Raw genomic sequence first — 115,343 nt, 5'->3', positions numbered from 1 at the left:
TTGCCCGTGCCTCCTCTTCCGTTAAAAAAGACGATCGTGGGGTGCATCAGGCTTGCACCGGAGAGTACCTGACTCTGGGTTGTCTCTGTCATGTCCGTATCCTCGATATTGAGAACAGGAATAACAAAGACACTTATTTGATAAGCATTAAATGGAATTATTTTAATGCATTGATTGTCTGGTCAGGTTTTTTGTCAGGTGAATTAGGTATAGAATGTCTTCTTAAAGCTCTATGACGCTCCATGACACTTATGGATTTCTGGAGCTGATATGAAAATTCTTTCAATCACTTTTTCGTGTAACACGTGGATTGAGAATATCCGGCATCGGTATGTCCTGTTTTTTGAGAATCTCTAACGCCCTTGTCATATCACCCGACGGTCTTTTGCGAAGGGTTGATAAAGGCCGCTGCGGGGCGGGTGCCAGAGATTCAGGTGAGCGTGGCTGAGTGTTGACGCGCGACAATGCTTCTGTCTGATCCTTGTGATGACTGCGGACTTTGTTCACGCCGGCGCGTCTGGACCGTACACGCAACCAGGCTTTGCGGGCCGTATGGACTGTCGGCGGATTGCCGCGTCGATCGACAAGATGCTGCCCCTTGAAGACTTCAAGCCAGAGAGGCCAGTTGACCCGTTGGCCTGCAAGATGAGCCACCAGCTCATCATGATGGTGGTCCAGCCACTCCGTCAGATAGTGACGATCCAGACGTTGCTGTGCCTGTTCAAACAGCAACGTTAGAGACGGTTGCCCTGACTCGGTCATGACTGGCTCCTTGAAAAACCATCATCTTCATTGATGTGCCAAGCTCGTTGACTAGCACACAACGGGCATCAGGAGACGAGAAAATAGTGCCCCGAAAACGAGCAATCCGTAAGATGATTAGAAGACGAGATAGACCCAAAAGCGAGACAAAATAGACCTGAACTACGGATAAAAACGTGACATATTCTTGTTCGATAAGCCTCTTCCCACGCGCAAAAACAGCCCAAAACCCTAAAAACCGGGCATTTATAATGCATTTTCGAAACAGATAAGGCACGATACCGCAAATTTTGTGCAGGCACAGAAATTTGGGAGCAGGCCTCATGCGTGAGGCGTGCCATCCAGAGGGCGAAAACAGTCTAACCATTTGAAAAACGGTTATATTATTTACAGTCATGCACGCGCTGGCGTTGCCATCGCGACACGGTCTCCGTGTCGATGCATCACTGGTTTTTCAGGATGTCGTCGGTTTTCAGTCGGCTGTGAAGAGGATCAATACGTGTTTGGCATGAGATGAGGTCCATTGACCTCTCTCCCCATCAAGCGGCTTGCAGCCGAATGGCTCAGCATGGCGCCCTTAATCAGGGTTTGAGCCGTGTCTGCGTCACGGGGAGTTTCTCACGCCCAGGATTACTCTCGTATGGCCACGTTAAGTGTTCATTCCTACTCGCCCAGAAAGCGGTCGGTCTCATCGTCCTATCATGCCACCGAAACCGACCTGCAGTTGTACCGACGCCTGACACTGGATCTCGGCGTCCCCCCGAACTCCGAAATGCTGCGCTATGTCGGACCGCAAGCCGACCATCTGGTCTTTATCGGCGAGAGCGGGACATCGGAGTGGGCGCGCTTCCTCCGCCAGGTCTCCAAACGTTGGCCCGACCTCCCGGTCGGTGGTCCTGTCGCAGAAGACGGCACGGTGCTGGACTCTCTGCCCGAGCGTCTGGCGTATGAACAATTGCTGCCTTACATGGTGCGGGGCTTTCAACTCGATCTGCACCAGCCGATCAGCCCGGAAGACGGAGACTATCGCGCCGATCTGACAATCCGCTTCAAGCGGTCCGCGGCCTATCTCGAAGTGGTTGGCGCGTGTGGCTCCGACCGCATTGTGCGAAACCCTCTGGAAGAAGAATGGCTCGGCCGGCTGGATCGCCGCCTGGACTTCTATGCGGAGCTCGGCATTGAGCCAATCTGCCTCTATCTGGACCATCTGATGGATCTGGACGGACTGCAGCAGGAGTATCGCAGGGTGATCGCGTCTCTTCGCCGCAGGGAGGCACGGTCATGAGCGGGGTCTCCCTTCCTGCGAAATATCGTCGCCGTGCAGAACGGCCGGCATCTCTGCCGCGTTGGCCCATGGGCCGGATCCGCATCGTCGATATCGTCCCCTGTGAAGCAGGTCCCCTGGTGGCCGGGCGTGAGGTGATCGTCGCGTCACGGGATGGCTTTTTTGAAAGCGTTGATGAGACTTCTGCGCTGAGCTGGTGGTGTGCACAGATCCGGCTCGCCCGGTGCAGACTTGAGCAGACCCTGGATGATCAGGGCAGGCCAGCACTGGTTGTCAGTGATGACGCCTTCCAGTCCGTCATGCCACGGGATGTCCCACCGCCCCTGATCATGGCGGCCTATCATGCGGCCTTTGTGAAGCGTCTTCTGGGAGGGGTGTGCGACAGCCCACCACACTGGCTCTGTCTCTACCGAAACGCGCGTCTGCTGTGTCCGGAGCGGGAGAGTTATGGGCTGGCCAATCTCGCCAGCGATATCCTGCCTCGGGAGATGGACACGTTTTTCTCGACGCATGAGTTCGCCCGGCTCTGGGCTGTACAGACCCTGGCCACGGATCTCCTGCATCGGTGCCGTCCCAACATGGTGGTCGCAATGTCAGCGGCCATTGTCCCACCGCCCGAACGCGTGGGCTGTCTGGGAGATGTGGTGGAATACGACGATATGGACGGATTGTTCTTCCACGACTTTGAATAAACCAACCGGCGTTTTCGGCCTGCGCCTCACCCGTGCGCAGGCCCTCGCGTTCTCCGTGTCTCAAATGTCCCTGAAAGTCCGGTCGGTCTCTTCGGGCAATGGGACCCAATTTCCCCATCAAGACAAAGACGGTGCGTGGTTCCCAGGTCGTTTTTGGCGGTCTGCGGACGCACGAAATCCCTTTGGATGGGGGCTATTAAGGAAAGACACCATGACACCCTCTGGATCCTCAGGGCAGATATCGTTCTCGGCCGGCTTCAATCATGTGGTCGAGGCGCAGCTGCTGGTGCGGCAGGTGGTTCTGCCGTGCGTTAAACGTGCAATGGACGAGGTGTATCAGGAGGATGACACCCTCAGTCATCCACTCGAGGGCATCACGCTTGTTCTGGAAGACACGCTGCTGCGGCTTGAGCGTGCCGTCAGCTGTTTTCAAAATCGTTCCTGAGGACAGACAGGCGCTCCGAGAGGAGCGCCTGTCTGTGTCTTTTTCTGCAAGGAGAGAATGTCGTCTCCATCAGGACGTGAGGTACTAGCTTGTGAAGAACTGTGTCGCTTCCTAAGAAACAGCAGGTTCGGTGGCTACAGGGATGGGATGCAGGACAAACCCCAGTGATTGGGCGCGTCGGTGTAGATTGGAGACGACACGTTTGCGATGGATTTCATCGTAATGTCCTGCTCCGGGATCGGCATAAACCATGCCGTATCTAAGGGTATTATAAAACAGAACTGCTATTTTTCGGGCCGTGGCGGTCACAGCCTTTGCTTTCCCGACTCGCGCTGACAGGCGTCTGTAAAAAGCCCCCAACGCAGTATCGCTTCGCCCGAGCGTCGTGGCAGCCAGACGTAGTAGTGCTGCGGCCCGGCTTGAGGATCGGCGTGTGCGAGATGAAAGAAGCTTCCCACCGGAAATCTTGTTCCCCGGAGCGAGGCAGAGCCAGGACGTGAAATGTTTTGCACTTGGCCAGGCGCGGAGATCTGTGCCGCATTCTGCCACAAGCTTGAGGGCCAAGGACACACCGATGCCATGGATCTGCGTGAGATCCACGCCCAGCAAGCGATACAGAATGCCTCGTACGTCGAAGGACGGAGCACTCACCTGCTTTGTCTTGATCCGAGGCTTTGGGAGGTCTGCCGCAGGCTTTGCACTGCCGTGGCTCAAAAGCAGTAGCAGGCCTTCCATGCGGCGATCACAGGCCATGATCCGTTCCTGATAAATATCATAGAGCTCCAGTGCCTGCGTCAGAGCGAACACATGTTCATCTCTATAATTGCCCATCAGAGCTGCCGATATCACTTCTGCCGATGAGCGGCATCTGACGTCGCGCTTAGCGGCCAGCGTCTCTGGATCACGTTCACCGCCGACAATTGCCCGGATAATCTGCATGCCTGTGACGCCAGTGATATCGGAGACGACGTGATGGAGTTGCAGATTCATTTCCATCAGGGCTTTCTGCATGTGCTGGATATGTCCCGCAGCATACTCGACCAGACGTTCACGTTGACGCAGGTAAGCCCGCAATGCGGCAATATCGGCCTGAGGCCGAAAGCTTCCACGCAGCAAGCCATAGGAATGAAGTTGCTGGAGCCATCCGGCATCGCTCACGTCCGTCTTGCGACCGGGTACATTCTTGGCGTAGCGCGCGTTCACCAGAATGACGTCGAAACCATGCTGCTCAAGGATTTCATAAACCGGGATCCAGTAGACGCCTGTAGATTCCATGGCGACACTGGTGACTTTGCATTCTTTGAACCACTCAGCCAACGCATGCAGGTCGGAGGTAAATGTGCCAAAGGACCGGATTGGGTCCTTCGCAGCCTCAGGGGCCACCGCCGCCATATGCATCCGTGATCCAATATCGATCGCAGCGGCTCCCTGAATATGGCGTGTGAGATCAAAGGACGCTTTTGCAGATTTTCGAGGCATCGTAACATCTCCACACAGTGTGCTGGAGGAGGGTGTGGAACATGCCTATCAATCATCTTCCTAACCGGGATCACCGCAAGGCGGTGTCACCATTCTCAAGTTCGCACAGTTCCATGGACCACGTTTTTTAACGGGGACGAACCCGCCAATAAGCGAACGGCCGCTACCCTCCTGTCCGGCACAATAGCATGGCCCGTTTCTATGCCGCACAGGCGGACAAACGTCCGGGATCGTTTTTTAGCAGTTCCCCAGCCTCCTTCAGCGGGAGGTTCCCACGGCGCAACCTCTCGTTCTTACGCGATGACGCCGTAGGATCTGTTGCCTCAGTCATCACCATGTCAGCTTTCCGCCCGTCACCGATTCACAGTCTTCAATTTTGAAACATACGGTGAATATCCATGTCCCACTTTTCCTTATCCGGCTTCCTGCCACCTCCTGATGACGTGCTGCATGCCACTGTCGAATTGAAGGCCCTGATGGCCGTTCAGGGCCTGATGCTCCTTGAACTTCTTGGTGGGAATTCGGCCGCGCATCATGCGCTCGAAGGCATCGTCATCCTGCATATCGCTTTGAGCAACTGGAACGCCTTCTTCTGGATCAGCCCGGCTGAAGCGCTCAGGCCAGGACGTTCATTTCAACATCATCATTTCTGTCACGGCTCCGGCGCACTCGCTGTGTCTGGAGCGGTTTTTGCAAGGGCCATGTTCTTATGACTCAGGACTTCCGTTTTGATCCTGTCCGTTTCGCCCTGCCTGAAGGGCATAGTCTGTTCCCCATACGGGATCTGGATTGTTACGCAACACTTGCCGCTCGTGTGGGCGTCTGTCCGCACGGGTTCATGCTCGCGGACCTTGGGCCGGATGCCTGGGCGCTTCGAAAGACATACTGGGCTCCCAGGAACGACACGTGGCGGGCTTTTCGATCTGCTGTTCAGCAACGGCATCCTCATCTTCCCGCCTGGGAAGACTTGACCCAGAACGGAATAAAATTCGCCTCGCTTTATGAACTGGCCGTTTATCGTCGGTTGCTGGCTCTTTTGCCAGGCGACGTCATCCTGAAAGTTCATCCCAGACTGAAAGACTGTTTCTGCGACCCAAAGGCCGAAGGGGATTTTTGCCTGACGTCACAGCACACCGGAAAGAAAAGTTTTATCGAAGTCGTCGGCGCTTTTGATCAGAGTTTCTCAGCCCATTCGGCCTTGCAGCAGGAACGCCGTCCTGAAACACTCCGGCGTCTCCACCGGTATTCGACTGACGAACGATCCATCCTGATTTTCAAGGACATGGTGTGCGATCCGGAGCTTCGGGACGCAGCGCTCCGACAGGCTTTGGCCATCGTCAGGACATGATGAGGGATCCAGACTGTCTCACGTCTGTATGAGACAGTCTGGAGCGCAACGGATTGTTCAGCGACAGCTTTAGGCTCAGGACCTATTAAGATATTGAACTGAGCGAGACGTTGTGATTCACAGGCTTACCAATGGAGGTAAGGCTGTGAGTGAGTATTTTTGCTGTCTGAACGCCAGATGGAGCGGATTGAGCCGTTTTTTCCTCTGCCGCATGGAGTGCCCCGTGTGGATGACCAGCGTGTTTTGAGCGGAATCGTTTACGTGATCCGCAACGGCCTTCAGTGGAAAGACGCTCCGAAAGCGTATGGCCCGCACAAGACCTTATACAATCGTTGTATTCGCTGGAGCCCCCTCGGTGTCTTCGACCGGATCTTTGTCGCCCTGACAGAGCAGGCTGGCCGTTCAAAGCGCYTGATGATCGATGCAACACATCTCAAGGCRCACMGRACGKCGGCGTCYCTRCTCAAAAAGGGGCTTTTCCCCGCYATATCGGACGGACAAAAGGCGGCCTGAACTCAAAACTCCATGCYGTGTGCGATRGTCAGGGYMGGCCTGTTCGCCTSYATCTGACAGYAGGKCARGTCAGTGACTTCAARRGYGCAGACGTGCTGCTGGCAGATCTCCCCGACGRRACAGAAGAAGTCATCGGGGACAGAGGCTATGACAGCAACCGGATCAGGTTATCGCTYGCAGAACGCAATATCASTGCSTGTATTCCCCCGAAAAAGAACCGGAAATCAAAGCYRCCTTACRACTGGCATCTGTATAAAAAGCGCCAYCTSATCGAAAACATGTTCGCGAAACTCAAAGACTGGCGACGTGTTGCGACTAGATACGACCACTGCGCTCATATCTTCATGTCTGCAATCCATATCGCAGCAAGCTTCATCTTCTATCTTAAAGAATGAGTCCTGAACCTAATTTACGCAAACCGGTCTCCGCCAATCCCGGAGCGGCTCACTCAATCTGTTCAAAATTTCAGGGAGCGTGGCTTGATATTTCCGATAAGATTGTCCTGTGTGACGTAGTACATCGGTGGCATAAATCACAAAGTTGTCGGCGGGTAACACTTCTTTAGTCTTTCCAGTGGATACTAGCATTGCACCATGGAAGGTAGGCTATGAAGGATAAAGTCGATTGGGATGCCGCTGAGCGATTGGGGTTGGCTTTGCCACTTTCCGATTGTGAGCAGATCGACTTGTCGTCAGGCCCATTGCATGTCTCTGGTGCCTCTTTCCAGATGGATTTTACCGGGTCATCATTTTCTAAATTGTTAGGACAACCGCTAGTGGATGAGTCGAAAGATATTAGAGCAACTGCTTGCGAGCTTCTCGAGGTTTATGGAGAGAAGGCTGTTCTGGTTGCGAGCGATCGAGCAACTCTCGCCTCGTACGCCCGGAATGATTTGCGTAGGGATTTCTGGGTTTCGGTTTTCACAGAAGTGCGCCGCACCTACCCGAAAGTAAATGCATCCAAGGCCACGTCAGAGCCGGTCGAAGTATAATTTTCGAACTGGAGCCACTAGCTGTCAGGTTGTGAGACGTCATTGGCGCCTATCGTAACGTGATCGACCTCGTTCATGTTCCCTGCCTGATGACTACGGTTGTGTAAAAGAGGCTGATTGCCTGAGCCTCTCAGTCACTTTCGTTGTAGGAGATAGACCGCCCAGCACATGTTGTCGCCGGTGGTTATAAGCCTTATTGAAGCCGAGTAGCAGGATCTCGAGATCCGTATGATGAGCAACGTTGATCGACAGGACTTCGGTGGCAGCGCGGTCGTTGAAGCGCTCGACCATGCCGTTGGTTTGCGGTGGGTAGGCGCGGGTCCGACGTCGATCGATGACCTGAACTTGGCAGGCTTTCTCGAACGCGTCGGCCGTGAAGCATAAACCTCGATCAGTCAGGATATGGGTCACCCGAAATGGAAAAGCGGCTTAGGCGGCAGTGAGGAAGTTGACCGCGTTAGCTGCATTTTCAGCGTTGTAGACGGCCAAATGCACGAGGCGCGAGCAGCAATCGATTGCAACGTAGAGGAAGCATTTGCGCGCCTTGTCGTTCTGAGTTTGTAGCTTCGGAAAATGTCTTACGTAGATATGGACGTAGCCAAGGTCGTAATCTCTGAAGGTGCTGTCACCCCTTGCCGGGCGGATCTTTGATTTCGGCGACCAGCAGTTGAGCCCGGCGTCTTTCAGGATGCGCCAGACGCTGTCGCGGTTGAGATGCGGTAGGAAGTGACGCAGCACGAAGGTTAGATCATCAAGACCAAATTCCGTCGCCCTACACATATGACAGACGACCACACGCTCTTCCTCTATCGCCTTGCAGGCCAGTGATCGGGGTCTGCTGCTCCGGTCCGTGCACCTTTCCACGACGCGCTTGCGCCACTTGCGCACCGTCTCGTCGCTGATGCCGAAGCACCGCGCAAAGACGTTGGTCCTTTCCGTAGAGCGGGCGATTTCGGCCCGCACGACAGGTATGGTGTGGGCTTGTGGATGGATCTGACGCATCAGCGATTACACCGGGAGACAGCATCAAACCAATGGGACACGCAGTAGTCGCCCACACTACACCATCCCAATGATGTCTCACAACTTGCAAGCCTAGGCAGAACGGAACACTTGAAAACTTACAGTCTAAGAAAAATCCCTTGAATTGATTGCTAATCCCACTCAACCGAGTGAACTGCTTTTCAACACCAACGAAATTTGCCCGCTTCATGATCCATTCATCCACTTCAGCCGACGTGGAGGGTTCGAGGGACCTACTGGTTTTGAGGCCTTCTGTGTGATTCCATTCCTCCGGTTCTTGTTGAGGGAATGGCGATATGAAGCAGCCGGGTTTCTTTGATGTTGATGAACGTCTGGCCCGTCTGAGCGGGCTTGGTGATCAACTCGAAGCGTTTTCCCGGATTGTGGATTTTGAAGTCTTCCGCCCTGATCTTGAGAAGGCTCTGGCGTGTTCTGACGGAAGCAAGTGCGGACGTCCTCCGTCTGACCCAGGCGGGTGGGATTGAAAGACTGTTTGATCGCTTTGACGCGCCCCTGCGCAACGCCGGTTATTTGCCGATGTTGGGCCAGATCCTGGATGCAACACTGGTGGCTGCTCCAAAGCTGCGCAATACCAACGCTGAGAAAGTGGATCTCTGGGCAGAACGTATTCCCGAAGACTGGCAGGACAAGCTGGCAAAGCTGTCGCACAAGGATCGTCATGCGCGCTGGACGCTGAAGTTCACGAAAGCAAAACGGCAGGATGACGGAACGATACCCTCCACAGATCTCGCTATCCCGTTCTTGGGATACAAATCCCACGTCTCCATCGACCGAAAGTTTCGGTTCATCCGCAAATGGAAAACGACGCACGCCGCCGCCAGTAATGACGCGCGATTGCGAGATGGGCTGCTGGATAAAACCAATACGGCCTCAACCGGTTGGGCTGACACGGCCTATCGCTCAAAAGCCAATGAAGACTTCATGGAAAAGCAGGGCTTTGTCTCAAAGGTTCATCGCAAAAAGCCGCATCTCAAGCCCATGCCCCGGCATATCCAGAGATCCAACTCAGGAAAGTCGGTCATCCGATCCCGCGTTGAGCACGTCTTTGCCGATCAGAAGTCACAGACAGAACTGTTCATCCGGACCGTCGGCATCACACGGGCCGCCATGAAAATCGGGATGGCCAATATCGTCTATAATATGCGCCGCTTCCTCTCCCTCGAAAGATTGAATGAGAGCGCGTAGTCCTCCAGCGGGAGGCACCCCCCGATCGGCTCAAAATGCAGATCAAAAGCGACCCAAAGCACCGTCGATCAAATCGCCAAAAGCCTGAAATTACGAGTCAGTTGCATCAGCCAACTGTTCTTCGATCACTCCACGTTGGAAAATATAATTACGACGAACACTCAGAAATTAAAAATTTCAAATAAAATAAATCAATAGATTTGTTATTCAAACATGCGAATTGCATGCATTATTTGACTAATAATAGCATTATAATTTATTATAGAATAACTTCTATTTTGTGGATAGTTTCTTGAGATAAAATTATCTATGTTTATATAGATAGAATTATTTTTCGATACTTTATCTATCATTAGTTGAGATCCAAAAACATAATCATCATGATTTAATATAATAAGATTTTTACCTTCAAAAAAGGCTGAAGTTATAAATGAAGATCCTGAAAATCCTATGAATGTTTTATTTTGATTCCAAAATCGCAATTGTTCATTAAAGGACATTTCTTCTGGATGTATAGTGTCTATGCCAAAGATCTTAAGAATTTCGCAAAGACTTTCTTCGCCTTCAAAATGTCTTGTTCCCGACAATACTTTACTTCTACTAATATATACTGGGGACTTACTTTCGTTTTTATTATAATAATTTATTATCTTTTTTGATATTGATTTCATAAAATCTGACCACTTTGAATAACAGTAATCATTTTCTATAAAAATAGGTTGATTAACAGTGGTGTTTTTCAATAATGTCCCATCTTTTAAGGAGGTTATTTTACTAACATCTATTTCTAATGCTTCAAAAATTATTTGTATGTAATCAAAACTATAAATTTGGCTTTCTTCAAAGTTTGGAGACAAAAAGAAATCTTTATCTCGATCTATAGACCATAATCTTTGAATTGTACTTAACAAAAAATGTCCATAGTGGGTATGAAAATATCCAATCCAAAATCCATTTTCTATGGTTAACCCAGAAGTTATATCTAAATGTGGAGTATTAGGTGCGTGTATATGCGAATTAAATGTTCCACTGTTTGTTTCTCCTGAAACATAAGATGATACTTGTATTAAATGTCTATCTTCGTTGTATAACGAATTATGATAACAAAAAGATTTTTCATATACTGATTTTGTAGGAATTCCTCGAAAAACCATTTTTCTGCCAAAAGTATATTTACAGATATTTATCATATTTCTCACATGAGATAAGTTGATTTTTTCAAATAAAATATTTTCTAATGTGCTGTCAAAGAATATAAATTCAAAATTTAATCGCACGTGACGGATGCTGAAGCAAAAAGGGTATATAGGGCAGCTCAGATCGTCAAAACTGGCCTTACCCGCGCAGCGTTTTAGTATCATATTTTCAACTCTGCTCTCCGGTGAAGCCAGAGCCTGGAGGTTGTACTTGATTGATGCACTAGGCGCAGCGACCCTTAGGCTTGGTATCTATTGGTTTTTGTAAGGGATTTTGATTCAGACTCTGAGACGAGACTAAAAATAAGCGACCTATTTGGGGCAGACGGATAAACAGATGGAGCGTCTACGTCCGTTCTTTTCCAAGAACCACGGCAAACCTCGTGCTGATGACCGCCGCGCGCTGAGCGGCATCAATTTTCCGAACCGCAATGGCCTGCGCTGGCGTGATGCAACCCGAAAATACGATCCGCACAAAAAACTCTATAACCGCGAGAAGCGTTGGAGCAACATAGGCATTTTCATGCAGACGATGGGTGGTTTATCTGCTGCAAAGGTCGAGTCTCAGGCCATTATAATTGATGCGACTCTCTCCAGGCACACCGGACAGCTTGCAGCCCATGATTAAAAAAGGGAGCTAGGCCGCCTGATCGGTCGCACCAAAGGCGGTATGACTACCAAGCTACTGCCGGTCACTGATCAGAACGGGCGACTGCTGAGCTTCTTCATAACAGCAGGACAGGTCAGTGATGACAGTGGAGCCTCTGCTATACTGGACAGTCTTCCCATGACACGGGTGAATGTCGGCGGATCGGGGTTATGATGCTGACTGATTTAGGGGGGCCTAGAGGAGTGGCGACAGGCCCCCACACGCTATGAAAGATGTTCGACCGTCTTCTTCTCCGCCATCTGCATCGCTGTAACCTTCAGGTTCTGATTATGAGTAATGAACCTAAATACTAGATCAGAAGTAGAAATTTTTACGCATAAATATAGCGATTATTTTTAATTTAATCTATTTAAAAAATAAAATACAGTATTTCTATCGTGTAAATTAAGTTTTTTTCTATCTAAAATATCACTTAGCAATTTAATTGCTCCAGCGTGATTTAATTTTGCGGCACGAATATACCATTTTACGGCAAGACTGTTTTCTGATTCTAAATTTTTTAAATAAAAATTTCCCAAAATTGTAGCAGCATCACCGCTTCCAGCCCAAAATGCCTTTTGAAGGTAGGAAACGCCATGAAGGGTGTTGCCCTCACATAGGAGTTGGTAGCCATATTGGGTTCTAGCTTCGTTATGTCCTAGGTCAGCTGCACGTTTCATCAGCTTCCGGGCAGAATCGGACGAACCCGGTACAATGCCACACGACATTAATCGAGCAGCGTTGAGGTAAGGAAAGGGGTCCTGAATCTCAATGCTAATTGAACGATGACACCACTCAATTGCGCTTTGTTGTGCTGTCATCCCTGGCAAAAAATATGCTGTAATGCCCTCACTGGCCATTCGAGAAGCTAAAGCTTGAGACCAAGGGTCTCCCATTTGGGCTGCCTTCAAGACTATTTTGCGACATTCTTGATTTCTCAGCCCTCGCATTCTTAATAAGATTTGAGCCGAAAAGCCGGCGCTGGGAATATCACCACCTTCCATTCCCTTAATCGCATAATCCAAAACTTCATCTAGATCTATTGGCGCACTGTCATCAGTTGTATAAAGGTCGCCGATCTGCTCAAATGAGCCCCCCGATGCCCGCGCTTTCGCGATCAAACCCCACGCACGCGAATAGCCAGCATTGCCCGCCTTTTTTAACCAAAGCATACCTGTGGGTAAATGCCGTGGCACTATTTCGCCACGAAGGTATATTTCACCTAAGCGAAGGTATGCAGTAGGTGCTCCATATTTTGCTAATTTATGCAAGGTGCGCAAAACAAATTTATTCGGGACTGTCTCAGAATCAATTTTTTTGGATAAGTGAGAAATATAAGCATTTCTTATGAATTCCAATATCATATGTTTTTATTTTCTAAATATGTTGATGGAATTATAATGTTTCAAATAAATATTTATATTTCTTTAATGGGAAAATTCCTCACAATAATTTTTTTTTGATTTATTATAATTTTGTTAACTGAATTTTTTTATACAATTCATAGCTGTAATTATCAATTGTATTAATAAAAGGCAGTTAATAATGATAGAAAACAATAAAAAATATACGTCTGTTTTTATTGGCAGTGTAATAAACCTTGATGGCCTTCTAGAGCAGAGTATCGTTAACGAAATGTTGGCGGCTAATGTGGGACTATATGGGCACCTGAATGGGATATATTCAGCTGTTGTTGCGGGGTACATGGGAACCTTGGGTGCCGAGATGGCCTCTGATCAATCTGCACCTGGCGTTGGAGAGTTTGGCTTTAGTTCTGGCTATGCTCAAGGAACAGTTACAATAAAAAATACATCTTCTAGTAATATTACAGTTCAAGTTGGTGATATATACACTGCCTCCAATGGGCAACAATATGAAGTACTTTCTTCACCAGGGCAGCCTGGTTATGTATTAGGGCAGACAGGGGCAAATAAAAACGGATATATTTCTTCTTCTTCTGGTGGTTATTATAACATAGGGTCAAATAATGAAGTTGTTCTAAAACTAGAATCTATAGACGATAGTTTGAAAGGTAATACAGATATAAATTCTATTTCGAGTTTAATGGATAAAAATTTAAACTCTATTCCGGTTGTATCATCTTCATCTTTTACTGGAGGTGGATCTACTACTAATTATGTTTTCTCACCTGAAAATGGTGCTGCATTCTCGAGCGTACCTTTTTATTATCTCTACCAAAAATATGGCTTTTCACCAACGGAAGGAAACGTGAATGTTAGAGACGAATGGACTCAAAATGACCTGAATGCCTGGAAAAGTTATGTTCAAGACGCCCGTTCTAGCGGGGTCATGAATATTGCTCCTATTTTTACTTACAATGGATTGGATGCTGATTATAGTCAAGACTTCTCTACATCAGATTATTGGAAAATTTATCGAGATGCAGCTCTCTATAGTGGAGGACTTTCTTTCGATACCCCCGCAAATTTTTTTAATACTTTCACACCGTCTTGGTTTTCCGCCAATGGAGAGGCGGGGACAACTTATCAAAATTTTKTAGAATCGCAGATTAGGTGGGCCACATCTGAAGGTTTACGAACTTCAATTATCATTGGTCCTTACTCTACTGATAGTGGTAGTGAATATACAAGCAATTATCTCGAAGGTATTGAGAAAATGCTTGAAAAATTAATAAAAGACAACGCCTCACCTAGTCAAATTATCATTGAAAATTATACTTCAAGTAAAAATACTAACACATATGATTCAAATATGTCGAATACTGAAAGCCTTAATGCTGTAGCAGCTTGGGTAAGTGAAAATTTTAGTGCCAGTCCAACTAATTCTGAACAAGGACTCGAGGTAGTTGGGGCGTCGGGTGTTAGTCTAATTATGACCGGTATTAAGCCGACTATCAACGTAATGTCGGGCACTTCGACGATCTATGATGCTCCTGCCCTCTATGCCTCGTCGACATCAGACATTGTAACTATGACTCTCACACTCAGTGGAGTGCATGGCCTTACGCTTACTGGCGAAAATGGTACGTTTAGCAACAATACTCAAACTCTGACATACTCCGGCACACCGGAGGAGCTGACGAATGTTCTCAGTGTTCTTAAAATCAGAGATGACGCTAGTACGTCCGGTATAGCAAACCTTTCCCTGAAATTTGTCAGTGAGGATGGTAGCAGCATTATTGGAAATACTTCAATAAGATACGCTCCTTCTGAATATATATATAGTTCTGGAATAGAAACTCCTAGTACTTTATCGTATGGTAGTACGTATAATTTTATGTCGGATCCAATAATAACGGACTCTCTTGGGGAGAGTGACCTTATTTTAACTGTTAAACTTGGATCTACCGCAGGTAAATTGTCCTTATTGGACAAATCCGGGACCATCTCATCAGATGGTCAAACGCTAACTGCCACTGGTACAGCAAGTGATTTGAGCTCCGTTCTCTCAAGTCTCTGCTTTTTGAACACTGCTGTCGATAGCGGTGTGGCAACATTTAACGCCACTGTAACCGATGAAAATGGTATTTCGACGACGTTAGCAAATACTTCCTTTGCCTATAATGGCTACACAAAAATGATTAATCTCGACGCATACACAAAAAATGTCAATTTTTTAGGATTTTCTGCGCTTGATTTAAAGGGGGGCTTATCAAATATAACTTACGATATTTCAGGGACTGGTCAAGTCAATGTCATAGGAAGTGGTCTGTATAATTCTCTGAACGATGGACAGAATTATATTTTGCAAGATGGACGAGAGCAGTTCATCTTGGCTAATGGGCATAGCATTAGTGTCGATGCCTCCAAATCTTATGGCGCGCAAATCGTGATGAATTCTTCGGCTGAAAGCCATGTATCCACAACTTCAATTATTACAGGAAATAAGTCCATTGTTTGGACAGGTTCCGCAAATACAATTGTTAATGCAAATATCAAAGGCGAGGATGATCCCAATCTTATAGGAAATAGTAGTGACAGTAGCTCCTTAATTAACACTCAGTATGGCTCTAATACGACCATTAACTACTCGACGCAGTCAACAGTGACGTGGATCAACAATGGCTCAAATGTTACAATAAATGGCTCTTCTGCAACTTCGACAGATCTAGTTGCTATTGATCAAAACTACGTTACAGGAACTACAGTTATTCATGGCGGCGCTGAAAATCTTTGTGTCATTGAATGGAATGATCCAACCAAACAAACTGATCCCACGGCTCAAGTGGAAATTCATGCAGGCTCAGGGCAGCAAACGCTGTTTGTTGGAGGAAATTATGATGCCACAAGTGTGTACGGGGATGGAGAAAATGCAGGATCACAGACCATCGTGTTGTCTGATAACATCTCTCAGAAAACAAATGTCTATGGTGGCAGAAGTTCACAGCAGATTTGGACAAGTAACGGTCTACTAAATGCGACAGCAGGTTCGGATGATGACGACGAACAACTTCAAATTATTATTCAGGGTGGCTCGACCAATTTTACTGCTGGTGGACAAAAATCTGATATTGAACAGTGGGGTGGCGCGCTAACAGCTGACATGAGTGCGGGAAGTGAAGAATCATACATGAATATTACTCTTGATAATATAACAAAAGATTTTATTTATGGAATATCTGAAATGCATACAAAAAGCGGAAATTATAGTTTTAATATAAATACAGTTAACAAAGATATTGGAGCGTCACTATTATCTTATAATAATGACGATGCTATAATTACTCTCGGTGGTAGTTCAATTATTATGCAAGGGGTAGGGCATTCCGTAATAATGACCAACCACTCCAATCATTTGGCAACTATCAGTGTAGATACCCGCACCTTAGGAGTGTGATCTGGAGGGTTCTTAAAACCTCTTGGTTTTGAGGCCCTCTCTGTGATTCCATTTCTCCGGTTTTTATTGCAGGAGTGGCGACATGAAACAGCCCGGTTTCTTTGATGTTGACGAGCGGCTTTCTCGTTTGAGCGGGCTTGGTGATCAGCTCGAAGCCTTTTCCCGGGCTGTGAATTTCGAAGCATTTCGTCCTGATTTGGATAAAGCGCTGGCTTATGCAGAAGGCAGTAAAGGCGGTCGTCCGCCGTTTGATCCGGTGCTGATGTTCAAAATCCTGGTGATCCAGACGCTGAACAATCTGCCCGATGAACGGACGGAATACCTGATCAATGACCGTCTCTCCTTCATGCGCTTTTTAGGCCTGGGGCTGTCGGAGCGTGTGCCTGATGCCAAAACCATCTGGCTGTTCAGGGAGCGTCTGACGCAGGCGGGAGTAATTGATATTTTGTTCAACCGCTTTGATGCGACCCTGCGTAACGCTGGTTATCTGCCGATGTCAGGCCAAATCCTGGATGCCACGCTGGTAGCGGCTCCGAAGCAGCGCAATACCAACGATGAAAAGACTGATCTGCGGGAAGGACGGATCCCACAGGATTGGCAGGATAAACCGGCAAAGCTGTCCCACAAGGACAGGCATGCGCGCTGTACCCTGAAATTCACGAAAGCGAAGCGACAGGAAGACGGGAATATCCCCGCAACGGATCTGGCCATCCCGTTTTTTGGTTACAAGTCGCACATCTCCATCGATCGGAAATTTCGGCTGATCCGTAAATGGAAGACGACAGATGCCGCCGCCAGTGACGGCGCGCGATTGAGAGAGGGCTTGCTTGATAAAAACAATACATCCTCAACGGTCTGGGCAGACACAGCCTACCGCTCAAAAGCCAATGAGGACTTCATGGAAAAGCAGGGCTTTGTCTCCAAGGTTCACAGGAAAAAGCCGCATCTCAGGCCTATGCCCCGCCATATCCAGAGATCCAACGCAGGGAAGTCGGTGATCAGATCTCGCGTCGAGCATGTCTTTGCCGATCAGAAATCACAGACGGGACTGTTCGTCCGAACCGTAGGCTTAACGCGGGCCACCATGAGGATCGGGCTGGCCAATATCGTCTATAATATGCGCCGCTTTCTCTTCCTGGAGCGGATTAACGCCGCCGCGTAGCAATCCAGAGCATGAAACCCTCTCTCTGCTCAAAACGCAGAGTGAAAATCAGGACCAGAGACCAGAAATTAGGCGCAAGGGTAATCAATCAAGGGTTCTTCGAACCTTCCATCTATCGGGCCACGTTGACAAAAATTCTATACGATCACTTTGATATCCGATTCCTTTCCTGCCTGTGGGATAATGGACGGAGAGAACAGGGATGGTGCGAGGCGATCTGAAGGATCGGGAATGGTCGATGATTGATTCTCTTCTGCCGCCTGAACGCGGGCGTTAGCCCCGCCCAGCCGGCGACAATCGCCTGTTTCTCAATGGTATGCTGCTGTTCTGCGCACAGGTTGTGCCTGGCGGAATATGTATGAGCCGCTACAGCAAGCGGAGCTCTGTCTATGTCCGGTTGGGCCGGACAGGGCATGTGGAATGCCCTGCTGCAAACCCTAGTATACCTTGGTCTGATCGATGACTGGCAGCATATGATCAGCACCACTGTGTCTTGCCCATTCACAGGCTACGGGCGCAAAAAGGAGGCTCATTCAGAGGCTTTAAGTCGATTACGCGGCGGCTTTACGGGCAAAATCTATTCCCGATGTGACAATCAGAGATACCCTCTCGGCTTTATCCTTACGGGAGGGCAGGTCTAGGATTACAAAGCCACAGATCCCTGACGAAACTGGCTGTTCCGAGCTCCAAAACCATGCTGGCCGATTGGGTGACGGTCATAGCTTCCGCCAGAATCTGCTGACGCATGGGATCTTGCCGATCATTCCATCGCGCAACGGCCGCAGTGCTCCACAGAAAATAGGCTGGCAGCGCTACAGGGACCGTAACCGCATCGAGCGGATGTCCAATCACCCCAAGCAAATGCGCCGCATCGCCTCCCGCTACGACAAGGCCGCCTTGCCCTTCACGAGTTTCCTCAATATTGCCGCCGCCGGGCTCTGGATCATGTCTTTTGTCAACGTAACCTACGTCGAACAGAAAATACTTATTTTGCAATGATTTCAGTCAAATTGTACATATAATTCAAAACGTTTCTGAAGTTAAAAATGGCCAAATTATGACCATTGCAGGCTTGATTTAACGAGATTTTAACGCATTTTATGGAAAATATTATTTAGCGTTTCATTTGCTAACGTTTTGACACATCGAAAGTTGAATTTATGCCTCCACAATTAGATGCGCTTATCGCCCTTGCGGATGAATTATACAAACATGGCAATCAACGAGAGACATTAAAAATTATCGAGAATATCTATGCGCTGTATGACCTAGGTCACGTTGATAAGAGATCTGATCCAGAGCCTGGCGGCGGCAATATTGAGGAAACTCGTGAAGTGGCTGCCCATCGCGCAACTGGATCGTCTTTCGATGTTCCATCAGGGGCAATCCCGCAGTGATTTGTTGGAAGGGAAGCAAAATCCGATCGCTTGTATGTGATCTCTGGTGCCCACGCTTGATATAGCTTTAAAGATTGAGGGGTATGATTAGGGGTATTTCCCAACGTCTAATCAAAAAAACAAAAACGATAATAATTATATAATTAGAAAAATCGATTGACACCCTCTCCGCCATGATTTCTAAGATATGTGTATCTGACCTTAACCCTTACGAAGACTATCCTCCGTCTTGGAGTGTGGGTTGTGTCGCGGTATTGGGAACAAATCAGAGTGGGTTGTAATCGCTCTGCAATCTTCGAAATTCCCAAGCTATGTGAGAAGCGTACTTCTCTTGTCGCCTAACGGGACTCTTGTACTTTCAGATGGCTGCGCTCGCCTCTAAAGGGGCGGCTGGCATCCAGGAAGTCTGCGTTCGTTTGCATCGTATAAGCAATAACGACGAGGTAAGTGATTGCCCGCGTCATTTCCAGTCGCGTGACCAGATCTGTCTCATGCTCATCCAGTGCGCGCAGTCGTCTTACCGCCGCATTGGCGACGCGAGCGGCCTTATCATGGCGTCGGGTAGACTGCTCAACGTAATGGAGCACCAGTTGGATGGGGCGTCTCGCACTGTCGGGAAGGTATTCGCGGTCTAGCAAGGTTCGTAGGCGAATAATGTTCAGGCCCAGCGTGAGTGTGGCGAGCGTCCCCAGAATACAGGCTTCGATGAGCGGAGCAGGGGTGGGGCCAGCATGACGGATCAGACGTGCGAAACGATCCGTGTTACGGCCGATCCAGATACTGATTTGTGGTGTCTGTGCGGGATCTGCGAGGCCGCGCAACTCAGCCAGCATAATTCTGCGGAGACGCAGCCGTTCATCAGAACTGTTGAACGGCAACACTGTCCTGAAAACCAGAACGCTGATGCCCACAGCCATAACGACGGCCATATTGCCGTTATAAAATGCCACCTCGTTCATGACGTGATGGTTCTCCAACCCAAGCATGGCAGGAAGAAGAAGGCCGTAAGCTGCCGCGCCGCCAGCAGTGGAGGGGTTGCCTTTCGCCAGACCGCCAAGGAACATGGCCGGCCCTAGGAAAAGCGTCAGGGTTTCAAACGTTGTGACTTTGGGCATAAGCACAAAGACAAGTATCCAGGCCACAATGTAAGCGACCAGTGCTCCTTTCAGGAACTCCGTAGTCCCAAGGACTGGGTTTTCTTTGGTCGCAAACAGGCCACAGACCAGCGTTGTAATGGCGATGAAGCCAAGTCCGCTTGGCCACGCTGTGATCTCATAAATCAGGGCCGTAACAAGAACGGCGCATGCTCCGCGGAGGCCATTATGAATAGCTTCGCGTGTGTCACGGTGGGTCTGGCGTTGAAAATGAAAATGATCGCCTGGAATAGAGTGTGTGCTGGCCTCGTATTCCTTGATGGCAAGTTCCAGGTCTCCGAGTAGCTCCCCAAGTGACATGAAGAGAACGCGTTCATCGAGGTGTGTCTCGGTGTCCTGTTCATTCAGGCGTAGATCGAACGGGTCTGTTCCCGGAATGGGTTCATTGCTGTTTTCCAGATCGGTAATCCGGTGCGGTGCAGCATACAGGCGGCAAACATCACGGAGATGCTGGAGTTCTGCCAAAAGATCCGGAACGGACTCAGTATTTGCAATACGCTTCGGGAAATCCTTCAGAAACGAGAGGATCTCATCAGCGGCCTGCGTGAAGGCAGGGTGGTCATGGTTCAAAAGTTGCAGGCGCATTGCCATACCGAACCCGCGAGAGAGCAGGGCTGATACGGAGGCCAGAGCCGCACGGGCATGGTCACCTTCGTGTCCATGCGGGCCCATCTCGACTTCTGCAAATTCAATCTGGTCGTTAATGCTGAGGATGGTGCCGAACTGCCTGCGTGCTGCATTCAGGGCGCCGCGTTCCTCACCGAGAATACTCGTAAGCGTCTTCGTAACGAGAACCAGAGCAGACTCCAGCTTCTGGCGCAGTTGGATCCGGGCCTGCCGTTCCTGAGTGGTGGCAAAGATCAGACCCATGAAGGCTTCGCACAGAACGCCAAGGGTAATGTAAGTGGTTCTGGAAACGGCAACGGTGAAGATATTGTCCGGATCGGAAGCCGCATCCATGCAGATGATCGAACAGGTATATCCTGCGAGAACAAGAGCATAGGAGCGGAAGTTACTTACGAATGTTGCGAGCCCACTGCACACGCCAATCCAGACGGCGATCATGGGGAAGAAGAGCCAGGGTGCCTGAGGCGCGGCAGCCATCAACGCAATTGATGCGACCGCTCCGGTAATTGTTCCAATGATACGCCATTTGGCTTTGGACTGGCTTTCACCACGGGTCGCCTGTGCAACAGCCCAGACAGTCATTGCGGCCCATGCGGGACTGTCCAGCTCCATCCAGAAGGCAATTCCGATGGCGAGACAGGCTGCGAATGTATTTCGCAGAGCAAAAGTCAGGGTCGCTGCGGATGGCGCATAGATCCATGACAGGGGCAGCTTGACCCTGGGCCGCAGAGCGGCTGACGCACCTGCACCTGATGGGGAACTGTTCGGAGTCGGACGTCCTGTTGACGTAGTACTGCCACTCATTGTGCGGCTTTCTTACTCCTGAAGCCGTCAATTAGGCGAGAGCGGAAATGGCCATTCTCAAATCTGCGACAAATTTTGTGTATTCGCGTGTCCTGCTGTCCTCATCCGGAATTCTGAGCAGGTAAGAGGGATGGACGGTCACAATGCCAGTACTGCCATCGTCCAAAGTCATGTAACGGGAACGCTCCCGTGAAATAGTGATGGGTCGTCCAAGAACGGAACTTGCTCCGGTCACGCCGAGCAGAACTGTAACCTTTGCCTGAAGGATACGCCGTTCAGCTGTGATCCACGGGGCGCAGGATTTTACGTCTGTCGCATCGGGTTTCTGATGAATGCGTCTTGCACCGCGGCGGACAAATTTGAAATGTTTGACCGCGTTACTGATCCAGGCCTGTTCCCGACTGCCCCCGGCTTCCTGAAGTGCGCGCTCGAAGAGTTGTCCGGCTGGGCCAACAAACGGTCGTCCCTGAAGATCTTCCTGATCTCCCGGTTGCTCGCCGACAAAAAGGATCTGGGCCTGCGTCGTGCCTTCTCCGGAAACGGTGCGTGACGCGTGGTGACAAAGATCACAGAGAGAACAATCAACGGCGAGGGACCGCAGGTTTGACAAAGAGGACGTCTTTTCAATCTCCTTCAGATCAGGTGTGACATGCACTGTGGCCGGGTTGGCCCAAAAGGCATTGTCTTTCCCGGCGGTCGAAGTTTTCTGTGCAAGATCAATCAGATCTGCCTCTGGTTGTCCTGCCTCATCAATAGGTGGTCCAACACGGTACTTGTGCCCGTCCCAGCAAAGGGTCGTCTCGTCTGAAAGGAGAACCCAAGGGGAAACCCGCAGTCTGATGAGAGGGTATCTCTGACTGTCTATGAGCTGTAATTTTTGGCGTGTTCGAATGATCTGCCAGTCTGTTATCCGGTTCTGTGGGAACGCGTCTCTCAATTCAAGAATTTGCGCTCGAACGGTGCTGGCAATCTGCTCAAACCGGGTGATGTCTGTCTCACGTGGGCTTCCGTGCTCCTGGATATGTTCCAGGGCGCGATAGAGAAGATCAAATCTCTCCGGGATATCGGATGCAAACACGGACGGGATCAGGGCCGCAAATTTTCGGGGCAGACGCAAAGGGGAGGGAGTGTCAGGTAAATCCCGATCTGTTTTCGCTGCGTAAAGAGCGGCAGGTGCTCTAATACTCCAAGTGATCGAAGACCCCGGGATTCGCTTGCTCAGGAAATTACGCGATTGTGTTCGCCATCCTGAAAAATCACTTGGTGAACAGAGTGTAGCGTCAACGGTTTGCATAAGGCTTCCCGGAAAGAAAATTAGCGAATTCCGAAACACGCTCTGAAGTGATTACTTCTTTTTTAAGGAACGTGTGGTCAATTTGGTATTAAAGTTGAGTGGCTATCTCGGTGGTATTGGGTATATATTCTGCAAACAGGCTCGGCAGAATGATTTCACGCTGTTGAGCATAGTAAAAATGCTATTTTGAATGGAAGGTAAGATATTATGTCGGAGAATACATCCCACCCGGATCTGTTGGAGCTTACAGCGCAGATCGTTGCTGCACAGGTTTCCAAGGGTAATGTGGATGCGGCGTCTCTCCCGGCATTGATCCGCCAGGTTTATGAAGCTCTTGCAAATGCTGGTGCTCCACAGGAAGAGCCGCAGCCAGAGCGTCCGCAGCCTGCTGTGCCGATCAAGCGTTCAGTATTCCCGGATTACATCGTCTGCCTTGAAGACGGCAAAAAACTGAAGATGCTCAAGCGTCACCTTCAGAGCGCTTATAATATGTCCCCAGAGCAGTATCGTGAGCGTTGGGGTCTTCCGTCCGATTATCCGCTCGTTGCTCCGAACTATGCACAGCGTCGCTCGGCTCTGGCTCGCGAAATCGGTCTGGGTCGCAAGATCAGCGCAACAGGCGAAGGCAAGAAAGAAACTGGCCGGACGCGTCAGTCCAAGAAGCAGGACTAATTCCCGTCTCGCTGGAATTGTCTTTCTGAAAAAGCACTATCTGTCATGTGGTCGGAGAATACTGTTTCATGAGTTTAGAGGCAGAGACGCTTCTCCGATCAATGGCTAACAGCAAGCGCCTCCTTCTCTGGAGGGGCGCTGCGCTTCTGTTTTTTCTTGCAGCGCTTATTATCGCTGTTGGTAAAAGCCACTCAACTGTTTCCAGTTTGGATGCGCGTCCGCACATTGCGCGTCTGGTTATTCACGGCGTGATCGGAAACAACGTTTCCCAGATCACGACGGCTCTTCGCAAAGCGCAGAAATCTTCTTCAGTGACCGGACTCTTGCTGGTTGTTGATAGTCCGGGCGGCGGTGTCACGGGCGGGGAACGTCTGCACGATTCGATCGAGAAATTTGCACAGGTAAAGCCTGTTGTCGTCACGATGGGCGATATGGGTGCGTCTGCCGCCTACATGCTCTCAGTTCCAGCACAGCATATCGTGGCATTGCCTTCCACGCTGACAGGCTCGATCGGTGTGATCCTGCAGCGGCCCGATCTTTCTCCGCTGCTAGGGCGTGTCGGCATTGATGTTGCTGCTATTACGTCTGGCGCCATGAAAGATCAGACTGATCCCACAAGTCATCTGACGCCAGAAGGGCGCACGATGCTTCAGGGATTGGTCAATGATCTCTTCGATCAGTTCGTCGCCATGGTCGTTAAAGGGCGGCACATGCCTGAAGACAAGGTGCGAAGCCTTGCAGACGGTCGGGCCTATACGGGTCGTCAGGCTTTGAGCCTGGGCCTGATCGACGAGTTGGGAGACGAAGACACTGCTCGGCAATGGCTCAGGCAGCGCCTGAAAATTGGAGACGCACAGTACCCGGTGATGCCGTTGCTCTCTGTAACCAAGCGACACTGGTATGATTTTCCTCGCAAACGGGCCATGCTCGAAGGCGTGTTTGGCTCAGGCTTTACGGAGATGCTGGAAGGGCGATTAACCCTCAGCAGCCTTGACGGGGCCGTTGCGATTCTGCAACCCTGACAAGCCAGTTTCATGGGCGGAGGCAGATAGGCTGCAGTCATGACCAAATCGGAACTTATTGCAGAGCTTTCCACGATTTATCCTCACCTTCTGACGCGGGATATCGAACGGATCGTTCACACCATTTTTGACGAAATCAGTGCAGCTTTGACGCGAGGCGATCGTGTTGAACTTCGCGGGTTCGGCGCATTCATTCCCAGGCGCCGAGATGCGCGGACGGGTCGGAATCCACGCACTGGAGACACTGTTTCTGTCGAAGAAAAAAGCGTTCCCTTCTTTAAAGTGGGAAAAGAGTTGCGTGAGCGTGTGAATCAAAGCGCGACCAAGTCAGCCACGGCAGAATGACAGGAGTTTCTGTTCCCTGTGTTCTGGATGCCGCTGTTTGAAGCAGAAAAGCGGAGCTGATGCTTTCGGGCACGCGTTGAGAAGCGTCGTGCGCTATTGTGGGGCAATGTGGAAAGCCCCTTCATTATCTGTCTGGATAATCCCGATTTTTATAGGGGTTCTGTGCTGTGCCGCGACGTCCTCGGCAAAAGCTGCCTCAGGATATCCTCTGAAAAAAGCAGCTTCAGTAAAAATGCTACAGAATCAGAAGGGTCGGGCCACTGTCACGCCCTGCTATCATTCCCAGTTGGGGCTAATTGTTCTCAAGAGTAATGTAGAGAGCACTCATTCCAGGCATGGAAATGGCTTTGCGCCTGTCGGGGAAGCCGTCTTCCGGTCCAGTGCAGCCCAACATGTTTGCATCACGGGGCATGGCCGCCGCGGGTGAGCGCGGCGGTATTCTATGGGCTTTATTCCTGGCCTTTGAGGCTGCTGATTTCCGAAAGCAGAAAATCTCGGAATACGGCGATTCTTTTGGAAGTTCGCAGTTCTTCCGGATACACGAAGTAAGCCTCAACCAACGGAACGGCCTGATTGGGAAGAACTCTGACTAGGTTGGGGTAGGACGCAGCCGTGTAGAGCGGCAAAGAACCAATACCTGTGCCTGAAGCAATCGCAGTCGCAACGGCAGCAATATTGTTGATGGCCAGCCTGCTTCCCCGATGAGCCAGACCTTCATGACGAAGGAGGTCCAGAAGCCAGTTTACATTCGGCAATGGTAGGTGGCGTCCTGCAAAGCCGATGATCTGATGTTCCGCTAATTCCTGCAGATTTGTCGGGGTGCCATACCGGTCCAGATAGTCTGGGCTGGCATAGATTGGCATAGGAAAATTAGCGAGATGGCGCTGTACAAGGTCTGGCTGCGTCGGCGGATGCAGGCGAATAGCCACGTCTGCTTCACGCATTCCCAAATCAAGGTCTGCGTCTTCAAGAAGAAGCGTAACCTCGATATCCGGGTGCAGTTCCAGAAAGCGATGCAGCCTCGGAGAAAGCCAACAAAGGCCAAAACCGGTGGTTGTCGTGATCTTTATTTTGCCCGCCGCTCGTTCCTTGCTTTCGCTCAGGAATGCCTGTGTCAGGGCCAGCTTGGAGAAGACTTCACGCACTGTGCGATTCAGAACCTCACCCTGTTCAGTCAGGATGAGGCCTCGTGCATGCCGATGAAACAGCGGAACACGCAGAACCTCCTCCAGAGCTGAAATCTGCCGCGAAACGGCAGACTGGCTCAGGTTAAGTCTGTCACCTGCATGGGTGAAGGACCCGGCTTCGGCGACTGCGTGGAAAATACGCAGTTTGTCCCAATCCATGTGGTGGTCTCCCCGATCGCTGGCGCGTCGGTCCTCGTCCTTCTTGCCCATGTCACCTGGCGTTGTTTAAAGCGGTGTGTCGTTGAAGGGACGAAACTGTCTGAACCTGCGACGAGGGTCAAGTTTTTGTCATAGCAGGTATGCCAGAAATGTAGCGTTCGGCTTCCAGAGCGGCCATGCATCCTGTGCCTGCAGCCGTCACAGCCTGCCGATAAATGCGATCCTGAATGTCGCCTGCGGCAAAAACACCCTCTACCGAAGTGCGCGTTCCACCAGCTTCCGTGATGATATATCCATCTTCGTCACAGGCCACTTCATGGCGGAACGGCCCCGTATTCGGGCTATGGCCAATGGCGACGAACACGCCATCAACGGACAGAGTTTCGCTTTCTCCCGTCTGAGTATTCTTCAGACGAACGCCACACACAACTTCCGGCGTTCCGGCACCAAGAACTTCTTCGACAGCACGGTTCCAGTGAACTTCGATTTTCGGATTCGCAAAAAGACGCTCCTGCAGAATGCGTTCTGCCCGGAAACCGTCCCGTCGATGAATAACGTGAACCTTGTCAGCGTGGTGAGTCAGATAGAGCGCCTCTTCCACGGCCGTGTTGCCGCCACCCACGACTGCAACCGTTTTACCGCGATAGAAAAAGCCGTCACAGGTTGCGCACGCCGAAACGCCGCCAGCCTGAAGGCGCTTTTCCGACTCGAGGCCAAGCCATTTGGCCTGGGCGCCCGTTGCGATCACGACTGTACGTGCAAGAAACTCGTCCCCTGAGTCGCCTTTCAGATGAAAGTATCCATCTGCGGCCGGACCGTTCTTCAGGTCTGCCTCGGTAATCAGGTCATAGATCAGGCGTGTGCCGACATGTTCAGCCTGTTCGCGCATCTGCTCCATCAGCCACGGGCCCTGAATGGGAGCCGCGAAGCCAGGGTAGTTTTCGACGTCGGTCGTGATGGTCAACTGGCCGCCAGGCTGAAGACCAGTCACGAGAATCGGTTTCAGGCTGGCGCGTGCGGCATAAATGGCGGCAGTGTAGCCAGCGGGGCCTGCGCCCACGACCAGAAGGTCCGTATGATGGATTTCAGGCATGATCGATCCTCGTCCGTGTTTTGACCCCTCATATAGAGCTTTCAGACGCATGTGCCATCTTTGCGGACGCTGCCACCTGCCATATACGTCAGATTCAAATGAACGCTTCTTTCTCTTCCATCCCCGTTGAACTGGATGCCATTGACCGGCAGATCATCGCCGAGCTTCAGGCAGACGGTCGTATGACCAATGTGGAGCTGGCCAAACGCGCCGGTATTTCCGCTCCCCCCTGTCTGAGGCGTGTCAGGCGTCTGGAAGAACTTGGCATCATCAAAGGGTATCATGCAGAAGTTGACGCAGCCCTGCTTGGCTGGTCGCTCAATTTTTATGCCCTCATCGGTCTCGATAGCCAAAAGGGAAGTGTTCTGGAGGCATTTGAGGCGCAGGTCGGTGCCTGGCCCGAAACACGCGAATGTCACATGATTCGTGGCGGAGGAGATTTCCTCGTCCGTCTCGTCGCTCGTGATGCTGCCCACCAGAACATTCTGACCCGCCGTCTGACAGACAGTGTCCACGTCGTGCGGGTGCAGACACTCCAGACCATTCATACCAGTCGTGATCTGGCTGGAGTTCCTATCTGATGGCAGAAGCATCCCCAACGGTTAGCGCTGGGATGCTTTTGCCTGCCCGGATCAGCATTATTGTTCCCTGCTATAATGAGGCAGAAAATGTTGTTCCCCTTGTCGCGGCTTTGGATGCAGCTTTGGAAGGAGAACGTTGGGAAGTCATTTTTGTTGATGACAACTCCCCGGACGGAACTGCCGAGCGCGTTTCGAAAGTTGCGAATAATGATCCTCGTGTAAGGGTCATCAAAAGGGTAGGGCGTCGGGGTCTCTCATCTGCTGTTATTGAAGGTTTTTTGTCGTCTAGCGCACCGTATGTTGCGGTCATGGATGGGGATCTTCAGCACGACGAGACTGTTCTGCCCAAAATGCTGGCAGATCTTGATGCCGGCTCCGATATTGTTGTCGCCAGCCGCCATGTCGAAGGCGGAGACAACGCCGGGCTGGCAGGTTATTGGCGGCATCTCCTGTCAGATACCGGAATTCGCGCTGCTCAATCGGTTTTGCCGCACCGCCTGACTGATCCGATGAGCGGGTTCTTTGCCATGCGGCGAGAGTTTTTTCAGGCTGTTTTTCCAAAACTTTCCGGAACCGGCTTCAAGATCCTGCTGGATTTGGCGATGTCTGCGCCAAAGTCCGTGAAGATCACGGAAGTACCCTTTGTTTTCCGTCCGCGCCTTGCGGGAGAGAGCAAGCTGGATGTCGTTGTTCTTCTCCAGTTCGCAATGATGATTCTGGATAAAGTCACGCATGGCTGGCTGCCATCCCGTTTTCTGGCATTTGCGCTGGTTGGGCTTGTTGGCGTGGTCGTGAATGTTGCCGTGATGCAGATTGCCCGACTGGGAGGAATGGATTTTTCTCAGTCTCAACTGGTTGGAACGGCCGTTGCGATCCTGACGAATTTTCTGCTCAACAACCGTCTCACTTATCATGACCGCCGCCTAAAGGGCGCGAAGATGTGGGTGGGATTAATTATTTTCTTCGCCGTCTGTTCTCTCGGGGCGGCCGCTAATATCGGGGTGGCCCGTATGGTGCTGCACGATGTTGGCCATGGGCACTGGGACCGTGCGTCTGCCGCAGGGGCCGTGATCGGTGTCGTCTGGAATTACGCTGTGTCTTCCACTCTCATCTGGCGCTGACGTGACTGATAATTTCAAGAAGCAGGCCAGCCTGTTCTGGGCGCTTCTTGTTGCCCTGACTGTGACGCGCCTCGGATTGGCAGCATGTCTGCCGCTCACGCCTGATGAGGCTTACTATTGGGTGTGGTCCCGCCATCTTCAGGGGGGCTATTTCGACCACCCTTTCATGGTAGCCCTCTGGATCAGAATTGGGACATGGCTGGCTGGTGACACGTCTCTGGGGGTGCGTCTGCTCGGGCCGCTTTCCGTTCTTCCCGGAAGCTGGGCCCTGTACCATGCGGCCAAGCTGTTGCTCCCATCGCGCCCTTGGCCGGTATCGGGCTTTCAGGCCGTTCTTCTCCTGAATGCAACGCTGATGCTCGGACTTGGATCAGCGACCATGACACCGGATACACCGCTGGTATTTTTCGTTTCGGTGTCTCTTTTTGCACTCGGGAAAGCCGTTTCGTCGTCGGGGGGCAGAACAACCGGCTGGTGGCTGTTAACAGGTGTTTTGCTCGGTCTCGCCTTCGATTCAAAATATACTGCTGTTCTCATCGGTTTAGCCCTTGGGGGGGCAGTTCTCACGACCCCGAGGCTCAGGAAGCAAGCTGGCCCATGGCTGGCAATTCCGCTTCTGATCATCACGACGACCCCGGTCCTTCTCTGGAATGCATCCCATCATTGGGTCAGCCTGCTGAAACAGGGTGGACGAGCAGGCGACTGGCATCTGGCTCGTGCATTCCAGTTTCTGCTGGAGCTTGTCGGAGGTCAGATTGGTCTGGCGACCCCCCTTGTTTTCGGGCTCTTTGCTTTGGGTGGCTGGGCGTGCATCAAACGGAACAGGCTTCTGGCATGGCTAAGCCTTCTGCCTCTCGCTGTGTTTGTCACGCATGCTCTGGGCGATCGGGTGCAGGCAAACTGGCCGGCTGTCGTTTATCCCGTTCTGGCTTTGGCTGCGATAGAAGCAAGTCGGAGTGTTCGGTGGCCGGTCATCAGCGGAATAGCCTTGACCGTGCTGGTTTATGGGCAAGCTGTCTTCTCTCCGCTGCCGTTTCCCGCCGCTAAAGATCCGATCCAGCGACAGACGGCTGGATGGCCCAATTTCAGTCAAAAACTTGTCGCTCGTGCTCAGGAGACGGGAGCATCTGCTTTCATAGCTGAAGAGTATGGTCTCGCATCTCAACTCGCTTTGACACAGAACAGTCTTCCAGTTCTGGGATCAGATCCAAGGTGGAGCCTGTTTTCTTTTCCGTCTGCTGAGGTGCCGCTCGGTTTAAAAATTGAAGAGCTTCACCGCATTCCCGCAGTGCTGGATCAGGACACGCTGTGTCGCCAGAACCATGGCCATAATGTGCGGTGCTACCGCGTTGACGTTGTGAAAATGCCGTTTGGTGTGCAGTTGCCAGGGCGGACTTAAAGCTCTCCTTAACCTTTGATTGCCATACTGCCCTCTCTCAGGAGGCAGCATGTCGAAAGCAAACGGCAAGGACGAGCGCAGGATCATCATCAAGCGTTTTGAAGTTGTAGAAGGTGGCCATCACGGCGGAAGCTGGAAGATTGCCTATGCGGACTTCGTGACGGCCATGATGGCGTTCTTTCTGGTCATGTGGCTCATCAATGCCACGACAGAAGAGCAACGTAAGGGCATCGCTAATTTCTTTAATCCGATAGCAGTTCAGCAGGACGCACCACCCAAACTGAGTGTCATGCCCGATCTCTCTCCCATCGCGTCATCTGATCGCCCTATGGCGGTCAAGCCCGGTCAGGCCGCGGGGCCAAATCCAGATGACGGTCCATCAGGACAGAATCATCTTCCCCAAAAAGATGCGGAAAAGCACAGCGCACAGATTGTAGTTCTGCATGATGGGCAGATCGAGCCAGGAGAGCCCGTATCCGGCCAAGGGGCATTCACCCACAAGCCGGCCTTCCAGAATGCTGCCGATCAGATCAGTAGAGCCCTGAATGCTCCGTCACAACTGGCAGACGTCCGAGATCAGGTTTCCATCCAGGTCGGTGATGACGGGTTGCATGTGGAGATTGCGGATTCTGAACATCAGCCAATGTTCGCGCTGGGCTCTGCCACTCCAATGCCGCGCGCTCTTCAACTCCTGAGGCTGGTCGCTCCCTATCTTGAAAAGCTTCCGGGACACCTCTCCATCGCCGGCTACACGGATGCGGCGCCTTACAAAGCCGGTTTGCCATCCAACTGGAGCCTGTCCAGCAGCCGTGCAGTTGCGGCGAGGGACGTTCTTGTTCAGGCGGGCTTCCCCGACCGACGCCTGCAAACCGTCAGCGGCTATGCCGATAGAAACCTTTTTGATCATGCCAATCCGCTGAGTCCACGGAACAGACGCGTCGTTCTGGTTCTGTCTCCCGATCAACCATAATCAAGTCGCCACTCAGGAAATATTGAATGTTTATTCTTATCGGCCTTGGTGTCGTTCTGGCCTGCGTGTTTGGCTCCTTCGTGGCATCAGGCGGCGCCATAGGCCCATTGCTTGCGTCCATGCCCTTTGAACTCCTGACAATCCTCGGGGCAGCAATCGGCACATTTGTCATGGCCAACTCAATTTCCGCTGTGAAACACCTTCCGGCCGGTTTGAAGAAAGCCATGAAAGGCTCGCAGTACGGTCGACAGGATTATCTTGAACTTCTGGGGCTGCTGTTCCACGTGACCAAGCTGGCGGCCAGCAAGGGGATGATGGCTATTGAGAGCCATATTGAAGATCCCCAAGGCAGTACAATCTTCGGGGCGTTTCCGAAGATTCGGGATAACGGGCAGGTCTGTTCCTTCATCTGCGATTACCTGCGGATGGCAGGCATGAATGCGACAGATCCGTTCCAGATGGACGACGTGATGGGACGGGAGCTTAAAAAGAATCTGCGGGAGGAGATGCATCTTCCTCATGCACTGCAATCCGTTTCCGATGCTCTTCCAGCTCTTGGAATTGTTGCTGCCGTTCTCGGTGTGATCAAGACTATGGCATCCATCAGCAAGCCTCCTATCGTGTTGGGCGAGATGATTGCTGGTGCGCTTGTCGGAACGTTCCTCGGTATTCTGCTGGCATATGGCATTGTTGCCCCGATTGCTGGTCGTCTCGGGGGCGTTGTGGAAGAAGAGGCGTCTTACCTTGATTTGGTTCGTTCCGTCATTGTCGCGCATCTGCAAGGGAATGCGCCTCAGGTCAGTGTAGAAATCGGCCGCAAAAGCATTCCCTGTGACCTCATGCCAACCTTTCAGGAGGTGGAAGAGGCTGTCAGTGCCGTTGCCGTGGGGTGAGGTTGTTTTCCCGCGGGTGATCTTTACGATGCCGTCATCACTATGAATGACGGCCGAAAGGATCAGGCATGCGTCCCTCCGCACTGCGGGCTCTCTGTCTCTTACTTCCTCTTTTTCCTTTTGCGTCGGTACAGGCTGCTACGGCCACTCCCTCAAGGGCTCAGCTTGAGCAGGTCGATGGCGGATCAGCCCTTCACTGGGTGAAGGCTGAAAACAAAAAAACACAGGATGCTCTGGCTTCTGACCCCAGATACAAGCCGCTTTATAATCGGATCCTCTCGGCTCAGCAGTCACCGGATCGTCTCGCTGTTCCCACACAAATGGCAGGAGAGATCTGGAATTTTTGGCAGGACAAAGTCCATGCCCGCGGGGTCTGGAGAAGCACGTCCGAGGCTGAGTTCAGAAGCGGACATCCGCTATGGAAGACGCGCTTTGACTTGGATGAGCTCTCTCAGTCTGAACATGCCAACTGGGTGATGGAAGGGCTGAATTGTCTGGAACCAGCAGATCGGATCTGCCTTCTGGGCCTGTCCAATGCGGGCGAAGACGCGCACGAGCTGCGAGAATACGACACGACCACCAATCAGTTTGTGCAGAACGGTTTCCGGTTACCAAACGGAAAGCAGGCGGTCGCATGGCTCGATAAGGATACAGTCCTAGTCTCTCGGGACTGGGGCACGACGGATGCCGGTCTGACAACGTCAGGGTACCCGTATGTTGTCCGTGCCCTGAAGCGCGGGCAGAGCCTGTCTCAGGCTCAGGAAGTGTTCCGTGGAACCGGTCAGGACATGGAAGTCGTTCCCACTGTCTTGCGGGACGGGCAGGGGCATCAGGTCGTTCTGATCGACCGGCATAAGGATTTTTTCCATAGCGAAGTTGAACGACTGGATCCGGGAACGCTGAAAACGAGCCAGCTTCCCATGCCGGAGAAATATGACGGTCTGAGCTATCAGGATGGGCAGTTGGTCTTCCATCTGCTCCAGGACTGGTCCACGGCGAAGGGGGCAATCCCTGCAGACAGCGTTGTCGCGGTAGATCCAGATCATCCTCAGGCCCCCGAGATCATTGTCACCCCGACCAAGCGGCAGACCATCGGGGATGGAATGGATGGCGCTATTGCGGCGACCAAGGATGGTCTGATCGTTGTTATGTATGACAATGTTCAGCCGGTACTGATGCTCTATCGACGGGGTTCGAGCGGCCATTGGTCTGGGCGGAGCATTGAGCTGCCCAAAAATATGGCCGCTAGTATTGTCTCCTCTGATCCTCACAGCTCAGAAGCATATCTCCAGCTCGAAGGCTTCATTCAGCCGCCGCAGATCTGGAGCGTCAACACAGCCAGGCAGAACACCCAGCTTCTCTATAGCCAGCCCGAGCTGTTTGATTCATCCAAGCTCACGGTCGAGCAGCTTTTTGCGCCCAGTAAAGACGGAACGCAGGTTCCATATTTTGTTGTGCATGCGAAAGACTGGACGAAGAATGGTACCAACCCCACGCTCATGACCGCCTATGGGGGCTTTGGCCTCTCTTACCTGCCTGTCTATCATCCAGACCTTGGGATCACGTGGTTCGAGCGTGGTGGGGTTTACGTGATGGCAAACATCAGGGGTGGCGGAGAGTTCGGGCCGGCCTGGCATGAAGCCGCGCGTCACGCAGGGCGCCAGTCTGCCTATGATGACTTTGCATCCGTGGCCCGGGACCTGTTTTCGAGAAACATTACATCGGCCAAGCGTCTGGGTATTCGTGGACGATCCAATGGCGGTTTGCTGATGGGGGTAGAATTCACGCAGCATCCGGAACTGTGGAACGCGACCATCATTGGTGTGCCGCTGCTCGATATGCTGAATTACGAGCACATGGCGGCAGGCGCGTCATGGGCGGCTGAATACGGAAGTGTGTCCACATCCGAAGGAAAAGCATTCTGGGATAAGACGTCGCCGCTTCAGGCTTTGAGGCCTGATGTGCACTATCCAACACCATTCATTTTCACTTCGACCCGAGATGACCGTGTTGGTCCTGTGCATGCTCGCCTGTTCGCAGCGCGCCTTCAGGAACTCCATGTACCCTTCTTCTATTACGAAGATATGGAGGGAGGTCATGCCGGAACCGTCAATGCTGCCGAGGTGGCACATGAACGGGCCCTGGAAGCAGTCTATCTAAGCCGCAGGCTGATGGACCCACGCTGAGGGGAGACTTGCCTCCTTGCCGTAACAGGTAAGGGGGCAAATTCTGAAATCTTTGTGTGACGGCAATAAAAAAAGCCGCGCCCATGAGGGCTGCGGCTTTTCTCGTCCGTTCAGATAACGGGAAGGACTTTAGAAGCCTTCACGCTCCAGACGCTTGCGCTCCATCTTGCGGGCACGACGAACAGCTTCTGCTGCTTCGCGGGCGCGACGCTCAGAGGGCTTCTCGAAGTGGCGACGCAGCTTCATCTCACGAAACACGCCTTCGCGCTGCATCTTCTTCTTGAGCGCCTTTAGCGCCTGGTCAACATTGTTGTCACGAACGAGTACCTGCACGGTGCCGTCAACTCCTTCTGGGCCCGCCTTTAGCGTCACCCGTGATATGGCAATCCAATTGGGATGGAGCCCTTAACACACTCTTTTGGAGATGTGCAATTCATTCGATGGTGCTTGTGCTGATTTTTATCCATGCGCAATCTGCGGGCGATTTGTGCGTTAACGTTCTGCAACTGATAGAGGAAGCTCATGGCCCTGCTCAAGATTGCCCGTATGGGTCACCCTGTCCTGCACCAGATCGCAGAACCTGTTTCTGATCCAACATCCCCGGAAATCCGCCATTTGATTAAGGATATGCTCGACACGATGGTCGATGCAAATGGCGCCGGGCTGGCTGCGCCTCAAGTTCATCACCCCTTGCGACTTTTCGTCTATCGCGTGCCGGCAAACCGGGTTTCCGATCCTGAACAGGCTCTGTTGCCACGTGTTCTGATCAATCCGGAAATTACACCTCTTGGTGAAGAGATGATGGTTTGTGGCGAAGGATGCCTCTCGATTCCAGGTTTGCGAGGCGATGTCCTTCGCCATGCCAAAGTCCATTATCGGGGCGTCGATGAAAATGGAGAAGAGGTTGAAGGCGAGGCGGTCGGGTTCCACGCCAATGTTCTTCAGCATGAGAACGATCATCTGGATGGCATTCTCTACCCGCAACGCATCGAAGATTTCAGCCGCTTCGGGTACGTTGAGGAAATAGTTCGGTGACAATGCGCCTTCCGGACGGACCACCTTCTGCGACCGCACATCTCTATCTTCGTGAAGAGCAGATTCGTCAGTCCTACGAAGCACTCATGCTCGCGTGGCGCAGTCTTAATTCAGAGTGCGAGACACTTTTGCGGGAAAACGGTCTGGGCTCTGCCCATCATAGAATTCTTTTTCTGGTCGCAGCCCATCCCGGGATCACTCCCAGCGCTCTGCTTGCCAGCCTCGGGATCACAAAGCAGTCCCTGGGTCGGGCTTTGGGAGACCTGCGTGAGCGAAATTTTCTTGTGCAGGAAGAAGACCGGCATGATCGGCGTAAGCGCCCGCTCAAGCTCACGCCTGAAGGGGAGGCGATCGAGCGACAGCTTTTTCAGCTGATCCGTGATGTCATGACGCGGGCCTACAGGGAGGCAGGAGTAACTGCAGTTGAGGGGTTCAAGCGTGTTCTTTCACCTCTCCAGATCGCTCCGGGAGGAGGTTTTCGATGAGTGACGAGCATATTCTTGTTGTCGATGATGATTCTCGCCTGCTCAGGCTCCTGCAGCGGTACCTCGCTGAAAACGGCTATCGTGTCACTACGGCGCAAGATGCCCGTCAGGCTCGCGAAGTGCTGCAATTGATCCAGCCGGATGCCATCGTCCTGGATGTCACAATGCCAGGAGAAGACGGTGTTTCGTTAACGCGGGCACTCAGAGCGGAGGGGCTGTCGTTACCGATTCTTCTGCTTACGGCTCGGGGCGAGCCGGCGGATCGGATCGACGGACTGGAATCCGGTGCGGATGATTATCTGGGCAAGCCTTTCGAACCCAGAGAACTGCTGCTTCGCCTTCGTGCACATCTAAGAAGAATTGTGCCCGCAGTCTCCGCAGTCTCTGAAGTGCCCTCTCTTTTACGGCTGGGCGTGCTGGAGTTCGATGTGCCGCGTGGCCTTCTGACCGGCCCGGATGGACCGGTCCATCTGACAGGCGGCGAGGCTGCCCTGCTGGGGGTGCTGACCAGTCGCCCAGGGATTGTTATGTCGCGCGAAGACATTGCCAAAGCGCTCGACATGGATGAAATCGGAGAACGTGCTGTGGATGTGCAGGTGACGCGTCTCAGACGGCGCATTGAGGTCGATCCCAAGGAGCCACGTTTCCTCCATACGGTTCGCGGGAAGGGTTATGTTCTCAAACCCGGGATCTGAAGATCACTGGGGACGACTGGATCGTCCGCTAAGGCGGGTTCTTCCGCGCTCCCTTTTAGGGCGGTCCATGCTGATCGTCCTGACGCCGCTGCTTGTCACGCAGGCGATCGTCCTGATTTTGTTTTACGGGACTTATCTGAATGTCGTCTCCCGGCGCCTGTCTGATGGCATCACAGGCGAGGTCTCGCTCGTCATGTCGATGCTGGAGCGGACGCCTGAGCAGGATCGGCGCGAAGCTCTTCTGAGAGATGCGTCTGCACGAACCCAGCTGGAATTCGTTTTTCATCCGAATGCGACTTTAGGGCGCGAAGGGACGAATCATGTTCTCGGTCCCATCGACGATGATTTTGAGCGTGCTCTGCATCAGGGGCTGGGACGTCCCTTTTTTGTGGACTGGTCTGCCGTTCCGGAAACCGTCAGAGTCTCTATCGCTCTGCCTGATGGTGTGCTGGATGTTCTGACGCCTCATAAGAGGCTGAGCATTGGCCCGATCTGGATGTTCGTTGCTTGGGCGTTCAGCAGTTCTGCGCTTCTTTTTGTCATTGCCGCACTGTTCATGCGCAATCAGGTACGCGCCATTCGCAGGCTCGCTCAAGCAGCTGAGCTTTTTGGATTAGGCCGCGACGAAGGGGCTATCCGCCCACAGGGTGCGCGTGAGGTGCGTCAGGCAGCCATCGCGTTCAACCGCATGCAGGATCGCGTTAATCGGTTTGTCGCGCAAAGGACGGCGGTTCTGGCGGGGGTTTCTCATGATCTGCGCACCCCCTTAACGCGGCTGCGCCTCAGTATGGCCATGCTCCCGACAAAAGGACGCATTCAGGCTGAAGATCTCCAGCCCGATATTCAGGATATGGTGACGGATATCGAAGATATGGAGCGGCTAATTGGCAGCTATCTGTCTTTTGCGCGTGGAGAAGGATCGGAACGCCCTGTCCTGACAGATCTGCGATCCCTTATTGATGAGGTTGCTGTGGCTGCCAGACGTGCTGGCGGTCAGGTCTTGGGGGTCGAGGGACGGGAGGGTGTTGAGATACCAGTCCGGCCGGATGCGCTGAAGCGTGCGCTCACCAATTTGGCAGATAATGCCAGACGGCATGGGGGCGCCATGCGAATCTCTCTCTGGGAAGGAGAGAGAAGGATCGAGATTACAGTGGAAGATAATGGACCCGGTATTCCCCCTGATCAGCGGGAGACAATTTTGCAGTCAACACGATCAGGAAGTAACGGCGGAAGCGGTCTGGGGCTGACGATTGTCCGCGATATCATTCATGCCCATGGGGGCACGATCAGGCTACTTGAAAGCCCACTTGGCGGGCTGGGCGTTCTGCTCAGCCTGCCAAAATAAGTGGAAGATCAGGGCAGGGTATTACCCGCACCACCATTGCCGGTGCCCTGATTGCCCAGCGGGCCCTGGCTGCCACCAAATGTGCTGCTCATGTTGCTCATTGGGTTGTAGCGACCAACGTTACCCAGCAGCTCCTGAATGACCGACGTCTTGGTGCCCGGCGTTGGGGTTGTGGCGCCCACCATGCCGACGCGAATGGAATCCTTGCGGTTCAGGGTATCCATCTTCCGCAGTACGCCAGAATTGTCGAAATTCAGAACCACCACCTGCTGCTTGTCCACCGTTGGGAAGCCCAGGGGCGTTGGAGACGTGATCATGGACACATAGATCCATGTGTTGTCGTCAAAGGTTGCGTGTGCGGTTGGGGAGCCGAGGCTGTCGAGCACGTCAGACCGGGTGCTGGTACCTGGCACCAGCTGGGCATAGTCGGTTTTCTCGATGAGCGAACCGCGCGGCTCGGGAATCGGGCTGAATACCGAGCATCCTCCCAGAAGGAGCGGAGCACAGGCCAAACCGGTGAAACCGAGGCGTTGCACAAGACGTGTTCTGCTTTTGGTCGTCAGAAAAGATGCGTTATTCATGGAACCGGAAACTATCCTGTGCAAGAGAACCGCTCAACCCTGCGGGTGCCTTAAACGATACCTGCCTGTCAACGATTTCCCCTATGTAACCGGGGATGGAGTGCTCAAATGTCTCATTCTCCCGAATTTTCACGTCGTCTCCCCCTGAGTCGGGTAGGGGCAGGAACAGAAGAAACCGTGACGGCAACCCCGCAGGAGCGTGAAGCCCTGGCGCGGCGGTTTGGCATTCCGGCAGTGCATCATCTTGAGTGTCGCTTCGTTCTGACACCTGAAAGCAAGACCGAAATTCTTGCTCAGGGCCGTCTGAGCGCGAAGGTGACACAGGAATGCGTCATCACGGCAGAAAAATTTGACGATGTGCTCGCCGAGACCTTTGTTCTGCGGTTCATTCCGGAATCCCAGATGCCGGAAGATGAATTCGACATCGATTCCATTAATCTGGATGCCCCTGACGACGTTCCGCATGATGGCAGGGCGCTGGACATTGGTGAAGCCGCTGCCGAACAACTGGCCCTGATGCTGGACCCATATCCTCGTCTTCCGGGTGCCGGTCTGGAAAATGCTGTTGACGTGGCCCCTGCGGAAGGGGAAGAAGGGGACGATCAGTCCGAGGACCTGCCTGAGTCAGAGCGTCGCCCAAACCCATTTGCAGCGCTCGTGGGTCTGAAGAACGGGGATAAAAAAGAATAAAATCCCTCGCTTTAGCTTGCGGGTTTGCGTTTGCTCTGCTAGAGCCGCCCGCCTGAACTCGGCGTAAATACGAGACGACGAACAACGGGGCACCGGATGCCGCTGGGAGCGGAGCAAGGGTGCCGACACAGAAGCAGAAAGAGGCATAAAAGCCATGGCCGTCCCTAAAAGAAAGACCTCGCCGTCCCGTGCTGGCATGCGTCGCAGCCACCATGCCCTGCAGGCTGAAGCGCATGCGGAATGCGCGAACTGCGGCGAACTGAAGCGCCCGCACCACGTTTGCAGCCATTGCGGTCATTACGATGGTCGTGAAGTTGTTGCAGCAGGCAAGAGCCTGAAGACGGCCGTCCGCGCCTGATCTCTTCTGCGGATGCTTTGATGGAGTATCCGCATCTGCGATGCTGTCCGGGAAACTGTCTTAATGTCTAAAGCGCCTGTCACGCCTGTTCGTGACGCCGCGGCCCTAGGGCCTTATGCCCTTGCCGTCGACGCAATGGGGGGAGACAGGGCACCGGATATCGTCCTTGCCGGTCTCGAACTGGCGGCTGATCGTCATCCGACAGCCAGACTGCTCCTGATCGGAGATGAGGCGGTTCTTAAGCCGGCTCTGGCACGATATCCTAAAGCTGCCCGCATCTGTGACATTCGTCACACTCCAGCCAGCATTTCGATGGAAATGAAGCCGACCGCAGCACTGCGTGTTCGTGGCTCTTCCATGCGTCTGGCTATGGAGGCTGTATCTTCTGGTGAAGCCTGTGGTGTTGTGTCTGCTGGAAACAGCGGAGCGATGCTGGCCCTCGCCAAGATTATCGTCAAAGCGCTTCCTGGAATTTCCCGCCCCGCGATGGTTGCTGTCCAGCCTTCTGCACGCGGTGATACGGTTATGCTGGATCTGGGCGCCAACATCGCGTGTGACGCCCGAAATCTGGTAGAATTCGCCATCATGGGCGAGGCTTTTGCTCAGGCCGCGCTGGGTTTGCCAAAACCAACAATCGGGCTCCTGAACGTCGGCTCTGAAGACCTCAAGGGTGACGAAAGGCTGCGTCAGGCTGCTGAGCGCCTTCGGGACAGCGCGCTGGCGGAACAGTTCCACGGCTTTGTTGAAGGTCATGATATTACCGCCGGAACGACGGATGTTGTCGTGACAGATGGTTTTACGGGGAATGTTGCTCTGAAAACAGGCGAGGGGGCTCTTAAGCTTGCTTTCGGTCTGTTGAAGCGCGTTTTCGAAACCAATCTGCTGACTCGCATCGGTTATCTGCTGGTTCGCCCCGGGCTGGAGCGAATGCGGGAATGGATTGATCCACGGCGTTATAATGGCGCCGTTTTTGTTGGGTTGAATGGCGTTGTTGTGAAGTCTCATGGTGGCGCAGATGGCGAAGCTTTTGCCTCAGCCGTCGATATCGCAATGGATGCCGTAACCCATAACCTGAACGACAAGATCCGTGCCCGCCTGGATCAGCTCGGTATGCTTGGAGCTGATGTAGCTGCTGCTGCCAGCACGGTCGCCCCAGAACCTGTGAGCTGAGAAACTTTATGTCCGGTCCCCTTCGTTCCCGCCTGACAGGCGTGGGTGGCTATCTGCCACGCACGATTGTCACGAATGACGATCTCGCTCAGAAGATCGAAACATCCGACGAGTGGATCCGGGCACGCACGGGCATCACGCAGCGTCACATCGTTTCAGGGGATGAGACGACGGCGTCCATGGCCGCTGCCGCGGCGCGTCAGGCTCTTGAGCAGGCCGGTGTAAACGCTGAAGACGTTGACGCCATCATTGTGGCAACCTCAACGCCAGATCAGGTTTTTCCCGCTGTGGCAACGCAGGTGCAGGCCCTGCTCGGGATCACCAAAGGGTTCGGCTTCGATATCAGCGCTGCGTGTTCGGGGTTCGTCTATGCGTTGGCCTCAGCAAATTCGTTCATTCAATCCGGGTTGGCCAAGAAGGTTCTCGTGATTGGGAGCGAGGTCTTTTCCCGACTGCTGGATTGGAATGATCGCACAACCTGCGTTCTGTTCGGAGACGGCGCTGGTGCTGTACTTTTGGAAGCTGGAGCTGAGGAAGGTGAGGGTGTTCTCTCGACCCATCTTCATTCTGACGGTCGATCTGGGGACATTCTGTACGTTGACGGGGCAGTAGGCTGCGCAGGCACGACTCAACATCTCAAAATGCTTGGGCGAGAAGTGTTTCGTCATGCGGTTGTTAAGCTTTCCCAGGCTGTTGATGAAGCACTGGAAGCCAACAACCTGACGGGTCAGGATATTCAGTGGCTCGTACCGCATCAGGCCAATCTTCGTATTATTGACGGTATGGCCAAAAAGCTGGCTCTTCCTGCCGATCGTGTCGTGGTGACAGTGGACCGTCACGCTAACACGTCTGCGGCCTCCATTCCGTTGGCTCTGAATGAAGCCGTCAGAGACGGTCGTATCCAGAAGGGCGATCTTGTTCTGATGGAAGCGCTGGGTGGCGGTTTGACCTGGGGTTCTGCGCTCGTCCGCATGTGAGACGGCGCATCGTCTTTTAAGGTTAACGATTGATTCCTTTGACTGTTCTGAACGTCATGATACGCATGTGTCATGAGTACAGTCACGCGCGCGAATCTTGTCGAGCACATCTATAGCCGTGTTGGGCTGTCCCGGCACGATTCCTCCATGATTCTGGAAAGTGTGTTGGAGAAAATTTCCTCCACACTTGAAGCAGGTGAGTCCGTGAAGCTGAGCGGCTTCGGAACCTTCTCTGTTCGCCAGAAGGGAGAACGCATCGGGCGAAATCCCAAGACCGGGGTTGAGGTTCCAATCTTGCCTCGCGCTGTCTTGGTGTTTCGGTCTTCGCAGCTTTTGCGGGACCAGATGAATGGCGTGGAAAGCCATGCTGACGATGTGGACGACGCAGATGATTGATACCAGCTCGACCAATAGTGCTGATCTCTCCGACGATAATCTGGCTGATTCTAGCGCTGGGAAAATCAAAAAGGGCCCAGACGCTTACAGAACCATCAGCGAGGTTGCGGAGGAACTCCATATTCCGCAGCATCGGCTGCGTTCGTGGGAAACTCTCTATCCGGGTGTGAAGCCATTTCGTGGGGAGAGTGGGCGTCGTTATTACAGCCCTGAACACGTCGAGACGCTTCGTCTTATTTCCGATCTTCTCTACGTACAGGGCTATAAGGGCCAGGGCGTTCTGCGAGTTTTAAGAGAAGAAAAAGCTCGGAAATCTCTAGAAAATCGCACTGCTTCTCCTAAGCCAGAGGAGAATATTGCGAGTGTTCACGCCGCGCCCGCTCCAGTTGCGGATCCAGTTTTAGTAAATGCTGCGGATGATATTATCTTTCCCGAAGCTCCGGAGGTGCCAGAGATCTCTGGTGCTCCTGAACTGAGAGAAGAAAGTGTCGCCGTTAGTGAGACATCAGTGCTTCACGACGAAGAAGACGTATCGCTTTCAGAGTATCGCGAAAAGCTTGAACCTGAAGAAAAAGCGGATCAGGTGCTTGACGAGTGTCTGACGGGAAGGACATTAGCCGAAGCCGAAGCCGAAGCCGAAGCCGAAGCCGAAGCCGAAGCCGAAGCCGAAGCCGAAGCCGAAGCCGAAGCCGAAGCCGAAGCCGAAGCCGAAGCCGAAGCCGAAGCCGAAGCCGAAGCCGAAGCCGAAGCCGAAGCCCCTTTCTCAATTTATGACACAGAAGAAGTTCTGGTTCTTCAGGATGCGAATCAGCACCTTGCTGCCTCCGTCAGGCATCTGGATGCAGAAAACGAATTTTTGCGTTCTGAAATGAAGGAAATTCTGGAAGAACTTCAAATTTTGAGAAGTCTTCTTCCGGTATAGGGCATATGCCCCATTGCGGTGATCAGTTTGCACTGCTAAACCACCGCCACCGCAGGACGAACGGGCAGTAGCGCAGCCTGGTAGCGCACCAGTCTGGGGGACTGGGGGTCGTGGGTTCGAATCCCGCCTGCCCGACCAGTCCTGCGGTAATTACCTTAAAAAATGATGGTATTATAAAAGGCCTTTTCAGGCCTTTTTCTTGTCTGTGCGCTCTTCTGTCCAGAGCGTCCACAGCAGGTGGAGTGCGGCCATAATTGCTGGTCCAAGGAACAGGCCAAGAAGGCCCCACGTTTCTGCTCCGCCCAGAATGCCTAGCAGGACCCAAAGAAATGGCATCTTGGTGCTGCCGCCAATTAGAACCGGGCGGACAAAATGGTCAGCTACAAAAATAACAACTGAGCCCAGAGCCATTACGACAATTGCGCCGATCATGCTGCTTTTAGCCAACAGCAAGAGAGCGACCAGTCCGACTGTTGGCCAGGCGAGGAACGGTATCATGGCAGCCACGGCCGTGAGCATGGCAAACAGTAAGGGTTGAGGAGCGCCTGTCAGCATATAGGCGGCTCCCATGATTGCCCCTTCTCCCAGGCCAACCAGCACCAGCCCCGCGAGTGTTCCGTGAACGGATGAGATCATCTGTTTGGCAAGGCTTTCGCCTTGTTCACCAAACAGCCGGTGTGAGCCCACAAGCCCCTTACGAATTACGTAATCTCCATCCTTCAGCAGGAAGAAAAGCGTCAGTAGGGAGAACGCAAAAAGTGTGCCGCGTCGTGCGACCTGCGACCCAACCTGCTTTGTCATCTGCATGCCATGAGCGACATCGACTGAGTGGAGCAGATGGGACAGCCGTTGTGGGCTGGTCATGTGGTTTTGCCACCACGTGGTTGCCTGCGTGGACACGAATGGAAGGCGCGGGACCCATTCAGGCATTGGAATGCCGTTATTCCGCACGTCTTCAATCCATTCCAGCGCGCTTCTGATTTCGTCGGCAAGTTTGACGCCAACGAGAGAAACCGGGACCAGAAAAATCAGGGCAACAACCAGGGTGAAGCTCATCGGCAGCCAGTCATTGCGGCCAAACCGACGCTCAGCGCGCTGGTAAAGCGGCCAAAGGGAAATGGCGAACACGCATCCCCATAACAAGGCCGGAAGAAAATTTTTCAGTGTGTAGAGACCGATAGCCACGAAAAAGAGCGCCAGAAACCCACGCGCACGCCGCTGTATGGTTCCCGTGGAATCCGAGGCTTCCACCGGAATGACTTCAGGGGAACGAGGAGGAAATTGATCGGTCATGGGGGTCCTGAAAATAGTGGCCGGAAATTATGGCTGATGCGCTATCCGTTCGCGCACTGGCGAAGTGTTTGCACCATGCCCGTAGGTTCTCAGTTGAACAGTGAGCATCCGGACTGGATAGTGAGGCCCACAGCCTGTTGGGAGAACTGTTGCCGGTAAGCGGCCTGAATTGCACGGAGATTGTGCTGAAGGTTCTTGTCGGGAGGTGTCACAACCCAGAGAATTCTCGACGGTTCCCTGCCCACCACATGGGTCACAGTATTCATCCATTGCCCATCAGCCTTGAAAACTGTCAGGCCGCTCGGGAAATAGGGGGTAATTTCGGATGTAACGAATGTCTGCCACTCATCATCCGTTATGGGCAGTCCGCCCGGGCGCGTCTGCCCGAACATCATTCTGATCTGCAACGTATCCTGAGCACGCATTTCGCGGCAGAGGTCGGGCGTGACACTCACCGGGACGACGCAGCCTCCCAAAAGGGGAAGCGAAAGGAACAGGGCAGTGAGACCGAGGTTTTTCATGAGTATGTTTGTGCCAGTGCATTTTTAAGGATGGTACATTCGCTGGGAGTAAACAGACCCCGCCGGATAAACAGATCGATCAGAACGAGATTGACGTTGAACTTGAAGTCATCGGTGTCCCGAACGAGAGAGAATGCATCCGCTAGCGGTATCAGATGAAAGCTCTCAACTTCACCATCTTCTGCTACCGGGACAAAGTCTTCTGGCAGGATCAGGTCGTAGCAGTGAAGAATATCCCTTCTAAGGCCTTCAGGGCGGTCCATGGCGTAGTGCAGTCGGCTGACGGGCACTGCGCGGCGGGATAGCTCTTCCGGGATGCCAGCCTCTTCCTGAGCTTCCTTGATAACGGTCATCTGTGGGTCAAGCCCGGCACTCATGCCGCCAGCGACCAGATGGTCCAGTTTCCCAGGATCAAGACGCTTGGACATACTCCGACGGGCGATCCATAGCATTGTGCCTGTGGAATGTTCCACGAGGCCATTCATATGGATGCCTTCTGCCGCTACTCCCAGGACAGGAATGGCACCCCGGTCAACACGCCCAATGACATGGCCTTGCGCGTTGCGAACGTCGAAGGGCTCATCATGCGAAGCATATACGCCCTGTCTGGCAAGAGTTTGGGAGAGGGGAAACAAGTCCTCTCCTGACGCAACGCCAAATTTTTCCTGTGTTTTTAATCCCAAAGATTCAAGCTGGAGGGACGTTTCCGGGGAAATCCATCCAATCTGCTCGTGAGCACAAAAAAACGGGAGCCGTCCGCCGGGAAGGCGTGCGCTATTGCAGGCCTCTATATGTCGGAGGAACGGATCGAGATTCGGGAATGGGGACTTTTCTAGCACAATCGAAAGTTTCGCATGCCCGCGAGCGATTGCAAAGCGGAGCCTCTCTTTCTCATAGTCTGGCATGTCAAAGAAACACGATTCGAAATCGGAAAGCCTGTCTCTCAAAGAACTCTGGAAAAAAATTCGTCCTGAAAACCCTGGCCGTACGGCGTTCTGGGTCGGGGTGGCGATGGTTCTGCTTCTTGTAGAAAGCGGGACGACTGTTGCGACCCCCTGGCTATTCAGTCGGATGGTGTCAGCGTTGTCAGAGCATCAGGTGCTGCTGGCTGTCCCGTTCTGGTTAATTGGCCAGTACGCGATCATCCGTGTTGTTGCCGGGCTATCGACACCGCTCCGTGAAATGCTGATTGCTCCTATTGAAGCTGACCTGCAGAGGCGTGTTGCGCTGGTGGGATTGGAGCATCTTCACGCCATGAGCGTGCGGTTTCACCTTGATCGGCAGACGGGAGCTCTCACGAGGACACTGGATCGTGGCTCGGATGCGATTGGCACACTGCTCAGTCTTGTCCTCTTCAACGTTCTGCCAAACACCATCGAACTGTTGATGACGCTTTTCGTCGTGTTTCGGATCTTTGACTGGCGGTATGTCGTGGTGGCTGTCGGCGGGATCGGCGTTTATGCGGCTGTATCGTATGTTTTTACACGTATGCGAATGACAGCTCGGCGTGCGCGGAACACAGCCAACAGTCAGGCACAATACCAACTCGTTGACAGTATGCTGAACTTCGAGACAGTCCGCAGTTTTGCCAACAGTCATCAGGAAATTCTCCGTTACGACCGGTCGCGCGTCGCCCTGAAAAATGCTGAAATTCGTTTGAAACGACTGGTCGGCCTTTCCCAGATGGCGCGAAGCCTGCTGATTGCGGGGGCAACTGCGGTCATATTGTTGCTGGCCGCTCATGATATCGTGCAGCACAGGATTGGTGTCGCACAGTTTGTTCTGATCGGCAGCTACCTTCGAGGGCTCTATAGTTCTGTAGGAGCGCTGAATTACGTCAGTGCTGGCTGGAGAAATGCCCGGGTAGATCTTGAAAACTACCTCGAACTCCTTGGTACGCACTCAGAAATCGTTGAGGCGAAAAATCCAGCACCCTTGCCCGTCAAGCTTGCGACAGGTGGTCCTGCCGCGATCAGGTTCGAGCATGTTTCCTTCAGCTATGATCCGTCCCGCGAAATCCTGCATGATATCAATTTAGATATTCCGGCGGGAACATCTCTGGCAATCGTCGGGCATACGGGCTCCGGAAAATCTACGATCGGGCGTTTGTTGACCCGCGCTTATGATCCGACATCGGGCTCTATCTTTATTGACGGGAAAAACCTGCGGGATGTGGCGCTGGAAGATCTGCAACGGGTGATTGGAACCGTCCCTCAGGACACGGTTCTGTTCAATGCAGGAATTGGCGAAAATATTGCCTATGGAGATCCTTCCGCTCCAGAGGAGGCAGTGGAACTTGCGGCCGCCCGTGCGCAAATTCATGACTTCATTAATGAACTGCCAGAAAAATATGACACTGTCGTAGGAGAGCGTGGGCTGAAGCTCTCAGGGGGCGAAAAACAGCGGGTCGCAATCGCGCGCGTCCTGCTCAAAGATCCCAGAATTCTCCTTCTGGATGAAGCAACAAGTGCCCTCGATACGTGGACGGAAGCTGCCATACAGCAGGAATTGCGCGCGCTTTCTCTGTCCCGAACAACGGTGATCGTTGCGCACCGTCTATCGACCATTCAGGACGCTGATCAGATCGTTGTGCTGGATGCGGGAAGGGTGGTCGAACGTGGAACGCACACGGAATTGCTGCAAAAAGACGGCTATTATGCAAGAATGTGGTCGGTTCAGGCGGGAGAAGCGGTCATGAGGGCTTGACGAAAGCCCTCTCGTTCGCGATAAGCCGCGCCTGATTTACGGAACGCGCCGGGCCTCCGCTGTCCTGCGTCATCCAGCATCGAGGAAAGTGCTACCATGTCTCGCCGTTGCCAGGTCACGGGCAAGGGCGTGCTGACGGGCAATAACGTCAGCCACGCCAATAACAAGTCCCGCCGTCGTTTTCTCCCGAATCTGCAGGAGACCACGATGATCTCCGATATTCTTGGTTCTTCAGTGCGCATGCGCCTGTCAACCAACGGTATCCGTACGATCGAGCACAATGGTGGGCTGGATTCGTTCCTGCTGGGAACGCCAAACCGCAAGCTTCCTGAAGAAGCTCAGGTCATCAAGCGTCGTATCCTGCGTGTTCAGGAGCGTAAGGCTGCACAGACAGCCTGAGAAATCTTTCCGGCTTCGGCTGGTTCATAAAGATTACTCTTGAAAACCATGGCGGTCTGGGTCATTCAGCCGCCACTGGGACAAATCAGGTTCGGCTTTAACGAGCCGCAGCGGAGGTGTTTCAGTCCAGACTGAAACACCTTTTATTGTTTTTTGGAGGTTCTCCGTGTCCGAAAGCGTTCAGGAAGCCAAATCGGCTCTCTCGAAGATCCGCAATATCGGTATTACCGCTCATATCGATGCTGGTAAGACCACCACGACCGAGCGCATCCTGTATTACACGGGTGTCTCCCATAAGATCGGTGAAGTGCACGACGGTAACACCACCACCGATTACATGGCGCAGGAGCGTGAGCGCGGCATCACCATCACGTCCGCTGCCGTGACGTGTGAGTGGAACGACCACCGCATCAACATCATCGACACCCCGGGCCACATCGACTTCAACATCGAAGTGAACCGCTCGCTCCGCGTGCTCGATGGCGCTATCTTCGTGATTGAAGGTGTTGCTGGCGTGCAGCCGCAGTCCGAGACCAACTGGCGTCTTGCTGACCGCTACAACGTCCCGCGCGTCATCTTCATCAACAAGCTCGATCGTACGGGTGCAGACTTCTATTATGCTTTCAGCACGCTGAAAGAGAAGCTGGACATCGTTGCAGTTCCGCTGCAGCTGCCGATCGGCGCTGAGGAAAACTTCGTTGGTGTTGTCGATCTGGTCGAGATGCGCGCCATCGTGTGGGAAGGCGGCGAACTCGGCGCCAAGTTCCATTACGAAGAGATCCCGGCTGACCTGAAGGAAAAGGCTGAGGAAGCTCGCCAGACCCTGCTCGACACCGCTCTTGCCGTCGATAACGACGCCATGGAAGAGTACTTCGAGAAGGGCGACGTTGACGTCGCAACGCTGAAGAAGTGCATCAAGAAGGGTGCAATCTCCGGTGAGTTCCGTCCCGTCATGTGTGGTACGGCCTTCAAGAACAAGGGCGTTCAGCCTCTGCTCGATGCGGTCATCGACTATCTTCCGGCTCCGGACGAAGTTGAAGGCATCCGCATTGCTCCGCCGGAAGGCGAAGAGGTTGACGAAGACTTCCTGCCGATCGTTCCTGTCGATCCGGATGGCAAGTTCGCTGGCCTTGCGTTCAAGATCATTTCCGACAAGTACGGCACGCTGACCTTCGTTCGCGTCTATCGCGGCGTTCTGAACGCTGGCGACACGATCCTGAACACGACGAAGGGGCACAAGGAACGCGTTGGCCGCATGTTCCAGATGCATGCTGACAAGCGTCAGGAAGTGAAGTCCGTTGGTGCGGGCGACATTGCTGCGTTCGTTGGTCTGAAGGACACGGTCACGGGTGACACGTTGGCTGATGCCGCTGATCCGGTGGTTCTGGAGCGTATGCAGTTCCCGGTTCCGGTTATCGACATCTCTGTCGAGCCGAAGACCAAGGACGGCGTCGAGAAGATGACGCTGGCACTGCAGAAGCTGACGGCTGAAGATCCGTCCCTGCACCTCAAGACCGATCAGGAAACGGGTCAGACCATCCTGTCCGGCATGGGTGAGCTTCACCTGGACATCATTGTTGACCGTCTGCGTCGTGAATACGGTGTTGATGCCAACATTGGCGCGCCTCAGGTGGCCTATCGTGAGACGATCACGAAGTCCCACATTGAGACGTACACCCACAAGAAGCAGTCGGGTGGTTCGGGTCAGTACGCTGAAGTCAAGATTGAGTTCGCTCCGTCTGACAAGCCGGACGAGATCGTGTTCACCAACAAGGTTGTCGGTGGTACGGTTCCGAAGGAATACATCCCGGCTGTCGAAAAGGGCATCCGGATGCAGAGCACCACGGGTGTTCTCGCTGGCTTCCCGACGGTGGACTTCCAGTTCACGCTGCTCGACGGTAAGTACCATGACGTTGACTCGTCGGCTCTGGCCTTCGAAATCGCCGCCAAGGCTGCCTTCCGTGAAGGTATGAAGAACGCCGGTCCGGTGATTCTTGAGCCGATCATGGACGTTGAAGTCACGACCCCGAACGATCACGTAGGTGACGTTGTTGGCGATCTTAACCGTCGCCGCGGCATCATCCAGAGCCAGGAAACGTCTGGTTCGACCGTGATGATCCGTTCCCAGGTGCCGCTGAAGGAAATGTTCGGCTACATTTCCCATCTGCGTTCTGCAACGAAGGGTCGTGCATCCTTCACCATGCAGTTCCACCACTACGAGGCTGTTCCTCGTAACGTGGCTGAAGAAATCATGGCGAAGTCCGCCTGATTTTTTCACCTCGGTGAGACATCTGACCCCGCCAGAGCAATCTGGCGGGGTTTTTTATTGCTATATTTTATAAAGACACCTGGATACCGCTGCCTGAAACGCAAGCGTCTGTTATCGCTGCTCTTTCCACGAATAATTTTCTGCAAGCAGAGTGTTTCTCGTCTTGTTAGGTTTTCTTCTGCGAGTGTTAGCACTTAGGAGCGCCAGCTTTTACAGGCTTCTGATAGTGTCGCTCTTCATCTGACGCAGGCTGTCCCAACGTTGGCGTCTAGACTAAATGTTCGCTTGAAAAGGTCACCCCAGCGATCGAGCCGTAGCGTGTATGCGAGTTTTTAATCAGACGCCTCGCCAGAGTTTTTGTTTAAATAGGCGAGCCTGATGACGCATAATAAAAGGCGATGAAAGGTTGCCCCTCCGTCGCCTTTTCTGAAAACGCTTGAGATCAGTGCAGATTGTCTGTCCGGCGGATAAACGCTGCGACATTGTCATGAAGCTGCTGCAAGGCTGCCGGGTCTACGTAGACCATGTGTCCGGACGAATACTGAGCGTATTCGATGTTCTTCTGAAGGCTGGTAGCCATCGGAAGATGCTTCATCTCGTAAATACCTTCGTAGTAAGGCGTTGCGAGATCGTAGTAGCCACCGTTTAGCATCACATGCAGGTTCGGGTTCGTCTTGATTGCCATGGCAAGGTCGCTCATGACATTGGGAACGCCTTTGGGCTGATAGCCATGTCCTGGTTGGGTATGTTTGTTGTCCCAGTTCCCTTCAGGATTGAAGAGGCGGTAGGTTTCGTCTGTGCCGTACTTCAGAGTGTTCCGCACATAGTCATTGAAGACCGAAACATAGGCAGAACTGATAGCGCTGGACTGCGGATCGTAATCCGCTTCCTTCGTCATCGGATCAAGCGTCGGGCTGGAATACCGCGTATCGAGGCGACCTGTTGCCATTCCCGTTGCAGCCTGAAGCTGCTGTTCGAACTGGCCGCCGTTCACGCGGAGATCAGAGCGCAGAATATAGTCCACCGGCAGGCCAGTGTAGGTGTGGAGCTTCTCTGCGATGGCCTGACGCTCGCTTTCCGGCAGGTCTGCTCCCTGACGGAGCGCAACGGTATAATCCGTCACAGCAAAATGCTCGACTTCCTTCAGGAAGGCCTTCAGGTCCGGGTGCTGCTGTGGCAGGCAATGATGATACCACGCCGTCGCAGCATAGGTGGGTAGAGCGAGAACATACGGGTCATCAACGCCAGGGTTGAACTGCGGTGCATCAGCGCTGTTGTCGTAATTCAGGATCTGGGAGAGCAGGATGACACCATTGAAATCGATGTTCTCTTCCTGCTCCAGATCATTGATGACGACTGCGGAGCGCATGGTGCCGTAGCTTTCGCCAAACAGGTATTTGGGCGAATTGTAGCGGTGGTACTTTGCAAGAAACTTCGAGATGAAGTGGGTGAATGCTTCTCCGTCACCATCGACACCAAGGAACTCCTTGGCTGCATCCTTGCCCGCAATACGCGAGAAGCCGGTTCCCGGAGCATCGACAAACACAACGTCAGACACGTCCAGTAGAGACTGGGGATTGTTGATGAGAGCGTAAGGCGCGGCGGGAAGATGCTGGTCACCGGGTGTGTTGACGCGACGTGGCCCGAACGTCCCCATATGAACCCAGACAGACGCCGACCCAGGCCCGCCGTTATACAGGAAGGTAATGGGACGCTTCGCTGATGGAGCGCCATCCTTGAAGTAGGCGGTATAGAACATCGATGCGACAGGCGGGTTCTTGTCGCTGTCGTCTTTGCCGGCTTCAACCTTGATGCCGCGCTTGGTCAGAACCTCATTGGAATCATTGTATTCTGACCCGTGCACGAGAATGGTCCCGGCAACAGCCTGATAAGGAATGGTCGAGCCATCCACGACTACCGTGCCGCGTGTAACGCTGTCGGCATTGGGGGCAGGAGTGTCCTTGGCGGGTTCAGCGGCAAGAGCGGGTGTTACCATCATGGCAACACCCAGGAAGAGAGCCTTGCGAAGCATTCAGAAGGGCCTTGTGTTAAGTGTTCTGCCCTTCTCTAAACGCATAGCTGACTTGCAGACAAGCCAGATGTTATAATGTTTCGTTCTTAACCGAATGCACGGTTCGTATGCATGATTGCCACGCCGATTTCCCGTAGCAGGTTGAACGATCGTTCCAGCGGCTGGAAAATTTCCCGGTGTTCCCGGGCAAAACCACTTTCTTCACCTGCGTCGCCTGGCTCGCCGAAGTCCAGATTGGCTACGCTTGGGCCAGAGACCGGGAAGAGGTCATCCAGCAGATGCAGAGATCGCGGGATATCCAGACACAGGATCAGGTTGGTGATGGAATCACGTGTCAGGCTATTGCGAGGGCCAAAATAGGGAATGCGCGTAGACAGAACCCACAGGCGATCAATCAGTGCAAAGCGGATGGCGTGCAGCAACTTTTCGCGGGGCTCCATATGCGGTGCATCGGGCCACGCGGCGCGCAGGGCAATATGATCCGTCTGGATACGGCGGAACATTGCCGGTGCGCTCGTCCAGAAACGTAGAACTTCCAATCCATGGGAAATGGTCAGGAAATTCTGACGCTCTTCTTCGTCCTGCGCCTTGGAGGCCCGATCCAGCCAGGTCCCCGGATCAAGCTGACGTATTGTTGCACGCAGGACTTCCAGATCGGAGTGAGCCAAGGCCTGTCGAGCAAAGTCCATGGCTTCGCGGAAACGTGGCGAACTGGTGACAAACTGCTCGAATGTTTCCGGATGACGCTGCGCCGCACTTCCAAGTCCATGCAGCACATTGGCCCACCAGCCAAGCTGCTGAAGGATCGCATTGTTCGGGATAGCACGTAGCTGACTTGGATGCGTGATGCGCGTCACTGTAGCGGCGTCAGACTGACGTGCAGAGGGACGGGAGCCTGTCTTGTCGATCAGGGATGGTCCGAAAGCACTCAATAGTGCTGCATATCCCGGATCGTTGACCAGAGCGCCCATGTCCAGCGCGATGGTCGAAAAGAAGTCTGCTGCAAAGTCCGGGCGTTCATAGACTGGATCATTTACGCTCGTCGGAACGTGCGCCACATGCTCGGCCAATGTCGCAATCGTGGAGGCTGCAATGCTTCCCGTTCCGAACAGCGTATAGCCGTCACCACCCTGGAATGCGGTTTCTACACGGCAGCCGACACCAGCATTCTGGAATGCAATCCGCGTTCTTGCCGGAGAAAAATAGTCCAGACGCTGACGAAGACTGAAAGGATGGGCGCCGCGGCCGATACTTTCGCCATGGGTGTCGAACAGTGTGAGGGCAACGTCTTCGAGATCATGTTCTTTCAGCAGGTCCAGCGTCCGCATCCGCAGGCGCTCAACCAGATTCGTGGCAGCTAACTGCCCGACATATCGACCCGAGTCCGAATAACCGAACTGCAGGGATAGCCTGCCATTCGCGCGGAGGTAATCCCGCCAGTGTGGGGAGCGGAACGCTTCTTCAAGGATAGTCTCTCCGTTTTCGAGTGCGCTTTCTGTCTCGAAAAGAGGAGAAATTTCGATCTGATGATCCTGAATGCCGAACAGGCGGGCGAGCCACAGCGTGGCCAGCAGCGTGTATCCGCTTTCTGTTTCAGCAATAAGGAAACGGATGGGGGAGCCGGTATCGATGTGCTTGAGAATCTGCGCCATCGTCATCATCAGGCGCGCGGCCGATGCCGGCTCGACGAGCAGAGAGCCAAAATCGACATGGCGCGCTGTTAGATCATCGAGGGCATCGTTGATTCGAGACAGCAGCACTCGACGGCGAGACGGAAGAGCCGGGTCGTCCGTCAGACCGAGGCGCGTTCTTGCAACGTTATAGATTTGAGCGGCATTCAGTCGCGTGTGGATATGCGCAATACCAAGACCGTGGCTCATGAACCCAGCCCGGAGTGTGCGCAGTCGCAGGGCATCTGACGCTTCCAGTCCCGATGCGGCATCTCGGAAGAAGGGCTGGAGTTCTTTCGCGTCCAACAGTGCTTTTTCGCGGTGCGCGATCAGGGTCTGTGCAAAGTCGCGAATGTCTTCGGGGGTAGCACTTTTGCTTCTCGGACATGCGGCATGTTGTGTCCGGACCGCTTCCATGGCGCGGCGAACACGCATCGCCAGTGCCGTGTCCTGAAGGCGGAGTTCAGTCAGGCCCGATTCAAGACGTTCAAGCTGCGCAAGTTTGAGTTCCAGACGGATGCGAATTGTGTCCCACCAGCCAATGTCATTGCGCCCGTCTGTATCAAAACCGACCCAGCTTGCGAGAATGACGGGTGAGGGATCCACATGATCCGCCTCGTTCGCCCACCGGGATGTCATTTTTTCAATGAGAGATGTCGTGAGCTCATCAAGGGCATCGCGGCCACGCAAAACGGCAGCCAGGGCGAGGGACTGCTCATCGGCAAGTGTCGGCGGTGCCGACCGGCGATGTGTTGTCAGGCATGGGAGAGGCGCTTCCGGATTGGAGGCACGTTCGGCCATGAGCGCATAGACGTGGTCAGCCAGAGCAAACGTTGGGTGAGCTGTAAAGACAGCAGCAATTGCTGGTTTGGTCAGGGCTTCCGGCGACGGTGCCTGCTCGACCAGTTTGGCAGCAACCTGCTTCAGACGCTCTGTCGGGTCCGCATCTTCAAGACCGACATATTGGCGAAGATGAGCGGCACGCTGCGAAAAATATTCGTCCCGCAATGTTCGAACTGTGTGTTCCAGCTCCTCGATTTTCTCACCTTTTCCGATGGACAGTTCATCACCAATGGAGGCAATCAGATCACTAAGACCGTTGCGTTCCTGTGTCAGGCGCGTGGTCATGGCGTCGATGCGGTCGGAAAGGGATGTGTCGTGCCGGGAGGCGCAGTCAGACATCGGGAGCAGTCTCGCTTCTGCGGGAGGTAAATTGAAAACGGGCAAGTTATGTTCCATGCCCGGCCTGTAAGCGCAACCTTGTTGCGGACGCGACAGTGCGTCCGGATGATGCTATCGGAGGCTTCATGCATCCGGATATGAAGAAAGATGTCAGTCAGGCCACTCCGCAGAAAGGATCTTCGCCAACAAGATTGGCCGGAGGCCTTCTGATCGGCATGGGCGCGGTTGCCACAGGCACGACCTATCTCGCGGCCAGACATTTCTACGACGATAGCCTGGCGTTAGGCGTGCTCCGGGCAGGCTCACGAGCTGGCGTTGTCGGAGGCTTGGCGGACTGGTTTGCAGTGACGGCCCTGTTCCGACATCCGATGGGACTTCCTATTCCTCATACGGCTATCCTTCCCAGACAGAAGGTGCGGCTAGGGCAGGCGCTGGGCCGGTTTGTGTCCGGTCAGTTCTTTACGGATGCCGACGTTCATCGGGCCCTCTCCAAGATTGATCTGCCAGGTTTGATTGCGGACGCCCTCAGCGAGCCATCTACCCGACAGACACTTGTCGCCACGCTGCGCGCCAGTATCCCCAGCCTGTTTGATCGCCTTGAGGACGGTCGGGCGAGTGCTGCTCTATCGCGCGCGCTGCCGGTCCTGCTCAATGGTGAGGAAATCGCGCCACTCGTCTCTCGCGCCATGAGGGCAATGGTGGACAGTGAGATGCATCAGGAAGTGCTCTCCTTCCTTCTGGCAAAGCTCAAGGCCACGGTCGCTGCCAAGGAAGGTGATCTGAGGCAGTTCGTCGAGGAGCGGGTGCGTGAACAGGGGGGACGCTTCCTCGGCTGGGCCATTGGCGGATCCGTTGCCAATCGGGTTCTGACGGCTCTTCAGGCAGAAATTGAACGGATCGATCCGATGGACTCGGACATTCGGCATGGCTTCACGACGTGGGTGCGGGGTGAAATCGATCGGATGGAAACGGATCCGGATCGCCGACAGGATCTGACGCGAGCGATTGGCTCGGTTCTGACCCATTCCAGCCTGAAGGCCTGGAGCGGCGAGCTCTGGGAGCGCGTCCGCCGGATGGCAGAAGAGGATTGCGCAAAAGAGGACGGTTGGAGTGCCTCTGTTCTGGATACGGCGATTACCGGCCTGGCAACGTCCATGCGTGAAAATGATCCGCTGAGAGAGCGCATCAATACGACCGTGGAGCGCATGGTCTCGAAGCTGCTTCCTGGCGTCAGAGACAAGCTCTCCGGGTTTATCGCCAATGTCATGGCAGGATGGGATGGCGATGACCTTGCGCGCCGTCTGGAAGCACGTGTAGGGCGGGATCTGGCCTATATTCGCGTTAACGGGACTGTCGTCGGGTTTTCGGCTGGAGCTGGCCTTGATCTGATCTCCCGCCTGTTTTTCGGTGTCTGAAGAGGTTATAACTCCGTTTAAGACATCACAAACTTCTTGACCTTTGTGACAGCATGGGTCATCTGGAACCTAATCAGGACTTCATAAGTCTTGAATGAATGTAATGTGAGTGTGCAAGCTATGCTGAGGCTCTCCAAACTAGCCGATTATGCCACCGTCCTCCTTGTCCACCTCGGACAGCACGAGGGTCTGGCAACAGCCGCCGCGCTGGCAGGAGAGACCGGAGTACCCGAGCCAACCGTTGCAAAGCTGCTTAAGGGTTTGGCTTCGAGCGGACTCGTCATCTCTCATCGAGGGGCCCGTGGCGGTTATCGGCTGGCAGGTGCGCTGGAAGAAATTACGATCGCCACGGTTATCGCCGTTGTTGATGGTCCGATTTCGATTACAGCCTGCTGCGACGGTCGGGAGTGCGAACATAGCTCCCTATGTGGCCTTTCGGGGCAATGGGACATGGTGAATGACGCCATTCTCCGAACGCTCAACAGTATTACGCTTGCGGATATGGACCGACATTCCGTTCTACATAGCGGGAAGGCGCCCAAGGAGCCTTCTCTCGACACTACCGGCGCCGGGCCAGTCCCCGTGGCTGACCCGGTCAACTGAGGACACCAAATCATGCCAGCTGTGACGGAGACCCGCGAGACAGTCGAAAAGCTCGCGAAGTCCAGTTACGAGTGGGGCTTCGAGACTGATATCGAAATGGATATCGCTCCCAAGGGCCTGAATGAAGATACGGTTCGCCTGATCTCGGAGCGTAAGAGAGAGCCTGAGTGGATGCTGGAATGGCGTCTCAAGGCTTTCCGCATGTGGCTGGAAATGAAAGAGCCCGAATGGGCCAAAGTCAGCCACCCTCCGATTGATTATCAGGATGCGCATTACTTCGCTCAGCCCAAGAAGAAGCCTGGCCCGAAAAGTCTGGATGAAGTCGATCCCGAACTTCTCAAAACCTACGCCAAGCTAGGCATTCCGCTGCATGAGCAGGCGTTGCTGGCTGGTGTAGAAGGTGCTGAAGATCAGAAGCGTCTGCCTGTTGCCGTTGACGCTGTTTTTGACAGCGTGTCGGTTGCGACAACCTTCCGCAAGACGCTTGAAGAAGCTGGTGTCATCTTCTGCCCGATTTCGGATGCCATTCGCGAACATCCGGATCTCGTAAAGCAGTACCTTGGTTCGGTTGTACCAGCCGCTGACAATTTTTTTGCAGCATTGAATTCCGCTGTTTTTACGGACGGGTCGTTTGTGTTCGTTCCAAAGGGTGTGCGTTGCCCGATGGAACTCTCCACGTACTTCCGGATCAATGCCCGCAATACCGGCCAGTTCGAGCGGACCCTGATTATCGTCGAAGATGGGGCGAGCGTCTCTTATCTGGAGGGGTGTACGGCTCCTCAGAGAGATGAAAATCAGCTTCATGCGGCGGTTGTCGAGCTAATTGCGATGGATGATGCGTCCATCAAGTACTCTACGGTGCAGAACTGGTATCCGGGAGACGACGAAGGTCGCGGTGGCATTTATAACTTCGTGACGAAGCGCGGGGCCTGCCGCGGCGCAAGGTCCAAAATTTCCTGGACGCAGGTTGAGACCGGGTCTGCGATTACGTGGAAGTATCCATCCTGCGTTTTGGCAGGCGAGGGCTCGGTTGGCGAATTCTACTCGGTGGCTGTGACCAATAATCACCAGCAGGCTGATACAGGTACGAAAATGATTCATCTGGCGCCGAATACGCGCTCGACCATCATTGCCAAGACCATCTCGGCCGGTCGCTCTGACAGCACATATCGTGGTCTTGTTCGTATGCAGCCGAAGGCTCGCAATGCGCGCAATTTCACGCAGTGCGACAGTCTGCTGATCGGTGATCAGTGTGGTGCACATACGGTTCCGTATATCGAGAGCCGCAACATGACCGCGCGTATCGAGCACGAAGCAACGACGTCTAAAATCTCCGAAGACCAGCTTTTCTACTGTCGCTCTCGCGGGCTTTCTGAAGAAGACGCAGTTGGTTTGATTGTTAATGGATTTTGCCGCGAGGTGCTCAAGGAGCTGCCAATGGAATTCGCGGTCGAGGCTCAGAAGCTACTCCAGGTCAGCCTCGAAGGAAGTGTGGGTTAAGACATGAATGATTTTCTCAAGATCCAGGGCCTCGAAGCACGCATTGATGCCGATGGGACGCCAAAGGAAATCCTGAAAGGGATCGACCTTGAAATTCCAAAGGGCGAAATCCATGCCATCATGGGTCCAAATGGCTCCGGCAAATCTACGCTCTCCTATGTCCTTTCCGGCCGCGATGACTACGAAGTAACGGGCGGAAGCGCGACCTTTAAAGGTCAGGATCTTCTAGCTCTGGACCCTGAAGAGCGTGCGGCTCTGGGCGTATTTCTCGCATTCCAGTCTCCCGTCGAGCTGCCGGGCGTCAATAACGCCAATTTTCTGCGGACAGCCGTAAATGCGGTGCGCCGTGCGCGTGGTGAAGACGAACTGGACGCTGTTGCGTTCCTGAAGGCCGTCCGGGCTGAGACCAAGCGTCTGTCCATGTCTGACGAAATGCTTAAGCGTGCTGTTAATGTAGGCTTCTCCGGCGGTGAGAAGAAGCGCAATGAAGTGCTCCAGATGCGCTTGCTGCAGCCCTCTTTCGCTATTCTCGACGAGACAGACAGTGGTCTGGATATTGATGCCTTGCGTATCGTTGCAGATGGCGTGAATTCTCTTCGCGGGCCAGACTTCTCCGCGCTTGTCATCACGCATCATCAGCGTCTGCTCGATTACATCGTTCCTGACCGTGTGCATGTCATGGCCAAGGGCAAGATCATCTTTAGTGGTGGTCCGGAAGTAGCGAAGACGCTTGAAAAGCAGGGCTACACCCAGTTCCTCGAGGCTGCAGCGTGAGTACAGGGACCGCAGTTCAGTCGTCCCCAGCCCTGAGCGCTTTCGTCGGGCGTGCAGCGGGACATGGCTCTGTTCTGGCTGAGCGCGGGATTCCCACGCGGCGTGTCGAGGCATGGCGATATACGCCACTGCGGGCCTTTACGGAAACGGTGTGGAACGAAGCGCCTGCACTGTCGGATCACGACGTGCAGTCGCTGTTGGATGTACTTGCGTTACCAGAGGCGGAAAGCCGTGTAGTTTTCGCGAATGGGCTGGAGGCTGTGTCTCAAACACGCCTTTCGGAAAATCTCGTTCGTTCGCAGGGTGAAGCCGTTGACCCGTTAGAGGATCGCTTTTCAGCTATTCTCAACGCAGCCCTGCGTCAGGATGGTTTGTCCATTCGCGTGCCTGCGGGCGTTGCTGCTGGAACGCTTGTCCTCGTTTCGCTCACCTCAGGGAACGCCATTTCCACACACCTGCGCCATCAGATTGTTCTGGAAGACGGTGCATCTCTGACGGTGTTCGATGTTAACGCAGGGGACGGTCGGTATGTGACTAATCCGCGGTTTGACATTGTGGTTGGGAAGGGTGCCCAGCTGAATCACGTCAAACTGCAGCGTGAGGGCGCGGACGCGGGGCATCTTGCTCTTGTTTATGCATCCGTGGACGCGAACGGAAACTACGACAGCTTTACCCTGAATCAGGGTAGTGAGCTGGCGCGGCACGAAGTTGTTGCGACGCTAACCCAAGCCCATGCACAGGTCCATGTGAACGGAATTCAGATCGTGGATGGCACGCGCCTGAACGACCTGACGTCCATGATTCATCATGCAGCGCCTGATTGTGGATCGCGCCAAACGGTTAAGACTGTGCTCTCCGAGAGCGGACAGGGCGTGTTCCAAGGCAAGATTCTCGTCGATCGTGTTGCCCAGAAGACTGACGGCTATCAGATGAATCAGGCGCTTCTTCTGTCAGAGAAGGCGCAGATTAACAGTAAGCCTGAGCTGGAAATTTACGCGGATGACGTAAAGTGCAGCCATGGCGCGACTGTGGGAGCACTGGATGACGAGCAGCTTTTCTATCTGCGCTCTCGTGGTGTGCCAGAAGCAGAAGCGCGCGCTATTCTCGTTCAGGCCTTCCTTCTGGATGCACTTGATCTCGTAACAGATGAGACTCTTCGCGACGTACTGATCCGGAGCATCACAGCATGACGCCGGCCGTACGCGCGCAGTTTCCGATCCTGTCTGAGCAGGTGCATGGTCGTCCGCTCGTCTTTCTCGACAGCGCCGCTTCAGCCCAGAAGCCGGAATGCGTGATCGAAGCCATGCGCGATGCGGCGTATCATCAGTACGCCAACATTCATCGCGGCTTGCACTGGATGAGTGAGCGGACAACAGAAGCTTACGAACGTACGCGTGATGCTGTCGCAGGGCTCATTAATGCGCCAGACCGCCATGAGGTTGTCTTCACGCGAAACAGCACAGAGGCCATCAATCTGGTGGCGCATAGTCTTGGTTCTCTGATGAAGCCAGGGCAGGCGGTTCTGATCTCAGAACTGGAGCATCATGCCAATATTGTCCCATGGCTCATGTTGCGGGACCGGGTTGGTATCGAACTCCGTGTGGCCCCAATGGATGGGAGTGGTGACATCGATCTTGAGGCGTATGAAGCGCTTCTGGATGATGGCAATGTCGCTCTCGTATCCATTACGCATATGTCGAATGTGCTGGGGACCGTCACACCTGCCAAAAGACTGGCAGAAATCGCTCATGCTCATGGCGCACGCATTCTGTTTGATGGGTCGCAGTCTGTCGTACATCGGAAAATCGATGTGCAGGATATCGGAGCAGATTTTTTTACCTTCACTGGCCATAAGCTTTATGGGCCAACAGGTATCGGCGTACTCTGGGGTAAGCGGGAGCTTCTAGATGCCATGCCACCGTTCCTGGGTGGTGGCGAGATGATCCAGAATGTCTCCTTCGAGCGTGCGACCTGGGCGACTGTCCCTCATAAATTCGAAGCAGGAACCCCTGCCATTCTGGAAACGATTGGTCTGGGCGCGGCCGTTAAGTTCGTGGAGGGGATTGGCTACGACGCCATCTCTCGTCACGAAACAGCCTTGACCACATATGCCGAGCAGCGTCTGGGCGAGGTTGAGGGGCTTAAAGTTCTTGGGTCTCCGCAGGTTCGTGGTGGCGTTCTGTCCTTCGTAATGGACGGCGCTCATCCTCATGATCTCGCTACCTTGCTGGATCAGTTGGGAATTGCGATTCGTGCTGGTCAGCATTGTGCGGAGCCGCTTGTCCGTCGTCTCGGTGTGCATGCTACGGCACGCGCCAGCTTCGGTATTTACACGACACAGGATGAGATTGACGTCCTGATCACAGGCCTTGAACGGGCACGGAAGATGCTCACATGAGTGATGCCATGACCGAACAACACCCCATTGATGAGAGCACTCCCGTAACAGGTGAGGGTACCGGCCCGGACCAGGACGCTGTTATAGCGGCCATCGCGACCGTTTATGATCCGGAAATCCCGGTAAACATTTATGAGCTGGGTCTGATCTACGCGATTGATCTGCATGATGACGGCCGGGTCAATGTAGAAATGACCCTGACGGCTCCGAATTGCCCGAGTGCTCAGGAACTGCCGGAAATGGTGCGTGACGCCATTCTGAAAGTGCCAAATGTGACGAATGCCACTGTGGAAATCGTATGGGATCCGCCGTGGGACATGAGCCGCATGAGTGATGATGCGCGCCTTGCGCTTAATATGTTCTGATCTGAGGGGCAAAAGTCATGTCTGAAACCCTGACACGTCGACCACTTCCCGCTCTGATGTCTGTGTCTGATCGTGCTGCTGAGAGGTTGCGCGTTCTCTATGCCGGCGCTCATCAGGGACAACTTTTACGCATTGGTGTTGGTACGCGAGGCTGCTCAGGCCTGTCTTACGAAATGACTTTTGTGGATGAGCCAGCCGTAACGGACGAGCGCGTAGAAGATCAAGGTGTGACCTTGCTTGTTGATCGCAAGGCCACACTTTTTCTGACGGGAACAGTCATGGACTACGAGATCAAGGATCTCGAAGCCGGATTTACCTTCAGGAATCCAAATGAGAAGGGACGTTGTGGTTGCGGCGAGAGTTTTCACGTTTGATCCGTTTAGGATCACGTGAAAATACCAGAACCGTTTCCACTTCTGTGGACCAGAGGAACTGGTCCACAATTGTCCAGTTCAGGACTGAATAACCTGCCTCTTTTAATGCGCGGCCATCTTTTTCCAACGCAGCAGGATTACAGCTCACATACACAATGTCTTTAACGCCAGATTTGGCGAGTGGCATTGTCTGTGCACCAGCACCAGCGTAAGGCGGATCAAGAACTACAGCTCGCGTTGACTTCAGATCCTGAGGCAGAAGAGGCTGACGCATAAGATCACGATGGAATCCGTCCACCCGTCGGCCGCCTGCTGCTGCCTTTAAGCAAGTTGCAGCAGCAAGATCGCCTTCATACGCTATTACGCGGCCTTTTTCCGACATGGGGAATGTCAGAGTACCGCAGCCTGCGAAAAGCTCGACTGTGATATCTTTTTTGTTGAGTGGCGGAAGCCCATCAACAACAGCCTGTACAATGGCGTTTTCCGCATCTTCAGTCGCCTGAAGAAAGGCAGCAGGAGGCGGAGTGATTTCCACGCCTCCAAATGCTTCCTTGACTGCCCGCGTCTGTGAGACCGTTTCAATAGAACGATCTTTCGGGTTTTGCCATGAAATCCGCGGCAGTCCGTGTTGCCTCCCGAAGGCGGCAAGTTTCGTGCGGTCAGCGGTAGTCAACTCAGCTGGCGTCGAAAGCGTCAGGTCTGGCCCACTATCCAAAAGATTGAGGACTAAGCCTCCACGGCCGGTCAACGCACCCAGAGAAGACAGGACCTCACGGAGTGGCTTCAGCAAAGCAAAAAGGGTCGGGTGCAGGACATGACACTCCGTCATATCCACCGGATCGCCATTGCGTCGATGAAGCCCGAGGATAACGCCACCTGGAACACGCTGGATCGCGAGGTCCATGCGTCGGCGCGTGTATGACGGCGTTTGATAACGCTGTGGAACAGGAAGATCTTCAAAGCCCGCTGCTGTTAGAGCTTCAGCGACTCGCGTTGTCTTCCAGTCCAGCAGCGCAGGCAATGACATCTGTTGAATCGCACAGCCACCGCATTCGCCAAAGAGAGTGCACGGAGGTGCAACTCTATCTGACGACGGAGCCGTAATTTCAATCAGTTCAGGGCGCGTACCAGAAAAACGGGCTAGCACTTCCTCTCCTGGCAACGTGCCAGGAATGAAAAGAACATGCCCGTCGTGATGAGCCACGCCGTCAGCCGCAGCGCCTAAACCTTCAATCCGGAGGGGAAAAGCTCCGGTCCCGGGGTTATTCATCACCGTAATGACGAGCATCGTGCTGAACGGGAAGGGTCAGGTCTGTTTCGGCTGCCACCGACAGCCTGTGTCGCCGAGGCACCAGCATGAATGCAGGTGTATCGCCGCCAAAGCCTGTCTTCGGCGCATCGTTTTCAAAGGCAGGGGCAAGTTCAACGGACTGGCGATCATGAGGAGCAGGCTGCGCAACGGGGGTTGCAACAGGCTGTGGCGCGTTTGCCACCTGTGTCTCGTCACGATCCGTGCGATTGCGCTTGCGCCCTCCACGTCGGCGCTTGTTACGGCGCTGTCCTTCCGATTCGTCCTCGATGCTGGATTCTTCGGAAGTCTGCGATGGGAGTGCCTGCTTGGGTGTATGAATCAGACGGCCATTCTCGTCTTCCTGAGCCCAATCAACGGACTGTATTCCGGCGAATTCCAGACGGGGAATAACCTTCCCTGTCAGGGTTTCAATTGCGTCCAGGAGGCGGCGGTCACGCGGTCCAGCAATGCTGAAGGCATGACCATGCTTACCGGCACGACCAGTGCGTCCGATGCGATGCACATAGTCTTCCGCATTGAACGGCAGATCAAAATTGAAAACATGCGACAGACCGCCGATGTCAATTCCACGCCCGGCAACGTCAGAGCAGACCAGAATCTTCAGCTCTCCAGACTTGAAGCTATCAAGCGTTGAAAAGCGTAAGGATTGTGCAAGATCGCCATGCAGATGGCCCGCTGCGAAACCGTGCTTCGTCAGATAACGCTGAAGCATGTCCACGTCGCGCTTGCGGTTACAGAACACAATGGCGTTTTGAACATTCTGCGCCTGAAGCAGCTTACGAAGTGCCCGACGCTTCTCGTCCTCTTCAACGACGATCAGGCCTTCTTCAATCGTGGTCGCGACAGAAGATGGACGGGAGACCGTGATCTGTACCGGATTTCTCAGGAATGCATCTGCAAGGCGACGAATTTCCGGCGCCATAGTGGCGGAGAAGAAAAGCGTCTGGCGATTTGCAGGCAACAAGCTGACGATTTTTTCGATATCGGGAATGAATCCCATATCGAGCATACGGTCAGCTTCGTCGATAACGAGCGTGCTTGTCTGTGTCAGCAGCAGGCCGCCGCGTCCGAATAGATCGAGAAGACGTCCCGGAGTCGCAATCAGGACGTCCACGCCACGGTTCAGAACTTCGCGCTGTTCTGCCATGCTTTCACCGCCGATCAACAGCGCATGGGTCAGGCGTAAGTGCTTGCCGTAAAGCTTGAAATTGTCTGCAACCTGGAGGGCCAGCTCACGTGTCGGCTCAAGAATGAGCGAACGCGGCATTCTGGCCCGAGCGCGAGAACCAGACAGCTTCTCGATCATCGGAAGCGTGAAGGATGCTGTCTTGCCCGTTCCGGTTTGAGCAACACCCAGAACGTCGTGCCCCTTCAGAATTTCAGGGATAGCCTGAGCCTGAATAGGAGTCGGATGCTCGTAACCGAGTTCCTGAATGGCGCGCATGATGGCGTCAGAAAGGCCTAGATCAGCAAAGCGCGGACGGTCTTCTGAGGTCTCAACAGCGACTACAACTTCAGCTTGGGCCGGCTCAGCTTTAATCTCAGCGACCACTTCCGGAATAGCTGGCGCAGTTACCGGAGCTTCAGCCTCGGGCCGAACCTTCCGAGGGCGTCCACGACGAGCTGGTGCTTTCGCTGGAGCCTCTGCTGCCTCTACCGGAGGAGCAACTTCAGGACGTGCTTCGGCTTCTGCTGGTTCAGGTGCGGACACCTCGGCTGCGACAGCAGCTTTGGGTTTACGCCCGCGACGTGGCTTCGGTGTCTCTGCTGGCTCCACGACTTCAGGTGTAGCCTCAGCAGCAACGACTTTCGGTTTACGACCGCGTTTTTTGGGAGCAGGCGCTGCGACTTCTTCAACGACAGCGTCACTCACAACCTTCGGCTTGCGACCGCGGCGCTTGGGCGCAGGAGTTTCGGTTGCTTCCGGAGCAACAGCTTCGACGGAATCGGTTGTTTCCGGAGCTGGCTTGCTTGCCTTGCGGCGAGGAGTGCTCACAGTGTCGGTATCAACCGTCTCGCTCTTGGGGCGACGGCCACGACGTACTGGGGCAACTTCAGCAGTTTCTGGTGCGCTTTCCTCTTCGGAGATTGCAACTGCCTTCGTGCGCCGACGAGAAGGTGTTGCGGTCTTGGCAACGGCTTCTGTCTCGGTCTTTTGAGCTGCGGGACGACGACCGCGAGGCTTCTTTTCAGCTACGACCGGCTCAGGAGTAGCCGAATCGGCATCTTCCGTTTCGATCGGGGAATTCTTGATTGCCTTCGCACGGCTGCCTACGGGGCGTCCGCGTTTTGCAGGGGCAGAGGTACGGGGCTTGGAAGGACCGGAGGTCGTTTTCGCGCTCAAATGACTCTCGAGACTCTCGTTGACGGTACAGACCTGACGGAATGGACCGGAGTTGAGGGCGGGCACATGTCCCGCAACTTTAAAGTGGTGCGTTATCGGCTAAACGCTGGAATGGCAAGCGATACAGCCCATGAAGCGCCATATCGCTACCACAATCACATGCCGTGCGCCATGGCTGCAATCAGAATGTTCACAAGACCAAGGCCAGCCATGAGAACCATCCGGTTTCTGAGAGTATCAAAAACAGCAGGCTGAGGGCGCATGGCCCGGCGGGCTCGCAGGAATGGTCCGCGAACTGTCGTTATGAAAACCACCGCCATGACAATCCCGATCAGCTGCATGGCATTGATCGTCCAGTTTACGGCAGCAAAGCCGCCTTCATGGAAAACAAGCGCCCAACCGCTCACCAGGGAAAAAGGCACAACCTGCCAGAGACCTTTGAAAAAGCGTGTGTAGTTTTGCAGAAGAACCGAAGAGCGTGGTCCGGGGTCAAGGAGGCCGACTGTGGAGCGGACAACCAACGCGGAGTAGATCGATCCGCCAATCCAGTATGTCATGCACAGAAGATGGATTGCGAGCACTAGGCTCCAGAGAAGTGAACCCGTCATTGATCCTCGTCATGGTCAGGTGGGTGAAGGAAGAGCAGGGATATCCCTGATGTATCGGCTGGAGGTTACCCGAGGGGAATGTCCAAAGGCCATAGGGAACGCGGATGTCGCCTGTGCTTTCTGTAAGCATGCCCGCTCATCAGGAGAAAAACAGAGTTATGCCTCCATACCCTCTTGCGCTGCTAACACCCGAGGAAAGCGACATGATGGATCATGCTGCTTCGGCTGTCGTTCCTGTCGCGCAACTCATGGAAAATGCGGGATGGGCCGTTGCTCGAGCCATTCGCAAGCGGTTTCAGAAATGTCGCGTGGCCGTTGTTTGCGGCCCGGGCAACAATGGGGGAGACGGTTACGTCGTGGCCCGTCTTCTGGCGCGATGGGGGTGGTCGGTCCGAGTGGTGGCGATGGGTGTTCCCAAAGAGGGTAGGCCGGCATTTGTCGCTGCGTCAGGGTGGGCTGGTCCTGTGCTGCCATTCGAGAGAGCGTCTCTGGAAGGAGCTGACCTGCTGGTTGATGCTGTTTTTGGGTCCGGGTTGAAGCGTCCAGTCAGTGACGACGTAGCTGAAGTGCTCGCAGCTGTTCCTCGACGTGTGGCGATCGATATGCCGAGTGGCGTATCCGGAGAAACTGGAGAAGTGCTCGGTCAGGCACAGAGTTGCGCGTTGACTGTCACGTTTGTGAGGCCACGGCCAGGTCATTTTCTGGAGCCGGGGCGAGGATTGTGCGGAGAATTGGTCTGCGCCGATATCGGTATGCCTGAGCAGGCATGGAGTGGCCTGACGCCTAAAATAAGCTTCAATTGGCCCGGGCTTTGGGAGCTGCCGGTCTCCGGAGAGGGAGACTATAAATATCGACGCGGTGTTGTGAGTGTCTGTGGTGGTGCTGTTATGCCGGGCGCCACAAGGCTGGCAGCACGAGCCGCACGGCGGACAGGTGCCGGGCTTGTCCGCATCGCAGCCCGAAAAGCTGCCGAAGCCTATCGACTCGGCGACCCGGGACTCATCATTGATGACCAGCCTCTTGGCTCCCTGCTGGAAGATTTGCGACGGAAGGTTTGGATCTGCGGGCCCGGCCTGACCCCTGAAGAGGTTTCTGAAGTTCTCCCTGCGCTATTGGCAGCAAAAAAAACGGTTCTTGCGGATGCTGGTGCTTTGGCGTGGGGGTCGGAAGACCTTTCTCGTCTGAAAGGTGTGGCGGCTGTCACGCCGCATATCGGCGAATTCAAAAAGCTGTTTGGCCCTGTGACGGGGAGTCGAACTGAAGCTGCCTTGAGTGCGGCGCGTGAACTGAATGCCGTGATGGTCATGAAGGGTTCAGATACCATCATAGCTGCGCCAGACGGACGCATTGCAATCAATGCGCACGCCACATCGGCGCTCGCTACTGCAGGGTCGGGCGACACGCTGACGGGTGTGATTGGGACTTTGATGGCTGCGGGAATGGAGGTCTGGGAAGCGTGTTGCGCAGGTGTCTGGCTGCATGGTGAGGCGGGAATACAGGCAGCCCGTGATCACGGTGGGTGGCCCGTCGCAGAGGATCTGGATCTTCCTCTGGGAGAGGCGCGGAGCGTCGCGACAGAGCTTTCAAAGGCGGATTTAAGCAAAAACCCGGTGGCCGCCCTGTTGTGAAGTAGCGTTTCATGCGCTAAAGGCCGCGCTTCCAAGGTTCGGTAACACGAACCCCGGAGACGGGGCTGAGCGGGCGTGGTGGAATTGGTAGACACGCCAGATTTAGGTTCTGGTGGCGCAAGTCGTGGGGGTTCAAGTCCCTCCGCCCGTACCAACCCGGTTTCCTGAGAAGAGATTTTAACATACCCGACCGAGAGGATCGCCTGGCTCATGCAGGTTACGCCCACGCTCAACGAAGGACTTAAGCGCGCCTTCACTGTCGTTGTCCCGTCTGCCGACCTGCAGGCTCGTCGCGCAGCCCGACTCGCAGAAGTTGCGCGCACGATCAAGCTTCCGGGTTTCCGTCCGGGCAAGGTGCCGGCATCTCTCGTCAAGCAGCGTCATGGCGCAGCCGTGAATGCGGAACTGATGGAAGAAGTTGTTAACGACACGGTTGGCAAGCTTCTCCAGGAACAGGACGTCCGTCCGGCTATGCAGCCGAAGGTCGAGCTGGTTTCTGCTCCGGACTCTGATGGCGATCTGGAATTCAAGATCGAAGTCGAAGTTCTGCCGGAAATTGCAGTTCCTGACCTGTCCGGTCTGAAGCTGACACGTCTGACCTCCAAGGTTGACGAAGAAGTCGTGAACAAGGCTCTGGCTGACCTCGCCCGTCGCAGCCGCAAGTTTGACGCCATTGAAGAAGATCGCGCTGCCGTAAAGGGCGACGTGGTCTGCGTTGACTTCGTTGGCAAGCATGATGGCACGCCGTTTGACGGTGGCACGGCTGAAGACGTGAACGTCGAAATCGGCGGCGAAGGCTTCATCCCGGGTTTTGCCGAGCAGATGGAAGGCATGAAGGCCGGGGAAGAGCGCGTTATCAACGTGACGTTCCCGGAAGACTATCAGGCTGAAGAACTGGCCGGTAAGGCTGTGACCTTCGACATCAAGGCGAAGTCCCTGAAGAAGCCTGTTGATCCGGAAATCAACGATGATCTGGCCAAGGATATTGGTCTTGAGAGCATCGAGCAGATCCGCTCCCTGATCACGGAACAGGCTGAAGGCGAGTACAAGCAGCTTTCCCGTCTGCGCATCAAGCGCGAGCTTCTGGACGCCCTGTCCGAGAAGACCGACTTTGAAGCCCCGCAGAGCATGGTTGACGCCGAGTTCGGTCAGATCTGGACCCGCGTCGAGCAGGATCGCGAAGCTGGTCGCATGGACGAGGAAGATGCAGGCAAGGACGAAGAGACCCTGCGTGCAGATTACCGTCGTATTGCAGAGCGTCGCGTAAAGCTGGGTCTGCTTCTGGCTGAAATCGGTCGCAAGCAGGAAATCCAGGTTTCCCGCGAGGAACTGCTGGGTGCGATGCAGCAGGAAGCTCAGCGTTACCCGGGTCAGGAAAAGATGGTTTTCGAGTTCTTCTCCAAGAACCCGCAGGCTGTTGAAGGGCTCCGTGGCCCGATCCTGGAAAACAAGGTTGTCGACTATCTGATCGAGCTGGCTGATGTCACCGAAAAGGAAGTCACACCTGAAGAACTCGCAGAAATCCCGCCTGCCGAGCTCTGAGAGTACTGACGTAAGAAGGACGGGCACTCTCAGGAGTGCCCGTTTTGCTGTCTGCTCCCTTTGACGGAACGCTCTCTCGGGTCCATGTTAGAGAGAACAGACAGCCCATCGGGCATTGAGGAACAGACAGTATGACCATTGGGGACCGCGATCCCGTCGAGGTGTTCAACAACTCTCTGGTGCCGATGGTGGTCGAACAGACTGCCCGCGGAGAGCGAGCTTTCGACATTTTTTCACGCCTCCTTCAGGAGCGTATCATCTTCCTGACCGGCCCGGTTTACGATCAGGTTTCATCCTTGATCAGCGCTCAGCTTCTGTATCTTGAGAGCGTTAATCCGACCAAGGAAATTTCGTTCTACATCAACAGCCCTGGCGGTGTCGTTTCCGCTGGTCTCGCGATCTATGACACGATGCAGTACATTCGTTGCCCGGTTAGCACTGTCTGCATTGGTCAGGCTGCGTCCATGGGGTCGCTGCTACTGGCGGGTGGCGAGAAGGGGCATCGTTACTGCCTGCCAAATGCGCGCGTGATGGTGCATCAGCCATCTGGTGGAGCACAGGGTCAGGCGTCCGATATTGAGATTCAGGCTCGTGAGATCCTGCTGATCCGTCAGCGCCTGAACGAAATCTATCGTGAGCACACCGGGCAGACGCTTGAAGAGATCGAGCGCAAGCTCGAGCGTGATAGCTATCTGTCTGCTGAAGAAGCGAAAGAATTCGGTCTGATTGACGCTGTTGTGCGACGTCACCCCAACGTGGCAGCCAGTCAGGATTGAATTTGTTTGAAGTGACAGGGGAGCAGGTTGCTCCCCTTGGAAAGAAAAAGCGGCATACCGATATGCCGCTTTTCATGTCTTGGAGCCCAGGGCTTCGGGGTTGCCGAAGGCTGAGACCTCGGCCTAGAGTTTTAAGTGCTTCCGCATGTCTGCTGCCGAAAAGTGGTCGGTGCGTGCGTGAGGGGAAAGAGGAACAGCGATGAGCAACAAATCCGGCGATTCCAAAAACACCCTGTATTGCTCGTTCTGTGGGAAATCCCAGCACGAAGTGCGCAAGCTGATCGCTGGCCCGACAGTTTTCATCTGTGATGAATGCGTTGAGTTGTGCATGGACATCATTCGCGAGGAGCATAAGACGCATCTCGTGAAGTCCCGAGACGGTGTTCCGACGCCAAAAGAAATCTGCAAGGTTCTGGACGATTACGTCATTGGTCAGTTCGAGGCCAAGCGCGCGCTTTCTGTGGCCGTTCATAACCACTACAAGCGTCTGGCCCATGCTCAGAAGAGCAATGACATCGAGATCGCGAAGTCGAACATTCTTCTGATTGGCCCCACCGGAACAGGCAAGACGCTGCTGGCTCAGACGCTGGCTCGTATTCTTGACGTACCGTTTACCATGGCTGATGCCACGACGCTGACCGAAGCAGGTTATGTGGGCGAGGACGTTGAGAACATCATCCTGAAGCTTCTTCAGGCATCAGACTATAACGTTGAGCGTGCGCAGCGTGGCATCGTCTACATCGATGAAATCGATAAGATTTCTCGTAAGTCCGATAACCCCTCCATTACGCGTGACGTGTCGGGTGAAGGTGTACAGCAGGCGCTGCTCAAGCTGATGGAAGGGACCGTTGCGTCCGTTCCGCCGCAGGGTGGCCGCAAGCATCCCCAGCAGGAGTTCCTGCAGGTAGATACGACGAACATGCTGTTCATCTGCGGTGGTGCATTCGCGGGCCTGGACAAAATCATTGCCGCTCGCGGCAAGGGCTCGGGCATTGGCTTCGGAGCGGATGTGCGTTCTGATGACGAGCGGCGTCTTGGAGCAATTCTCCAGACCGTGGAACCTGAGGATCTTCTCAAGTTTGGTTTGATTCCAGAGTTCATCGGTCGTCTGCCTGTTATCGCGGCTCTGAACGACCTGGATGAAGCTGCTCTGATCCAGATTCTGAGCAAGCCCAAAAATGCGCTGACCAAGCAGTATGCGCGTCTTTTTGAGATGGAAGGCGTCAAGCTGACATTTACGGAAGACGCACTTTCCGCCATCGCCAAGCGTGCTATCGAACGTAAGACAGGCGCACGTGGTCTTAGATCGATCATGGAGAATATTCTCCTTGGAACGATGTTCGATCTTCCCGGGCTGGACAGCGTTGAGGAAGTCGTCATCAATCGTGAAGTGGCGGAAAGCAAAGCCAACCCTGTTTATGTGTACGGGAAAGGCAAAAGCGAGCCGGCTGAGCAATCTGCCTGAGGATGTTGAAGGGGCCGTCTTGTCAGGCGGCCTTTTCGTTCCGACATTCTGGATAGATGCTGTCTGAATTCGTGCCTTTTCTGCATGAAGAGACATCACGGTGTTCGCGCTGCCAGGCAGGCGGAGGCCGTGGGATCGTCCCTATGGAGATCAAGTGAATGACTGACGATACCAAGCCTAAGACGCGCCGTCGCACAAAGAAGGTGGATGACGCCGCAGTTGTAGAAAAGAAGCCTGCCCGCAAGCCGCGTGCCAAAGCCGCGGCTGCCTCTCCTGTGGAGGCTGTGACTGAGGTAGCCCCGGCTCCTCGCCAGGATGTCATGGCTGTTCTGCCGCTGCGAAACATTGTTGTGTTTCCACACATGATTGTTCCGCTTTTTGTCGGGCGGGAAAAGTCAGTTAAGGCGCTGGAAACTGTCACACGCGATAGCAAGCAGATCCTGCTAGTTGCGCAGAAAGATGTTTCGCAGGATGATCCTTCTGCTGACGACATTTACCGTTACGGCACGGTTTCTACCATCCTTCAGCTGCTGAAGCTGCCGGACGGTACCGTTAAGGTTTTGGTAGAAGGAACCCGTCGTGTTCAGATCACACGTCTGTTTGATGTGGATGGTCACTTCGAAGCTGAAGTGAAAGAAATTGCGGAGGAGCCTTTGTCGGCTACTCCAGGCAGTGATCTGGAAGCTCTGGGCCGCTCAACGGTTTCCCAGTTCGAGCAGTATATCAAGCTCAACAAGAAGATTCCGCCTGAAGTCATGGTCTCGATCAACCAGATCGAGGATCTGTCAAAGCTGGCGGACACAATTGCCAGTCATCTGAATCTCAAGATTTCCGAAAAGCAGGAAATTCTCGAGATGGCCTCTGCTGAGCAGCGTCTGGAGCAGGTCTTTGCTCATATTGAGACAGAGATTGGCGTTCTGCAGGTTGAGAAGCGTATCCGGAACCGCGTGAAGCGGCAGATGGAAAAGACGCAGCGCGAATATTATCTCAATGAGCAGCTCAAAGCGATTCAGAAGGAGCTTGGAGAAGGCGAGGATGGCAAGGACGAACTTGCTGAGCTTGAAGAGAAGATCAACAAGACGCGCCTGAGCCGTGAAGCCAAAGAAAAGGCCCATGCCGAGCTGAAAAAGCTGCGTGGCATGAGCCCGATGTCTGCGGAAAGCACGGTGGTTCGGAATTATCTGGACTGGCTGTTGGGTATTCCGTGGAAGAAGCGTTCCAAGATCACCAAGGAGTTCACGCACGCTGAAGGTGTGCTTGAAGCCGAACATTACGGTCTGGAGAAGGTCAAGGAGCGTATCCTTGAGTATCTTGCCGTGCAGACGCGTTCTCAGAAGATCAAGGGACCGATCCTGTGTCTCGTAGGGCCGCCGGGTGTTGGTAAAACGTCTCTGGCACGATCAATCGCCAAGGCAACGGGACGTCAGTACGTTCGGATGTCTCTGGGTGGTGTGCGCGACGAATCGGAAATTCGCGGTCATCGCCGGACGTATATCGGGTCCATGCCTGGGAAAATTATCCAGGGCATGAAGAAAGCGAAAACGTCTAATCCGCTATTCCTGCTGGATGAGATTGACAAACTGGGCGCGGATTGGAGAGGCGATCCTTCGTCCGCACTTCTGGAGGTTCTGGATCCGGAGCAGAACTCAACGTTTGCCGATCACTATCTGGAAGTCGATTACGATCTTTCGGATGTCATGTTCGTGACGACGGCTAACAGCCTGAACATGCCGCAGCCACTGCTGGATCGTATGGAGATCATCAATCTCTCCGGGTACACGGAAGATGAGAAGGTCCAGATCGCGCGTCGCCATCTGCTGTCAAAGCAGGCTGAGGCCCACAATCTCAAGCCGGATGAATGGTCTGTTTCTGATGAGACTCTGATGGAGCTGATCCGCTCCTACACGCGTGAGGCTGGCGTCAGAAATCTCGAGCGCGAAATTGCCCGGTTGGCTCGTAAAGCCGTGAAGGAAATCATCACGACGGGTGTGACGCATGTTGAGATCACGCCGGACAACCTGGAAAAATACGCAGGTGTCCGTCGCTTCCGTCATGGTGAGACCGAGACGGAAGATATGGTCGGTGTCGTGACCGGACTTGCCTGGACTCAGGTCGGCGGTGAGATCTTGACGATTGAGAGCGTCATGGTGCCTGGAAAGGGGCAGGTGAAGCAGACTGGCAAGCTGGGGGAAGTGATGCAGGAGAGCATCTCGGCCGCCCTGTCTTACGTCCGATCACGAGCTCAGGACTTCGGCATCCGGCCACCTCTCTTCGAGAAGCGCGACATCCACGTGCATCTTCCAGAAGGGGCTACGCCAAAAGACGGTCCGTCCGCAGGTATCGCGCTTGCTACGTCTCTCGTCAGTATTCTGACGCAGATTCCCATCCGTAGAGATGTGGCGATGACGGGCGAGATTACGCTGCGTGGTCGTGTACTGGAAATTGGTGGTTTGAAAGAAAAGCTGCTTGCAGCACTTCGGGCAGGGATCAAAACTGTTCTTATCCCGAAGGATAATGAAAAGGATCTTGCCGAGGTTCCTGAGAATGTCCGGCATGCTCTCAAGATTATTCCAGTCAGTCACGTCGATGACGTGCTGAAAATTGCTCTCACGCGTATGCCTGAGGCGATTGAATGGGATGAAAATGTCGATCCTGTAGGCGGAATTTCGGCTGAGAAAGTGGCTCCAAGGGCACTTCCGCACTAACGGTTGGGTTCTTATACGATTCTAACAGTTGACGCGGCCAAAAAGCGCTTCATAGTGCGGCCGCAGATCGAACAAGCGCCTGAGCCGCAAGACTCTTCGGAGGTTGGCTCAGGTGCTCTTAACACCAGAAAGGCACATCATGGAGAAGCCCCTCAACAAGCAGGAACTGATCGCCGCCGTTGCTGACGTCGCCGATCTTCCGAAGGCCAAGGCCAGCGAAGTTGTCGATGCGGTGTTCAGCACGATCGAGAAGACGCTTGCCAAGAAGCAGGAAGTTCGTCTGGTTGGTTTCGGTAGCTTCGTGACCGCTACGCGTAAGGCCGCCAAGGGCCGTAACCCGCGTACGGGCGAAGAGATCGACATTCCGGCATCCACCTCTGTCCGTTTCAAGCCGGGCAAAGGTCTTAAGGACGCCGTAAGCGAATAATTTCGCTTTTTTGGTTCTGAGTGCCTTTACGGGTGCTCAGAACCGTGTATATAGGCTACGTGTTTTCAGAGGGCGATTAGCTCAGCGGTAGAGCGTCTCGTTTACACCGAGAGGGTCGGCAGTTCAATCCTGTCATCGCCCACCACATGAAGACTGTTTTTTGACTATGGCCTGGCGTTTCGAAGTTTATGAGACGTTGGGATCGACTTCCGATCTCTGCAAAGAGAAAGCCGAGGCTGGAGCCCCCGAGAGGCTCGCCGTTCAGGCACTTTTCCAAACATCAGGGCGTGGAACCCGAGGTCGCAGTTGGGTAGATCCCGGCGGCAATCTGGCAATTTCTCTGTTGTTCAAACCGCAAAAGCCTGAAAATTTTTTGACTGCGTGCCCGTTTCTGACCGCTTTGGCGCTTTACGAAGCAGCGCAGAGTTTCTGCCCTTCAAAAGCAGAGTTTTTGCTGAAATGGCCGAATGATTTACTCCTGAATGAACGTAAAATGGCGGGAGTTCTGATCGAGGCGGGTGGTATTGCGTCTAACAGGTGGGTTGTTGTCGGTATTGGTGCAAACCTAGCGCAGGCACCTGACGTTCCTGGTCGTCAGTTGGCAGCCCTTTCCGAGGTCGCTCCTGCAGTCGATCCCATCAAGTTTGGCGAGGCACTGACGGCGGAAATGGACCGTTGGATTGCTTCGTGGAATGATCATGGTTTCGAAGTCATTCGTCGGGCATGGCTCGAAAGAGCGCATCCGGTTGGACGTCATCTTGCGGTTCAGCGTGGTGAAACTTATATAACAGGTTCATTTTCAGGGTTGGATGAACAGGGGCGACTGCTTCTCGCTCTCCCGGGTGGTGAAACCATACCGGTCGTAACAGGTGATATCCTGCTGGGTTAAAGGGACCGGATCGGAACGTGCTTCTCGTCATTGATGCTGGCAACACCAACGTTGTGTTTGCCGTCCACGACGGTCAGTCGTGGATCGGTCAGTGGCGCATGTCCACCAGCGACTCCCGTACAGCAGATGAATATGCCGTTTGGTTACTGGGCCTTTTTGATCGTATCGGGCTGACGCCTGCTTCTGTCACGCGCGCGATTATCGGAACTGTTGTTCCCGCAGCGTTATATGATTTGCGGCGTTTCTGTCGCCAGTGGCTCGATGTGGAGCCACTTGTGGCCAATGCGGGCCTAGATTGGGGTATTGAAGCGCTAGTCGATAACCCGGCAGAACTTGGTGCGGATCGTCGATTGAACGGTCTGGCAGCCCAGCACTTTTATGGTGGCCCGCTCATTGTTGTTGATTTTGGGACGGCAACAACGTTTGATGTCGTGAATGAATACGGTCAATACTGTGGTGGGGCGATTGCTCCGGGCGTCAATCTGTCCATTGATGCCTTGCACAGAGCGGCCGCTCGATTGCCACGGATGAGCATCGGGCGCCCTCTGAACGCAATTGGCCGAAGCACAAGCGTTGCCATGCGTTCCGGACTCTTCTGGGGCTATGTTGGCCTGGTTGAAGGGATCGTAGGAAGAATTTCCGAAGAAATGGGCGGACGCCCCAAGATTGTTGCAACAGGCGGTCTTGCGCCTCTGTTTTCAGAGGGCACCAACCTGTTTGACGTGATGGCCCCGGATCTGACCCTGGATGGCCTCCGTCTTCTGGCGGACCGCAATGCGCTCCTGCCGATCTCAAATTCCCCCGAAGGCATGTAGGCTTTCGGCAATGAATATCGCTCATGATGGTAACACACGTAAGGAATAACTATGACGGATACACCTGACGGTTTGTCCTTCCTGCCTTTGGGCGGGACGGGCGAGATCGGCATGAATTTCAATCTCTACCGCCTCACTAAAAACAGTAAGGAAACCTGGCTCGCCATCGATTGCGGCATTGGCTTCTCAGGTAACGACACGCCTGAAGCTGAAGTGCTTATGCCGGACCCGACGTTTATCGCGGACCGCGCAAAGGATCTGTGTGGGCTGGTCATTACACATGCCCATGAAGATCATCTGGGTGCAGTAGCCCATCTCTGGCCTTATCTGCGCTGCCCGGTTTATGCCACGCCGTTCGCTGCCGCGGTACTGCGTCGCAAGCTGCATGAAGCGCATCTGGTTAATCAGGTAAAAATTCATGTGGTGATGCCGGGCTCGCGCTTCCATGTCGGCCCGTTTGATCTTCAGTTTGTGTCGGTGACGCACTCTGTCGCTGAAGCGCAGGCAGTTGCTCTGCGGACACCCCATGGGCTGATCGTTCATACCGGTGACTGGAAGCTGGACGAAAATCCGCTTGTTGGCCCGGTCACTGATCTGGAAGAGTTCCGTCGTCTGGGTGACGAAGGCGTTCTGGCGATGGTGGGTGATAGCACCAACGTCATGAAGGAAGGCCGTTCAGAGTCCGAAGCGGACGTCCGCAAAGGCCTGACGGATCTGATCACAAGCCTTCAGGGGCGTGTGGCCGTAACGTGCTTTGCCAGCAACGTGGCGCGCGTTGAGAGCATTGCGAAGGCTGCCATGGCGGCTGGTCGTGCTGTCATGATCGTGGGCCGTTCCCTGCGTAATCTTGAAACTGCTGCCCGTGAGTGCGGCTACTTCAGCGATCTGCCACCGTTCCTGACGGAGCAGGACGCACGCGACGTCCATGATGACAACCTTCTGATGATCATCACGGGAAGCCAGGGCGAGCCTCGTTCTGCCCTGTCCCGTATCGCGTCTGATACTCATCCCAACATCTCGCTAGGTGAGGGTGACACGGTCATTTACAGCTCCCGCGTTATTCCGGGGAATGAGCAGGCTGTAATGGCTGTGCAGGACAACCTGTCCCGTCGTGGTGTGACTGTTCTGACTGACAAGGACGCGAAGGTTCACACGTCCGGTCATGCAACGGGCGATGATATTCGCGTTCTGTATGGCATTGTCCGTCCGAAATACAGCATTCCGACGCATGGCGAATGGCGTCATCTGACGGCGCACGCGGCTCTGGCTCATGAAATGGGTTCTGATCCGATCCTGCTGGAAGATGGCGACATCCTTAACCTGTCGCCGGGTGAAGTGAAGGTTGTCGATACGGCACCGACTGGTCGCCTGGCGCTGGATGGCGGTCGTCTTCTGCCCATGACGGGTGGCGTTCTGGCAGCACGTCGCAAGATGCTCTTCAACGGCATGGTTCTTGCGAGCTTCGCTGTTGATGACGAAGGCTATGTGATCGGTGAGCCAAAGATCAGTGCGCCAGGTCTTCTGGAATCGGAAGACCCGGAAAGCATTCGCATTCAGGAAGAATTCGCTGATTCTATTGACGAAATTCCTGATGAACTGCGAAAGGACGACACGGCATTCCGTGATGCGGCCAAGACGGCTCTGCGCCGTGCCCTGGGGCGCAAGCTCCAGAAGCGTCCGCTTGTCGATGTTCATCTGCTGCGCGTCTGAGAGAATAGAGTATGCGTCTGAGTAAAGCCTTTCAGCCGACGCTGAAGGAAGTTCCGGCGGAGGCGCAAATTGCGTCTCACCGCCTGATGCTACGTGCAGGTCTGGTTCGCCAGACCTCCTCGGGTATTTATGCCTGGCTGCCAGCGGGCCTGCGTGTTCTTCGGAACATCGAGCAGATCATCCGCGAAGAGCAGGATACGATCGGCGCACAGGAAGTCCTGATGCCGACGCTTCAGTCTGCTGATCTGTGGCGTCGTTCAGGGCGTTATGACGCTTATGGTCCGGAGATGCTGCGCATTCAGGACCGTCATGGTCGTGAGCTGCTTTACGGACCGACGAACGAGGAAATGATCACGGATATCTTCGGATCTTCTGTGAGCTCCTACAAGCAGCTTCCAAAGGCGCTGTATCATATTCAGTGGAAGTTCCGTGATGAGGTGCGTCCCCGTTTCGGTGTGATGCGCGGTCGTGAGTTCCTCATGAAGGACGCCTATTCCTTCGATGCGGATTATCAGGGCGCGGTTAACAGCTATCGTCGCATGATGCTGTCCTATCTGCGGATTTTCCAGCGTCTTGGCGTTCGCGCTGTGCCAATGGTTGCAGATACGGGGCCGATCGGTGGTGATCTCAGCCATGAGTTCCTGGTTCTCGCGCCAACAGGTGAAAGCGGCGTATTCTTTGACGCCGCCCTTGAAGAGCAGGATTGGCTCGGCCGTCCGGTTGACTGCGATAACGAAGAAGATCTCGCCGCATTCTTCTCTTCCGTGACGGATCACTATGCCGCAACGGATGAGAAGCACGACGAGGCTGCCTGGGCGGAAGTGCCGGATGACAGGAAGCGGGAAGGGCGTGGCATCGAAGTTGGCCACATCTTCTACTTCGGCACCAAGTACACGGAAGCCATGGGTATCGAAGTCAGCGGTGCCGACGGGACGAAATTCTCGCCTCACATGGGGTCTTACGGTGTCGGTGTCTCCCGGCTGGTCGGTGCAATCATTGAGGCATCGCATGACGACGCTGGCATCATCTGGCCGGATTCCGTTGCGCCGTACAAAGCTGCGATCCTCAACCTGCGTCCGGGTGATGAAGCCTGTGATGCGATCTGTGAAGAGATCTACGGGGCTGATCCAGAGAACTTCATGTACGATGACCGCTCCGAGCGCGCGGGCGTGAAGTTTAACGATGCTGATCTGATGGGCCATCCCTGGCAGATCATTGTCGGTCCTCGTGGTGCCAAGGAAGGCAAGGTTGAACTGAAGCGCCGTGCAGACGGTGAGCGGTTCGAGCTGCCGGTGGCTGAAGCGCTGGCCAAGATCGGAGCAGCCTGATGTTTGGCCGCTTCGAGCGTATGGTGGCGGGGCGCTATCTGCGTGCCCGCCGTGGCGAACGCTTCGCCTCGATCATTGCAGTTTTCTCATTGGTCGGAATTGCGCTCGGAGTGGCCACACTCATCATCGTCATGTCGGTGATGAACGGGTTCAAGGCCGATCTGATGGGGCGTATCCTTGGTCTTCACGGAGATCTCTCTGTGTATGGCTATGGCCGCCCCATCGAGGCCTATCAGAACGACGTTGAGGCTATCCGCTCTATTCCCGGGGTTAAATCCGTCACACCCATGGCGCAGGGAACTGTGCTGGTCGAAGCCGGACGGTATTCGACGGGTGCGGAAGTCCAGGGGATTGCACAACAGGATTTTCGTGACTGGCGCGCCTTAAGCAGTGGCATCATCGCCGGGTCGATTGATCGTTTCACGGGAGACGACGCCGTTGCCATTGGGACAACCATGGCAGATCGTGCGGGTCTGACAATCGGTTCTCCAATTACACTCCTTTCCCCGGACGGTCAGGCGACACCATTCGGCACGATGCCGCGCGTAAAAACGTATCATGTGGCTGCCATCTTCGACGCCAATTGGAACGATTATAATTCCAACATCGTTCTGGTGCCGCTTCCTGCTGCGCAAAAATTCCTGATGCTTGAAAATGCAGTGTCGCTCATTCAGGTTTCGGTAGACGATCCTATGAACGTCCAGCTTACGCGTCAGGCCGTTGTCCAGCGTCTGGATGATCCCCGCCTACGCGTTATTGACTGGAAGAACAGTGCAAATGGCTTTTTGGATGCTGTGACGGTTGAGCAGAACGTCATGTTCCTCATTTTGACGCTCATTATTCTGGTCGCTGCTTTCAACGTCATCTCGTCCTTGATCATGATGGTGAAGGACAAAACGCGTGATATCGCGGTTTTGCGGACGCTTGGTGCGAGCCGCGGCGCAGTCATGCGGATATTCCTCATGAATGGCGCTTTTGTCGGGATTGTGGGGACGGCTGTCGGTTCTGCCCTTGGCATTGCGTTTGCCCTGAATATTGAACGCATCCGGCAGTGGCTCCAGTCTCTTACCGGGACCAATCTGTTCAACCCGGAAGTTTACTTTCTCGAGCGTCTTCCGGCGAAGCTGGTCTGGTCGCAGGTTGGAGAAGTGATTGCCATGTCTCTGGTGCTTTCTCTTCTCGCAACGCTGTATCCATCGTGGAGAGCAGCGCGAACTGATCCAATTGAGGCGTTGCGTCATGAGTGAGACACAGGTTCCAGCATTAAAGCTGGAAAATTTGACGCGTCGTTTTCGGTCAGGTGAAGAAACGCTCGAAATTCTATCGAATGCCGAGTTTACGCTTTACCCCGGTGAAATTGTCGCCCTTGTGGCGCCGAGCGGGACCGGAAAATCTACGCTCTTGCATCTTGCCGGGCTGTTGGAAGCTCCCACCGAAGGTACAGTTTATATCGGTGGCAACGCCGTAAGTGGACTGAGTGATAGCGTTCGCACGGCTGTCCGGCGTGATCAAATCGGATTTGTGTATCAGTTTCACCATTTGTTGGGTGAGTTCACGGCGCGCGAGAATGTCATGTTGCCCCAGTTGGTTGCGGGTGTGTCCGCAAAGGTGGCGCGGGCGCGTGCCGAAGATCTATTGGGACGTTTTGGATTGTCTCATCGTCTGAATTCTCTGCCCGGCCGCCTGTCTGGCGGTGAGCAGCAGCGGACTGCCATCGCGCGGGCCTTAGCCAACAGGCCAAAACTTCTCCTTGCGGATGAGCCAACCGGCAATCTGGATGTCGGAACGTCTGATCACGTTTTTGATGAGCTATTGCGTGCCGTTCGTGAGGAAGGCGTTGCAGCACTGATTGCAACGCATAATCAGGAACTTGCGGCCCGTATGGACCGGACGGTGACGTTACGGGATGGGAAGCTCGTACCGTTTTGAGTTGAGGTGGCTGGCAAGAAGAGCGCTGTATCTGCTCGCCGGTCCTGATAGAATAGAGGCATGTCTCATGCCGATTTTGTCCATCTCCGTAATCACTCAGCTTATTCCCTGAGCCAGGGCGCCATTCGCATTCCAGATCTGGTTAGTCTGGCTGTGAAGAACGGTATGCCTGCCGTTGCATTGACGGACAGTGGCAACCTATTTGGTGCTCTGGAATTTTCTCTTTACTGCCGAAGCAGCGGTGTACAGCCGATTGTCGGCTGTCAGCTTTCCCTTCCATCGCGCAGCACCAAGCCTGGAGCTCCTTCTGAGCCGCTGGTGGTGCTGGCCCGGAACGAGACGGGACTGGCCAATCTCCAGATCTTGTCCTCTGAGGGCTTTCTGAATGGCGATCCGGCTGATCCAACAATCGCTGTGGATGTGCTGTGTCAGCATGCCGACGGGTTGTTTCTTCTGACTGGCGGCAATCGTGGGCCGATCAATCGGTTGATTTACGACGAGCAGAAAGGTGAAGCAGAAGAACTGCTGCGTCGTTTGGCAGACGCGTTTCCGGGTAATATTGCGGTGGAACTCAATCGCTTCGGCGCGGCGGGTGAACGTGAAATCGAAAGCGTTCTGATCCCACTCGCGGACAAGCTTGATATTCCCCTTGTGGCTACCAACGAGTGCTTCTTCCCGACGCCGCAGATGCATGAAGCCCATGATGCGCTTATCTGTATTGCGCAGGGGCGGACGATGGCCGAAGCTGATCGTTGGCACGTTTCCCCGCAGGCTTGGTTCAAGACGCCGGCCGAGATGCGTGAGATCTTCAAGGATCTGCCAGAAGCTTGTGACAATACGCTTATTATTGCGCAGAAATGTGCCATCGCTGCATGCACGCGAAAGCCACTTCTGCCGATTTGCCCGAAGGTTCGTGAGGGTTCAACGGAAGAAGAAACGCTTCGTGCCATGGCATGGGAAGGGCTGGAGAAACGCCTTGAAGCGATCAGTGCGGACGAAAATAAACGAAAAATCTATTCAGATCGTCTGCAAACTGAACTCGACATCATCGCGAAGATGGGCTTCCCCGGCTACTTCCTGATCGTTGCTGACTTCATTCAGTGGGCAAAAGCGCATGATATTCCCGTCGGGCCTGGGCGTGGATCGGGTGCAGGCTCACTGGTGGCGTATGCACTGACCATCACTGATATTGATCCGCTACCCTTCGGCTTGCTGTTCGAGCGCTTCCTGAACCCGGAACGTGTCTCGATGCCTGACTTTGATATCGACTTCTGTCAGGACCGGCGAGACGAAGTTATCCGCTATGTCCGTGAGGAATACGGTGGAAGCCGTGTCGCTCAGATCATTACCTTCGGTAAGCTTCAGGCCAAAGCTGCCGTCCGTGACGTTGGTCGTGTACTTGGTTTGCCTTACGGCATGGTTAACCGCGTTGCAGAACTGATCCCGAATAATCCTGCCAAGCCAGTGACGCTGGCGCAGGCGATTGAGGGCGAACCGCGCCTGCAGGAGATGCGAGACAGCGATGAAGCTTTGAAACGGCTTCTGGAAATTGCTCTTCAGCTTGAAGGTCTCTATCGGCACGCCTCAACACACGCCGCAGGCGTCGTGATTGGTGACCGAGAACTGGTCGAACTGGTGCCGCTTTATCGAGACCCGAAGAGCGACATGTTGGTCACCCAGTACAACATGAAGTTTGTTGAGCAGGCCGGACTGGTCAAGTTCGACTTCCTTGGTCTGACGACATTAACAATTCTGAAGCGCGGTCTGGATTTCCTTAAAGAACAAGGAATTATCGTCGATCTCTCACGGATTCCATTAGATGATAAAAAGACTTTTGAAATGCTCGCGAAGGGAGACACGGCTGGTGTCTTCCAGTTTGAAGGCGCGGGCATGCGCGACATGCTCAAACAGATGGCCGCCAGCCGTCTGGAAGATCTGATTGCCGGTGTGTCGTTGTATCGACCGGGGCCGATGGCCAACATTCCGGACTATTGTCGGCGCAAACATGGAGAGGCATGGGAGCCGCCTCACGAAGAAATTCGGGATATTCTGGAAGAGACCTATGGGATCATGGTCTACCAGGAACAGGTCATGCAGATCGCTCAGAAAATGGCGGGCTACAGCCTCGGTGGTGCTGACCTTCTGAGACGCGCCATGGGCAAGAAGATTGCGTCTGAAATGGAGAAGCAACGCGAGATCTTCACTGACGGCGCTACAGCCCGAGGAATTCCAAAAGATAAAGCCGTAGAAGTCTTTGATCTTATGGCTCGTTTTGCGGACTACGGCTTTAACAAGTCACATGCCGCTGCCTATGCTCTGGTTTCGTATCAAACGGCTTGGATGAAAGCGAACCATCCAGTCGCATTCCTTGCTGGCTGTATGTCTCTGGCGCGGGAAAAGACGGATAAACTCGCTGCGCTTTGTCAGGAAGCAAAGCGTATGAAAATCTCTGTGCTTCCGGTTGATATCAATCGCTCAATGGCGGATTTCTCCATTGAGACACTGGAGGACGGGCGTCAGGGCATTCGTTATGCGCTTTCAGCCATCAAGCGCGTCGGGACTGCCGCCATGGAGGCGGTGGTGGCAGTTCGCGGGGACCGTCCTTTCAAGGATCTGACAGATTTTGCAGAGCGATGTGACCCTAAAAGCATCAACAAAATCCAGATAGAAAATCTCGCAAAATCAGGAGCTTTCGATAGTCTTCTTAAGGATCGTCATACGGTATTTGCCAGCGCAGATATTCTTATTCGTCGTGCTCAGGCGCGAGCGCAGGAGCAGCAGGTTGGCCAGACCGGTCTCTTTGGCGGGAGCGGACAGGAGCGGGAAATTCTCCGTCTGAATGAAGGGCGCCCTTGGCCGGATTTCGAACGCCTTTCACTGGAAGCGTCTGCTATTGGTTTCCATATGAGCGCCCATCCTCTGGACGCATACCGCACGGTCCTTAGACGCCTGGGGGTCACGCCGTCGAACGCATTGGAAAATGCTGCAAAAACAGGGAGTACCCGCGTCAAGATCGCTGGATGCGTCGTGGATAAGAAAGAGCGTCCTACCCGAACTGGCAAGAAGATGGCGTGGGTCAATCTCTCGGATAGTGGCGGTGGCTGTGAAGTCACGCTTTTTGCTGAGACATTGATGTCCTGCCGGGATCTTCTGGTCGCAGGGCAAGCTATTCTTGTGCAGGCTGAACTCAAACTGGACGGGGACGCTCTGCGGATTACGGCCCAGAGCGTTATGGATCTGGAGGTCGCAGCCGCCGCGGAGCGATCTGAAATGCGTGTGTGGCTTCGCCAGTCAGCCGCTTTGCCCAGTCTTTCCGAAATGCTTGAAGAAATGCGTGGCGGACATGGGCGTGTCGTCCTTCTTCCTTCTCTGGAAGAGACGCAGGATGTGGAAATCCTTCTGCCCGGGACATATCGCGTGACGCCTCGGTTGGCGGAGCGGATGCGCACCATCCGTGGCGTAGAGAAGGCTGAACAAAGGTAAACCAGAGAAAATTCTTGCAATAAGGGCGCGTATCAGCCATATCGCGCTCGTCCGTTTTCTTCCCTTCAAGGAGGTTGGCGGACAATCCGCACGCATGACCATGAGGTTTTCTGGTGTTCCGCAAGGGACGTCGTCATGCGGAGGTCTAACCAGATGCTAGGAATTTGAATCATGGCAATGCCAGAATTCACCATGCGCCAGCTCCTTGAAGCCGGCGTTCACTTCGGTCACCACACCCGCCGTTGGAACCCTGCAATGGCGCCGTACCTGTTTGGTATTCGCAATCAGGTCCACATCATCGATCTGCAGCAGACCGTTCCCCTGCTGGACCGCGCCCTGAAGCTGGTCCGCGAGACGGTTGCAAACGGTGGTCGCGTTCTTTTCGTTGGAACGAAGCGCGCTGCTGCTGAGCATGTTGCTGAAGCTGCCCAGCGTTGCGGCCAGTACTACGTGAACCACCGCTGGCTCGGCGGCATGCTGACGAACTGGAAGACCATCACGGGTTCCATCAAGCGTCTGCGCCAGATCGACGACATGCTGTCCGGTGACACGGCTGGTCTGACGAAGAAGGAAGTTCTCGACATCACGCGTGACCGTGAGAAGCTCGAGCGCTCCCTTGGCGGTATCAAGGAAATGGGCGGCCTGCCTGACCTGATTTTCGTGATCGACACGAACAAGGAAAAGCTGGCTGTTGAAGAAGCCAACAAGCTCGGCATTCCGGTCATCGGCATTCTGGACAGCAACTCCAACCCGGCCGGTGTCACGTACCCGATCCCGGGCAACGACGACGCTATCCGTGCCATCACCCTGTACTGTGACCTGATTTCTGGCGCAGTTCTGGACGGCATTTCTGCTGAGCTGGCTGCTTCCGGCCACGATATCGGCGCTGAAGAAGAGCTTCCGGCTGAGACCGCAGTTCTTGAAGCTGCCGTCGCCGAAGGTGAGCAGGCTCCAGCCGCTAACTGAGACAGCGTGCCGTGTTCTCTCTGATGGCACGGCAACTGAAAAACATGCATGCGGTCGGGCGTTTACGCTCGGCCGCATGATCTTTTCGAGGGATAAGAGAACATGGCAGAGATCACCGCAGCCCTGGTTCGCGAGCTACGCGAAAGCACCGGCGCAGGCATGATGGATTGCAAGAAGGCTCTGACTGAAGCCTCTGGCGACATGGAAGCCGCCATCGACTGGCTGCGCACGAAGGGCCTGTCCCAGGCTGCCAAGAAGTCTGGCCGTACCACGGCAGAAGGTCTGGTTGGCGTTGTTTCCGGCCCGAACCGCGCCGCTATGGTCGAAGTCAATGCCGAGACGGACTTTGTTGGCCGTAACGAAGCATTCCAGGCTTTTGTTGAGCAGGTTGCTCAGGTAGCTTTGGAAGTTGGTGATGACCTGGAAACCATCAAGGCTTCCAAGGTTCCGTCTGGCCGTACGGTTGCAGACGAACTGACGCACCTGATCGCCACGATCGGTGAAAACATGTCCATCCGTCGCGCCAAGGTTCTGTCCGTAGAGACCGGCGTTGTCGCAAGCTACGTGCATAGTGCACTGCGTCCGGGCATTGGCAAGATCGGTGTTCTGGCTGCTCTTGAAGCACCGTCCGAGAGCGAAGCTATTCTGACGCTCGGCCGCCAGATTGGTATGCACGTTGCTGCAACCCGTCCGGCTGCTCTGGACGTTGCAAGCGTTGATCCGGAATCTCTGGAGCGTGAGCGCGCTGTTCTGATCGAGCAGGCTCGTGAGTCCGGCAAGCCTGAAGCCATCATCGAAAAGATGGTCGAAGGTCGTGTCCGCAAGTTCTACGAAGAAGTTGTGCTTCTGGAGCAGGTGTGGGTGCTGGACGGCGAAAGCCGCGTGTCCAAGGTCGTTGAGAAGGCTGGCGCGAAGCTGATTGGTTTCGAGCGCTTCCAGCTTGGCGAAGGCATCGAAAAGGAAGAAAACGACTTCGCTGCTGAAGTGGCTGCTGCTGCTGGCACGAAGTAAGATCTTTCTTTTTCCGGCTGATGGGCTTGCCTGTTCAGTTGGATACGAGAGACTGGAAACTCCCGCATGGTTATCGTGCGGGAGTTTTTCTGTTTTCAGGGGCTGTGGGGCTGCTTTGCAATGATGGAATGGGAAGCCGCTGCGCTTGTTCTCTCAGTTCGACCCTACGGTGAAGGCAGCGCACTTGTTCACCTGTTGAGCGAAGAGCACGGTGTTTCGCATGGAATGGTCCGTGGTGGTGGTTCACGGAAACAGGCCCCGCTTTGGCAAACCGGTAATCTTGTTATGGCCAGATGGCGCGCCCGGTTGTCTGATCAACTTGGAGGTGTGACTGCCGAGCCGGTGCAAAGTGTGGGAGCCAGATTGCTGGACTTGCCGTTGCAACTGGCGATGGTCAGCAGTGCATGTGCCCTCGCTGACGGGGCGCTCCCACAGGGTGAGCCTCACCCTGAGCTTTTCATGCGCCTGATCCGCCTGCTGACATTGATTGCTGTTGCTCCGGAGCCGCCCCCCATGGCGGCCTATATTCGCTGGGAACGTGAACTGCTCGGTGGTCTTGGGTACGGTCTGGATCTTTCGACCTGTGCAGTTACGGAGGCGACTGAAGATCTGAATTTTGTCTCTCCACGATCTGGCCGGGCAGTCAGCGTTGCGGGAGCAGGAGAATGGCGGGACCGCCTATTGCCGCTTCCGGCCTTCCTCCGACATAACGAAGAAGAAGGCCTGCCTGACGAATGGTTGCAGGGAATGACGCTGACAGGTCATTTTCTGGCACGCTGGGTCTTTGGCGTCCGGCATCAACCATTGCCTGCAGCCCGCGAAAGGCTTTTCGAACGTGTCCGTAGATTGACGGAGCCAAACGAGTTGCAGAGGGGGGCGGTCAGTATTGCACCTGAACCGGACCTGGACGAAGGCCACTGACGACATCCGGGTCCGCGCGCCAGTTCCAGACTGACCAGTCCCATCCCGGATGCTGATTAATTTCTGCGGTCATACGTTGTTCTTCATTCGCAGAGACATGGTGGCCGGACTGGTAAGCGTGGTAAGCTGACATATTGCCCATATAGACGCACCCGCAGGCTGTCGGATCCGCATAGAGCAGGACCGGAATATTGCCTTGCATGCGGTACGTCATGGTGTTGGCAGGAAGCAGGTTCATCATTTGCCAGCGGGCTGTCGTATCGGCCGGATGGGCGACAAAGCCGCTGCGAGCCAGTGTATGCTCTTCATGGAGGATGGGCCGGTAAGGTGAACAGGCCGAAAGAAGAACGAGGGCGGCGCTGGACAGAAGCGGGCGCCAGTGTCTAATTCCTGCGGAGAAAAGGGGAAGTGCATGGGCGTTGATCTGGCGGGTCATATTGAGGATACCAAGCTCGCGGAGGCTTTGAGCGAGCGATATATTGCGTATGCGATGTCGACGATCATGTCGCGGTCCCTTCCGGATGTGCGTGATGGTCTCAAGCCGGTGCACCGGCGCCTCCTCTATGCGATGCAGCAGCTACGCCTTGATCCCACATCAGGGTTTAAAAAGTGTGCACGTGTCGTCGGTGACGTGATCGGTAAGTTTCACCCGCATGGTGATGCGTCCGTTTACGAAGCGCTGGTGCGTCTGGCGCAGGATTTTGCCGTTCGGTATCCGCTGGTTGAGGGGCAGGGCAACTTTGGCTCCATCGACGGTGATGGCGCGGCTGCCATGCGATACACGGAAAGCCGGCTGACCGAGATTGCCCAGACGCTGCTGGATGGCATCAACGATGATGCTGTCGACTTCCGGCCGACCTACGACAACGAAGATCACGAACCGATCGTCCTGCCTGGAACATTCCCGAACCTTCTGGCCAATGGCTCCGCGGGTATTGCGGTGGGCATGGCGACAAGCATTCCGCCTCACAATGCTGGTGAAATCTGCCGAGCTGCAAAGCTTCTGATTGAAAAGCCTGAAGCAACAGTTGCGGAACTTGTCGATTACATCCCAGGCCCTGACTTTCCGACCGGTGGCATTCTGGTGGAAGATCGGGATTCGATTATCCGGTCTTACGAAACTGGCCGAGGCAGTTTCCGGACACGGGCGCGTTGGGAAGTTGAACAGGGACGTTTTGGTACGTGGTGTATCGTCGTCACTGAAATTCCCTATCAGGTGCAGAAATCCCGTCTGATCGAACAGATTGCCGAGTTGATGGAGCAGCGTAAGCTGCCCTTGCTCGGAGATGTCCGGGATGAAAGCACCATGGAAATTCGTCTGGTGCTGGAGCCCAAGACCAAGGGATGTGATCCTGAGGTCCTGATGGAGACGATGTTCCGCAACACGGCACTTGAGAACCGGTTCAGTCTGAACATGAATGTTCTGGGCGGGGATCGTGTACCGGGTGTTTTGTCGATCAAGCAGGTCATTCAGGCCTGGCTGGCACATGTGCATGAAGTGCTGGTTCGACGTTCCAACCATCGCCTTGCGGCAGTCCTGCGTAGACTGGAAATTCTTGACGGCTTTCTGGCGGTTTATCTGAATCTTGATGAGGTTATCCGCATCATCAGAGAAGAAGATGAGCCCAAGGTCTGCCTTATGAAGACCTTTACTTTGACGGATATTCAGGCGGAAGCTGTGCTGAATATGCGTCTGCGCTCTTTGCGACGCCTGGAAGAGATGGAAATCCGCAAAGAACGTGATGCGCTGGCGGATGAGCGGAAGTCTCTTGAAACCCTTCTGGGGTCTGAAAAGCGGCGCTGGACACGGATCGGCAAAGATCTGGACGCCACGATCAAGAAATTCGGCAGTGGCCCACTAGGTGATCGCCGGACAACGGTTGCTGAACCGCCCAAAGCCATCGATATTTCAGCGGCTCTGGAAGTTGATCGTGAGCCTCTGACAATTCTGCTGTCCAGCGAAGGCTGGATACGGGCCATGAAAGGTCACGGATTGGACCCGGAAGGCCATCGCTTCAAGGAAGGCGATTCACCAGGACTGATGGCGGAGTGTCAGAGCACAGACCGGGTCTGTCTGATCGCCAGTGGCGGAAAGGCGTTCACACTCAAGGCTGCGGATCTACCCCGCGGGCGTGGTTTCGGTCAGCCAGTGCGGACGCTGATGGATATCGCACAGGAAGAACGCATCGTGGCGATGTTCCCCGTGACGGAAGATGGCAGACGCCTGATCGCGTCCGAAAGCGGGCGTGGCATGATTGTCTCTGAGGCCGGCATCGTTGCTGAGAAGCGTACAGGCAAGCAGGTGTTTAACGTCAAGGATGGGGAAAGCGTTTTTGCCTGTATTCCGGCAGTTGGAACGCATGTTTTGGCGGTAGGGCATAACAAGCGCGTTCTTATTTTCCCAATGGAGCAGGTTCCTGAGATGACGCGTGGGTCAGGCGTCTCTCTGCAGAAGCTGGGAGATAGTACGTTGCGGGATCTTCGAGCATTTACGCTTGAAGAGGGCCTTTTGTGGCAGCCCGGGCAGCGTGTACGACCTGCTGCTGATCTGGCCCCGCTTGAAGGACGGCGCGGTGCAGTTGGGCGTGCCGCCCCGCAATGGATCCTGCGCAAACCAAGCTGATGTCAGACCGGTGCGGCCAACGTTTCCCAATGACCGCCCTGAAAGATCTCAGCTGGACGGAAGGTGGCCTTGTAAGCCATTTTCCGGCTGCCGGGGACGTAATAGCCCAGATAGAGGTGAAGGCTTCCGCGCCGCCTGGTCAGATTGATCAGCGTCAGGATTGAATAGGTTCCCCAAGAGGCCGTCGGGCTGGATGTATCGTAGAACGTATAAACTGCGGACAGGCCGTCAGACATAATATCCACGAGGCTGACGCAGACGAGTTGGCCTTCAGGGGTTCGAAATTCCACGACAACGGTTTCCACCGGCGTGTTGGAAATCAGTTCGACGTAATCCTGCCAGGACATGTGGGCCATGTCGCCGTCCGTGTGACGGCTTTCTTGGTAGGCGTGGAACAGGGCAAACTGCTCCTGCGTTGGCACCGGCGGTATGATGACAGCATTGGTATTTTCGTGATGCTTCCAGACGCGCTTTTGCGCACGCGAAGGCGTGAAGAGTCCTACAGGAAGGCGCAGGGGCTTGCAGGCCCGGCAGTCGATGCAGACAGGTGCGTAAGCAATTGTATGGCTGCGCCGGAAGCCAGCCTGGGACAGACGGTCATGCAATGCCGAAGCATTCGGGCCGGAAAGATCAGTCAGAACCTTGCGCTCCATGCGATCAGGCAGGTACGGGCATGGTGCTGGCTCGGTTGTATAGAAGAGCTGTGGGCGGTGTTGCACAGGGCCGCTCCTCCAATGGAAAACCAGATGCGTTCTTCAGCCTAACCCAGACAGGACGCTGGCGCATCCATCATCTTTGCGGGAAGAGTATAGCCTCGGCCTGATTGGGAGTTTTATGAGGCACTGGACCATTCTGGATTGTGTTCTGACGTTTTTTCGCTGGGCGCTTCCCATCTGCGTGACGCTCCATGCGCTGCGGCATAAACGGAATACGTCTGCCTGTGCCGGGTGGATTGGCGTGTGCTGGGTCGGGCCGTTTGTCGGGACGGCGCTTTATCTGATGTTCGGCATCAACCGGGTGCATCGCCGGGCCCGGAAGATGATCGATCATCATTCCTGGGAAGGACGGGAGCTGCTCGCCAAATACCGGCAGGTGATGGACGGCCATCTGGCGCCATTGGCGAAGATGCTCGGACGACTGACAGAACGGCCGCTGATGGGGGGGAACTCCGTCAAGGTGTTACATGATGGGGATAACGCCTATCCCGTCATGATCGAAGCCATCAATCAGGCGCAGACGTCGATCGTGCTGTGCTCTTACATTTTCCGGGCCGACAGGATTGGAGAAATGTTTGCGGAAGCTCTGGTCGAAGCACATAGACGGGGCGTCGAAGTTCGTGTTCTGGTCGATGGAATCGGGAGTGGATATTTCAGGTGTGCGATTGAACGCCGCCTGCGACGGGACGGCGTGAAGTGTTCGCGGTTCATGCATTCTGTGTGGCCATGGCGCATGCCGTTCATCAACCTCCGCAATCACCGTAAAATTCTGGTGGTGGATGGTCGTCTCGGTTTCATGGGTGGCCTGAATATCGGCGAGGAGAACATGCTTCGTCTCCGCACCAAACTGCCGGTTGCGGACACGCATTTCCAGTTACGCGGACCGATTGCGCACCAGCTTTCCGTAGCTTTCGCCTGGGATTGGTCTTTTACAACTGGGGAAGAGCTTCGTGGGGAGCCGTATCTGCCTGAGCCGGTTCCGGTTGGTGATGTACCCATGCGGATTGTTACGTCTGGGCCGGATGCGGATCTGGAGAAGATTGAATACGGAATGCTTCAGGCCATCACGTTGGCAAAGACGCATGTTCGCCTCATGACGCCATATTTTCTGCCAGACGATCGATTTTCAGCCGCATTGAATTTGGCGGCTCTACGAGGCGTGGTGATTGACGTTGTCGTGCCCAGAAGCAGCAACCATGCCATCATTGATTATGCACGGGATGCCAATCTGAGGCCGTTTCTGGATGCCGGGTGCCGCGTATGGATGGCCGATCCGCCCTTCAACCATTCCAAGCTTATGGTTGTGGACGATGAATGGAGCTTTGTTGGCAGCACTAACCTGGACGTACGCTCTCTGCGGTTGAATTTCGAAATCAATCTGGAGATTTACGATACAGGCGTCGCGCGGGACCTGTCTGCGTTCATGGATAGTCACCGGAAAAACCGCCTGACCCATCACGATATTGATCGGACGCCTTATCTGATCCAGATTCGCAATGCGGCGCTCCGGCTTTTTCTTCCTTATCTGTAACCGTCAGGGATTGAGACGCAGCGTCACCGAGATGGGCCGGTGATCAGAGCCAAAGCGCGGCAGGGCCTTCGCCTCAAGGCGGTTCACGCCACGCACGAGGCATCGGTCCAGTCGCAAGGGAAGGCGATCCAGCATGCGGTGTGTCTTTTCACGAGGGCCAACATCGTGAAAGCCGGGCAAAAGCACAGGGCCAACTAGATTGAAGTCCCCCATGATGACGGCACGCCGATGCATGTTGGCTGTCAGGCTGCGTAACTGCCTGCGGTTCAGGATCTGACCGTGCGACAGATGGACGTTGGCGAGAGAAAAATTTCCAAAATCGAGAATCTGCGCAGTACGCTTGACCATCAGGCCCCGCGGCAGATGACAGAAAGATGGAGGCTGCGTGAAGGGCAGGCGGCTCCAGCAGGCTGTGCCATGTGGCCGACCGGGCAGAGGAATACGATCATAATATCCACCCAGAATTTCCGGTAGGACGTCAACGGGCTCTTGAGCTTCCTGCATCAGGACGACGTCCGGGTTTTCCGAGCGAATGACTGTCAGGATGTCTTCCAGTGATGCGCCGTCCCAGCGCAGAAGGTTCCAGCTGAGAACGCGGAACGGCGCGCCAGACATAAGGGATGCCGTCACTTGGGAGACTCCGAAATATAGAGGGGGCCTGATTGTGGCCTGTGCGGGCCAGCAGCGAACTCACTTGTCAGGGTGTAGCCGATGGCCAGAAGAACAGGGCCCAGAAAAATCCCCAGTCCGCCAAAGGCTACCACGCCGCCAAGAACTCCCAGAACGGTCAGGAGATAAGGGAGTTGTGCCCCTCGTGAAATGAAAATCGGGCGGATCAGGTGGTCTGCGCCTGAAATGACGATGACGCCATAAGCCGCCAGAAAGAGGCCATGTCCGACATGATGGGTCATGGCCAGCCAGATCGCGGCAGGAATCCAGATCAACGGTGCTCCGATGGGAAAGACAGCCACGAAAGCTGCGATCCCGGCCAGGAGAACGGGCGATGGGACACCTGCGATCATAAGGCCAATCCCGGTCAGGACGCCTTGAATGATGGCCGTGCCGAGCACGCCGTACACCGTGCCACGAATGGTCCGACCAATGACATTGATGAGCCGTGGTGTAGCGCGTGGGCCAGCAATGCGAGCAATGAGGGCCGTAATGGTCATGCCAAGGGCGTCGCCGTTCAACCAGAGGAAGAATGCGACGAACAGCGCCATGACCAGCTCAACGAGACCGCTGGCCAGTTTCACAAGAACGGCAAGCGTGAAATGAGCGATCTGCCCGAAGTAAGGACGCAGCATCTCCGTGGCGGCACCGACGTCATGCGTCAGATGATACCAACCTTCGACCAGGTGTGGACCAGCCATAGGGATGCGCCCCATCCATGCTGGGGGTGGGCCAGCTGAGGCGGCTTTGAGAAGCAGCGTGTCCAGGCTGGCGATGGTTGCTGGAATATCGCTGATTCCGGCAGATGTCAGAACGGACAAAGGCACGATAATAGTCACGGCGCTGAGCATCATCATGGTGAGTGCAGCGAGAGCCGGACGAATATGGCGTCGTAGCCACCGATAGATGGGCCAACTCGCAAAAGTCAGGATTGCCGCCCAAAGGATGGCCGAAAGAAATGGCCAGAGGATGATTCCACATCCATAGGCAATTCCGACAAGGACGAAGCCAAGAATGATCCGTTCGGTCTTCATGCAATGGTTTTCCGGACGGTCAGGGGCTTCAAGGCTGGGACCTGCATGTTCATGACTGGACAGTGTGCCACGCTCTGGCGTTCTGCGCATCCCTCGACCTATGGTGGATCCATGACGAACTCACCCCTTATCACCGCAAAAGACCTCCTTTCTGTTGGGACGGCATATGTTCCGCTCGACGCCAGTGTTCTTCTGCCGGGTCAGAAGGGCGATCTGGACGCAGCTTTTCTTGAACGTCGCCTGCCAAATGCGCGCCGATTCGACATTGATGTTTTTGCCGATCCGGATAGTCCGCTCCCACATACGGTGCCGGGTGCAGCCCGGTTCTCCCGTCTCATGGGTGAACTGGGGCTGAGTGAAGAGACACCTCTTGTCTTCTATGACGGCAAAGGAAGCGTTGGAGCCTGCCGAGCGTGGTGGTTGGCTCGTCTTTTCGGGCATCAGAAGGTGAAGGTTCTGGATGGCGGACTGGCAGCCTGGGAAATCGCCGGCGGCGCATTGGAACGTGGTGCCCCCGCGCCGACACAGCCAGTGTCCTACAGGACGCGTCCACAATACCGGTTACTTGCGGGAAGCGCCGACATTCTGAACGCTGACGCGCATACTGTCGTGCTGGATGCGCGAAGCCATGCCCGTTTTACGGCGTCTGTGCCAGAACCTCGTCCTGGTGTTCGAGGAGGGCATATGCCGGGAGCTCTCAGCCTCGACTGGACGCAGCTTGTGGATGAGGCCGGTCATTTTCTGCCCGTTGAGTCTCTGCAAGATCTGTTTGCTCCAGTCGCTGGGCGACGGGTGATTACCAGTTGCGGGTCGGGTTTGACGGCGGCAACGCTCCTGGCCGGTCTGGCAATCGCTGGGCTGCCAGATGGCGCGCTATATGATGGGTCCTGGGCTGAATGGGGCAGCGATCCACAGGCACCAATCGTGACGGGAGAAGAATAAGACATGAGCGACCTTGAAACGAAGGTGAGTGCTGGCTGGAACCGTCTGGCGTCAACGCTGGTGCAGGGTGGCCGGGCCGACGTCAGGGAGAGCGGCACGCTTGTGAACCTTCCTGTCACACGGGGCTCGACAGTTCTTTTTCCAAGCCTTGAAGCCATGAACCGGATGGATGGTCGAAGCCATTCGCATAAGGCCGTGTATGGCGCCATGGGTACGCCTGTTCAGCATGAGCTGGAAAAGCTTCTGTCGGTCATTGAGGGGGGAACGCATACGCAGGTCGTCAACTCTGGCCTGAGTGCCTGCACGACGCCGCTTCTGGCGTTTCTGGGGCAGGGCGATCATCTTCTGCTTCCCGATTCGGTTTATGGTCCGACACGTCGTTTCGCAGATACGATGCTCAAGCGGATGGGAATCAGCACAACCTATTATGCTCCCATGGCGACACGCGCAGAGATTGAGGCGCTGATCCGAGCCGAGACCCGGATTATTCTGGCGGAGAGCCCGGGAAGCCATACATTCGAGGTGCAGGATGTGCCGATGCTGGCAGATGTCGCTCATCAGGCGGACGCACTGCTATTTCTGGATAATACCTGGGGCATTGGCGTGTTTCAGCCGTTTGAGCATGGCGTGGACGTGTCCATTCAGGCTCTGACGAAATATCCCGGCGGCCACTCGGACGTTATTATTGGGTCCATTACGGTTAATGATGAGACACACTGGAAAACCCTGCGGGATGCGTCCATCCAGTTAGGTCAATGCGCAAGCCCGGATGACTGCTGGCTCACCTTGCGTGGCCTGCGAACCATGGGAGTGCGCCTCACGCATCAGTCGCGTTCGGCTCTTGAGATTGCACAGTGGCTGAAGATGCGCCCCGAAGTTGCCCGGGTTCTGCACCCCGCTCTGCAAGACTGCCCTGGGCATGAATTCTGGAAGCGCGATTTTACGGGGGCTTGCGGTCTGTTCGGTGTTGAATTGCAACCAGATATCAGTGTCGAAACTGCGGAACGCATGATTGATGGTTTGAGCATGTTTGGGATCGGCGCCTCATGGGGCGGTTACGAGAGTCTTGTTCTGCCGACCACGGGGCATGTCCGACGTGTGACCGAGGCTGGGGCTCCAAAGGCCGCGACGTTCCGTCTGCATATCGGTCTTGAAAGTGTAGATGATCTCAAGGCGGATCTGGCGCGGGGCTTGGACGGTTTGCGGCGGGTCGATCAGTAATGCCACGCAAGGAATGGGKGATCTGGTGGGTCATGGTCTGCGGGTATGTCTTGATGACTGCGACCCTGCTTTATGGCATCTGGCTATTTGGAACGGCGTTTTTCCTGAGGATTAATTTCTGGATCACGCTGTTCATCATGGCCGCCATGATCCCATCTTTTCTGGATCTGAAGCGTCGCAAGAACAGATCACCGCCGCCGAAACCCTAGCGCTTCTGCCACATGGTGGCGCTGGATCTGCTGAGTTCCTTCCAGATCAGCAATTGTTCGCGAGACGCGCATCAGCCGTGTCAGGCCGCGATTTGAAAGGCGCAGTTTTTCGGCAGCCTGTTCAGCCAGAGACCTCGCATCATCGTCCATGACAAACAGGTCTGGCGAGGCCTGGGCATTGCACACGTTCTGACGGGTAATCTGTCGATCGCGTGCTTTTTCAACGCGGGCACGGACTGTTGCGCTGTCTTCACCTCGAGGAGCACGACTGATCTCGATGGGCGAGAGCGGGTCAATCTGCACGCAGAGATCCATGCGATCCATCATCGGACCTGAGATCTTTGCGCTGTAATCTTCTCCGCATCGAGGGGCTTTGCGGCAACTCCGTTCCGGGTCTCCCAGATATCCGCAACGGCAGGGATTCATGGCCGCGATAAACTGAAAACGGGCTGGGTAGGTTGTGTGCTGGGCAGCACGGGCGATCGAAATTGAGCCGGTCTCGATAGGTTGTCGGAGTGCTTCCAGACATGACCGCGAGAATTCGGGAAATTCATCCAGGAAAAGCACACCATTATGGGCAAGGCTGACTTCGCCGGGTCGTGCTTTTGCCCCGCCACCGACCATCGCGGGCAAACTGGCGCTGTGATGAGGCGCACGATAGGGCGGCCGGATTGTCAGGCGACCGTCTTTCAAGAGCCCTGATACACTGTGGATCCGGCTGGTTTCCAGCATTTCCTCAGTCGTCAGATCTGGCAAAATACCGGGCAATCTGCATGCAAGCATGGATTTTCCAGCACCTGGTGGTCCGCTCATGAGGACGGAATGTCCGCCAGCGGCGGCAATTTCAAGTGCTCGACGCCCAAGAGCCATGCCCTTCACGTCAGCGAGGTCAGGGCCATAATCCGGAGTGTATCCTTCTGCCGCGGGAACGGGCGTTAAAACCTGTTCGCCACGGAAATGAGACACAACGCCGAGCAGGGTGTCTGGAGCCAGAATGTCGTGGTCTGGATTGCCCCAGCGTGCCTCTCTTCCCTGCAGCGCCGGGCAGATTAACCCTAGAGAATGTGCTGCAGCACCAAGGGCTGCGGATAAAACACCGTTAACCGGGTTGATCCGTCCGTCCAACGAAAGCTCACCGACGGCCGCATAGGCAGAGACAGCCTCGAACGGCAGAATGCCCATGGCGACCAAAAGCCCGAGCGCGATGGGAAGGTCAAAATGTGCACCTTCCTTGGCAAGGTCTGCGGGGACGAGATTGACCAGAATACGTTTTGGAGGAAGGGCCAGGCCCATGGCTGTCAGGGCAGCACGCACACGCTCGCGTGCTTCGCCGACTGATTTGTCCGCCATGCCGACCAGCAGAAACGCTGGAAGCCCTGTCGAGACCTGAACTTCAACCGTAACCGGAACAGCTTCGATTCCAGAAAAGGCAAAGCTTTGGATACGGGCAAGGGTAGGAGTGTTCTGGCCAGATGTCGTCATGGAACGAGATCTTAGCCAGAACATATTACTGGATGGTTAACGCTGGTAAATCAGGCGCGCACGAAGCGTTCCATCAAGGGCGCGCAGGCCATCCAGAAGGTGCTGGTCCATATCGGGGCCCGTCGATTCAGCCTCGACGACAACGTAACCGACTTCACCGTCCGTCTGCAGATACTGTGCCGTCACATTGCAGTTCTCGGCTGCAAACAGTTCGTTGATCTGGCGCATGATGCCGGGACGGTTGGCATGAACGTGCATGAAACGCGTGCCACGTGGCCGCTCCGGAAGCTGCACGCTCGGGAAATTCACGGCACCAATAGTGGAACCAACATCGGAGTAATCCACAAGCTTGCGGGCTACTTCAACGCCAATCCGCTCCTGTGCTTCCATGGTAGAGCCGCCGATATGCGGGGTGAGAATAACGTTTTCCAGGCCCTGAAGCGGGGAAACGAAACGCTCTCCTGCAACTTTGGGCTCCACTGGGAACACATCCACGCCAGCACCCATGAGATGGCCGTCCTTAAGGGCTGCGGCCAGAGCTTCAAGGTCAACGACACTGCCGCGGGCATTGTTGAGGAGAATCGAGTTGGGCTTCATGGCCCGGATCTCGGCTTCTCCGATCAGGAGGTCTGTGTCCGGTGTCTGGGGAACGTGCAGCGTGACGATATCTGATTTGGCAAGAAGGTCCTTGAGCGTCGCGACTGCAACGGCGTTGCCGTGCGGGAGGCGGGGCATGATGTCATAATACAGGACGCGCATGCCAAAGGCTTCGGCCAGAACGGAAAGCTGTGAACCGATGGAACCGTAACCGACGATACCGAGCGTCTTACCACGGACTTCCCACGCATTAATGGCGGATTTGTCCCAGCCACCCTGGTGGCACTGTTCAGAACGGGATGGAATGCGGCGCATCAGCATGACCACTTCACCCATCACCAGTTCGGCGACGGAGCGCGTGTTGCTGTAAGGCGCGTTGAAGACCGGAATGCCGGCCATGCGGGCGGCGGTCAGATCGACCTGATTTGTCCCGATGCAGAAGCAGCCGATGGCCATCAGCCGATCAGCGGATTCAATAACTTCGCGCGTCAACTGCGTCCGGCTGCGAATACCCACCATGTGCACGCCTTGCAGTGCTTCCTTGAGGGCATCGCCTTCAAGAGCGCCTTTCAGACGCGTGACCTCTGCATAACCCTGCACATTAAAATGCTCGACAGCACTCTCATGGATGCCTTCAAGCAGGAGGATGCGGATCTTGTTCTTGGGGAGAGAGAAGTGCGTTTCCATATTTCCATCCCGGTCCTGAACCGGAAGGCTCCGGCTCTCATTCCAACCTGTCCCGGCCCATGATCACCGGGGCGTCATGCCTAGCCCATCGTTTCCGGATGGGAAAGGTGGTTCACGATGTCTGTGAGCAGGGCAGGGTTGCCGCACGCCAGAACGGTTCCATCACTTTCGAGCGTAAGAGGCTTGCCCTGCCAGTCCGTGATGCTGCCACCTGCGCCTTCAATGACTGGAACAAGCGCCCCCCAATCCCACGGGTTCATGGTGCATTCGGCGATTACATCGATCTGGCCAAGCGCCAGTAGTCCGTAGGCGTAACAGTCGCCGCCCCATGATGTCCGCCGGACCTGCTTTTGGAGTTTCGCAAAGCGCGGTGCGTGATCGTGCGTCATGATTTCCGGGGATGTGCAGGACAGTTCAGCCTGTCCAAGAACCGGGCATATGCGTGTGCCAATCTGACCGGGCAGTCGGGTAGACACAAAGCGTGTCCGCTGCCCGGCAAGGCCTATCCACCGCTCGCCCGTCAGAGGTTGGTCAATCAACCCGAGAACAGGTCGTCCTTTATGGAAAAGCGAAATAAGGGTTCCGAAGGTTGGGCGGCCGGTCAGGAATGCGCGTGTTCCGTCGATCGGGTCCAGCACCCAGAGCCAGTCTCCTTCGTGACCGCTCATTCCGCTTTCTTCGCCCAGGATAGCGTGCTCTGGCAGAGCATCTTCCAGAATGGAGCGCATGACTTTTTCAGCCGCACGATCTGCAACAGTGACCGGGCTGTCATCGGATTTGGCATCAGCCTGTAGTGAGGTGCGGAAATGGGGGATGACCGTCTCGCGGGCAGCGTCTGCACAGGCTTCGGCGACGACAAGCGCCTTTTCCAGAACTGTTTCGCTCATATTTTCTTTCAATTCCTGCCAGAAAGCCGTGTGTGAGATTGACGCCCGATCAGGCGGGCGGCATCAGAAGGGCCATGCGTCCGATCATCGTCATTCCCTCCAGACTTGCCTCGACCCGCCTCCCATGCAAGCCCCTTGCGGATATTGGTGGCCTTCCCATGATTGTCCGCGTTGCGAAACGGGCGTTGGAAGCAAAGATCGGGCCAGTGGTTGTTGCTGCGGGCGATCAGGACATTCTTGATGCCGTCCGTGAGTTAGAGGGCGTGCAAGGTGTCTTGACCGACTCGTCTCTGGCCAGCGGTTCAGATCGTGTGCATGCAGCCATCCAGAAGCTTGATCCGTCTGGAACTTACGACGTGGTGATCAATCTGCAGGGAGACCTGCCTTTGATTGATCCGGCCAGTCTGACTGCCGTGCTCGAGCCGCTGGAAAATCCATCCTGTGATATCGGAACGCTTGCTGCTCCCGTTCAATCAGACTGGGAAAGAGATGCCGAACAGGTGGTCAAGATCGCCTGTGATTTTGGCGACGCCGCGGTGACGCGCGCACTTTATTTTTCGCGTATGCCCATTCCATGGGGCGTGGGGCAGCATTGGCATCATGTTGGCGTATATGCCTGGCGTCGAGACGCATTGGAGCGCTTTGTCAGTCTGCCACAGTCGGCTCTGGAGCGGCGTGAAAGTCTGGAGCAGCTGCGCGCGCTGGAAGCTGGAATGAGTATCGGGTGTGCCCGGATAGAACATGCTCCTCAAGGTGTTGATACGCCTGAGGATCTGGAACGAGTGAGAGGACTGGTCTGATGCCGGTAATTGCTTTTCAGGGGCAGCCTGGCGCCTATTCGGACCTCGCATGCCGACAGGCTCGTCCGGGCTGGACGACGCTTCCCTGCGCGAGTTTCGCAGCTGCGATTGAAGCTGTGCATGGTGGTCGGGCAGATGAAGCGCTTCTGGCCTGTGAAAATTCGCTCGCCGGGCGTGTGCCTGACATTCATTCTTTGCTGCCGGATGCAGGGCTGCACATCGTTGGAGAGCACTTTCAGCGTGTTGAGCACTGCCTGCTGGCTGTGCCGGGTACTGAAATCTCTGACATCCGGCGTCTTCACACACATCCAGTTGCACTCGGGCAGGTCCGTAAGCTTATTCATGAGCTGGATCTGGAAGTCGTACCGGAGTTCGATACAGCTGGTGCTGCCGAAATGGTCGCGAAATGGGGCCGGAAGGAAGACGCTGCCATCGCCTCGTCACTCGCAGGAGAGCTGAACGGTCTCGTCATCTTGCGGGGTAACGTCGAAGACGCGGCGCACAACACGACGCGCTTTTATCGCGTGGCGCCTGTGCCAAGTTTTCCCGATTCTCAACGTAATGACACGTTGACAACGCTGCTCATGAAAGTCGGCAACAAACCCGGGGCGCTTTACGCGGCATTGGGTGGATTCTCACGTCATGGTATTAATATGACGAGAATTGAAAGTTACATGCTCAACGGCTCATTCGCGGCCACGCAGTTCCTGATGGATGTTGAAGGACATCCGGACCAGCCTGCATTGGCGGCCGCTTTGAAAGAGCTGGAGCATGTCAGCGATAATTTGAAGATTCTGGGTGCATACCCACGCAGTCTTGCTCGTTCCAGCGCATGACGCTGACGGATCTAGAGAGCAGGATGGTGCGCATGATGAGCAGAGGCAAGGCAATGGTGGAGACGGGCATGTATCAAGGGTCGCTGACGGCTCTGATCACTCCGATGGGTACGGATGGGCGTATCGATTTCGAGGTGGCGACAAAGCTTATTGAGCGCCAGATTGAAGCGGGGACCAGCGGGCTCGTACCGGCAGGGACAACCGGCGAAAGCCCGACGCTGTCGCACGAGGAGCATGGCCAGATCATTGCCCACTGCGTCGAGACATCGAACGGTCGCGTACCAGTCATGGCTGGGGCTGGCTCAAACAGCACCTCTGAAGCCGTGCAAATGGCTCGACATGCTCATTCTGTGGGGGCGAGCAGCCTGTTGGTTGTGGTTCCGTATTATAACAAGCCCACCCAGGAAGGCCTGTATCGTCATTTCATGACGATTGCCGATGCGACGCCACTTCCGGTTCACGTATACTGCATTCCAGGTCGGTCTGTGGTGGATCTCACGCCTGAGACACTTGGACGCCTCGCTCAGCATCCCAATATTGCTGGCGTAAAGGATGCTACGGCCAATCTAGCTCGTCCCATCGCTGTGCGACGCAACGTGAAGAAGCCGTTCAACCAGCTTTCTGGTGACGATAACACAGTGGTGTCGTTTCTTGCGGCAGGTGGTGATGGCTGCATTGGCGTGACTTCAAATGTCGTTCCTGCGTTATGCGCGGAAATGCACAGCGCCTGGCAGGAAGGGCGAATCGAAGACGCAATCGAAATTCAGGATCGTCTCTCTCCGCTGCATGATGCCATGTTCATGGAAAGCAACCCGGGACCGGTGAAGTACGCTATGTCTCGGCTGGGTCTGTGCAATGCGACCCTGCGCCTTCCACTCGTGGAGCCTCAGGAGGCAACGCGGAAGGCTATCGATGCTGCTTTACGATCTCTCGATCTATTGGACTGATATTTTTAATGGCCGGAAAAAAAGAGAAGAGCGGCATGATCTCTCACGGGATCGTCGCTCAGAACCGTAAAGGCCGGTTCGATTACACGATTCTGGAAACTGTAGAGGCTGGAATTGTTCTGAAGGGGCCGGAGGTCAAAAGCCTTCGCTTGGGACGTTCAACCATTACCGAGGCCTATGCGGCCGAGCGTGATGGAGAAATCTGGCTCTTTAATTCCTACATTCCGGAATATCAGGGGGGCGTTCTTTCCCGCTTTGAGCCAAGGGCTCCTCGCAAACTACTGCTGCATCGCAAACAGGTTGCGCATTATTTGTCCGCTGTGACGCGTGCGGGTGCATCGCTTGTCCCGTTGGATATTCATTTTAACGCCCGCGGAGTCGCGAAAGTGACGATTGGTTTGGGGCAGGGGCGCAAAAAAGAAGACAAGCGACATGCAATCGCTGAGCGCGACTGGCAACGTGATAAGGCTCGCTTGATCCGGAACAAGGGCAAGGAATACTGAGTTCTCTCGACACCGCCTTGTTTGACTATGGCACGTAATTTTTAGCAGTCATTAAAAAAGCCGCTGTGGAAAAATCCACAGCGGCTTTTTTTAGTGCTCAGCAAGATGCCGAAGCTACCAATCAATCGACGTTGATTGCAGCAGCTTCCGGACCCTTCTGACCCTGAACAACCTTGACGTTGATCGCCTGGCCTTCGTCGAGCGTCGGGAGCTGTGAACGCTCGAGAGCGGAAGCGTGGACGAAGATGTCCTTGCCGCCGGAGTCAGGCGTGATGAAGCCAAAGCCCTTGGTGGCGTTGTACCACTTCACGGTGCCGCGGATGTCCTGTGCGTCGGACAGGTCAGGAGCCGGACGGCCCGGACGTGCTGACGGGCCACCAAAGCGTGGCTGCGGAGCTGCACCGAACTGGGCGCGCGGACGGGGAGCTTCAGCCGTGCTTTCGTCAACGGAAATGACTTCAGCAACCTGGCGACCCTTCGGACCCTGGCCAATGCGAACAACCACGGTTGCACCCGGGTTGACGCTGCTTACGCCAGCGTTGCCAAGAGCGTTGGCGTGCAGGAAGACATCGCCCGAGCCGTCAGCCAGTTCAACGAAACCGAAACCCTTTTCGGTGTTGAACCACTTAACGCGGGAGCTGATTTCTGGGCCGGAAGCGGTAACGAAGCTGCTGCCAGCGCCACGACGAGGTGCGCCGAAGCCACCACCACCGCCGCCACCGAAGCCGCCGCGATCGCCGCCGCCGAAGCCGCCACGATCGCCGCCGCCGAAGCCGCCACGGTCACCATAGGATGGCTGGGACGAATAGTCCCCGTCAAACCCGCCGCGGCGAGGTGAGTTAAAGCTGCGGTCGGTTCTGTTGTTTCTCAACGGTCTAATCCCGAGACTGGGGTGCCACGGAGGGCTTCTATCCCCTGCCATGACGTATTTCAAAAAGGTGAGAAAAGCCTCAGGCCTTCCTCTGAGGGAATCACTAGCATGGTTTTTTCCCGCACTGCCACAACGAAAGTGCGAGAAGTGCCCAACTCGCGCGGATTTTAAGATTGTCTCAGTCCGTCAAGGTGCTCCGAAGGCTTTGCTTTGACGCTCAGTAATGACATAAAGACACAAATTGATAACGTCATTACCCTGATCGTACGCGAGATGCAGAGGTGCCCATGCAGACCCGACTGACTCTTTCCTTCGGGGCTATTGCCCTGCTTGCACTGGCATCCTCGTCCGCATTGGCGACTCCTCTTCAGGATCCACACGGTACCTGGACCATTCAGGGCGAGAACGATGCTGTCTCGACCCTGAAGGGAACGTCTGATCAGTACTATACATCTGGTCTGCGCATTAACTGGACTTCGGGGACCGATAACCTTCCAGAACCGATTGCGAATCTGAATCATTTCCTGATGGGAAATGGCATGCAGCGTATCAGCATCGGGTTGCAGCAGCTGATCTATACCCCGCGCCAGACCCAGATGGCCCAGCCGCCACTGGGAGACCGTCCTTACGCAGGTCTGATGCTCGGCACCGTTAACCTTATTAATGATACGGACCTATCCCGTACCGTCATGGGTATTCAGTTTGGTGTCATGGGCCCTGCAGGTCTTGGGCGTCAGGTGCAGAACGGATTCCATAATCTGATCAGCGACACGCCGAACAAGGGGTGGGTGCACCAGCTAGCGAATCAGCCGATCATGCAGATTCAGGCTGGTCGAATCTGGCGTCTGCCAGTCGTGAATGTTTACGGCATCGGCATGGACGTTTTGCCTGCAGTGTCGGGTGCCGCGGGTGATTACCGAACCTATGCAGATGCGGCTGCCACCTTCCGGGTCGGACAAGGGCTGGATAGTGATTTCGGTAACTCGACGATTGGGCCGGGACTGGATGGTACAGATGCGTTCCGTGGAACGCGTCCTGTCGCCTGGTACTTTTATGGTGGTGTAGAGGGGCAGGCCGTTGGGTACGACGCCACGCTTCAGGGTAATACCGTGCGTCCCGACTCGCCTCACGTCGAAAAAGTCTGGGATGTGGGCGAAATTCATGCCGGCGTGGCCGTGATGTGGCACGGCGTGCGACTCTCTTACAGCCAGAACTGGCAGACGGCTCAGTTCAAGTCGCAGAAAGCTGGCCTGTTTAACTATGGGTCGCTCAAGCTCTCTGTTAAATTCTAAAGCATAATTCTTAGCTGGATCTTCGGATCAAGAAAAAAGCCCGGCCGCAAAAGCGGGACGGGCTTTTTTCTTAAGCGGACTGTGACGCAGGCTTGGCCTGATCTCGAACCGGAGAGCCAAGAAGATATCCTTGGACCTCTTCGCACCCATAAGCATCCAAGAAGGCCATCTGGGATTCGGTCTCTACGCCTTTGGCGCATGTCGTGATGTTCAAGGCGCGTGCCAGGGCGAGAATCGCGCACATCACTTCATTTGCGCGGTTGTTTTCGCCAAGGCTGTTGATGAATCTGCGATCAAGCTTGATCTGATCCAGCGGATAGAAGCGAAGGCGCTCAAGGGACGAGAAGCCAGAGCCGAAATCATCAAGTGCCAGCCTGACGCCGAGCGCGCGGACACGGGACAATTCACGGAATGTGATGTCTTCCGGCCCGAAGAAGCGTGGCTCCGACATTTCAATTTGCAGGCGTTCAGGTGCGAGGCCGCTTTCCTGAAGGATTTCCTTGACGAGTTTCGAGAGGCGCTCACTGACGAGCCAGACTGGCGAAATATTGACGCAGACCCTGTGGGGGACGTCCCAGCTCGCCGCAGCCATGCAGGCTGTTTTAAGGCTCCAGCTATCGAGCATTTCAACCAGGCCGGCTTCTTCTGCGCAGCGAATAAAGAGGGCCGGCGGGACTTCGCCGTAGCCTGGTCTATTCCATCTTAGCAGCGCCTCATGAGCCACGATTTGCTGTGATGCGGTGTCAACAACCGGCATCCAGTTCAGAAAGAGTCCGTTCTGTTCCACGGCAACGGCAAGATCCTGCTCCAGGCTGGAAGACAGGATATGCATTCGTGTTGTTTCTTCGTCCGCGCGTCTCTCGTGACCGCCACCCAGGCGTTGGGCTTCCATAAGCGCAGCTTTGGCGCTGGTGAGAAGGTCATCAACCGTTTGGCCATCTTCCGGGAACATGCTCCAGCCGATGGACAGGGAAAATGGAAGAGAAGAGCTGGCAAGGGCAACAGGGGCTTCAGAAATCCGCAGAATGGATGTCATCAAGGATCGTGTTGTGACCTGCGTGTAGCCTGGTGGCGTCAAGACAATGAAGTTGCCGCCGCCCATGCCGCCAAGGAACGCGCCCTGGGGTAGGAGCTTTTCGATTCTTCGGACGATCTCTTCCAGAATGATGTCGGCGACATCCCAGCCGTAGCGCTCATTAATGAAAGACAGATGGTCAAGGTTGAAGCGAATTAATCCGAATTTTGCTCGTTTCGTCAGGCCCGCGGTCTGCTCGATGTACCACTGAACAGATTCCATGCTCTGCATGCGGTTCGGCAGGACTGAACCGCTATTATAAATCGGGTTCCGAGTCAGGTCTGCGAGATCTGCAAGTGCATCCAAAGTCTGCTGGCTTGAAAGGTCAGTCGTCTCGCAGGCAGCAAAAAGGAAGAGAGATGTGGAAGTGCGCTTTTGTCGAGGCAGGCTTCCGACATTGATCCCGGCAACAGATCGCCCTGCTATTCTGAATGTCTGTGGTGAAGTGCTTTCTGAAAGTTCTTCATACGGAAGTTCACCCAGCGTGTCGGCTAAAAATACACCAACGGAGGCAATTTCAAGCGGCGCAGAATCCTTTGACAGGGCCACTATGCCCGCTGACGAAGCGCCAGTGAGCAGGCGTGCCAGTCTCAAGAGAGGCAGGTAACTGGCGGACGACGTCCCTTTCAGGAAAGAAGCTGCATGCTGATCGTCACCAGTTGAGAACATACTGTAAACCCGATTATGGATAAGTCGTAAAACCGTCAAAGAACGATAAAGTTCCTTCTCGGAAGGCAGATTAACAATTCTTTCTTAAAGGTCCTTTAACCAGAAATCAAAAGCCTGTCGGGTTCGGAGCGGTCAAAGAGCGTTAGCATAATTCTCAATGCGGCCCCTCGCGGGCCTTCCAGCGACGGATTGCGCATAAGTTCTCGCTCGCTGTCCTGTTGCATTGCCGCCAAAAGCAGCGAAATTCTTGCGCCTTGAGCTAATCGGAAGCCGGGCAGTCCAGACTGACGGTCTCCAGCAAGGTCGCCGCCGCCGCGGATTCGGTAATCCTCGTCAGCAATCATGAATCCATCGTTAGTGTCTCGCAAAAGCGTTAACCGCCTGACGGCTGTTGGTGTGGCCATGCCATCATGGAGCAGCAGGCAGAAGGACTTTTTCGAACCGCGCCCGACGCGGCCTCGTAACTGATGAAGCTGAGCGAGCCCAAAGCGTTCTGCCTGCTCGATCACCATGACCGAAGCATTCGGTATATCCACGCCGACCTCAATAACGGTTGTAGCAACGAGGATACGTGTTTCACCCTGCCGGAATGCTTCAAGTGCGGCTTGCCGGATGGCGATGTCCTGTTTGCCGTGCGCTAATCCAACGATGTGGGGAAATCGCTCTCCAAGCATCGCCCACCGCTCTTCGGCCGCTGCGGCAGACTGTGTTTCGCTGTTTTCAATGAGAGGACAGACCCAGAAGACCTGCACCCCATCTGCGACTGCGCGGGATATGGCGGCCAGAATGTCTGGCATGGCATCCATATTATGCAGGGTCGTGCGAATGGGTTGTCTGCCTGCAGGTTTGGAATCCAGCCGACTTACGCTCATTTCTCCCCATTCCATGAGCTGAAGGGTCCGGGGAATGGGAGTGGCGGTCATGACCAGAATGTCTGTGGCCTGTCCCTTGGCGCTCAGATTCATTCGTTGCTTCACGCCAAAGCGGTGCTGCTCGTCAATGACGGCCAGTCCAAGGTCCGCAAACGTCACGCCTTCCTGAAACAGGGCGTGAGTCCCGACGATGATGCGCGCAGTTCCATCGGCAATGGCCGCCAGTGTCTCGCGGCGTGCTGCGCCTTTGATCGTCCCGCTCAGATAAACGCATTGCGTGGGACAAAGTCGGGACACTGTCTCGAAGTGTTGGCGTGCCAGAATTTCTGTTGGCGCCATGAGGGCCGCCTGGGCACCGGATTCCACGGCTTGAAGCATGGCATTCATCGCGACAAATGTTTTGCCGGCGCCCACGTCTCCTTGCAGAAGACGCATCATGGGAGCCGTGGCCGCCATGTCCTGACGGATTTCAATGATAGCTGAAGACTGGGCCGCCGTTGGCTTATGACCAAAACGACGATTTAGCTCTGCCTGGAGTGCGCCCGTGCCCGGCATGCTGCGGCCTATCCGCCTGCGTGCTTTAAGGCGAGCCAGTCCAAAACAGAGCTGGTCAGCAAGAAGTTCATCCGCAGCAAGACGGGAAAGTGCGCGCTCTCGCACTGGCGCCCATTCGACATGAGCAGGAATGCTTTCCGGGGCCTGCAGGATATGCAGCGCCTGTGTAAAAGCTGGCCAGCGGCGCTTTTGGACAAGGGCGTGGTCCTGCCATTCGGGAAAATCGGGCAGAAGCGTCAGGGCCGCGCGCATGGCTTTGCGCACGGTGTAGGGAAACAGGCCTGCCGTCAGGGGCCAGACGGGTTCAAGTCTGGGAAAGCTGTCACGCTTTTCCCATGTTGTGACGTGATCCGGCTGGGGCATCGTCAATTCACCCTGGAACCGGCTGGTCTTGCCAGAGACAAGAAGCTCTGCCCCGACCGTTGGGGCAGGCATGTTTTTCTGCTGAAAAAAAACCAGATCCAGCCTGCCTGTATCGTCTTCTGTGCGAATGATGGAGGGTTGGCCGGGGCGTGCAGCCTTGCGGATTGAGACGACACGGACACGCGTTGTCAGGATTTCTCCGGGTGCGAGATTGTGTCCTGCGGCAACTGTGCGCAGAATACGACGGTCAACAATTCGCTCGGGAAGGGTGAACAGCAGGTCCAGGACGCGCCGTCCCCCTGCAATCTTTTCCAGCAGACTTGCATGTCTTGGCCCGATTCCGGGCAGGGACGTCAGTGGTGCGAAGAGTGGAGCAAGAAAATCTGGAGAGGGCTGTTCGGACTGCATTGCAACGGGCGCTCCCCGGGCTTTTCTTGGTATGGCAGGGTCTGGAACGGCAGGTATAGGGCAAGAGCAGGATGGAACAAAACGAAACCATGAGCCGTGAAATGCCCCTCACATCCTTTGGTCCGACCGTCTGGGGTGTCCCGGACGGGAGTGTGGCGCTGCTGCTTCGCCAGCGGCTGTCAGAGCATGAAGGGCCGTTGCTGCATGTTGCGCGGGACGACGCTGCTGTTGCGGCTCTGATGGACATGTTGTCCTATCTGATGCCGGAAGTTGAGGTTCTGCGCCTGCCTGCGTGGGACTGCCTGCCTTACGACCGTGTCTCTCCCAACGCTGCTCTGGTTGCGGAGCGTGTTGGGACATTGTGCCGCCTGCTGGAGCCGACGAAAGCCCGCCGGATCGTTCTGACGACCGTGCACAGTCTGTTGCAGCGCGTTCCACCGCGATCGGCTTTCAAAGGCCAGTCCATCAGTGTGGCTACGGGTGAAATGCTGGATCAGTCTCTCCTGATCGAAGTTCTCGTCGCCAATGGCTACACGCGGACTGATACAGTCATGGAAGCGGGTGAGTTCGCGGCGAGGGGCGGCATTTTCGATCTTTTTCCAGCCGGTGCACCAGACCCGATCCGCCTCGACCTTTTCGGTGACGAAGTCGAAAATATCCGTGCCTTTGATATCGCGACGCAGCGCTCGACAGAAAAGCTCGCGCGTTTCGAGTTACGACCTGTCTCGGAGTTCTCTCTCAGTCCGGAAAGTATCAGTCTTTTCCGCACGGGATGGCGCGATACGTTTGGGCCATCAGCTGCATCTGACACGCTTTATGAGAACGTCTCTGACGGGCGGCGTTATCCGGGTCTGGAGCACTATCTGCCGCTTTTCCATGATGGCGATGGCCATCAAATGGAGACGCTGCTGGATTATCTGCCAGACGTTGCAATCAGCTTTGACAGCCATGCGCCGGAGATTCTGAAAGCCCGTCTGGACATGATCGCCGACCACTATGAGGCGCGTCGTGTTCCTGTTCGTGATGGCGAGATGCCGTATCGGGCGCTTCCGCCGCATCGTCTCTATCTGGACCAGCATGGCTGGAATGCCATGCTCTCCAGGGCGCCATCTGTTTTGCTGAATGCATTTGGCAAGCCGGATCTGGGAGAAGGCGTAGAAGCCGGAAGCCGTCCCGGACCGCTTTTTGCCCGGGCCAAAGACGGGTCTCGCGAGGGTGTTTTTGAAGCGTTTGGCAAGCAGGTTGAAGAGTGGGCGCAGTCTGGGCGCCGCACGTATGTCACGGCCTGGAGCCGTGGCTCGCGGGAGCGGATTGCCCATCTGCTTCAGGAACATGGCGTTGGCGTTGAAAGTTATGACGACTGGCCGTCCGCAGCAGGCATGTCCCGCGGGACAGTTGGTCTGCTCGTTCTCGGGCTGGAGCGTGGGTTCGTTTCAGATCGTCTGTGTTTTGTGTCTGAACAGGACCTTCTGGGAGAGCGTATTTCCCGGCCGCCCCGTCGCAAGAAGCGTGGTGAACAGTTCATTTCTCAGGTGGGCGAGATTTCCGAAGGGGACCTCGTTGTTCATCAGGAATACGGAATTGGACGCTATGTCGGGCTTGAGACCATCCGCGAAGGGCTGGTTGCGCATGACTATCTTTCCATTCTGTATGATGGAGAGCAGCGCCTTCTTCTGCCGGTAGAAAATATCGAACTCCTGAGCCGGTTCGGGTCGGAGCAGGCCAGCGTCCAGCTCGACAAGCTCGGTGGTACGGCCTGGCAGGCTCGTAAGGCCAAGATGAAATCGCGCATCCGCATCATGGCGGGTGAACTGATTCGGACGGCAGCTGCGCGTGCATTGCGTGAAGCTCCTACGCTCGCGCCGGCAGAGGGACTCTGGGATGAATTCTGTGCCCGTTTCCCGTTCGTGGAGACGGAAGATCAGTCCCGTGCCATCGCTGATGTTCTGGAAGACATGAGCTCCGGTCGCCCGATGGACCGTCTGGTGTGTGGTGACGTCGGCTTTGGAAAAACCGAAGTTGCCTTGCGTGCGGCTTTTGTCGCCGCACTCTCAGGGATGCAGGTGGCTGTTGTTGTTCCGACGACGCTTCTGGCTCGTCAGCATTACCGTGGCTTTGTGGCGCGATTCGAAGGTCTGCCAGTTCGGATCGGGCAACTGTCACGCATGGTGACCCCCAAGGAAGCGACAAAAGTTCGCGAAGAGATGGCGGATGGGCGTCTGGATATCGTCATCGGGACGCATGCTCTTTTGGCCAAGACGGTCTCTTTCGAACGTCTGGGCCTGCTGATCATTGATGAAGAGCAGCATTTCGGTGTCTCTCACAAGGAGAAGCTCAAGGCCCTGCGGGAAGACGTGCACGTCCTGACACTGTCAGCCACGCCGCTGCCACGTACGCTCCAGCTGTCCCTGTCCGGTGTGCGGGAAATGAGCCTGATTGCGACGCCGCCGACGGATCGTCTGGCAGTTCGCACGTTTATTACGCCGTTTGACAGCGTCATGATCCGCGAAGCGATTCAGCGTGAGCGTTTCCGCGGTGGGCAGGTGTTCTGCGTGTTGCCGCGACTCGCTGATCTGGACCGGATGGCAGAGCGCCTGGCTGAGATTGTTCCGGATGCGAAGGTCATTCAGGCCCATGGCCGTTTGACGCCGACCGAACTGGAACGCGTCATGACCGAATTTGCCGACGGCAAATATGACATCCTGCTCTCCACCAATATCGTGGAGAGTGGTCTCGATATGCCCAGCGTGAACACGATTATCATTCATCGGGCAGATATGTTTGGCCTGGGGCAGCTTTATCAGCTTCGCGGGCGCGTGGGGCGCGGCAAGCAGCGTGGCTATGCCTATCTGACCTGGCCGCAAACGAACCCGCTGTCGGCCGCGTCCGAAAAACGTCTGGAAATTATGCAGACGCTCGACTCGCTCGGCGCAGGCTTCACATTGGCATCGCACGATCTGGATCTTCGTGGTGCTGGAAATCTGCTGGGGGATGAGCAGTCCGGGCATATCAAGGAGGTCGGGATCGAGCTGTATCAGCAGATGCTGGAAGATGCCGTTCTGGATCTGCGTCGCGAACGCGGTCGGAAGGCGGAGGAAGAAGACAGCTGGACGCCGAATATTATCCTCGGATTGCCTGTGCTGATTCCAGACACTTATGTGCCTGATCTGCCGGTTCGGCTGGGGCTATATCGGCGTATTGCGTCCCTGACCGGAGAAGCGGAAGTCGAGGCCATGCGTGCTGAACTCGTGGACCGGTTCGGATCCTTGCCGCCAGAGGTGGGGAATCTGCTGGACGTCGTGCTCATCAAGCGTCTTTGCCGTGAGGCTGGTGTGGAGCGTCTGGAAGCCGGGCCGAAGGGGATGGTGCTTCAGTTCCGCAAGAACCGGTTCCAGAACCCCGCCGGGCTGATCGATTGGGCGACTCGTAAGAAGGATTCGGGCGTGAAGATCCGCCCCGATCAGAAGCTGGCCATTATTCGCGAAATGACGAACGCCACCCGCATTGGCTTTGCGAAGAAAGTAACAACCGTTCTGTGCAAACTCGTGCGGAAACTGGAAGACGCCGACTAAGCGTTTTTCCAGCTTCCGCAGTGGCACTCAGGGAACGGCGATAGGGAGCGGAATACGGTTGACCGTCGCTACGCCGCCCTGAAGGGCAATATCCCATGTGGTGGTGTCGCCGCTCTGGCGTCCCATCAGGCGGGCAATGGTAAGGGCAGTGACCACTTTGGTTGGGGCTGTCTGGCGAATGGCCTCGATCAACTGCGCAACATTGGTGATGCTGACATGGGTGTCTGCGGTGGATGTTGCAGCTGACGAGCCGATCTGAATGGTTCCTGTGCCATCAACAGTGCTGCTTCCGGAAATGGCATGCAGGGCGTTGATCGTGATCTGCTGTGAGGAGCCGGAGAGGCCGCTTACGGACAGATCGGCGGACAGGGACGACGGGATGAGTGGCTGTTTCGAGTCGTGAATGCCTGTTCCATTGACCTTGATGCGGAGCTCAGGGCTGGTCTGGACTGCGTTGATCGTCGCGTGCTGGATGGTCATTGTGTGACCAAGGCGAGACAGTTTTACGCTGCTCCATGAGGCTTCTGGCGTTCCTTCATGGATGTTGTGGACTGTAATGGTGGCATCCTGCCCCTGACAGGCTGGGCTGATACCTCCACGGAAAGCGCTCAGTGCTGCATAAGCGGCCGTTGCATTGAACTGTTCCAGTTTGGCTTCCGTGACTGCGCCTTTGGGGTCTTTCAGGGTGATAGGCCCGATATCGAGGCCGATGCCGGTTCCTGTCAGGGTGGCGTGCAGGCCTGATGCTGAAAAGCCGTGGGCGGCAGCCTGGTGCCCGTTCAGGGAATAGGTGAAGCAGGACGCAGGAATGTTCGGCAGCGTGTCTGCGAGAGCAGATGACGCGAAGGAAGGCAGAGCCGTCGCTAATGCTGTTACGAGAAGGGTTTTAAAAGACATCATGCCCTCAATGCTGTGGTGTCTGATCTCTCAGACAGAAAGACTGTTAAGACTCTCTTAGGATTATGGAGAGACAATGGTTCCCCATAATCCTTCCTTGCGGGTGAGTGTGCATGTCTTCGTCCATTTCCGCCATGCCAGCGGTGCCGCAATACCTGTCCATCGTGAAAGACGAACAGGCCTCCGTGAACCGATGGGAAAAGACCAGTTCATCTTCGCAGCAGGCATTGACGGCGTTCAAAGCGGAGGCTTCTTCCATCACGACGCCTGATCAGCTTCTGAAGAACTACAAGGCGCTGAAAGTCGTTCTTGGCGCCTATAACATGTCTTCCAATATTGATCAGACGGCCGTCCTTAAGCAACTCATGACGCAGGACCCTACGTCTTCCAAGTCGTTGGCACAGAGAAGCGGGAATGCGTCTTGGAAAGCGTTTGCGACCGCGTTTTCAGACTGGTCGACGTCTCCCCTCTCGTCAGAAGACACTTTGTCCAAAATCGCCCAGAGTTACCTGACGAACGGGTATGAAAGCAGCGTTCAGGACGAGACGCCGGGCCTTGGGGATGCTCTTTATTTCACCCGAACCGTCACGTCAGACAT

General features: G+C 54.8%; 100 protein-coding genes, 3 tRNA genes and 3 pseudogenes (2 of these 106 only partly in view). 75 read left to right on the top strand and 31 right to left on the bottom strand.

Annotated features, from left to right (window positions below):
• Together KP707_RS08370 and KP707_RS08365 are read right to left on the bottom strand one after the other, a co-directional pair.
• Positions 1–92, bottom strand: partial view of an AAA family ATPase gene (locus KP707_RS08370; protein WP_211502783.1) — the 5' portion only. 727 nt of this gene lie to the left of the window's left edge; 92 of the gene's 819 nt are visible here — the first part of the coding sequence; it begins with the start codon at positions 90–92; its stop codon lies off the left edge, out of view.
• A 190-nt stretch (positions 93–282) separates the two neighbouring features.
• On the bottom strand, positions 283–762 hold the full coding sequence (locus KP707_RS08365) for a hypothetical protein (protein ID WP_211502782.1): 480 nt from the start codon (positions 760–762) through the stop codon (positions 283–285).
• Between the two features lie 640 nt (positions 763–1,402).
• Between KP707_RS08365 and KP707_RS08360 the strand changes: the two genes are divergently transcribed.
• From KP707_RS08360 to KP707_RS08350, 3 genes are all read left to right on the top strand, one after another.
• Positions 1,403–2,047, top strand: a complete 645-nt coding sequence (locus KP707_RS08360) for a hypothetical protein (protein ID WP_211502781.1) — start codon at positions 1,403–1,405, stop codon at positions 2,045–2,047.
• Positions 2,044–2,739 carry a hypothetical protein gene (locus KP707_RS08355; RefSeq protein ID WP_211507068.1) on the top strand — a complete coding sequence of 232 codons (696 nt, stop codon included), beginning with the start codon at positions 2,044–2,046 and terminating at the stop codon, positions 2,737–2,739. Before KP707_RS08360 ends, KP707_RS08355 begins: the two co-directional genes overlap by 4 nt.
• A 211-nt stretch (positions 2,740–2,950) precedes the next feature.
• On the top strand, positions 2,951–3,184 hold the full coding sequence (locus KP707_RS08350) for a hypothetical protein (RefSeq protein WP_211497226.1): 234 nt from the start codon (positions 2,951–2,953) through the stop codon (positions 3,182–3,184).
• 111 nt (positions 3,185–3,295) lie between these two features.
• On the opposite strand, the gene KP707_RS08345 is transcribed toward KP707_RS08350, so the two are convergent.
• Positions 3,296–4,663 (bottom strand): IS110 family transposase, encoded by a 1,368-nt coding sequence (locus KP707_RS08345; RefSeq protein ID WP_211502780.1) that lies wholly within the window; start codon positions 4,661–4,663, stop codon positions 3,296–3,298.
• A 398-nt stretch (positions 4,664–5,061) separates the two neighbouring features.
• On the opposite strand from KP707_RS08345, the gene KP707_RS08340 reads away from it, so the two are divergent.
• The 4 genes from KP707_RS08340 (at position 5,062) to KP707_RS08325 (ending at position 7,515) form a co-directional block, all read left to right on the top strand.
• Positions 5,062–5,376: a hypothetical protein gene (locus KP707_RS08340; protein WP_211497224.1), complete on the top strand. Its 315-nt coding sequence runs from the start codon at positions 5,062–5,064 to the stop codon at positions 5,374–5,376.
• Complete coding sequence (locus KP707_RS08335; protein ID WP_211497223.1) at positions 5,373–6,011, top strand: hypothetical protein; 639 nt, start codon at positions 5,373–5,375, stop codon at positions 6,009–6,011. The genes KP707_RS08340 and KP707_RS08335 overlap by 4 nt, the downstream gene beginning before the upstream one ends.
• Positions 6,012–6,188: 177 nt before the next feature.
• Positions 6,189–6,919 (top strand): IS5 family transposase gene (locus KP707_RS08330; protein ID WP_215769414.1). Its coding sequence is split into 2 segments (ribosomal slippage): positions 6,189–6,489 and positions 6,489–6,919, totalling 732 coding nucleotides; the frame shifts between segments, so codons are not numbered across the junction.
• A gap of 212 nt (positions 6,920–7,131) precedes the next feature.
• On the top strand, positions 7,132–7,515 hold the full coding sequence (locus KP707_RS08325; protein WP_211497222.1) for a hypothetical protein: 384 nt from the start codon (positions 7,132–7,134) through the stop codon (positions 7,513–7,515).
• 17 nt (positions 7,516–7,532) lie between these two features.
• On the opposite strand, the pseudogene KP707_RS08320 reads toward KP707_RS08325, so the two are convergent.
• Positions 7,533–8,517, bottom strand: a pseudogene (locus KP707_RS08320) (DDE-type integrase/transposase/recombinase).
• A gap of 317 nt (positions 8,518–8,834) precedes the next feature.
• Here KP707_RS08320 and KP707_RS08315 point away from each other — a divergent pair.
• Positions 8,835–9,744: pseudogene (locus tag KP707_RS08315) on the top strand (transposase).
• Between the two features lie 203 nt (positions 9,745–9,947).
• Here the strand turns inward: KP707_RS08315 and KP707_RS08310 are convergent.
• Positions 9,948–11,105, bottom strand: a complete 1,158-nt coding sequence (locus tag KP707_RS08310) for a DUF563 domain-containing protein (protein ID WP_215769412.1) — start codon at positions 11,103–11,105, stop codon at positions 9,948–9,950.
• Positions 11,106–11,277: 172 nt separating this feature from the next.
• On the opposite strand from KP707_RS08310, the pseudogene KP707_RS08305 reads away from it, so the two are divergent.
• A pseudogene (locus KP707_RS08305) lies at positions 11,278–11,877 on the top strand (IS5 family transposase).
• Between the two features lie 68 nt (positions 11,878–11,945).
• Here KP707_RS08305 and KP707_RS08300 read toward each other — a convergent pair.
• Positions 11,946–12,953: an SEL1-like repeat protein gene (locus tag KP707_RS08300; protein ID WP_211502778.1), complete on the bottom strand. Its 1,008-nt coding sequence runs from the start codon at positions 12,951–12,953 to the stop codon at positions 11,946–11,948.
• A 181-nt stretch (positions 12,954–13,134) separates the two neighbouring features.
• Here KP707_RS08300 and KP707_RS08295 point away from each other — a divergent pair, with 181 nt between their 5' ends.
• From KP707_RS08295 to KP707_RS08280, 4 genes are all read left to right on the top strand, one after another.
• On the top strand, positions 13,135–16,407 hold the full coding sequence (locus tag KP707_RS08295; protein WP_215769411.1) for a hypothetical protein: 3,273 nt from the start codon (positions 13,135–13,137) through the stop codon (positions 16,405–16,407).
• Positions 16,408–16,489: 82 nt separating this feature from the next.
• Complete coding sequence (locus KP707_RS08290; protein WP_211502776.1) at positions 16,490–17,569, top strand: IS5 family transposase; 1,080 nt, start codon at positions 16,490–16,492, stop codon at positions 17,567–17,569.
• A gap of 705 nt (positions 17,570–18,274) precedes the next feature.
• On the top strand, positions 18,275–18,568 hold the full coding sequence (locus KP707_RS08285; protein ID WP_211496960.1) for a transposase: 294 nt from the start codon (positions 18,275–18,277) through the stop codon (positions 18,566–18,568).
• 161 nt (positions 18,569–18,729) lie between these two features.
• Entirely contained in the window at positions 18,730–18,966 is a 237-nt protein-coding gene (locus KP707_RS08280; RefSeq protein WP_211496959.1) for a hypothetical protein, read from the top strand.
• Between the two features lie 338 nt (positions 18,967–19,304).
• Here KP707_RS08280 and KP707_RS08275 read toward each other — a convergent pair whose 3' ends face one another.
• Together KP707_RS08275 and KP707_RS08270 are read right to left on the bottom strand one after the other, a co-directional pair.
• The gene (locus KP707_RS08275; protein ID WP_046901387.1) at positions 19,305–21,551 is read right to left on the bottom strand and encodes an FUSC family protein; all 2,247 of its coding nucleotides are present in this window, start codon (positions 21,549–21,551) and stop codon (positions 19,305–19,307) included.
• A gap of 31 nt (positions 21,552–21,582) precedes the next feature.
• Positions 21,583–22,629, bottom strand: a complete 1,047-nt coding sequence (locus KP707_RS08270; protein ID WP_338085317.1) for a UdgX family uracil-DNA binding protein — start codon at positions 22,627–22,629, stop codon at positions 21,583–21,585.
• 423 nt (positions 22,630–23,052) lie between these two features.
• Here KP707_RS08270 and KP707_RS08265 point away from each other — a divergent pair, with 423 nt between their 5' ends.
• The 4 genes from KP707_RS08265 (at position 23,053) to KP707_RS08250 (ending at position 25,311) form a co-directional block, all read left to right on the top strand.
• A complete protein-coding gene (locus KP707_RS08265; protein WP_046901389.1) occupies positions 23,053–23,517 on the top strand; it encodes a MucR family transcriptional regulator in 465 nt (154 codons plus the stop codon).
• Between the two features lie 68 nt (positions 23,518–23,585).
• Positions 23,586–24,539, top strand: a complete 954-nt coding sequence (gene sppA, locus KP707_RS08260) for a signal peptide peptidase SppA (protein WP_211502774.1) — start codon at positions 23,586–23,588, stop codon at positions 24,537–24,539.
• 39 nt (positions 24,540–24,578) lie between these two features.
• Positions 24,579–24,884 carry an integration host factor subunit beta gene (locus KP707_RS08255; protein WP_046901391.1) on the top strand — a complete coding sequence of 102 codons (306 nt, stop codon included), beginning with the start codon at positions 24,579–24,581 and terminating at the stop codon, positions 24,882–24,884.
• A gap of 232 nt (positions 24,885–25,116) precedes the next feature.
• Positions 25,117–25,311 (top strand): hypothetical protein, encoded by a 195-nt coding sequence (locus KP707_RS08250; protein WP_080951486.1) that lies wholly within the window; start codon positions 25,117–25,119, stop codon positions 25,309–25,311.
• 22 nt (positions 25,312–25,333) lie between these two features.
• Here KP707_RS08250 and KP707_RS08245 read toward each other — a convergent pair whose 3' ends face one another.
• Together KP707_RS08245 and trxB are read right to left on the bottom strand one after the other, a co-directional pair.
• A complete protein-coding gene (locus KP707_RS08245) occupies positions 25,334–26,230 on the bottom strand; it encodes a LysR family transcriptional regulator (protein WP_046901392.1) in 897 nt (298 codons plus the stop codon).
• Positions 26,231–26,348: 118 nt separating this feature from the next.
• Positions 26,349–27,323, bottom strand: a complete 975-nt coding sequence (trxB, locus tag KP707_RS08240) for a thioredoxin-disulfide reductase (RefSeq protein ID WP_211502773.1) — start codon at positions 27,321–27,323, stop codon at positions 26,349–26,351.
• 98 nt (positions 27,324–27,421) lie between these two features.
• Between trxB and KP707_RS08235 the strand changes: the two genes are divergently transcribed.
• From KP707_RS08235 to KP707_RS08210, 6 genes are all read left to right on the top strand, one after another.
• Entirely contained in the window at positions 27,422–27,904 is a 483-nt protein-coding gene (locus KP707_RS08235; RefSeq protein WP_046902047.1) for an Lrp/AsnC family transcriptional regulator, read from the top strand.
• A complete protein-coding gene (locus tag KP707_RS08230; RefSeq protein ID WP_249202864.1) occupies positions 27,904–29,025 on the top strand; it encodes a glycosyltransferase family 2 protein in 1,122 nt (373 codons plus the stop codon). The genes KP707_RS08235 and KP707_RS08230 overlap by 1 nt, the downstream gene beginning before the upstream one ends.
• Before the next feature lies 1 nt (position 29,026).
• The gene (locus KP707_RS08225; protein WP_346343899.1) at positions 29,027–30,424 is read left to right on the top strand and encodes a glycosyltransferase family 39 protein; all 1,398 of its coding nucleotides are present in this window, start codon (positions 29,027–29,029) and stop codon (positions 30,422–30,424) included.
• A 49-nt stretch (positions 30,425–30,473) separates the two neighbouring features.
• Positions 30,474–31,394 (top strand): flagellar motor protein MotB, encoded by a 921-nt coding sequence (locus KP707_RS08220; protein ID WP_211502772.1) that lies wholly within the window; start codon positions 30,474–30,476, stop codon positions 31,392–31,394.
• 26 nt (positions 31,395–31,420) lie between these two features.
• Positions 31,421–32,287: a flagellar motor stator protein MotA gene (gene motA / locus KP707_RS08215; RefSeq protein WP_046901396.1), complete on the top strand. Its 867-nt coding sequence runs from the start codon at positions 31,421–31,423 to the stop codon at positions 32,285–32,287.
• A gap of 68 nt (positions 32,288–32,355) precedes the next feature.
• A complete protein-coding gene (locus KP707_RS08210) occupies positions 32,356–34,473 on the top strand; it encodes a prolyl oligopeptidase family protein (protein ID WP_211502770.1) in 2,118 nt (705 codons plus the stop codon).
• Positions 34,474–34,602: 129 nt separating this feature from the next.
• Here the strand turns inward: KP707_RS08210 and rpsU are convergent, their stop codons facing one another.
• Entirely contained in the window at positions 34,603–34,806 is a 204-nt protein-coding gene (gene rpsU / locus KP707_RS08205) for a 30S ribosomal protein S21 (protein ID WP_007283570.1), read from the bottom strand.
• Positions 34,807–34,995: 189 nt separating this feature from the next.
• Between rpsU and def the strand changes: the two genes are divergently transcribed.
• The 4 genes from def to KP707_RS08185 are packed head-to-tail and all read left to right on the top strand — an operon-like array spanning position 34,996 to position 38,033.
• The gene (def, locus tag KP707_RS08200) at positions 34,996–35,508 is read left to right on the top strand and encodes a peptide deformylase (RefSeq protein WP_086634133.1); all 513 of its coding nucleotides are present in this window, start codon (positions 34,996–34,998) and stop codon (positions 35,506–35,508) included.
• Positions 35,509–35,510: 2 nt separating this feature from the next.
• On the top strand, positions 35,511–35,993 hold the full coding sequence (locus tag KP707_RS08195; protein ID WP_232309068.1) for a MarR family winged helix-turn-helix transcriptional regulator: 483 nt from the start codon (positions 35,511–35,513) through the stop codon (positions 35,991–35,993).
• Positions 35,990–36,688: a response regulator gene (locus KP707_RS08190; protein ID WP_046901400.1), complete on the top strand. Its 699-nt coding sequence runs from the start codon at positions 35,990–35,992 to the stop codon at positions 36,686–36,688. The genes KP707_RS08195 and KP707_RS08190 overlap by 4 nt, the downstream gene beginning before the upstream one ends.
• Positions 36,666–38,033, top strand: a complete 1,368-nt coding sequence (locus tag KP707_RS08185) for an ATP-binding protein (RefSeq protein WP_211500678.1) — start codon at positions 36,666–36,668, stop codon at positions 38,031–38,033. Before KP707_RS08190 ends, KP707_RS08185 begins: the two co-directional genes overlap by 23 nt.
• Before the next feature lie 8 nt (positions 38,034–38,041).
• On the opposite strand, the gene KP707_RS08180 is transcribed toward KP707_RS08185, so the two are convergent.
• Positions 38,042–38,614: an outer membrane protein assembly factor BamE gene (locus KP707_RS08180; RefSeq protein ID WP_086634131.1), complete on the bottom strand. Its 573-nt coding sequence runs from the start codon at positions 38,612–38,614 to the stop codon at positions 38,042–38,044.
• A gap of 108 nt (positions 38,615–38,722) precedes the next feature.
• Between KP707_RS08180 and KP707_RS08175 the strand changes: the two genes are divergently transcribed.
• The 7 genes from KP707_RS08175 to KP707_RS08145 all read left to right on the top strand — a co-directional run bounded on the left by KP707_RS08175 (position 38,723) and on the right by KP707_RS08145 (position 43,265).
• Positions 38,723–39,304 (top strand): DUF177 domain-containing protein, encoded by a 582-nt coding sequence (locus KP707_RS08175; RefSeq protein ID WP_211502769.1) that lies wholly within the window; start codon positions 38,723–38,725, stop codon positions 39,302–39,304.
• A gap of 154 nt (positions 39,305–39,458) precedes the next feature.
• Positions 39,459–39,662: a 50S ribosomal protein L32 gene (rpmF, locus tag KP707_RS08170; RefSeq protein WP_046901404.1), complete on the top strand. Its 204-nt coding sequence runs from the start codon at positions 39,459–39,461 to the stop codon at positions 39,660–39,662.
• Positions 39,663–39,725: 63 nt separating this feature from the next.
• Complete coding sequence (gene plsX / locus KP707_RS08165; protein WP_211502768.1) at positions 39,726–40,832, top strand: phosphate acyltransferase PlsX; 1,107 nt, start codon at positions 39,726–39,728, stop codon at positions 40,830–40,832.
• An 8-nt stretch (positions 40,833–40,840) separates the two neighbouring features.
• Complete coding sequence (locus KP707_RS08160; protein ID WP_211502767.1) at positions 40,841–41,809, top strand: beta-ketoacyl-ACP synthase III; 969 nt, start codon at positions 40,841–40,843, stop codon at positions 41,807–41,809.
• Positions 41,810–41,881: 72 nt separating this feature from the next.
• A complete protein-coding gene (locus KP707_RS08155; RefSeq protein ID WP_064273136.1) occupies positions 41,882–42,205 on the top strand; it encodes an integration host factor subunit alpha in 324 nt (107 codons plus the stop codon).
• Complete coding sequence (locus KP707_RS08150; protein WP_252348842.1) at positions 42,174–43,127, top strand: MerR family transcriptional regulator; 954 nt, start codon at positions 42,174–42,176, stop codon at positions 43,125–43,127. Before KP707_RS08155 ends, KP707_RS08150 begins: the two co-directional genes overlap by 32 nt.
• 61 nt (positions 43,128–43,188) lie before the next feature.
• A tRNA-Pro gene (locus KP707_RS08145) sits at positions 43,189–43,265 on the top strand.
• A 48-nt stretch (positions 43,266–43,313) separates the two neighbouring features.
• Here the strand turns inward: KP707_RS08145 and KP707_RS08140 are convergent.
• The 3 genes from KP707_RS08140 to KP707_RS08130 form a co-directional block, all read right to left on the bottom strand.
• The gene (locus KP707_RS08140; RefSeq protein ID WP_099212210.1) at positions 43,314–44,420 is read right to left on the bottom strand and encodes an AI-2E family transporter; all 1,107 of its coding nucleotides are present in this window, start codon (positions 44,418–44,420) and stop codon (positions 43,314–43,316) included.
• A gap of 89 nt (positions 44,421–44,509) precedes the next feature.
• Positions 44,510–44,941: a DUF3574 domain-containing protein gene (locus KP707_RS08135; protein ID WP_099212212.1), complete on the bottom strand. Its 432-nt coding sequence runs from the start codon at positions 44,939–44,941 to the stop codon at positions 44,510–44,512.
• On the bottom strand, positions 44,938–45,576 hold the full coding sequence (locus KP707_RS08130; RefSeq protein WP_249202862.1) for an NUDIX domain-containing protein: 639 nt from the start codon (positions 45,574–45,576) through the stop codon (positions 44,938–44,940). The genes KP707_RS08135 and KP707_RS08130 overlap by 4 nt, the downstream gene beginning before the upstream one ends.
• Positions 45,577–45,844: 268 nt before the next feature.
• Between KP707_RS08130 and KP707_RS08125 the strand changes: the two genes are divergently transcribed.
• From KP707_RS08125 to fusA, 3 genes are all read left to right on the top strand, one after another.
• A complete protein-coding gene (locus KP707_RS08125; RefSeq protein ID WP_211502764.1) occupies positions 45,845–47,647 on the top strand; it encodes an ABC transporter ATP-binding protein/permease in 1,803 nt (600 codons plus the stop codon).
• A gap of 96 nt (positions 47,648–47,743) precedes the next feature.
• Positions 47,744–48,046 carry a 50S ribosomal protein L28 gene (gene rpmB / locus KP707_RS08120; RefSeq protein WP_007282133.1) on the top strand — a complete coding sequence of 101 codons (303 nt, stop codon included), beginning with the start codon at positions 47,744–47,746 and terminating at the stop codon, positions 48,044–48,046.
• Positions 48,047–48,212: 166 nt separating this feature from the next.
• The gene (gene fusA / locus KP707_RS08115; RefSeq protein WP_099212218.1) at positions 48,213–50,315 is read left to right on the top strand and encodes an elongation factor G; all 2,103 of its coding nucleotides are present in this window, start codon (positions 48,213–48,215) and stop codon (positions 50,313–50,315) included.
• A 442-nt stretch (positions 50,316–50,757) separates the two neighbouring features.
• Here the strand turns inward: fusA and KP707_RS08110 are convergent, their stop codons facing one another.
• Together KP707_RS08110 and KP707_RS08105 are read right to left on the bottom strand one after the other, a co-directional pair.
• The gene (locus KP707_RS08110) at positions 50,758–52,347 is read right to left on the bottom strand and encodes a S10 family peptidase (protein WP_099212220.1); all 1,590 of its coding nucleotides are present in this window, start codon (positions 52,345–52,347) and stop codon (positions 50,758–50,760) included.
• 86 nt (positions 52,348–52,433) lie between these two features.
• The gene (locus KP707_RS08105) at positions 52,434–55,199 is read right to left on the bottom strand and encodes a phosphoenolpyruvate carboxylase (RefSeq protein ID WP_373687793.1); all 2,766 of its coding nucleotides are present in this window, start codon (positions 55,197–55,199) and stop codon (positions 52,434–52,436) included.
• Between the two features lie 125 nt (positions 55,200–55,324).
• Here KP707_RS08105 and KP707_RS08100 point away from each other — a divergent pair, with 125 nt between their 5' ends.
• The 8 genes from KP707_RS08100 (at position 55,325) to KP707_RS08065 (ending at position 62,628) form a co-directional block, all read left to right on the top strand.
• Complete coding sequence (locus tag KP707_RS08100; protein ID WP_215751657.1) at positions 55,325–56,614, top strand: DUF445 domain-containing protein; 1,290 nt, start codon at positions 55,325–55,327, stop codon at positions 56,612–56,614.
• A gap of 120 nt (positions 56,615–56,734) precedes the next feature.
• Positions 56,735–57,217 carry an SUF system Fe-S cluster assembly regulator gene (locus tag KP707_RS08095; RefSeq protein ID WP_211502846.1) on the top strand — a complete coding sequence of 161 codons (483 nt, stop codon included), beginning with the start codon at positions 56,735–56,737 and terminating at the stop codon, positions 57,215–57,217.
• Between the two features lie 12 nt (positions 57,218–57,229).
• Entirely contained in the window at positions 57,230–58,717 is a 1,488-nt protein-coding gene (gene sufB, locus KP707_RS08090) for a Fe-S cluster assembly protein SufB (protein WP_046901415.1), read from the top strand.
• Positions 58,718–58,720: 3 nt separating this feature from the next.
• Positions 58,721–59,491 (top strand): Fe-S cluster assembly ATPase SufC, encoded by a 771-nt coding sequence (gene sufC, locus KP707_RS08085; protein ID WP_046901416.1) that lies wholly within the window; start codon positions 58,721–58,723, stop codon positions 59,489–59,491.
• The gene (gene sufD / locus KP707_RS08080) at positions 59,488–60,681 is read left to right on the top strand and encodes a Fe-S cluster assembly protein SufD (protein ID WP_211502762.1); all 1,194 of its coding nucleotides are present in this window, start codon (positions 59,488–59,490) and stop codon (positions 60,679–60,681) included. Before sufC ends, sufD begins: the two co-directional genes overlap by 4 nt.
• Positions 60,678–61,889: an aminotransferase class V-fold PLP-dependent enzyme gene (locus KP707_RS08075; protein ID WP_211502761.1), complete on the top strand. Its 1,212-nt coding sequence runs from the start codon at positions 60,678–60,680 to the stop codon at positions 61,887–61,889. Before sufD ends, KP707_RS08075 begins: the two co-directional genes overlap by 4 nt.
• Positions 61,886–62,254: an SUF system Fe-S cluster assembly protein gene (locus KP707_RS08070; protein ID WP_064273147.1), complete on the top strand. Its 369-nt coding sequence runs from the start codon at positions 61,886–61,888 to the stop codon at positions 62,252–62,254. Before KP707_RS08075 ends, KP707_RS08070 begins: the two co-directional genes overlap by 4 nt.
• A gap of 17 nt (positions 62,255–62,271) precedes the next feature.
• Positions 62,272–62,628, top strand: a complete 357-nt coding sequence (locus KP707_RS08065) for an iron-sulfur cluster assembly accessory protein (RefSeq protein ID WP_046901420.1) — start codon at positions 62,272–62,274, stop codon at positions 62,626–62,628.
• On the opposite strand, the gene KP707_RS08060 is transcribed toward KP707_RS08065, so the two are convergent.
• The 3 genes from KP707_RS08060 to KP707_RS08050 all read right to left on the bottom strand — a co-directional run bounded on the left by KP707_RS08060 (position 62,573) and on the right by KP707_RS08050 (position 66,892).
• Entirely contained in the window at positions 62,573–63,916 is a 1,344-nt protein-coding gene (locus KP707_RS08060; protein WP_099212230.1) for a class I SAM-dependent RNA methyltransferase, read from the bottom strand. The two genes, KP707_RS08065 and KP707_RS08060, sit on opposite strands and share 56 nt — an antisense overlap.
• On the bottom strand, positions 63,891–66,284 hold the full coding sequence (locus KP707_RS08055; protein WP_249210249.1) for a DEAD/DEAH box helicase: 2,394 nt from the start codon (positions 66,282–66,284) through the stop codon (positions 63,891–63,893). The genes KP707_RS08060 and KP707_RS08055 overlap by 26 nt, the downstream gene beginning before the upstream one ends.
• A 155-nt stretch (positions 66,285–66,439) precedes the next feature.
• Positions 66,440–66,892, bottom strand: coding sequence for a hypothetical protein (locus KP707_RS08050; protein WP_211502760.1), 453 nt, complete (start codon positions 66,890–66,892; stop codon positions 66,440–66,442).
• 158 nt (positions 66,893–67,050) lie between these two features.
• Here KP707_RS08050 and KP707_RS08045 point away from each other — a divergent pair, with 158 nt between their 5' ends.
• From KP707_RS08045 to recO, 18 genes are all read left to right on the top strand, one after another.
• A complete protein-coding gene (locus KP707_RS08045) occupies positions 67,051–68,520 on the top strand; it encodes an NAD(P)H-hydrate dehydratase (RefSeq protein WP_211502759.1) in 1,470 nt (489 codons plus the stop codon).
• Positions 68,521–68,589: 69 nt separating this feature from the next.
• Positions 68,590–68,674 (top strand) — tRNA-Leu (locus tag KP707_RS08040).
• Between the two features lie 56 nt (positions 68,675–68,730).
• Positions 68,731–70,062, top strand: coding sequence for a trigger factor (tig, locus tag KP707_RS08035; protein WP_046901424.1), 1,332 nt, complete (start codon positions 68,731–68,733; stop codon positions 70,060–70,062).
• Between the two features lie 131 nt (positions 70,063–70,193).
• Complete coding sequence (locus tag KP707_RS08030) at positions 70,194–70,838, top strand: ATP-dependent Clp protease proteolytic subunit (RefSeq protein WP_046901425.1); 645 nt, start codon at positions 70,194–70,196, stop codon at positions 70,836–70,838.
• A 199-nt stretch (positions 70,839–71,037) separates the two neighbouring features.
• Positions 71,038–72,303 (top strand): ATP-dependent Clp protease ATP-binding subunit ClpX, encoded by a 1,266-nt coding sequence (gene clpX / locus KP707_RS08025; protein WP_046901426.1) that lies wholly within the window; start codon positions 71,038–71,040, stop codon positions 72,301–72,303.
• A gap of 158 nt (positions 72,304–72,461) precedes the next feature.
• A complete protein-coding gene (gene lon / locus KP707_RS08020; RefSeq protein ID WP_211496934.1) occupies positions 72,462–75,008 on the top strand; it encodes an endopeptidase La in 2,547 nt (848 codons plus the stop codon).
• A gap of 139 nt (positions 75,009–75,147) precedes the next feature.
• Positions 75,148–75,435, top strand: coding sequence for an HU family DNA-binding protein (locus KP707_RS08015; RefSeq protein ID WP_211502758.1), 288 nt, complete (start codon positions 75,148–75,150; stop codon positions 75,433–75,435).
• Positions 75,436–75,505: 70 nt separating this feature from the next.
• Positions 75,506–75,580, top strand: a tRNA-Val gene (locus KP707_RS08010).
• A gap of 21 nt (positions 75,581–75,601) precedes the next feature.
• The gene (locus KP707_RS08005) at positions 75,602–76,324 is read left to right on the top strand and encodes a biotin--[acetyl-CoA-carboxylase] ligase (RefSeq protein ID WP_211502757.1); all 723 of its coding nucleotides are present in this window, start codon (positions 75,602–75,604) and stop codon (positions 76,322–76,324) included.
• Positions 76,325–76,341: 17 nt separating this feature from the next.
• A complete protein-coding gene (locus tag KP707_RS08000; RefSeq protein WP_046901429.1) occupies positions 76,342–77,139 on the top strand; it encodes a type III pantothenate kinase in 798 nt (265 codons plus the stop codon).
• Positions 77,140–77,190: 51 nt separating this feature from the next.
• Positions 77,191–78,849 carry a ribonuclease J gene (locus KP707_RS07995; protein ID WP_064273152.1) on the top strand — a complete coding sequence of 553 codons (1,659 nt, stop codon included), beginning with the start codon at positions 77,191–77,193 and terminating at the stop codon, positions 78,847–78,849.
• A gap of 11 nt (positions 78,850–78,860) precedes the next feature.
• Positions 78,861–80,177, top strand: coding sequence for a proline--tRNA ligase (gene proS / locus KP707_RS07990; protein ID WP_211502756.1), 1,317 nt, complete (start codon positions 78,861–78,863; stop codon positions 80,175–80,177).
• Entirely contained in the window at positions 80,177–81,424 is a 1,248-nt protein-coding gene (locus KP707_RS07985; RefSeq protein WP_211496931.1) for a lipoprotein-releasing ABC transporter permease subunit, read from the top strand. Before proS ends, KP707_RS07985 begins: the two co-directional genes overlap by 1 nt.
• Positions 81,417–82,106, top strand: a complete 690-nt coding sequence (locus tag KP707_RS07980; RefSeq protein WP_211502755.1) for an ABC transporter ATP-binding protein — start codon at positions 81,417–81,419, stop codon at positions 82,104–82,106. The genes KP707_RS07985 and KP707_RS07980 overlap by 8 nt, the downstream gene beginning before the upstream one ends.
• A gap of 60 nt (positions 82,107–82,166) precedes the next feature.
• On the top strand, positions 82,167–85,589 hold the full coding sequence (dnaE, locus tag KP707_RS07975) for a DNA polymerase III subunit alpha (protein ID WP_211506760.1): 3,423 nt from the start codon (positions 82,167–82,169) through the stop codon (positions 85,587–85,589).
• Positions 85,590–85,760: 171 nt separating this feature from the next.
• Positions 85,761–86,555: a 30S ribosomal protein S2 gene (rpsB, locus tag KP707_RS07970; RefSeq protein ID WP_046901435.1), complete on the top strand. Its 795-nt coding sequence runs from the start codon at positions 85,761–85,763 to the stop codon at positions 86,553–86,555.
• A gap of 102 nt (positions 86,556–86,657) precedes the next feature.
• Entirely contained in the window at positions 86,658–87,566 is a 909-nt protein-coding gene (tsf, locus tag KP707_RS07965) for a translation elongation factor Ts (protein WP_046901436.1), read from the top strand.
• Between the two features lie 123 nt (positions 87,567–87,689).
• The gene (gene recO / locus KP707_RS07960) at positions 87,690–88,487 is read left to right on the top strand and encodes a DNA repair protein RecO (RefSeq protein ID WP_211502844.1); all 798 of its coding nucleotides are present in this window, start codon (positions 87,690–87,692) and stop codon (positions 88,485–88,487) included.
• On the opposite strand, the gene KP707_RS07955 is transcribed toward recO, so the two are convergent.
• A complete protein-coding gene (locus KP707_RS07955) occupies positions 88,447–88,923 on the bottom strand; it encodes a hypothetical protein (protein ID WP_211502753.1) in 477 nt (158 codons plus the stop codon). The genes recO and KP707_RS07955 overlap by 41 nt on opposite strands.
• On the opposite strand from KP707_RS07955, the gene parC reads away from it, so the two are divergent.
• Entirely contained in the window at positions 88,900–91,110 is a 2,211-nt protein-coding gene (parC, locus tag KP707_RS07950; protein WP_211502752.1) for a DNA topoisomerase IV subunit A, read from the top strand. The genes KP707_RS07955 and parC overlap by 24 nt on opposite strands.
• Positions 91,111–91,112: 2 nt before the next feature.
• Here the strand turns inward: parC and KP707_RS07945 are convergent, their stop codons facing one another.
• The gene (locus tag KP707_RS07945; RefSeq protein ID WP_211502751.1) at positions 91,113–91,829 is read right to left on the bottom strand and encodes an arginyltransferase; all 717 of its coding nucleotides are present in this window, start codon (positions 91,827–91,829) and stop codon (positions 91,113–91,115) included.
• Positions 91,830–91,944: 115 nt separating this feature from the next.
• Between KP707_RS07945 and cls the strand changes: the two genes are divergently transcribed.
• Positions 91,945–93,357 (top strand): cardiolipin synthase, encoded by a 1,413-nt coding sequence (gene cls, locus KP707_RS07940; protein WP_211502750.1) that lies wholly within the window; start codon positions 91,945–91,947, stop codon positions 93,355–93,357.
• 3 nt (positions 93,358–93,360) lie between these two features.
• On the opposite strand, the gene KP707_RS07935 is transcribed toward cls, so the two are convergent.
• Both KP707_RS07935 and KP707_RS07930 read right to left on the bottom strand, forming a co-directional pair.
• Positions 93,361–93,987 (bottom strand): endonuclease/exonuclease/phosphatase family protein, encoded by a 627-nt coding sequence (locus KP707_RS07935; RefSeq protein ID WP_046901441.1) that lies wholly within the window; start codon positions 93,985–93,987, stop codon positions 93,361–93,363.
• On the bottom strand, positions 93,984–95,060 hold the full coding sequence (locus tag KP707_RS07930; protein ID WP_046901442.1) for an AI-2E family transporter: 1,077 nt from the start codon (positions 95,058–95,060) through the stop codon (positions 93,984–93,986). The genes KP707_RS07935 and KP707_RS07930 overlap by 4 nt, the downstream gene beginning before the upstream one ends.
• A 45-nt stretch (positions 95,061–95,105) precedes the next feature.
• On the opposite strand from KP707_RS07930, the gene KP707_RS07925 reads away from it, so the two are divergent.
• The 3 genes from KP707_RS07925 to KP707_RS07915 are packed head-to-tail and all read left to right on the top strand — an operon-like array spanning position 95,106 to position 97,432.
• Positions 95,106–96,002: a sulfurtransferase gene (locus KP707_RS07925; RefSeq protein ID WP_373687789.1), complete on the top strand. Its 897-nt coding sequence runs from the start codon at positions 95,106–95,108 to the stop codon at positions 96,000–96,002.
• 3 nt (positions 96,003–96,005) lie between these two features.
• A complete protein-coding gene (metC, locus tag KP707_RS07920) occupies positions 96,006–97,223 on the top strand; it encodes a cystathionine beta-lyase (protein ID WP_211502749.1) in 1,218 nt (405 codons plus the stop codon).
• Complete coding sequence (locus KP707_RS07915) at positions 97,223–97,432, top strand: hypothetical protein (protein ID WP_215769409.1); 210 nt, start codon at positions 97,223–97,225, stop codon at positions 97,430–97,432. Before metC ends, KP707_RS07915 begins: the two co-directional genes overlap by 1 nt.
• Here the strand turns inward: KP707_RS07915 and KP707_RS07910 are convergent.
• From KP707_RS07910 to KP707_RS07900, 3 genes are all read right to left on the bottom strand, one after another.
• A complete protein-coding gene (locus KP707_RS07910) occupies positions 97,412–98,914 on the bottom strand; it encodes a YifB family Mg chelatase-like AAA ATPase (protein ID WP_211502747.1) in 1,503 nt (500 codons plus the stop codon). The two genes, KP707_RS07915 and KP707_RS07910, sit on opposite strands and share 21 nt — an antisense overlap.
• Positions 98,915–98,950: 36 nt before the next feature.
• Positions 98,951–100,198: a phosphoglycerate dehydrogenase gene (gene serA / locus KP707_RS07905; protein ID WP_046901444.1), complete on the bottom strand. Its 1,248-nt coding sequence runs from the start codon at positions 100,196–100,198 to the stop codon at positions 98,951–98,953.
• Positions 100,199–100,278: 80 nt separating this feature from the next.
• A complete protein-coding gene (locus tag KP707_RS07900; RefSeq protein WP_211502746.1) occupies positions 100,279–101,085 on the bottom strand; it encodes an inositol monophosphatase family protein in 807 nt (268 codons plus the stop codon).
• A 74-nt stretch (positions 101,086–101,159) separates the two neighbouring features.
• Between KP707_RS07900 and KP707_RS07895 the strand changes: the two genes are divergently transcribed.
• The 4 genes from KP707_RS07895 to smpB are packed head-to-tail and all read left to right on the top strand — an operon-like array spanning position 101,160 to position 104,171.
• A complete protein-coding gene (locus KP707_RS07895) occupies positions 101,160–101,885 on the top strand; it encodes a 3-deoxy-manno-octulosonate cytidylyltransferase (protein ID WP_211502842.1) in 726 nt (241 codons plus the stop codon).
• On the top strand, positions 101,885–102,721 hold the full coding sequence (locus tag KP707_RS07890) for a prephenate dehydratase (RefSeq protein ID WP_211502745.1): 837 nt from the start codon (positions 101,885–101,887) through the stop codon (positions 102,719–102,721). The genes KP707_RS07895 and KP707_RS07890 overlap by 1 nt, the downstream gene beginning before the upstream one ends.
• Positions 102,718–103,668: a 4-hydroxy-tetrahydrodipicolinate synthase gene (gene dapA / locus KP707_RS07885; protein WP_211502744.1), complete on the top strand. Its 951-nt coding sequence runs from the start codon at positions 102,718–102,720 to the stop codon at positions 103,666–103,668. The genes KP707_RS07890 and dapA overlap by 4 nt, the downstream gene beginning before the upstream one ends.
• Before the next feature lie 8 nt (positions 103,669–103,676).
• A complete protein-coding gene (gene smpB / locus KP707_RS07880; protein ID WP_046901449.1) occupies positions 103,677–104,171 on the top strand; it encodes an SsrA-binding protein SmpB in 495 nt (164 codons plus the stop codon).
• Positions 104,172–104,292: 121 nt separating this feature from the next.
• Here the strand turns inward: smpB and KP707_RS17055 are convergent, their stop codons facing one another.
• Positions 104,293–105,042 carry a cold-shock protein gene (locus KP707_RS17055; RefSeq protein ID WP_211496921.1) on the bottom strand — a complete coding sequence of 250 codons (750 nt, stop codon included), beginning with the start codon at positions 105,040–105,042 and terminating at the stop codon, positions 104,293–104,295.
• A 287-nt stretch (positions 105,043–105,329) separates the two neighbouring features.
• On the opposite strand from KP707_RS17055, the gene KP707_RS07870 reads away from it, so the two are divergent.
• Entirely contained in the window at positions 105,330–106,334 is a 1,005-nt protein-coding gene (locus KP707_RS07870; RefSeq protein ID WP_099212284.1) for a lipid A deacylase LpxR family protein, read from the top strand.
• A 70-nt stretch (positions 106,335–106,404) separates the two neighbouring features.
• Here KP707_RS07870 and KP707_RS07865 read toward each other — a convergent pair whose 3' ends face one another.
• Positions 106,405–108,078 carry a bifunctional diguanylate cyclase/phosphodiesterase gene (locus KP707_RS07865; RefSeq protein ID WP_211502742.1) on the bottom strand — a complete coding sequence of 558 codons (1,674 nt, stop codon included), beginning with the start codon at positions 108,076–108,078 and terminating at the stop codon, positions 106,405–106,407.
• 95 nt (positions 108,079–108,173) lie between these two features.
• Complete coding sequence (gene recG, locus KP707_RS07860) at positions 108,174–110,276, bottom strand: ATP-dependent DNA helicase RecG (protein WP_211502741.1); 2,103 nt, start codon at positions 110,274–110,276, stop codon at positions 108,174–108,176.
• Positions 110,277–110,347: 71 nt separating this feature from the next.
• On the opposite strand from recG, the gene mfd reads away from it, so the two are divergent.
• Positions 110,348–113,848 (top strand): transcription-repair coupling factor, encoded by a 3,501-nt coding sequence (gene mfd / locus KP707_RS07855; RefSeq protein ID WP_211502740.1) that lies wholly within the window; start codon positions 110,348–110,350, stop codon positions 113,846–113,848.
• 27 nt (positions 113,849–113,875) lie between these two features.
• Here mfd and KP707_RS07850 read toward each other — a convergent pair whose 3' ends face one another.
• A complete protein-coding gene (locus tag KP707_RS07850; RefSeq protein ID WP_211502739.1) occupies positions 113,876–114,748 on the bottom strand; it encodes a DUF2125 domain-containing protein in 873 nt (290 codons plus the stop codon).
• Between the two features lie 110 nt (positions 114,749–114,858).
• Between KP707_RS07850 and KP707_RS07845 the strand changes: the two genes are divergently transcribed.
• Positions 114,859–115,343 carry the 5' portion of a DUF1217 domain-containing protein gene (locus KP707_RS07845; RefSeq protein ID WP_211502738.1) on the top strand. Its footprint extends 334 nt past the window's final position, so the window shows 485 of its 819 coding nt (coding positions 1–485); the start codon lies at positions 114,859–114,861; its stop codon lies beyond the right edge, outside the window.

The sequence above is a fragment of the Gluconobacter sp. P5E10 genome (genome assembly GCF_018812145.1).
Lineage (GTDB): Bacteria > Pseudomonadota > Alphaproteobacteria > Acetobacterales > Acetobacteraceae > Gluconobacter > Gluconobacter cerinus.
This window is presented reverse-complemented; position numbering and strand designations above follow the sequence as displayed.

Coding starts and splice junctions, on each gene's coding strand:
- KP707_RS08355 (WP_211507068.1), top strand. CDS start 2,044: ATGAGCGGGGTCTCCCTTCCTGCGAAATATCGTCGCCGTGCAGAACGG.
- parC (WP_211502752.1), top strand. CDS start 88,900: ATGGGCGTTGATCTGGCGGGTCATATTGAGGATACCAAGCTCGCGGAG.
- sufC (WP_046901416.1), top strand. CDS start 58,721: ATGAATGATTTTCTCAAGATCCAGGGCCTCGAAGCACGCATTGATGCC.
- KP707_RS08070 (WP_064273147.1), top strand. CDS start 61,886: ATGAGTGATGCCATGACCGAACAACACCCCATTGATGAGAGCACTCCC.
- clpX (WP_046901426.1), top strand. CDS start 71,038: ATGAGCAACAAATCCGGCGATTCCAAAAACACCCTGTATTGCTCGTTC.
- plsX (WP_211502768.1), top strand. CDS start 39,726: ATGTCTAAAGCGCCTGTCACGCCTGTTCGTGACGCCGCGGCCCTAGGG.
- KP707_RS08265 (WP_046901389.1), top strand. CDS start 23,053: ATGTCGGAGAATACATCCCACCCGGATCTGTTGGAGCTTACAGCGCAG.
- KP707_RS08160 (WP_211502767.1), top strand. CDS start 40,841: ATGTCCGGTCCCCTTCGTTCCCGCCTGACAGGCGTGGGTGGCTATCTG.
- KP707_RS07995 (WP_064273152.1), top strand. CDS start 77,191: ATGACGGATACACCTGACGGTTTGTCCTTCCTGCCTTTGGGCGGGACG.
- mfd (WP_211502740.1), top strand. CDS start 110,348: ATGGAACAAAACGAAACCATGAGCCGTGAAATGCCCCTCACATCCTTT.
- KP707_RS08365 (WP_211502782.1), bottom strand. CDS start 762: ATGACCGAGTCAGGGCAACCGTCTCTAACGTTGCTGTTTGAACAGGCA.
- KP707_RS08060 (WP_099212230.1), bottom strand. CDS start 63,916: ATGCTCGTCATTACGGTGATGAATAACCCCGGGACCGGAGCTTTTCCC.
- KP707_RS08045 (WP_211502759.1), top strand. CDS start 67,051: ATGCCTCCATACCCTCTTGCGCTGCTAACACCCGAGGAAAGCGACATG.
- sppA (WP_211502774.1), top strand. CDS start 23,586: ATGAGTTTAGAGGCAGAGACGCTTCTCCGATCAATGGCTAACAGCAAG.
- tig (WP_046901424.1), top strand. CDS start 68,731: ATGCAGGTTACGCCCACGCTCAACGAAGGACTTAAGCGCGCCTTCACT.
- KP707_RS07895 (WP_211502842.1), top strand. CDS start 101,160: ATGCGTCCGATCATCGTCATTCCCTCCAGACTTGCCTCGACCCGCCTC.
- KP707_RS08300 (WP_211502778.1), bottom strand. CDS start 12,953: ATGATATTGGAATTCATAAGAAATGCTTATATTTCTCACTTATCCAAA.
- dnaE (WP_211506760.1), top strand. CDS start 82,167: ATGTCTCATGCCGATTTTGTCCATCTCCGTAATCACTCAGCTTATTCC.
- KP707_RS07930 (WP_046901442.1), bottom strand. CDS start 95,060: ATGAAGACCGAACGGATCATTCTTGGCTTCGTCCTTGTCGGAATTGCC.
- KP707_RS08100 (WP_215751657.1), top strand. CDS start 55,325: ATGCATCCGGATATGAAGAAAGATGTCAGTCAGGCCACTCCGCAGAAA.
- proS (WP_211502756.1), top strand. CDS start 78,861: ATGCGTCTGAGTAAAGCCTTTCAGCCGACGCTGAAGGAAGTTCCGGCG.
- KP707_RS08275 (WP_046901387.1), bottom strand. CDS start 21,551: ATGAGTGGCAGTACTACGTCAACAGGACGTCCGACTCCGAACAGTTCC.
- KP707_RS07910 (WP_211502747.1), bottom strand. CDS start 98,914: ATGACGACATCTGGCCAGAACACTCCTACCCTTGCCCGTATCCAAAGC.
- KP707_RS08325 (WP_211497222.1), top strand. CDS start 7,132: ATGAAGGATAAAGTCGATTGGGATGCCGCTGAGCGATTGGGGTTGGCT.
- KP707_RS07870 (WP_099212284.1), top strand. CDS start 105,330: ATGCAGACCCGACTGACTCTTTCCTTCGGGGCTATTGCCCTGCTTGCA.
- smpB (WP_046901449.1), top strand. CDS start 103,677: ATGGCCGGAAAAAAAGAGAAGAGCGGCATGATCTCTCACGGGATCGTC.
- KP707_RS08140 (WP_099212210.1), bottom strand. CDS start 44,420: ATGACCGATCAATTTCCTCCTCGTTCCCCTGAAGTCATTCCGGTGGAA.
- KP707_RS08255 (WP_046901391.1), top strand. CDS start 24,579: ATGACCAAATCGGAACTTATTGCAGAGCTTTCCACGATTTATCCTCAC.
- KP707_RS08235 (WP_046902047.1), top strand. CDS start 27,422: ATGAACGCTTCTTTCTCTTCCATCCCCGTTGAACTGGATGCCATTGAC.
- trxB (WP_211502773.1), bottom strand. CDS start 27,323: ATGCCTGAAATCCATCATACGGACCTTCTGGTCGTGGGCGCAGGCCCC.
- sufB (WP_046901415.1), top strand. CDS start 57,230: ATGCCAGCTGTGACGGAGACCCGCGAGACAGTCGAAAAGCTCGCGAAG.
- KP707_RS08310 (WP_215769412.1), bottom strand. CDS start 11,105: ATGATACTAAAACGCTGCGCGGGTAAGGCCAGTTTTGACGATCTGAGC.
- KP707_RS08005 (WP_211502757.1), top strand. CDS start 75,602: ATGGCCTGGCGTTTCGAAGTTTATGAGACGTTGGGATCGACTTCCGAT.
- KP707_RS08195 (WP_232309068.1), top strand. CDS start 35,511: ATGCGCCTTCCGGACGGACCACCTTCTGCGACCGCACATCTCTATCTT.
- KP707_RS07985 (WP_211496931.1), top strand. CDS start 80,177: ATGTTTGGCCGCTTCGAGCGTATGGTGGCGGGGCGCTATCTGCGTGCC.
- KP707_RS08245 (WP_046901392.1), bottom strand. CDS start 26,230: ATGGATTGGGACAAACTGCGTATTTTCCACGCAGTCGCCGAAGCCGGG.
- serA (WP_046901444.1), bottom strand. CDS start 100,198: ATGGAAACGCACTTCTCTCTCCCCAAGAACAAGATCCGCATCCTCCTG.
- KP707_RS08350 (WP_211497226.1), top strand. CDS start 2,951: ATGACACCCTCTGGATCCTCAGGGCAGATATCGTTCTCGGCCGGCTTC.
- cls (WP_211502750.1), top strand. CDS start 91,945: ATGAGGCACTGGACCATTCTGGATTGTGTTCTGACGTTTTTTCGCTGG.
- KP707_RS07865 (WP_211502742.1), bottom strand. CDS start 108,078: ATGTTCTCAACTGGTGACGATCAGCATGCAGCTTCTTTCCTGAAAGGG.
- KP707_RS07850 (WP_211502739.1), bottom strand. CDS start 114,748: ATGATGTCTTTTAAAACCCTTCTCGTAACAGCATTAGCGACGGCTCTG.
- KP707_RS08105 (WP_373687793.1), bottom strand. CDS start 55,199: ATGTCTGACTGCGCCTCCCGGCACGACACATCCCTTTCCGACCGCATC.
- rpmB (WP_007282133.1), top strand. CDS start 47,744: ATGTCTCGCCGTTGCCAGGTCACGGGCAAGGGCGTGCTGACGGGCAAT.
- KP707_RS08290 (WP_211502776.1), top strand. CDS start 16,490: ATGAAACAGCCCGGTTTCTTTGATGTTGACGAGCGGCTTTCTCGTTTG.
- KP707_RS08210 (WP_211502770.1), top strand. CDS start 32,356: ATGCGTCCCTCCGCACTGCGGGCTCTCTGTCTCTTACTTCCTCTTTTT.
- KP707_RS08280 (WP_211496959.1), top strand. CDS start 18,730: ATGCCTCCACAATTAGATGCGCTTATCGCCCTTGCGGATGAATTATAC.
- KP707_RS08345 (WP_211502780.1), bottom strand. CDS start 4,663: ATGCCTCGAAAATCTGCAAAAGCGTCCTTTGATCTCACACGCCATATT.
- KP707_RS08150 (WP_252348842.1), top strand. CDS start 42,174: ATGCTGACGATGTGGACGACGCAGATGATTGATACCAGCTCGACCAAT.
- KP707_RS08065 (WP_046901420.1), top strand. CDS start 62,272: ATGTCTGAAACCCTGACACGTCGACCACTTCCCGCTCTGATGTCTGTG.
- KP707_RS08135 (WP_099212212.1), bottom strand. CDS start 44,941: ATGAAAAACCTCGGTCTCACTGCCCTGTTCCTTTCGCTTCCCCTTTTG.
- KP707_RS08180 (WP_086634131.1), bottom strand. CDS start 38,614: ATGAATAACGCATCTTTTCTGACGACCAAAAGCAGAACACGTCTTGTG.
- KP707_RS07980 (WP_211502755.1), top strand. CDS start 81,417: ATGAGTGAGACACAGGTTCCAGCATTAAAGCTGGAAAATTTGACGCGT.
- KP707_RS08340 (WP_211497224.1), top strand. CDS start 5,062: ATGTCCCACTTTTCCTTATCCGGCTTCCTGCCACCTCCTGATGACGTG.
- KP707_RS08230 (WP_249202864.1), top strand. CDS start 27,904: ATGGCAGAAGCATCCCCAACGGTTAGCGCTGGGATGCTTTTGCCTGCC.
- rpsB (WP_046901435.1), top strand. CDS start 85,761: ATGGCAATGCCAGAATTCACCATGCGCCAGCTCCTTGAAGCCGGCGTT.
- KP707_RS08175 (WP_211502769.1), top strand. CDS start 38,723: ATGTCTCATTCTCCCGAATTTTCACGTCGTCTCCCCCTGAGTCGGGTA.
- lon (WP_211496934.1), top strand. CDS start 72,462: ATGACTGACGATACCAAGCCTAAGACGCGCCGTCGCACAAAGAAGGTG.
- metC (WP_211502749.1), top strand. CDS start 96,006: ATGAGCGACCTTGAAACGAAGGTGAGTGCTGGCTGGAACCGTCTGGCG.
- KP707_RS08110 (WP_099212220.1), bottom strand. CDS start 52,347: ATGCTTCGCAAGGCTCTCTTCCTGGGTGTTGCCATGATGGTAACACCC.
- KP707_RS08125 (WP_211502764.1), top strand. CDS start 45,845: ATGTCAAAGAAACACGATTCGAAATCGGAAAGCCTGTCTCTCAAAGAA.
- KP707_RS08220 (WP_211502772.1), top strand. CDS start 30,474: ATGTCGAAAGCAAACGGCAAGGACGAGCGCAGGATCATCATCAAGCGT.
- KP707_RS08015 (WP_211502758.1), top strand. CDS start 75,148: ATGGAGAAGCCCCTCAACAAGCAGGAACTGATCGCCGCCGTTGCTGAC.
- KP707_RS07955 (WP_211502753.1), bottom strand. CDS start 88,923: ATGACCCGCCAGATCAACGCCCATGCACTTCCCCTTTTCTCCGCAGGA.
- rpmF (WP_046901404.1), top strand. CDS start 39,459: ATGGCCGTCCCTAAAAGAAAGACCTCGCCGTCCCGTGCTGGCATGCGT.
- recO (WP_211502844.1), top strand. CDS start 87,690: ATGGAATGGGAAGCCGCTGCGCTTGTTCTCTCAGTTCGACCCTACGGT.
- KP707_RS08250 (WP_080951486.1), top strand. CDS start 25,117: ATGCTACAGAATCAGAAGGGTCGGGCCACTGTCACGCCCTGCTATCAT.
- KP707_RS08190 (WP_046901400.1), top strand. CDS start 35,990: ATGAGTGACGAGCATATTCTTGTTGTCGATGATGATTCTCGCCTGCTC.
- tsf (WP_046901436.1), top strand. CDS start 86,658: ATGGCAGAGATCACCGCAGCCCTGGTTCGCGAGCTACGCGAAAGCACC.
- KP707_RS08030 (WP_046901425.1), top strand. CDS start 70,194: ATGACCATTGGGGACCGCGATCCCGTCGAGGTGTTCAACAACTCTCTG.
- dapA (WP_211502744.1), top strand. CDS start 102,718: ATGACGCTGACGGATCTAGAGAGCAGGATGGTGCGCATGATGAGCAGA.
- KP707_RS08095 (WP_211502846.1), top strand. CDS start 56,735: ATGCTGAGGCTCTCCAAACTAGCCGATTATGCCACCGTCCTCCTTGTC.
- motA (WP_046901396.1), top strand. CDS start 31,421: ATGTTTATTCTTATCGGCCTTGGTGTCGTTCTGGCCTGCGTGTTTGGC.
- def (WP_086634133.1), top strand. CDS start 34,996: ATGGCCCTGCTCAAGATTGCCCGTATGGGTCACCCTGTCCTGCACCAG.
- KP707_RS07925 (WP_373687789.1), top strand. CDS start 95,106: ATGTTCATGACTGGACAGTGTGCCACGCTCTGGCGTTCTGCGCATCCC.
- KP707_RS07900 (WP_211502746.1), bottom strand. CDS start 101,085: ATGAGCGAAACAGTTCTGGAAAAGGCGCTTGTCGTCGCCGAAGCCTGT.
- recG (WP_211502741.1), bottom strand. CDS start 110,276: ATGCAGTCCGAACAGCCCTCTCCAGATTTTCTTGCTCCACTCTTCGCA.
- KP707_RS08155 (WP_064273136.1), top strand. CDS start 41,882: ATGAGTACAGTCACGCGCGCGAATCTTGTCGAGCACATCTATAGCCGT.
- KP707_RS08335 (WP_211497223.1), top strand. CDS start 5,373: ATGACTCAGGACTTCCGTTTTGATCCTGTCCGTTTCGCCCTGCCTGAA.
- KP707_RS07890 (WP_211502745.1), top strand. CDS start 101,885: ATGCCGGTAATTGCTTTTCAGGGGCAGCCTGGCGCCTATTCGGACCTC.
- KP707_RS08360 (WP_211502781.1), top strand. CDS start 1,403: ATGGCCACGTTAAGTGTTCATTCCTACTCGCCCAGAAAGCGGTCGGTC.
- KP707_RS08185 (WP_211500678.1), top strand. CDS start 36,666: ATGTTCTCAAACCCGGGATCTGAAGATCACTGGGGACGACTGGATCGT.
- KP707_RS08075 (WP_211502761.1), top strand. CDS start 60,678: ATGACGCCGGCCGTACGCGCGCAGTTTCCGATCCTGTCTGAGCAGGTG.
- KP707_RS08050 (WP_211502760.1), bottom strand. CDS start 66,892: ATGACGGGTTCACTTCTCTGGAGCCTAGTGCTCGCAATCCATCTTCTG.